The following is a 113,893-nucleotide window of genomic DNA, read 5'->3' as shown; positions in this document are numbered from 1 at the left end:
GCCGAGTTCCTGCAGTACCCGCCGGACTTTCTCGAAGTTGCGACCGAGCTTCATCACCACGGCGGCTTCGGCATCACGCAGGCGCTCACGCAGTTCGTCTTCGGGCAGCACGCCGGAGAGCACCGACAGGCTCTGGTTGCGGTACACCAGCGGCGCGCCCAGCACCGCCGCACTGCCGAGCATCGAGCAGACGCCGGGAATGACCTCGGCCTCGTAGCGCGCGGCCAGGCGGTCGTGCAGGTACATGTAGGAGCCGTAGAAGAACGGGTCGCCTTCGCAGATCACCGCCACGTCGCGACCGGCGTCCAGATGCTCGGCGATCTGTACCGCGCAGGTGTCGTAGAAGTCGCTGATCACCGCCTCGTAGGTCAGCGGAGGTTCGAGCTTTTCGGTGGTCACCGGGTAGACCAGCGGCAGGCGCTGCTGGTTGTCGTCCAGGTGCGCCTCGATGATGCCGAAGGCGTTGCCGCCCTGGCCGACGTTGGCCTTGGCCTTGGCCACGAAGTAGCCAACCACCGGCGACGCCTTGAGCAGCCGCAGGGCTTTGACGGTGATCAGCTCAGGGTCGCCCGGGCCGACGCCCAGGCCCAGCAGGCGGCCTTTGCCGGGGCGGTCCATACCGGTCATCACTCGACCTCCGTGGCCAGCGCATTGACGGCGGCGGCGGCCATGGCGCTGCCGCCGCGACGGCCCTGAACGATCACGTAGGGCACGCCATGCTCGGCGAAGGTACTGGCTAGCAGGTCCTTGGATTCGGCGGCGCCGACGAAACCCACCGGGAAGCCGAGAATCAGCGCCGGCCTTGGCGCGCCGGCGGCGAGCATGTCGAGCAGGTAGAACAACGCGGTGGGCGCATTGCCGATCACCACCACCGCGCCTTCGAGGTGCTCGCGCCAGTGCTCCAGGGCCACCGCCGAGCGGGTGTTGCCCAGCTTCTTGGCCAACTCTGGCACGCCGGCATCATTGAGGGTACAGATTACCGGGTTGGCGCCTTGCAGGCGGGCACGGGTCACGCCCTCGGCGACCATGCGGGCGTCGCAGAGAATCGGCGCGCCGTTGGTCAGGGCCTGGCGGCCAGCCGCACCGGCGCCAGGTGAAAAGCGCAGGTCCTGCACCACGTCGACCATGCCGCAGGCGTGGATGACCCGCACCGCGAGCTTCTCCAGATCCGCCGGAATGGCGCTCAGGTCGGCCTCGGCGCGGATGATGGCGAAGGAATTGCGATAGATCTCCTGACCATCGCGGATGTAATCGGTCATCGGGTGAAACTCCGGGTAGCGGGGAGCGCAGCCAGCAGTTCGCCGGCTTCGTCGGGTGTCAGGTGGTGGCCCAGCAGGTGGCCGAAACCAGTGCCGAGTGGTTGGCGCGCGTACAGGTCGTAGCGACCCTCGGCAACGGCCAGCAGGGTGAAGGGCGCGCGGTGGGCGGCAGCGCAAGAGCGGCGGCAGCCCGTCAGATGAATGCCTGGTTGCTGGCTGTCGGCGGGCAGGTGGTCGGCCACGCGCAGGGCATCGGCTTTGGTGTCGGCCAGCCCCTTGGCGCAACCGCTGGCGCCCGTGCAGGCGATAAGGCGGGTCAGCGGCGCCGCCTTATCGGTCAACAGGCCAAGCCCTTGCAACGCCTGGGCGGTTGCCTCGCCATCGGCCTCGGCCACGTTCGGCAGCAGCACGCTTTGCCAGGGGGTCAGGCGCAGGCTGCCATCGCCCAGGCGGCGCGCCAGTGCGGCGAGGCCCACTAACTGCTCGGCATTGAGCCGGCCCAGCGGCGGCACGGCACCGACATGCACGCGGCCCGGCTGGCGTTGGCTGCCGATGCCGATATGAGCTTGCGCTGCAGCAGCTGGGCGTCGCCAGCCGTCGGCGTTCACCAGTACGTCGCCCAGGCGTTCGCGCAGGCGCTGCAGCAACATCGCAGGTGGATGGTTCTCCAGCAGATGACGCATGCGCGTCTGCTCGGGCGTGGCGAGGTCGAGAAACAGCTCGAGCACTGCGATCACCAGATCATGGGCCTGGGCCGCAGGCACGATGCCAAGCGCCGGGGCATCCTCGGCCAGCCCCGGTGGGCAGCCGGCCAGGCCAAAGGCATAGCCAATACCGTCAGCAAGCGGCAGGGCGCTGAGCCAGATGTCGTGGGGGTGTTCGAGCATCGCCAGGCGCTCGCCGCCGTCAAGCAGCAGGGCGAACTTGGGCGACAGCGCATGCAGGCGCGGGGTGTTTTCCAGTGTCGTCAGCAGTTGCGCAGCCAGGGGCGAGATATCCACAAGCGCCTGCGCATCGATGCCGGCGGCCGGGCTGAGCATCAGGTTACGCACGTCATCGGCGCCTGGCGAGCGGGGGCCCAGACCGACGGCCAGCAACTCGCCGATCAGCGCGTCTTCACTGCCGAGGCGGATGCCGCGAATCTGCAGGTTGGCGCGGTTGGTGGCCTCGATCACCCCGCCTGCGTGGCGTTGTGCGGCGGCGGCGATGCGCTCGGCCTGCGCGGCGGCGAGGTGGCCGCCGGCCAGCTTGACCCGGCAGATACCGCCATCCTTCGCCTGTACGATACGCAGCAACCCCGGACAGGCCGAGGGGCGAATGGCTGGAGCTGGACGGAACTGGGCCTGTTTCAACGGATCACCGGGGTCGGGTCACATGGGCATCCGTTCGAGGATAGGCCAGAGAAGATTGCGCTTCTATCACCGGGACACCCCGCCCGGTGTGGGCTCATGCGACTGAATCCGTCGGCAGGTCTCCTGGCTCGCAGGTCATGGCGCATGGCCGGCCTTCCCGGTTTCCCAGTGGCGATTGGCGCAGGCGCTCGCTGCAACAGTTGCGGGGGCAGCCACGGCGGAAAACCTGCCCAATATCTGCTGCGTGTCGGCCCTGCCGCGTTAGAAACCGTCTCGGAATGCTCGTGTACAGCAGTACACTCCGCTTCCTCGCCGATTTCCGCCTTGCAGGGCTCTAGCTCGCTAGCTATTGAACAGGTTTTCTCGTGTTCCCTCTTAGGCCCGCGTCTACGTACCACGTAGCCGACGGACACCGACGAAGGCGCTATTATGCCCGCTTTGCCCGCCGGGATGAAAAGCCGCGTCGTCGGATAGCGAATGGTGCCGGTAGCGCTGGCCGCAACGCTGTCGCCCATGGCGAGGCTCCACGGCATCAGATCGTAGGATGGGTCGAGGAGCGCAGCGACGATACCCATCAAGGTTAATGAGGAAAACCACATGACACCCTGGCTGACCGTCGTGGGCATTGGAGAAGACGGCTACGCCGGCCTCGGCAAGGCGGCGCGGCACGCGCTGCTCAAGGCGAGCCAGGTGTTTGGCAGCGAGCGCCAGTTGGGCCTGCTGCCACGCTGCATCGGCGCCACGCGCCTGGAATGGCCCAGGCCCTTTTCCCTGGCGCCGGTGCTGGAGCGCCGCGGCACGCCAGTGTGTGTGCTGGCCAGCGGCGACCCGATGTTCTTCGGTGTTGGTGCCAGCCTGGCCCGCGAGCTGCCGAGTGAGGAACTGCACATCCTGCCGGCGCCGTCATCCTGCTCACTGGCAGCGGCTCGCCTGGGCTGGCCGCTGCAGAGCACGCCGCTGGTCTCGCTGGTTGGCCGACCATTGGCGGCGCTCCATGCACAGATTCATCCGGGCGTGCGCCTGCTGGTGCTGAGCAACGACGGCGACAGCCCGGCGGCCATCGCCACGTTGCTGCGCGAGCGCGGCTTCGGCCCCAGCCGCCTGTGCGTCTTCGAACACCTCGGGGGTGAGCGCGAGCGGCGCGTCGAGGGGCTGGCCGAAGGCTGGTCCCTGGCCCGCGCGGCGGACCTCAACCTGGTCGCCATCGACTGCGTGGCCGGCGATGACGCCAGGCGCCTGCCGCTGACGCCCGGCCTGCCGGACGATGCCTATCGCCATGACGGCCAACTGACCAAGCGCGACGTGCGCGCCATCACCCTGGCGCGCCTGGCGCCGTTGCCCGGCGAGCTGCTCTGGGACGTCGGTGCCGGTTGCGGCTCCATCGGTATCGAATGGCTGCGCGCGCATCCAGGTTGCCGCGCCATCGCCATCGAGGCGGACGAGGGGCGCCAGGCGCACATCGCCCACAATCGCGATGCCCTTGGCGTGCCGGGTCTGCAACTGGTGGCCGGGCGCGCGCCCGAGGCTCTCGACGGGCTGGCCGCGCCAGACGCCATCTTCATCGGCGGCGGCGTCACTGCGCCGGGTGTGCTGGAACGCTGCTGGCGGGCCCTCAAGCCCGGTGGCCGCCTGGTGGCCAACGCGGTGACCCTGCAGAGCGAGGCGGCGCTGATCGCCTTTCGCGGCGCGCACGGCGGCGAGCTGACCCGGATCGACGTCGCCCAGGCCAAGCCCCTTGGCGGCTTCGATACCTGGCGCGGGGCACTGCCGATCACCCTGCTGCAGGTCGGCAAGCCCGTATGAAACGCGTGCTGTTGCTGGGCGGTATCGGCGAGGCGCTGAGCCTCGCGCGGCGCCTGGGCCCGGCGCATATCTACAGCCTCGCCGGGTTGGGCAAGGTGCCGGATGATCTTGCGTGTCAGGTCCGCGTGGGTGGCTTTGGCGGCGCAGAGGGCCTGGCTGCGTTCTTACGCGAAGAGGGCATCACGCTGCTGGTCGACGCCACCCATCCCTATGCCGCGCAGATCAGCCACAACGCTGCCAACGCTGCGAAACTGGCCGGCATTCCCTGCTGGGCCCTGCGTCGGCCAGGCTGGCACGCGGTGCCCGGCGATGACTGGCGCGAGGTATTCGACTGGCCAACGCTGATCACTGCCCTGGCTGGCTTTCAGCGCCCCCTGTTCACCCTCGGCCGCGAGCCGCTGGCGCATCTGCATGAGATTCCCGCCCACCAGCACTGGACGGTGCGCTGCCTGCATGGCCAGCCCGCCACTGCGCGTGCCGAGGTGATCGGCGCCCGCGGGCCGTTCAGCCTGGAGGACGAACGGGCGCTGTTCGCGCGGCTCGAGTGCGATGTGCTGGTCAGCAAGAACAGCGGCAGTGCCGCCACCGAGCACAAGCTGGAGGTCGCCCGTGAGCGCGGCCTGCCGGTGCTGGTGCTGCAGCGGCCCGAGTTGCCCGCGGTCGCCCGGCACTACGCCACTGCCGAATCGTTGTGGCAGGCGCTGCTGGCAATCGGTATCTGAAGCGCTGCTACACTGGTGGCCTTTTTCACGGAGCCCTCCATGACCGCCACCCCCTACGTCCAGGTTCTGTTCGCCGGCCCCGATCTACTGCACGGATCGTTCGCCGAGCTGTTTCGTGCCCGCCTGGTCGAGCTGCGTGGCGAGGGAGCGCTGGCCGATCTGGTTGACACCAGCGCGGGCTACGATGCGCTCTGGCAGCGTGTCAAAGAGGTTAGCGGCGCGCTGCTGGTGGTCGACCTGGAGATACAGAGCAGCAGCCAGCACGTCGACTGGCTGCGCAGTGAACTGGCTGGCCGTACCGACCCCGCACGGGTGTATGTCGCCAGCCTGTTCGGCCAGCTCGAGCCCGATGCAGCGGCAGCCGCCTGTGCGCTGGTCGAGCGGCCGGAACTGCACCTGGGCTGCGCTGACGTACCGGCGCTGCCCGGCAGCCATGCCTGGTCGAAGATCCCGGCACACCAGTATCGCGTGCTGCTCTGCAACGGCCCGCGTTGCACCCGTCGCGGCGCCCTGGGCCTGTGGAAAATGCTGCGCGAGAAGGTCAAGGCCGCTGGCCGCCTGGAATGCGAAGGTGGCGTGCACATCACCCGAACCCAGTGCCAGTTTCCCTGCGACCAGGGGCCTACCTTGAGCGTCTACCCGCCTGGCCATTGGTATCAGGTGCGCAGCGAGGCGGACGTGATTCGCCTGGTCGACGAGCAACTGGTCGCCGGGCGAGCGGTCCCCGAACTGCTGATGACGCGGCCCTGACCGACGGGCACCGCCCGGTTGACGCGTGGGGGTAACGCAACCGTCGCCGCCCGCGCTTGCCGGCCTGCCGCAATCCCCGGCGACAACCGCCGCCCTATCCCGTGCTCGACCGCCGTGCATTTCGGGCTACCATGCCGGCATCACAAGAATTCGAGTCCTGCATGACCGCCCTGTTGCTGCGCCACCGCATCGCTGCCATCGTGCTGCTGATCGTTATCGGCCTGGCCGTCAGCCTGTGGCTGGCCAGCCGCTATGCCGAGCAGTTGGCCTGGGAGGACCGCAGCAACGAGGCCCATGGCCAGCTGCAGCTGTACGCGCAATCGATCCAGACCCTCGTCGACCGGTTCCGCTCGGTGCCGCAACTGCTGTCCATGGACAGCGATATCCAGGACCTGCTGCATTCGCCGGACAACCCCCAGCTGCGAGACAAGCTCAACCGCCGGTTCGAGTTGCTCAACGCCGCCGCCGGCGCCAGCGTGCTGTACCTGATCGACCGCCAGGGCCTCACCCTCGCAGCCAGTAACTGGAGCGAGTGGAACAGTTTTGTCGGCAGCAACTACGCCTTCCGGCCCTACTTCCAGGACGCGCTGCACCGCACCTCAGGCCGCTATTTCGCGGTTGGCGTGACCACAGGCGTGCCCGGCTATTTTCTTTCCCATGCAGTTTATGCCGATGACGGTACGGTAATCGGCGTGCTGGTGGTCAAGCTCGAACTTGAAGAGCTGCAGCGTGAATGGGTGGGGCAGCCGGGGGTGTTGCTGGTAGCCGACAGCTACGGCGTGGTGATTCTCAGCAGCCGCCCGGCCTGGCGCTTTCGTGCGCTGGAGAAGCTCGACGAGCTCGACCAGGCGGAATTGGTGGAGGTGCGCAAGTATGCCGAGCGACCCCTGCAGGAGCTGTCCAAGCAGCCGGGGCCTTACTTCGAGGGCAATGCGGACTGGATGAACATCGATGGCCCGGACGGCCTGCGCACCTACCTCTGGCAGCGCCAGGAACTGGCCAGTGAAAACTGGACGCTGCACCTGTTGATCGAGGAAAGCAGCCTGGGCGACACGGCTCGCGGCTATCGCCTGGCGGCGGCCGGGATCTGGCTGACCCTGGTGTTCCTGGTGCTGTTCCTGATTCAGCGCCGCAAGAACCAGCGCCTGCAGGCGAGCATCCGCGAGCGCCTTGAGCGTGAGGTGAGCTTGCGCACCGCCGAATTGCGCGAGGCCCAGGAGGGCCTGGTGCATGCGGCGAAAATGGCCGCCCTGGGGCAGATGTCCGCAGCCATGGCGCATGAGATCAACCAGCCGCTGACGGCCATCCAGATGCACCTGAGCAGCCTGGGCCTGTTGCTCGACCGGGGGCGTGATAGCGACGTGCGTACAGGCCTGACGCGCATCGATGGCCTCCTGCAGCGCATGGCCAGCCTCACCAGCCACCTGAAGACCTTCGCCCGCAAGAGCCCGGCCGGGCTCTGCGAGCGTCTGTTGCTCAGTGACGTGCTGGAGCAGGCGCTGCTGCTTCTGGCGCCGCGGCTGCGCAGCGAACAGGTCGAGCTGCGTCGGGAAATCCGTAGCGAGGCGTGGGTATGCGGCGACGCCATCCGCCTCGAACAGGTGGTGCTCAACCTGCTCAACAATGCCCTGGATGCCATGCTCGACAGCCCTCAGAGAGTGCTCGGCGTGTCTATCCAGTGCCAGGGCGACAGCTGCGTGCTGCAGGTCAGCGACACGGGCGGGGGCATCCCACCGGAACACCTGGGCAAGGTGTTCGAACCGTTTTTCACCACCAAGCCGGTCGGGGAAGGGCTGGGGCTCGGGCTGGCGATTTCCTACGGGATAGTGCGTGACCTGGATGGCGACCTGACGGTGTGCAACGGCCCGCTAGGCGCGGTATTCAGCTTGCGGATACCGGGCGGCGCCAATGTCGTGTAACGAAGCAGTCGGCTGCGCTGCACAGGTCAGGCGCTACACTGCGCGGTAAAAAGGAGGTGACATGGCCGGTCAGGTAATCATCGTCGATGATGAAGCAGCGATCCGCGAGGCGGCGCAGCAGTGGTTGGAACTGTCGGGTTTCAGCGTGCAGGCGTGCGCCACTGCAGCCGAGGCGCTGGCGCTGGTACACGCGGATTTTCCCGGCGTGCTGATCAGCGATGTGCGCATGCCCGGCATGGATGGGTTGCAGCTGCTGGGCAAGGTAGTCGCCTGTGATCGTGATCTGCCGGTAATCATGATTACCGGGCACGGTGACGTACCGATGGCCGTGCAGGCGCTCCAGCAGGGCGCCTATGACTTCATCGAGAAACCCTTTACGCCGGATCGTCTGCTCGATGTGGTGCGGCGTGCGCTGGAGAAGCGCCAGCTTATCTGCGAGAACCGCGCTCTGCGCCAGCAGTTCGGCGTGCAGGAGGGCATCGCCGCGCAGCTGCTTGGCGTCTCGCGGCCAATGGAACGCCTGCGGCGACAGATTCTCGACCTTGCCAGTACGTCGGTGAACGTGCTGATTCGTGGCGAGACCGGCTCCGGGAAGGAACGTGTGGCGCGCTGCCTGCACGACTTCAGCGAGCGCGCCGACAAACCGTTCGTGGCGCTCAACTGCGCGGCAATTCCCGAGCACCTGTTCGAAAGCGAGCTGTTCGGCCACGAGAGTGGCGCCTTTACGGGTGCGCAGAGCAAGCGCATCGGCCGCATCGAGCATGCCGACGGCGGCACCCTGTTTCTCGACGAGGTGGAAAGCCTGCCCTTGGCGCAACAGGTCAAGCTGCTGCGCGTACTGCAGGAAAAGACCCTGGAGCGGCTCGGCTCCAACCGCAGTATTCGCGTCGATTTACGGGTGATCAGCGCGGTGAAGCCGGACCTGCTCGACGAAGTGCGCGCCGGGCGTTTCCGCGAGGACTTGCTCTATCGGCTGAACGTCGCCACCTTGCAGATTCCGCCGCTGCGCGAGCGGCGTGAGGATATTTCGCTGCTCTTCGAGCACTTCGCCGAAGAGGCTGCACAGCGCCACGGTCGCAGCCTGGAGCCACTGACCCCGGCCGAGCTGGCCAACCTGCTGGGCAACGGCTGGCCCGGTAACGTGCGCGAGCTGATCAATGCTGCCGAGCGCCATGCCCTGGGCCTGAGCGGTGCCCATCACGAGGACGCAGAGCAGTCCCTGGCGCAGCAGATGGAAGCCTTCGAGGCGCAGTGCCTGCACAATGCCCTGCTGCGTTGCCGTGGCAGCATTTTGCAGGCCATGGAACTGCTGCAGCTGCCGCGCCGCACCCTGAACGAAAAAATGCAGCGTCATGGCCTGCAGCGCAGTTCCTATCGGCCTGCCGGTAGCAGCGACGACGATTGAACGCCCGTCCGCCTCGACATGCCGGCTCCCGGCGCGGCGATCAAGGCCACTGACCGCCCCCGCGATCATCAGGGCCAGCGAGGTTCCTCCGCCGCCGTGGTGACTGCTACCGGGACCTCCGATGGTCAGCCGCACCTCGATACACGTTGCCAGCAGCGCGCCCGCTATAGGGTAGCGATCGTTGTCGGGGCAGGTGAGCTAATTGTCTGCTTTCATGAGCGGAATCTTGCCGGTCGGCCGAGCCCGGTCGGCGGTGTTCCGCTGATTTTATCAACCCTCGGATTACGCCAGCGCTCTAGCGCGAGGTTCTGCTTTACTGGCATGGCACCTGCATTGTTGTAAAGGCAACCGGTTCTCTTTGGCTGGTGGCCACAATATGGACAAGAGGCGTCACGCCCTGCGGGTTCTACCCGCCCGCTGCCCAGTTGGTGCGGCACTCTCCGTCCCCGTGGTCACCGCTGCCGAGCCGGCTCTCTGACAAGAATAATCACGGAGAAACTCCATGCGACTGACCAAGCGTTTCAGCCTTCTCGCCGCCGCTGCTGCCATTACCGCCAGCACTGCGGTATTCGCGGCACCAACCTTCATCAACGTTCTGACCGGTGGCACCAGCGGGGTGTACTACCCGATTGGCGTCGCGCTTTCGCAGGTTTACGGCAACGGTATCGAAGGCTCGAAAGCTTCGGTGCAGGCGACCAAGGCCTCGGTGGAAAACCTCAACCTGCTGCAGGCAGGCCGCGGTGAGCTGGCGTTTGCTCTGGGCGACTCGGTGGACGACGCCTGGAACGGCGTCGAGGAAGCTGGCTTCAAAACGCCGCTGAAAAAAATCCGTGCGATTGCCGCCACCTACCCGAACTACATTCAGATCGTCGCCAGCAAGGAATCAGGGATCAAGACCCTGGAAGACCTCAAGGGCAAGCGCATCTCCGTCGGTGCCCCGAAGTCCGGCACCGAGCTCAACGCACGGGCGATCTTCAAGGCTGCCGGGCTTAGCTACAAGGACATGCGCCGCGTCGAGTTCATGCCTTACGCCGAGTCCGTCGAGCTGATCAAGAACCGCCAGCTGGACGCTACCCTGCAGTCCTCGGGCCTGGGCATGGCCGCCATCCGTGACCTCGCATCGATGGTACCGATCACCTTCGTGGCGATCCCCGAAGAGGTGGTCACCAAGATCGGCAGCAGCGCCTATCAGGCGCGCGTGATCCCGGCTGGCACTTATGACGGTCAGGATCAGGACGTCCCCACCGCAGCCATCATCAACATTCTGGTCAGCCATGAGGGCGTCGATGACGAAGTCGCCTACCAGATGACCAAACTGATGTTCGACAACCTGCCGCGCCTGGTCAACTCGCACTCGGCGGCCGCTGACATCAAGCTGGAAACTGCCACCGATGGCCTGCCGATTCCGCTGCACCCCGGCGCCGAGCGCTTCTACAAGGAAGCCGGCGTTCTGAAGTAAGCACGATCCGCCGGGTGGGTTGGCGACGCCGAGTTGCACGCCTTCAGGTCGCGCAACGGGTGTCGCGCCGCATGACCCTCCAGGCGGTAGTCGGCATTGCGCCCATGGTGGGTTACGCGACGCTTCATTTGGGAGCGGTCGAAAACGCGTGCAACGGCGCCGCTAACCAGCGCCGGCCCCGCCCACCCTACGAAACTGTATCCCTCTTGCGTGAGGCACGACTCTCATGAGCGAACACCAGGGGCTGAACGCCAGCCCGAGCGAATGGCCGAAGGCGCTGTTCTACACCGCCTTGCTGTTCTCCACGTACCAGATCATCACGGCGGCCTTTCACCCGGTGTCCAGCCAGGTACTGCGCGCCGGGCACATCGGCTTCCTGTTGCTGATGGTCTTCCTCTGTTACCCGGCACGCGGCACCGGCCGTCCCTGGCAGCCGCTGGCCTGGTTGCTGGGCCTCGCGGGCATGGCCACGTTCGCCTATCAGTGGTATTTCGAAGCCGACCTGATCCAGCGCTCCGGTGACCTGAGCTCCTTAGACATGGTGGTGGGCATCGGCCTGACGGTGCTGATCTTCGAAGCCGCTCGGCGAGTGATGGGCATCGCCCTGCCGCTGATCTGCGGATTGTTCCTTCTGTACGGCCTGTTCGGTGAGTACCTGCCGGGCGATCTGGCGCACCGTGGCTACGGGTTCGATCAGATCATCAACCAGCTGTCGTTCGGTACCGAGGGCTTCTACGGCACGCCTACCTACGTGTCGGCGACCTACATTTTCCTGTTCATCCTGTTCGGCGCCTTTCTCGAGCAGGCCGGGATGATCAAGCTGTTCACCGATTTCGCCATGGGCCTGTTCGGCCACAAGCTGGGTGGGCCCGCCAAGGTGTCGGTGGCGTCGTCTGCCCTCATGGGCACCATCACCGGCTCCGGCGTGGCCAACGTGGTGACCACCGGGCAATTCACCATTCCGTTGATGAAGCGCTTCGGTTACCGGCCGGCATTCGCGGGTGCGGTAGAGGCGACGTCGAGCATGGGCAGCCAGATCATGCCGCCGGTAATGGGCGCTGTGGCATTCATCATGGCGGAAACCATCAACGTGCCCTACGTGGAAGTGGCCAAGGCGGCGCTGATTCCCGCGCTGCTGTATTTCGGCTCGGTGTTCTGGATGGTGCACCTGGAGGCCAAGAGCGCCAACCTGCGCGGCCTGCCGAAAGACCAGTGCCCCAGCGCCTGGGCGGCGGTCAAGCAGCGCTGGTTCCTGCTGATTCCGCTGCTGGTGCTTGTGTACCTGCTGTTTTCCGGGCGTACGCCGATGTTCTCCGGCACGGTTGGCCTTGCGCTTACCGCGATCGTGATTCTGGGTTCGGCGATCATCCTCAAGGTGTCGTCGAAAATCATGCGCATGGTGTTCTGGGTGGCCCTGGGCATTCTCTGCGCGGGTTTCTTCCAGTTGGGGATCGGCGTGGTGTTCGGGGTAATCGGCGCGCTGGTGGTGGTGTGCTGGTTCATCAAGGGTGGCCGTGAAACCCTGCAGGCCTGCGTGCACGCACTGGCGGAAGGGGCGCGCCACGCGATTCCGGTTGGTATCGCTTGCGCCCTGGTGGGGGTGATTATCGGTGTGGTCTCGTTGACCGGGATCGCCACCACCTTCGCCGGCTACATCCTCGCCATCGGCCAGAACAACCTGTTTCTGTCGCTGGTGCTGACGATGATCACCTGCCTGATTCTCGGCATGGGCATCCCGACCATTCCCAACTACATCATCACCAGCGCGATTGCTGCGCCGGCGCTGCTGGACCTGGGCGTGCCGCTGATCGTCTCGCACATGTTCGTGTTCTATTTCGGCCTGATGGCCGACCTGACGCCGCCGGTGGCGCTGGCCTGCTTCGCCGCCGCACCGATCGCCAAGGAGAACGGCTTCAAGATCAGCCTGTGGGCGGTACGTATCGCCGCTGCCGGTTTCGTGGTGCCGTTCATGGCGGTCTACGACCCGGCCCTGATGATGCAGGGCGACAGCTGGGGCGCGACCTTGTACATGTTCGCCAAGACCGTCTTCGCGGTCGGGCTGTGGGGCATGGCGGTGGTCGGCTACCTGAACATGCGTCTGGCCTGGTGGGAGCGTATCTGGGCATTTGGCGCGGGTGTCGCGCTGATTCTGGCGCTGCCGATCACTGACGAAATCGGCTATGCGCTGGGCATCCTGCTGATCGCCCAGCACCTGTGGCGCGCACGCCGCGTTGCTGCGGCCACGGCGTGATCGGTCTGTGCCTGGGCTTGGCCGGGGCGGTATGGGCACAATTGCCCATGCCGTCCTTCACCCTCGCCTGGAACCACACGATCGAGAAGATCCGCTGGGAAGAGGATTACCGCGTCACGCCGGACGGGCTGCTGCTCGGCGAGGCGCGGGTGCGGGGGAGCGGTGCTGGCATGGAGATTCCGGATGGCGCCGTGCTGCGAGACGGCGCCTGGCATTACCAGCGCCAGATACCGCCTTTACAGCCCCTGCGCGTCGGCCGCACACCCGAGGCCGGCGACTACCAGATCTGCGACATCAACGGTTGCCAGCCCATGAGCCACTGGCTAGGCCCGCCAAGGGCCAGCCAGCCGGCAGTGGAGCTTTGGAGTTGTGAGTTGGCTGATCCTCGATCCTGAAAGTAATTGCAGCCATGACCTAATCCTGTAGGAGCGCGCCATGCGCGCGAAACAATCGCGGGCATGGACTAGGCGTCCCCGCCCGCTTCCACAATGGATCGCGCAATGCCGGTTTCCACTCGAAGCTACTTTCCCCAATCTGCGCCAGCCTGCTTACCGACCCCGCCGCATCTCACTCAACTCCGCCCGCAAGGCCTTCAGCTCCTGAAGAATCATCTCCTCACGCTCCGCCCGCGCTGCAACCTCGGGATCCGGCCCTTGTGCATCTTGCATGGCGTTGACGATCACCGCGATGAACAGGTTGAGCATCATGAAGGTGGCGATGAGGATGTAGGGCACGAAGAACACCCAGGCCAGCGGGTACTGCTCCATCACCGGCCGCACGATCCCCATGGACCAGCTCTCCAGCGTCATCACCTGGAACAGGGTGTAGAGGCTGGCGCCGATGTTGCCGAACCACTCGGGAAAGTCCTGTCCGAACAGCTGGGTCGCCATCACCGCGGCGACGTAGAACAGCAGCCCCATCAGCATCACGATACTGCCCATGCCTGGCAGCGAGGCGAGCAGCGCCTGCACCACCTTGCGCATGCTCGGGTTGATCGACACCAGACGCAACACGCGCAGGACGCGTAGTGCCCGCAACACACTGAACGGGCCGCTCGCCGGCACCAGTGCGATTCCCACCACCAGGCAATCGAATACTGCCCAGGGATCACGCAGCAGGCCGATGCCCCGCGCCGCGAAGCGCAACGCCAGCTCGATCACGAACACCGTGAGGATGAAGATGTCCACGGGCAACAGCAGCCAGCCCCATTCGCGAACGATATCCGCCGAGGTCAGCAAGCCAAGGATGGCAGCGTTGATCAGAATCAGCGCGGTGACCAGGCGCTGCACCAGGATGCCGTCCATTACGGCGGCCAGTTTCAGGCGCCAGGTGTTACTTGAGGAGGATAGGGGGGCGTTCATGCGGGCGTCAGTCGATATCCGGTAGGGTAGGAGCCTGACGATTCTAAGGTGTCCGGTTAGCGGTGATCAGGGTCCAAAGGGGCTACAGCTGGAGTTTCGGGTTACCCATTGTTTCAGCCGGCCAACCTTGGGACGTGTCATCGACGGGTTTCCGGAGGCGCAATACAGAGCGTCCCCAGGAGCGAAGCGTCAAGCCGGACGGCTGGTAAACACCTTGAACAGATCAACCTCATCGCTTTCCGGCGGGGCCAGACGCAAACGCTGTTCGATACTCAGCAGGTGGTCCTCCATGCACCGCGTCGCCTGTTGAACATTGCCGTCCAGCAGCGCTGCGGCCAGTGCCTCGTGCTCGTTGTGCGAGCACTGGATGCCGCGGTGGTTCTCGTACAGGGCGATGATCAACGAGCTACGAGCGATCAGGCCTTCGAGCATTTCGCCCAGCGTGCTGTTGCCGGCGATACGCGCCAGCAAACGATGGAAGTCACCCGACAGGCGTATGAACTCGGGTTTTGCCGGCTCATGACCAAGAGCCAGTTCAGCTTGCAGGTGCGCTTCGATGGCGCGCCGGTCAGCGGCTTGCATGCGCTTGCAGGCTTCCTCTATCAGCGCCTTTTCGATCACCCGGCGGGCGGCGAACACTTCGCGGGCCTGTTGCGGCGTGGGCTCTTCGACAAAGGCGCCGCGGTTCATTTCCAGGCGCACCAGCTTGAGGTGAGCCAGGTCGCGCAGGGCGCTGCGGATATGATTGCGATTGGCCTGGAACACCTCGACCAGATTGAGTTCGGTCAGGCGTGTGCCGGGTGGCAGACGCTGCTCGACGATGGCGTCGTAGATCGCGTTATAGATGCGTTGCACTTCAAGAATGACGTGACTGGCCATGGGCGATGCTCTTTTACGGGGGAAGCCAGGGCGGCTGACGCTAGCGTGCAGTGTAATTGTTAACAATTACACTGGCAAAGAGAGGGTGTGTACCAACTGGTGCACAGCTTTGTCGGGTTGCTCTATTGTTGTGCGGTTAGGCGGTTATTTACCAGAAAAAAGACCTTAGCAGGTATATTTTGGCTAACAGAAAAACTATCCGATTTTCAGCCGGATACGCCGAAAAGCAAAAATTATGGCCCGTTTTATAGGTGATGCATGAATGCATGGCACAACGATTGCTAACACTAAATTTGTAATTGTTAGCAATTTTAGGCGGCAAACATGTCTGGTAAGGGTCAGGTCGAGCTGGTGGCGGTGCACAAGGCCTACGGCGCGCGGGTGGCGGTCAGTGACATCCACCTGAAAATACCCAGTGGCAGCTACTGCTGTCTGCTCGGCCCCAGCGGCTGCGGCAAGAGCACCACCTTGCGCATGCTGGCCGGGCACGAAGAGGTGAGCGAGGGCGATATCCTCATGGATAACCGCAACGTCACCGATTTTTCGCCGACCCAGCGCGGTACTGCGATGATGTTTCAGAACTACGCGTTGTTCCCGCACATGAGCTGCCTGGACAACGTCGCCTTTGGCTTGCGCATCGCTGGCATGGCCAAGGCCGAGCGCCACGCCAAGGCCCGCGAGCTGCTGGCGCTGGTGAACATGCAGGACTACGCCGAGAGTTACCCCGAGCAGCTTTCCGGTGGTCAGCAGCAGCGCGTGGCGCTGGCCCGTGCGTTGATTACCCAGCCGGATGTGGTGCTGCTCGACGAGCCGTTGTCCGCTCTCGACCCGTTCTTGCGGATTCGCATGCGCAAGGAGCTCAAGGCGATCCAGAAGCAATTGGGGCTGACCTTCATTCACGTCACCCACTCCCAGGAGGAAGCCTTCGCCCTGGCCGACCTGGCGGTGGTGATGGACGGTGGCAAGATTCAGCAGGTAGCGCCGCCACGGGAATTGTTCGAGCGGCCGGCCACTCCTTTTGTCGCGCAATTCATCGGCGGCCACAGCCTGATGCGCGGCGAGCTGATTAAGCGTGAGGCTGATTGCGTGGTGCTCAGTGTCGAAGGTATCGGGCAGGGCAGCCTCAGCCTGGCACAACTGGGCGACGGCTATGCCGAGGCCGCCGTGGGCACGCCGCTGGCGTTCTCGGTGCGCTGCGATCACCTGGACATCCTGCCGCCTGGCAGCGTTCTGCCGGCAGGTCAGTTTGGCCTGCCGGCAAGGGTCTGCGATGTCGAGTTCCAGGGCGCCTTCATCTATGTCGAATGCCAAACCGCCAGCGCTACGCCGCTGATGGTTTACCTGGCCGACCGCCAGCGTCAGGTACCCGAGGTGGGCGCCGAGGTCACCCTGGCCTGGGATGCCACGCACCTCAACCTGTTCCTCCCACAACACGCCAACCCGACCAAGGAGGTTCACTGATGAGCGAGCACGACGACAGCACCCCGCAACTCCCCGCCGACACCCCGCAGGTGGAATCCGCCAAGGGGCTGTCCAGGCGCAGCCTGATCAAGGGTCTGGGGGTGGCCTCGGCGGTGGCGGTAGGTTCCGGCGCGATCACCGGTTTTCCGATGATCTGGGCACAGAACATCAAGAACATCACCTTGCGCCAGTTCGGCACCGGGGTGTCCAACCTCAACGACATCGCCATGAAGGCGAAGGAAGACCTGGGTATCACCCTGCAACTCACCGCGCTGGACTCCGATGCGGTGGCGCAGCGGGCAGTGACTCAGCCACGCTCCTTCGACATCGCCGACATCGAGTACTGGATCGGCAAGAAGGTGTACCCGTCCGGCACCATGCAGGCCATGGATACCCAGCGCCTGAAGAATTTCGACAAGATCTCGCCGCTGTTCATCACCGGCAAACTGAACGCCGATTCAGTGATTGCCCAAGGTACTGCGCCGCACACCGTTGGCTTTGTCGAAAGCGCCGATTCACTGAAGTTCGCCAGTGAGCCCACCCGCTGGATGACCCTGGTGCCAACCATCTACAACGCCGACACCCTGGGCATTCGCCCGGATCTGGTCGGGCGCCCGATCAAGAACTGGCGCGACATCATGGACCCGGCCTTCAAGGGCAAGACCTCGATCCTCAACATCCCGTCCATCGGCATCATGGACGCGGCAATGATCTGCGAATCCATGGGTGATATCACCTACGGCGACAAGGGCAACATGACCCAGGCCGAGATCGACAAGACCATCGCCATTCTCATGCAGGCGAAGAAAGACGGCCAGTTCCGCGCCTTCTGGAAGAGCTTCGATGAGTCGGTGAACCTGATGGCCTCCGGTGAGGTGGTGATCCAGTCCATGTGGTCACCGGCCGTGGCCGCCGTACGCAGCCGCGGTGTGGCCTGCACCTACCAGCCGTTGGAGGAGGGCTATCGCGCCTGGGGCGGCGGCATTGGCCTGGCCAAGCACCTCAGCGGTCTGGAGCTGGATGCGGCCTATGAGTACATCGACTGGTACCTGTCGGGCTGGGTCGGTGCCTACCTCAACCGCCAGGGCTACTACAGCGCCGCGCCGGAGACCTCCAGGCAGTACATGAGCGCCGATGAATGGGGCTTCTGGATGGAGGGCAAGGCTGCCCAGAGCGACATTCTCAGCCCGGACGGCAAGGTCATGGAAAAGGCCGGCGCGGTGCGTGATGGCGGCTCCTATGAGCAGCGCATGGGCAGCGTGGCCTGCTGGAACTCGGTGATGGACGAGAACCGCCACATGATCCGCAAGTGGAACGAATTCATCGTTTCCTGAGCCGGCCGTAGCGGTGGATGACGTTGTTTCATCCACCGCTGCACCTGCGACATCCCACTTTTCCGCAGCCTGGATTCGATATGCGCACCGGACTCGCCAACATCAGCCACCTGCAAGCCCTGCCGCTGGCGCTGACCCTGCTGCTGTTCCTGGTCTTCCCCATTACGGTGATCGTGGTGGTGAGCTTCTGGGACTACGACTCCTACCAGTTGATCCCGGACTTCATCTTCGGCAACTACCAGTACCTGCTGTCATCGCCGACGACCTTGCAGGCCTACCTGAATACCTTCAAGTATGCCCTGGTGACCTGGCTGATCACCCTGGTGCTGGGCTTCACCGTGGCCTACTACCTGGCCTTCCACATTCGCAGCAACAAGGTGCAAACCTTGCTGTTCCTGCTGTGCACCATCCCGTTCTTCACCTCCAACGTCATCCGCATGATTTCCTGGATACCGCTGCTGGGGCGCAATGGTCTGGTCAACAGCAGCCTGATCGGCGCCGGGTTGATCGACCAGCCGCTGGAGTTTCTGCTGTACAGCGACTTCTCCATCGTTCTGGCCTATGTGCACCTGTACACCCTGTTCATGGTGGTGCCGATCTTCAACACCATGATGCGTATCGACCGCCGCCTGATCGAGGCTGCGCGGGACGCCGGGGCGCAGACCTGGCAGATCCTCCTGTTGGTGATCGTGCCGCTGTGCAAATCGGGCATCCTCATCGGCAGCATTTTCGTATTGACCTTGGTGATGGGCGACTTCGTCACCGTGCGCATCATGGGCGGCGGCCTGCATGCCTCGGTCGGCGTGCTGATCCACAACGAAATCAGCTTGCTGCAGTACCCGGCGGCTGCGGCCAGTGCCGTGGTGCTGCTGGCCACGGTGCTGCTGATGCTGGTGGTGATGTTCCGCCTGGTGGATATCCGTAAGGAGCTATGACATGAAATCTACGGCGCGACCATTGAGCTTCTATTGCCTGAGCCTGTTCTTTGGCCTGTTCGTGCTGTTTCTCTACGGGCCGACCCTGACCATCGGCATTCTCTCGTTCCAGGGGCCGGACGGCGGGCTGACCTTTCCCATGAACGGCGTGTCGCTGCACTGGCTTCACAACCTGTTCCAGGCCCAGCAGGTGGGCGACTTCGCTGGCGCATTCAGCCGTTCGATTCTCCTCGGCATCGCGGTGATGGCCTGCACTCTGGTCTTCTCGGTGCTCGCCGGGTTCGCGTACCGACGGCCATTTGCTGGCAGCCAGGCATTGTTCTACCTGACGTTGGCGAGCCTCATCATTCCGTCGATTCTGGTCAGCCTGGGCATAGGCCTGATGTTCGATCGCCTCGGCTGGGAGCCGATCTGGTACAGCTCGGCCTTTGGCGCGCACCTGACCTGGACGCTGCCGTTCGGCCTGCTGATCATGTTCGCCGTGTTCAACCGCTTCAACCGCGCCTACGAAATGGCTGCCCGCGACCTTGGCGCGAGCGCCTGGCAAACGGTACGGCTGATCGTTCTGCCGTTGATTGCCCCAAGCCTGTTCGGGGTGGCGTTGTTCGGCTTCACCCTGTCCTACGACGAGTTCGCCCGCACCCTGATGGTCTCCGGCAGCTTCAATAGCCTGCCCCTGGAGATCTTCGGCATGACCACCAACGTCACCACGCCGGTGCTCTATGCGCTGGGCACACTGACCACACTGTTTTCCCTGGCGCTGATTGGTCTGGTGCTGCTGTTGATGAGTTTTAGCCAGCGTATGAGAAAACCCATATGAAAATTCGCGTGATCAACCCCAATGGCTCGGCGGGTATGGCCCATTTACTGGAGGCAACCTGTCAGGGCATCAAGGCCGCGGATACGCTGTTGAGCGTGATTCATCTGCCCGGCTCGGTGGCGGGTATCGAGGGCGCGGCCGATGGCGTGTGCGCGGCCTATCACCTGCTGGGGGCGATGCGCCAAGCTCAGGAAGAAGGCGTGCAAGGCTTCGTGATCGCCTGTTTCGACGACACCGGCCTGGACGCCGCCCGTGAGTTGGCCGGTGGCCCGGTGCTGGGTATCGGCGAAGCGGCCATGCACGCGGCGAGCATGCTGAGCGTACGCTACTCGATCCTCACCAGCCTGCCGCGCTCGATCCATATCATCGAGCGCAACATGCACAGCTATGGCCTGCAGCGGCGTTGCGCGAATATCCATGCGGCGGATATTCCGGTGCTGGAGTTGGAGCGTGACCCTGCCCATTACCTGCGCCTGCGCGATCTGGGCCGGCAGATCCTGCGCGATGACCGCAGCGAATGCCTGGTGATGGGCTGCGCTGGCATGAGCCAGTGGGCGCAGCGCCTCCAGGAGGATCTTGGCGTGCCGGTAGTCGATGGGGTGCAGGTGGCGCTGAAGTGGGTCGAGGCGTTGGTGCAGTTGCGCCTGGGCAGCAGCAAGAGCCTGAGCTATGCCTGGCCGCGCGAAAAGGCGGTGTAGCAGGGCTGTGCCGCTCGCACAGGCTGTTCGGCGCGGCCCGCGAAACGCTTGCCCACGGACACCTGGACGGCCTTCGCCCGGTCGTCTTCGCGCAGCCTCACTAAAAGCGCTAGGCGGATGCCCGCCTGGCAGAGATCGCCCCGGGCAGCGGTGCGCCTTACTGCCGGTTACCCTCCGGCCTGTCACGGCTAAAGCTGCATAAGGAAGAAAATCGTCCATGCTCCAGCCGACTCCACACTATCCCCGGGATCTACGCGGATACGCAGGCAACCCTCCTCAGCCAAAATGGCCGGGGAATGCGCGAATCGCTGTCCAGTTCGTGCTCAACATCGAGGAAGGCAGCGAGAGCTGCGTGTTGCACGGGGACCAGCAGAGCGAAACATTTCTCTCCGAAATCGTCGGTGCGCAGAGCTTTGCCGATCGCCACATGAGCATGGAGTCGATGTACGAATACGGCTCCCGTGCGGGTGTGTGGCGCATCCTCGATGAATTCCAGCGCCGCGACCTGCCGCTTACCGCCTTTGCCGTCGCCATGGCCCTGGAGCGCTGCCCGGAAATCACCCAGGCGTTGGTCGCACGTAAACACGAGATCGCCAGTCACGGTTGGCGCTGGCTGCATTACCAGAACGTGTCGGCCGATCTGGAGCGCGAACACCTGCAGCGTGCGGTCGAACTGATCACTCGCCTCACCGGTGCCGCACCGCTCGGCTGGTACACCGGCCGAGACAGTCCCAACACGCGGCGCCTGGTGGTCGAGCATGGTGGCTTTCTCTACGACAGCGATTATTACGGCGACGACCTGCCGCTATGGAGCACCGTGCAGACCCGCGATGGTAGCCGTCAGCCCCACCTGATCGTCCCTTATACCCTTGACGCCAACGACATGCGCTTCTCCAGCCCGGGCGGATTCAATAGTGGTGACCAGTTCCTCGCCTACCTGAGAGACACTTTCGACGTGCTTTACGCCGAGGGCGAAACGGCGCCGAAAATGATGTCGGTTGGTCTGCACGCGCGCCTGATCGGTCGCCCTGGGCGTTTCCGAGCGCTGCAACGTTTCCTCGATTACATCGAAGCCCATGATCGCGTCTGGGTGGCGCGCCGAGCCGACATCGCCCGCCACTGGGTCGAGCACCATCCTTACCAGGCATAGGAACGCACCACTTCGGCAAGGCATTTGCCGCACAGGTCGATAGGCGTTACAGCAGATATGAAGTCGGCGTAACGGGACTACAGGCCCCGCGCGGATTGCCGAATCCATCGCCGGTCATTAGCCTACGCTCTTTGCCCCGGGCCAGGCGGCCCTTACCGACGCGATGGATGACGGCATGAACGAGCAGGACGGCGACATCACCTACTACCTGGAAATGCACAGCCCCGAGCAGGTACGCGGCAAGCCGATGCCGGACGAGTTACAGGTGGTCGAGTGCCGAATCAAGCAGTTCCAGCTCAACCGTTTTCTGTACCAGTTGGTGGGTGGGCCCTGGGAATGGACGGACAAGCTGGCGTGGTCGGACGCGCAATGGCGCGAAGCGATCGAGCGCAACGAGCACCGCACCTGGGTGGCCTATCACCAGGGCGCCATCGCCGGTTATTACGAACTGCAGCGCGATGCCGACGGTGCGGTGGAAATCCTCTATTTTGGCCTGGTCGAAGCGTTCTTCGGCCAGGGCTTCGGTGGCCCGCTGCTGACCCACGCGCTGCAGTCCGCCTGGGCCTGGCCGGGGACGCGGCGGGTCTGGGTGCACACTTGCACCTTCGATCACCCCAGCGCGCTGGCCAATTATCAGGCTCGCGGGTTGCAGCTGTATCACCAGGAAGCGGGAGCCTGACGGCGGGATTCAGTCGAGACATCCAGGGCAGCGCGTGGTCGAAAACAGGGCGAGCCAAGTCGCGGTCACTGGATGGAGTCTTACATGCCGATGCCTAGTTTGAAGTTCCTGCCCTTCTGCCTGTTGCTGCTGCCGTGGATGGCCAGCGCCGAGCAGCAGATTCAGCCCGGCCTCTGGGAAATTACCTCGAAGAACATGCAACTCGGTGGCAAGGCCCTGCCGAGCAGCGATGTGATGCTGCAGCAGTTCAAGAGCCTGCCCCAGGCGCAGCGCGAGATGATGGAGCGGGCGATGGCCCAGCAAGGTATCCAGTTGGGCGACAAGGGCGTGCAGTACTGCATCAGCCAGGCCCAGGTGGATGCCCAGAACATTCCCCTGCAGGACCCCAACTGCAGCCAGCAGATCACCTCGCGTGACAATGATCGCTGGGTATTCAATTTCACCTGCCCCCAGGGCCGCGGGCAGGGCGAGGCGCATTTCCTCGACGACAAATCGTTCACGTCGACGGTCAGTGGCGAATTCGACAGCGGCGCTGGCCGCCAGCAGGGCAGCATGGAGTCGGAGGCGCGCTGGGTGTCGGCCGACTGCGGCGCGCTGAAGCCGCGTCAGCCTTGAGGTTAAATTAGCCTGCTGTCGATGTGGATCGGCTCTGAGTGCCATGTTCGAGGGCGCTCTCAGCTGTAGTTGGTGCTCAGCCGGCGTTCACCAGCAGGATCAGGAAGCGGCTCGCTAGGGTGCGGTCATGAGATCCTGGCTGCCTGGCTTCTGTCTCGGCAGCGCATAGAGCGCCATCAGCAATGACGTCACTGCGCCCAGGCAGAAGTTACCGGCATGATGGGTTTCCATCGGCAGCACCTCACCCCATACGAGTGCGCCCGTACCACCAGCCAGGCAAACGATCAGCATGTGCAGAACGCATCGGTGAAGCTGGAAGTATGCGTAAAGCATTGCCAGGCCGAACGCTGGGATGCCATAGAAAACCAGACTCGTCACGGCTGAAAGAATGCCGAACCAGAACGTACCCACCACGGTTTCCACGACGCTCATGCTGGTGGTTCGGGCCATCAATTCAAGCGTGCAGAAATACCCAAATATGAACACGCCCACCAGCGCCGGGCAGAGGGTGAAGGATGTCACTATGCATTTGACCGGGTACGACACAGCCTATCCCTGTAATTAACACGCAGCAGGTGAGTTGGAACGCTCTGGTAAGGGATTTCTCAGGGAAAGACCGCGGCCAGTCGAGAAAACCTAATCGGCCTTTTCCTGAATATGCCGTATGCAGGACGTGTATGTATTGCTCAGTCTTCATACAACCGATCAAGCAGTGCCGCGAACGTGGAGGCAACAGGTGAGACCTCTTCCTCGCTACCGGGCACTCCCTCGTGGTGCCAAATCACAACCGGCGGTTCTTCACCGGGTGGGCACTCTCGATAGTCAAAGCACAGCGCATCACCGTTGCCCAGCGCCGAAAAAATCACCAGGCCCGGCACTAACCCCTCCGGTGGCAATCGTAGCTTGATCTCCATCGTCTCCGTGCAGCCCTCGATATCGCCAAAAGCCAGGAACATACCCGTTCCGGATTCCACCTCTTCTCCGTGCAGGCGACTGAAGTACCTGAAATAGGGTCTATCAACGATAAAGGCACCATTGAAACGCTTGACGACGTCCTTGTAGCTGTTAGGAAAAGGTCTGCCCAACTGCTGTTCGACTGCAGCAATAGCAGCGGAATTACCGTCACCGTAGTAAGAGTCGAACATCGACCTATGTGCTCATTTCATTGCCCCTTGCTCATGGATTCCCAGCCGACATGCCGTGCGCCGTCATGAATGGCTTCAGGTACCAGCTGCGTCCTGCCCGTATCCTGGTGATGGTGCCACGTATAACCTGGAATCTTGCCTTGTCGCCGAGCTTCTTCACGACCCAATCGCCGCCATGGCGAACGATCTTCAAACCGTACTTACCAGCATTGCCGACGAGGACTTGTGTCACGTAGTCCTCTGATTTCTCTGCGATCAACGCCTCCAGCGTCTTCTCCCCAGAACGAAGTGCCTGGATATCCTGGTAGGCGTCATAGGCGGTCATGCCTTTATCGATCAGCCAGGCAGCACCAATGATGACGGGAACCCAGAACGCATTATTCTCTGCTTCAATTTGCGCCGCAGTATTTGCGATGCCAGCTTCGCCGCCCGATGCGGCGGTCACGCCTGTAATCAAAGAGCTGACGATATTTTTGCGGGCTTCTTTTTCCGCTGGCGTCAGTGACCCTCCAGCCTGATTGGTTATCTGCTCCACCAGGTTGTTGATGACGACGCTGGAGGCCGCGCCCAATGCGCCGCTTCCACAATCGGCGCGCTGTGCCGCGGCTCCAGCACATGCCACTACAGCATGCAGCGCAGTACGTGCGACTTCAGAGTCGAGTCGGTCAGCAATTATCTTGACCTCTTGCGTCGCCAATCCCTGCATGTAATTGACAGTCGCTGCCTGGAGCATATCGACACCACTACCGGATATGTTCCCGCCTGCTGCAGCGGTCAAGGCCATCAACACGGCTCGATTTGTGCCACCAAACTCCCAGGCCTAGTTGTCTTTCAGCGTCTGCGTGAGGTGCTGAATAAGCGCAAGATTCTGTTGATCAACCGGCTTTTCGCGCTCTTGATCAAGCTCTTGCTGGGCTGCGGTGGACTCCTTGGCCTTATTGTCTAGGAACGTCCCTACCTCTCGAGTAAAGGCGCCTGCGATCTCGAAGCCTGCCCGCATCTCCTCTTCATCGAAGATCGGCTTGAGCGCATTCGAAGTATCGCGATCAGTCGATACGTCGCGATTGAGCGAAGCTACGGTCTGCTCGGCGGTCGAGCCGGTGAGCGCCTGCTGGCCGATGTCGCCACGGATCTCGATGGCGGCCGCGCTGATACCGCTGCGGGTTACGCTGCTCGCGTCGTCCTTGGCGCCCAGTGCCACAGGTAGCGTCGAACTGAAGCCGCCTTCATTGGGCAGCATGGAGTCGGAGGCGCGCTGGGTGTCGGCCGACTGCGGCGCGTTGCGGCCGCGTCAGTAATTCAATGCCTAGAGCAGCGGCCTACAGCCGCTGTTGAATCACCCGCGGGTCGTGGTCGAAATCGGCCAGCTGTTCGGCACTGCCGGTGGTAATCAGCGTCCAGCGGGTGTTCAGAGGCGTCCAGTACTGCTGCTGATCGCGGCCCAGCTTGCTGGCATCGGCGAGTACGAACACCTCTGCCGCCTGACGGATCATGAGCTCCTTGAGATAGGCCTGGCTGGCGCTCGCTTCGCACAGGCCGCGCCCGGCGACCACGCCATCGGCGCTGACGAACACCTTGTCGGCACTCAGACGTTCGAGCATGGCCATCGCTGCGGGACCGAAGGTGGCCATGCTGCCGGGGCGCAGGTCGCCGCCGAGTACCGTAACCCGGCCCTGCGGGAGCTCGTGCAGCGCTTCCAGTGCCAGCAGGTTATTGGTAATCACGTGCAGGCCACTGCGTTCGCGTAGCAGGCGGGCCAGGCTGGCAGTCGACGTGCCGCTGTCAAGCAACACCGTATCGTTGTCCTGCACGTGCGCCAGCGCGGCGCGGGCGATGCGCTGCTTCTCCAGGCTCGAATGACTGCTGCGTTCTTCCAGTGAGGGTTCCGGAGCATGTTTGCCAATATGCGCAGCGCCGCCATAGGTGCGCATGATCATTCCCTGCGCGGCGAGCGAGGAGAGGTCGCGGCGAACCGTCGCCTCGGAGACCCCAAGGGAATTGCACAGGGTCTCGACGTTGATGTTGCCGTTGTTCGAGAGCACGAGTTCGAGAATGGCCTGGCGGCGTCTGGCGACTTTCATGGCTGTCCTTCAGCGAGTAGCGCAACGCACTTTACCATTTACCTCAAGGCGCCGGTTCGTGCAGCAACCGACGCCGGCAGAGCGCCCCTAGCTGATGCTCCAGCCCAGCACGCTGGCGGTCGAATACAGCCCCAATGCGACAATGGCCACGCTGCTGAGCAGCAGCGCAACGTTGAAGAACGTGTGGCGCTTGAACCGCTCTGGCACTTCGCGGCTTCTGAGGCACCAGACGGCGATGACCACGGCTATCAGGAAGATGCCGCTGGCGACACCGCCGATCTGAACCATCAGGACAGGAGATTGGATCACCAGAAAACCCAGGCCCCAGATGATCGGGAAGAGTACCGTCATGATGCGAATGGCTCGCTGGCGCTGTGCCAGGTTGTGCCAGTCGATTACCCCTAGCAGGCCGAGGGTGTTGGCCCATAGGCGCGGCACACTGGCGGTCGAAGCGATCAAGGTCGAGCCAAGCGTGGTGATCGCGCCAACCAGGAACAACCAGTGCGCCCAGGGCCCCAGTATGTCGGTATAGATTCGGCCGAGTGTCACGATCATCTGGTTGCCCTGGGGAACCAGGCCCTGCGGGTGCAGGACCGCCGCGCCGATGACGTAGAACGCCATGGTGCAGAGCGTGCAGATAACCCACGAGATCAATACGTCGGTGCGCATCACCTTGATCCAGCCTTCAGCTCGCTTGGCCCGTTCTTCGCTGCCGTCATTGGGGCCCGTCCAGCGCGCGTAGCCCTTTTCGATGCACCAGTAGGTGTAGGTGGTCATTTCATCGGCGCCGACCCCGGTGATGCCGAACATTGCCACGGCAAAGCCGAGCGTGCCGGCCGGAATGGCGAAGCTCAGCCCATCGATCAGCATGGAACCGCTATAAGCGAACGGCGTGAGCGGGAGCCCAAGGGCCAGCCCGACGGTGATCAGGGTAAAGATCACGACGGAGATGAACGCCGCTCGTTCGAGCAGGCCATAACGATTGGTGTAAAGGAGTGTGATGACACCCGCGACGAGCAGAATCGTCCAGAACACCAGAGAAGGGGTGCCCAGTGGCTCGCCGATGACTGGATAGAGAATGCTCAGGGCCGCTACGGTACCGCCGATGATGCCGCCACGCTGCAATACCTTGGCGAAATCCATCAGGATCCACAGGGCATTGATCCAGCCTATGCCACAGCATTTCGGCCCGATCTGGCTAAAGCCCTGCAGCGCCGGTTTGCCATTGAGGATCGCCCATTGCGCAAGCTCAAGCTGTATCCATACCTTGACCGCGGTACTGATGATGACCAGCCAGAGCAGCACGAACCCAGCTTTCGCGCCAAGGGCTGTGGTGGTGATCAACTCGCCGGAGCCGATCACCGCGGCCGAGATAACGATCCCTGGGCCAAGGTAGCGTAGCCGACCGGCCCAGTTTGTCGGTGGATCCAATACGTCTTCAGGGTCCAGCGCGTAGGGGTCTTTCAAGAGTGAGGGGTCGGCTTGGCCGGTTTTTTCGCGATCGTTTTTTGTTGTTATCGTCGACATGGAATGACCTTCTGACAAAGGGTTTAGGGGGCGGCTCAGTCGTTAACGACATGCATCAGGGTGTCGCCGCCGGCGAAGCGGATGACGTTCTCGACGCAGGTAAGGCTCAGGGCGGTGAGGGCCTCTTCCGTGTAGCCGGCGATATGCGAGGTGGCGATCACGGTATCGAGGCCGAGCAGTTCGCTGGTATAGAGCGGCTCTTGTTCGAAGGCATCCAGTGCGGCGCCGGCCAGCCGGCCAGCGCGCAGGGCCGCGATCAGCGCCTGCTCGTCGACGATGCCGCCCCTGGCAGCGTTGATCAGCATGGCCGTCGGTTTCATCCGGGCCAGGGTGCGGGCGTTGATGAGGTGATGGGTGCTGGCATCGAGGCCGACATGCAGGCTGATGAAGTCGCTGCGGCTGCACAGTTCGTCGAGTGTGCACAAGTCGACCTCCAGCTCTCGCGCCAGATCGGCCGCTGGGTAGGGGTCGTAGGCCAGCACTGGCATGGCGAAGCCCTTGGCACGCCGCGCCACTTCGCGGCCGATGTTGCCAAACCCGACGATTCCCAGGGTCTTGCCGTGTACCGCCGTGCCGAACAGCCGAGGCCATTGGCCAGCGCGGGTGAGGCGATCTGCATAGGGGATCTGCCGGGCCAGTGCCAGCAACAGGGCGAAGGTGAAGTCCGCCACCGCGTGGCGGTTGGCGCCCGGTACGTTGCAGACTCGAACGCCGCGCGCTCGGGCGGCTTCGATATCGATATTGTCCACCCCGACGCCATGCTTGCAGACCAGGCGAAGCGTGGGCAGCGCGTCGAGTACACGTGCCGTGATGGGGGTGAACGCGACGATGGCGGCCTCGGCGCCGTGGGCCTGTTCGATGAAGGCCTGCTCGTCGAGGTCGGCGGCTAGCCTGAGGTGCTCGATGCCATGCTCGGCCAGGAGGTCCAGGGGTTGCCGGGAGTACTGTGCAAACGACGGAGAGGTACTGACGATACGCATGAGAATCACCGTTGTGCTTGTCTTGGGTTAGCGGTTCGTGGCTATCGGGCGACGCGGCTGCTGCGTTTGCGGGTGGCCAGTTCCACGGCCTGACGCAACGCCTCGATGAGGCTGCGTTCGTCGGCGATGCCCTTGCCAGCGATGTCGAACGCCGTGCCGTGGTCCACCGAGGAGCGGATCACCGGCAGGCCGATGGTGACGTTGACCCCGGCCTCCAGGCCCATGACTTTCACCGGGCCGTGGCCCTGGTCGTGGTACATGGCGACTACCGCGTCGAAATCGCCACGGCCGGCGCGGAAGAACAGGGTATCGGCTGGCAACGGGCCTTCCACGCGCCAGCCGCGAGCGCGCAGTTCGTCGATGGCGGGCTGGATCTTGGTGGCTTCTTCGCCATAACCAAACAGGCCGTTTTCCCCAGCGTGGGGATTGATGCCGCATACGGCGATCAGCGGGTTGTCGATACCGGCACGCACCAGCGTCTCGTGGGCACGTTCGATGGTGCGGCGTACCAGGCCCGGCTCGATACGGGCGATGGCGTCGATGATGCCAATGTGGGTGGTAACGTGGATGACCCGCAGGGTTGGCGTCATCAACATCATCGACACTTCCTCGATACCGGTCAGGTGCGCCAGCATTTCGGTATGTCCGGGGAATATGTGGCCGCCGGCATGCAGGGCTTCCTTGTTCAGCGGCGCGGTACAGATGGCGTCTAGCTCGCCGGCCTCGGCAAGTTGCACGGTGCGTTCGATGTAGCGAAAGGCGGCGTCGCCGGCAATCGCCGAGAGCTGGCCATAGGGCAGGTCGACGGGGATCAGTTCGAGGTCGATGCAGTCCACCACACCCGGCGCAAAGCGTGCCTGGCGCGGGTGGTCGATGGCGTTGACCTGCAGGCTGCCGCCAACGATACGGTTGGCATCTGCCAGGCGCCTGGCATCGCCGATGACCAGCGGCCGGCACATGGCGTAGACGCTGTCGTGGGCCAGCGACTTCATGATGATTTCCGGGCCAACGCCGGCAGCATCGCCCAGGGTGATGCCGATTACGGGGCGTTCAGACATGGTGGGCTTCCTTTTCACAGAGGGCCTGGGAATGGCTGGCGTCGTGCAGGCGAGCCCAGGCCTGGTAGAGAGTGTCCGGCTGGCCGAAGCCGCCGGCCTTGGTGACGATGGCCAGGTCGTGGCCCTGCCGACGGGCGCTGGACAACACCACCCCAGGCGCTAGCTCGCCCAGCAGTTGCAGGCTGTCGATAGCGGCGGCGCTGAGCAGCGCGCGCGCGGTTTCTCCGCCCGTGGCGATCAATGCTCCAGCCTTGGCGATGGCCGGCAGCAGCAACTGCGCCAGGGGCGCGCCAAGCAGCGCCGCCTGGGCTGGATCGCGGTCGCGCTGTTCGAGGCTGATCAACAGATCGGCGCCGCTGGCCAGCTGCGCGGCCAGGCGTAGGCCCAACGCTTCGCGCTGATCCTGCGCATCCGCTGCCAGCAACAGCCGGGGCTCGATTCGCTGCCAGCTCTGGCCGCTGCGTTCGGCGAGCAGCGCCGCTTGGGCCTGGGAATGACGGGACATGCTGCCGACCACGGTCAACACCGGCAGCGCAGCGCCGGGCACTGCTCGCGCAATGCGAGGGGTGAGCCCCAGCGCCAGGGGCAACTGCTGGGCCAGGCCCGCGGAGCCGACCCAAAATAGCTTGCCCGCCTGCGCGACCGAGGCCCGGGCCAGGGCTTGCAGATCCGCATCGAACTGCGCGTCGCAGATCAACACCTGGGTGCCGGCCTGCAGGTGTTTCGCCAGCGAAGCGTCCAGTTCGGCGCCGCGTACCTGCTCAAGGTCGAGGGCAGCGCAGCGCAGCCCCGGGGCGTTGAACAGTTCGAGCAGATCGGCCGTGCCGCTCAAGCCTTCATTGCGCCACACATCGCTCTCGTTGACGGCAATGCCGTCGACATACTGCACGCTGCCCAGGGTGGTGCGGCCCATGGCCGGAAAGGCGGGCGCGACCAGGGCCATGCCATGGCCCAGCAGCGCGGTGACCTCACTGACCAGGTTGCCGCGCAGGGTCGAGTCGACCTTTTTGTACAACGCATGGCCGGCGAACGTGCGCGTATCGAGTACGGCGCGATTGCGCTGCGCTGCCTGGTCGGCCGGCAGGCGACGGGTGTCGAGGTCCAGCGCGGTCACCGACTGTGCACAGTGCTCGGCGCGATGATCCAGCAACACCTCGGTTGTCACATGGCGAGCGAAGCCGGCAGCACAGTCGGCGGCGCCGGACAGGTCGTCGGCAATCACCAGCAGTGGCCGCTTCATGGCAACAGGCACCGGTACAGCTGCTGGATGTCGTCCAGGCTGAGCGCCTTGGGGTTGTTGACCATCAGGCGGGTGACGTTGGAGGCGGCCACCGCCATGTCCGCCAGGTGCTCCTCGGCTACCCCGAAGTTGCGCAGGTTCTGGGGGATCTCCAGCGTGGCGGTCCAGGCGCTGATCTGGTCGATCAGTTTGCGGGCGGCTACCTCGTCGCTGTCCGTCTCCTGGGCCAGGCCGCAGACGCAGGCTGCGCGCTTCAGCCGAGGTGCGCAGCTGTCGAGGTTGAAGGCCATCACATGGGGCAGCAGCATGGCGTTGGCCACCCCGTGGGTAACGTGGAACTTGCCGCCCAGCGGATAAGCCAGGGCGTGCACGGCCGCGGTGCCGGCGGCGGTCAGTGCCAGGCCGCCGTACATCGAGCCGAGCAGCATGTCGCTGCGCGCCTGCAGCGAGCCCGGCTGCTGGTAGGCCTCGACGATGCTGCCGGCGATCAGTCGCATCGACTCCAGGGCGAAAGTGTCGCTGATCGGGTTGGCCTTGGTGGAAATGAACGACTCCAACGAATGCGTGAAGGCGTCCATGCCGGTGGCAGCGGTGATCGGCTTGGGCAGGCCCAGGGTCAGCGTGGCGTCGAGGATCACCAGGGTCGGCAGCAAGTAGCGGCTCACCACGCCGATCTTCAGCTCTTCGTCCGGCAGGGTGACGATAGCGTTGGGGGTGACTTCCGAGCCGGTGCCGGAGGTGGTCGGCACCAGCACCATGGGCTTACCAGGATGGGTGACCTTGTCGATGCCCAGCATCGCCTTGAGCGGCATATCGTTGGTAAGCATCACCGCGAACAGCTTGGCGGCATCCAGCACGCTGCCGCCACCGATGGCGATCAGCGCGTCTGGTGCCGCAGGGGCGACGGAGCGGCTGAACACGGCCTCGATGTTCTCCAGCGTCGGTTCGATCTCGACGTCATCGACCACCGTGACGGCGATGGATTTGGCCTCCAGCTGAGCGACCACCCGCTCGGTGACGCCCAGCCGATGCATGGCGTTCTGGGTGACCAGCAGCACGCGCTGCAGCGGCGTGTCGAGCAGCGCCAGCTTGTCGGCCAGAGCATTCAGGCTGTCGGGGCCGTGGACGATGTGTTTGACGGTCTGGAAGTGATACATGGTGGTCCTCCGGCTCAGCGCTGGTAGACGGCCAGCAAGCCTTCGAGCTTGTGGACGGTCTGTTCATCAAGGGCAGCAGTGGGGGCGCGGCAAGGGCCTACCGGCACGTTGAGCAGGTCCGTGGCCTTCTTCAACACGGACGGCATGGTGCCCAGAGCAAAGGCGTCACGCAGCGGGCGCAGGGCTTCCTGGGCGGCGCGGGCAGCCTCGTGATTGCCGGCCTGGAACTGGTTCCAGATCTCCATCACCACATGGGGCACGGCGTTGGCGGTGGCCGCCACCGCACCGTCACCCCCGGCCAGCAGGTTCCAGTAGATGAGCGAGTCGGTGCCGGCGAACACCGCGAAGTCGTCGCTGCGGTAGCGCATCATCTGCACCAGGGCGTCGAAGTTGCCGGCGCTGTCCTTGATGCCTTTGATCTGCGGGTGCTGCGAGAGCGTGGCGACCGCCCCGATGCCTATCGACATGCCGGTCTTGGCCGGGATGTTGTAAAGCATGATCGGCAGGTCGGAAGCATCGCCGATGGCCTGGTAATGATTGATCAGCTCGCTTTGGCTCACGGCGTTGAAGAAGGGAGTAATGACCGACAGTGCCTGAACGCCCACATCGCTCATTTTCTTGTTCAGCTCGATCACATCGCGGGTGGCGAACGCGCCGGTTCCGGCGATCACCGGCACCCGGCCGGCAGCGATCTCTACGGTTGAACGGGCAATGCGTACTTTCTCGGCGTCGGACAGGGCGAAGAATTCGCCGTTGGTGCCCAGCACGAAGAGGCCGTGCACGCCTGCTTCAATGAGACTTTCGACAAGCGCGGCGAGCGCCGGCTCATCGACTTCCTGCGCCGTGTTGAACGGCGTGACAAGGGCAGGAACGATACCGTGGAATTTCATGGCTTATCCTTTTTGTGATTGTTTTGGTCAGTATGAATAGCATCTATGATTGAATCGATCAAATAGATCTTGAGATTTTCCCTTCTCCGACTCTTTTGATCGGAGCGTTCGTTCTAAGCCGATTCTTTTTGATCGAGATGATCGCGCTTGTCCGGCGCCTCGTTAGGCGGTGCCAGGCAGGCGTTGGGATATCCGCGACTGTCTGCGTGTGCGTGGGAGAAAAGAGCGCCTATCGGCAGCCGTGCTGGGATCTCGGCTCACGGCATTCAGGTGCGACTGTCCCTGCGTGCAGGCGCAGGGGTTGCTTGCCGTACGGCACCATTGGCCGGGGTCGCCGAGCGCTCTACCAGCCAAACCTCGTCGCGAGGCGACTGGTCATCTGTTCGGCGGTCAGCGCCACGCCAGGCACCAGAACCCTCAGAGGATCGGCGAGATCAGCCGCGCTACGCGCATGCCCAGTTGTTGCAGGCGGTGCACCTCGCGGCGGTCGGCACCGATCAGCTCGCGGGATTGGCTGAAGTCGTTCTCCAGCATGGCCTCGACCTGGCGGGCGAACTCGGTATCGACCGTGACCAGGGTGATCTCGAAGTTGAGGCGAAAGGAGCGGTTGTCCAGGTTGGCGCTGCCCACCACGCCGATGTCCTGGTCGATCAGGGCGACCTTCTGGTGCAGGAAGCCGGGCAGGTAGCGAAAAATCCGTACCCCTGCGCGTAGCGCTTCGAACGCGAACAGGCTGGACGCGGCATAGACGATGCGGTGGTCTGGTCGCGCCGGCAGCAGGATGCGCACGTCGACGCCGCGCAGTACCGCCAGGCGCAGGGCGGCGAACAGGGCTTCGTCCGGGATGAAGTACGGGCTGGTCAGCCAGATGCGCTCGCGGGCTGCGTTGAGCATTTCCACGAACAGCAGTGAGCAGGTCTCCTGGGCGTCGGCCGGGCCGCTGGTGATCACCTGGCAGAGCATGCCCTCGTCCGGGTAGACCTCGGGCAGCAACAGCGGCGGCAGTTTGCGCGTCGCCCAGTACCAGTCTTCGGCGAACGACTCTTGCAGGCAGGCCACGGCCGGGCCGTGCACCTGCACGTGGGTGTCACGCCAGGGCGACAGGCGCGGCTTCTCGCCCAGGTACTCGTCCCCCACGTTGTGCCCGCCGAGAAAGCCGCGCTCGCCATCCACCACGACAATCTTGCGGTGATTGCGGAAATTCAGCTGGAAGCGATTGAACAGGCCGCCGCCGGTAGGGAAGGCGTGCATGTGCACGCCGCCCGCGCGCAACCGCTTGATGTAGCGACGCGGCAGGGCGTGGCTGCCAACTGCGTCGAACAGGAAATACACCTGGACGCCCGCGGCGGCGCGTTCGAGCAGGACTTCCTGCAGGCGCCGGCCGAGCTTGTCGTCATGCACGATGAAGAACTGGATGAGGATCACCTGACGCGCCTCGGCCAGCGCCTGGCATATGGCGTCGAAGGTCGCTTTGCCATCGATCAGCAGGTTGACCTGGTTGTTCGCCAAGCAGGGCATGCGGCCCAGCCGCGGCAGGGCGCGCAATTGGCCGTAGGCCTCGGACTCACCCGCGGCGATGGCTTCCTCGACCCAGGGTCGCCAGTCGAGTGCGGCCATGGCCTTGTGCATCTGCCGGTCCACCTGCCGGCGGGCCTCGATATAGGCGTAAAAGCGGCTGCGCCCGAAAATCACGTAGGGCAGCAAGGTCAGGTAGGGCATGAAAAACAGCGACAGCGCCCAGGCAATCGCGCCCTGGGCGGTGCGCACGGTCAGGATCGCGTGCACGGCGGCGATGGCACCAAGGCCATGGGTGGCCGCGATCAGATAACCGAAGAAATGCTGTATGCCAAATTCCATTACCGTTCGCTTGCTGGCTGCTGTGTCTGCATAGACCACGCTATCGATGGGTCGTCACCGATAGAAATCAGCGTTCCACGTGAAACCAGCTGTTTCGTCTGGCATGCCCTGCAAAATATTGCCTGGGGCGTAGCTTCAGGTTGTCTCTCTCACGCCCTTGAAAGGGTGGATATCTGCTTGCGCCGGTACACCGTGTCGCGGCGCGACAGCAGCAGGTACAGCGGCAGGGTGACGATGATCGCCACCAGCCAGGACAGGTCGGCGCCATCGAGCTTGCTGGCCATCGGGCCGGTGTAGATCGGCGTGACCGCGAACGGCAGTTGCACCAGGATGCCCACCGCGTAGGCGCTGACCGCGTTGGGGTTGAAGCGCCCGTAGATACCGCCGCTGGCATCGAACAGTGAAGGGATGTGATAGCGCTGTTTCTGCACCAGGTAGAAGTCGGCGAGGTTGATCACTGCCCAGGGCACCAGCACGATCATCATCGCCAGGATCAGCTGCATGAAGCGCGAGATGAAGTCCGCAGGCGCACTGACCGCAACCACGCAACAGGCCACCAGCAGCATCGCCGAAAGCGCCACGCGGGCCTGGCGGCTGGGCGCCCAGTCGGCGGCGAAGGTTTGCACCGAGGTGATCAGTGCCAGCACGGCGCCGTAGAGGTTCAGAGCGTTGTGGCTGATGATGCTGAGGATGAACAGCACCATGAGCACCGGGCCGAATGCACCGGTGCTCTGCTTGACCGCATCCATGGTGTCGGTGCCCGCGCTGACCGAGAGTGCCACCAGGGTGCCGAACACGAAGCACAGCGAGGTGCCCAGTACGGCGCCGCAGTAGGTGGCGATGAAGGGCTTCCAGATCCCCACGCTTTTTGGCAGGTAGCGCGAGTAATCCGAGGTGTAGGGGGCGAAGGAAATCTGCCAGATGGCGCCCAGTGACGCCATGGCCAGCCAGCCGGCCAGGTTGAAGCCGCCACGGCTGGCGAAGTCCGCCGGCAGGCCGTTGGCGAACAGGGCGATGAAGCCGGCGAGCAGGCCGATGCCCATCACCCAGGTGCCGATACGGTTGAGCGTGTGGATGAAGTTGTAGCCGAGGATGCCGATCAGCGTCGCCGCGCAGGCGCCGATCAGCACCGCGGCGGGCAGGGGCAGATGAGGCGCCACGGTGTGGATGGATTTGCCGGCCAGCACGCAATTGGATATGAAGAAGCCGATGTACAGCACCGCGGCGATTACCACCACCAGCAGAGCACCGTAACGGCCGAACTGCCCGCGGCTCTGCAGCATCTGTGGCAGGCCCATTTGCGGACCCTGGGCAGATGCCAGGCCAAGCACGATGCCGCCGAGCAGGTGGCCGACCAGGATGGCGCAGATCGCCCAGCCGAGGCTGAGATGGAACACCTGCACGGCCATGGCGCCGGTAACGATGGGCAGTGGCGCGATATTGGTGCTGAACCACAGGGTGAACAGGTCACGGACACGACCGTGACGGTCGGCATCGGCTACCTGGCCGACGCTGTTGCTTTCAACGAGCTCTTGCTGGGACATGGACGGTTCTCCTGCGCAAAATTGCGACGGCACGCTGCACCGCGTGAGCGGGGCTGGCCGGTTTGGCAGGCTGTTGAGAAACTAGCTACGTTGCCGCCGCGTCGTTGAAAACAGCCTGTTGGATGCGTGGGGGTAGCGGCTGCGCGGGTCAGCTGCGCCTTGCGCGGGAGAACCTGCAGGCGACGGAGAACGGGCGGGGGTAGAGCAGCAAGGTTGTGCGCGACACCATGGGGAAACCTACTTCTTGTCTTTATTCGGATAGGGTTTTACATATCGCCGCGAGGGCGATAGCCGCTGCCCGGTATGGCCTGGGCAGCGGGTGCGTGGCTCAGCGGAAGGCTGGCACCACGTGCTGGATGAACAGCTCCAGGGACTTCTTCTTCTCGGCGTACGGCAGGCTGTTGTCGGCCCAGAAGCTGAACTCGTCGACGCCCAGTTCCTGGTAGTGACGAATCCGCGTGATGATTTCCTCAGGCGTGCCGATCATGGTGTTCTTGCGGATATTCTCCAGCGCGAACTCCGGCCGCTCCATGAATTTCTCCTCGGGGCTTGGGTCCAGCAGGCCGTCGACCGGGGTGGTCTTGTTGCCGAACCAGGCATCGAAGGTGCGGTAGAAGCGCGAGATCGCGGCGGCGCCAACCTTCCAGCCCTCGGTGTCGTCGGCCAGGTGCACGTGGGTGTGACGCAGCACCATCAGTTGTGGGCGTGGCACGTCCGGGTTGTTGGCCAGGGCGGCGTTGAACTTGTTGTTGAGGTCGACCACTTCCTCGTCGCCCTTCATCAGCGGCGTGACCATCACGTTGCAGCCGTTGGCCACCGCGAAGTTGTGCGAGTCCGGGTCGCGGGCGGCGATCCATATCGGCGGCAGCGGTTGCTGCAGCGGCTTGGGCGAGGAGGTGCTGGTGGGGAATTTCCAGATCTCGCCGTCGTGGGCGTAATCGCCTTTCCACAGCGCCTTGACCACCGGCACCATCTCGCGCAGGTACTTGCCGCCATCACTGGCGGGCATGCCGCCGGCCATGCGGTCGAATTCGTACTGATAGGCACCGCGGGCCAGACCGACTTCCATGCGACCGTTGCTGATCACGTCGAGCAGGGCGCATTCACCTGCCACGCGGATCGGGTTCCAGAACGGCGCGATGATGGTGCCGGCGCCCAGGCGGATGGTGCTGGTGCGGGCCGCCAGGTAGGCCAGGATTGGCATCGGGCTCGGCGAAATGGTGTATTCCATGGCGTGATGCTCGCCAACCCACACGGTGCTGAAACCACCGGCTTCGGCCAGCAGGGTCAGCTCGGTCAACTGCTCGAAGAGCTCGCGGTGGCCGACTTCCTGGTCGTAGCGTTCCATGTGGACGAACAACGAAAATTTCATGTCGCTTTCCTCGATTTTTGTAAGGCCTCTAGGGCTGGCCGTCATGCAGGATCATGCGGGTCATGGCCTATGGTATACCATAATATAAAATACTTTGGCGAGTACCCGGTGACCGGCGTTCGACGAGGACATCAGCGGCTGGCGGCCTGCCAGGCATTCCAGCGCTCGGCGATGCGCTCGCCGTTCAGGCTCCAATACTTGAAATCCAGGGTGATCTGCCCCGCCTTGTGGGCGCCAGGCTGGTTTTGCGCCTGCTCCGGGTCCACCAGGGCCACGGCGCTCAGGTTGACCGGCGCATAGCCGGTCAGGGAGGAAAAGTCGGCCTGGGCCTTCGGGCTGGTGGCGTGGGCGATGAAGGCACGCGCCGCCTCGGCATTGCGCGAACCGCGAGGGATCACCAGGAAGTCGCCAGCCACCAGGTTCTGCTGCCAGCTCATGCCTACCGGCGCGCCCTGGTCGCGCAACGCGTTGACCCGCCCATTCCAGAACATGCCCAGGCTGGCGGTGCCGGAGGCCAGCAGTTGCTGGGATTCGTCGCCGCTGCCCCACCAGGCGATATCGGCCTTGATGCTGTCGAGTTTCCTGAAGGCGCGGTCCAGGTCCAGTGGGTACAGTTGCGCGGGCTCGACGCCGTCGGCGAGCAGGGCGATCTCCAGTACACCCGGGCTCGGCCACTTGTAAAGCGCGCGCTTGCCCGCAAAGGTGCGGGTATCGAAGAGCGCCGCCCAGTTCTGCGGCACCTCGCCCAGGGCCTGGGTGTTGTAACCGAGGATGAAGGAAAAATAGAACGAGCCGGCGCCGTAGATGGTGACGAAGCGCGGGTCGATGGTGCGCTTGGCGATCTGCTTGAAATCCAGAGGCTCGAGCAGCCCTTCCCGGCCGGCACGCAGGGCGAAATCTGCCTCAACATCGACTACGTCCCAGGTTACCTGCCCACTCTCCACCATGGCCTTGAAGGCGGCATAGTCGGTGGGCCCGGCCTGCTCGACACGGACACCGGTCTGCTGCGTGAAGGGCTCGCTCCAGGCACGGGTTTGCGCGGCCTGGGTGCTGCCGCCCCAACTGACGAACGTGATGCTCTGCTCGGCGTGAGCCGCCAGGGTGAACAGGCAGAACAGACTGGCCATTACGCTACGCATTGAATTGCCTCCCGCAGGTGTTCGATATCGCCACGAATCGCGCTGTCTTCAACTGAGCAGAGAAGCACGCGCTACAACGGCAGACGGTATGCCGTAATATCGCCTAGCAAGATGCGCTCCAGCGCGCCGGCCTCGTGCTAGAGCGTCGCGTCAAGCTCGCGTGGGGGAGAATCAAGGCGACTGGGAAGTGCAGTACCACTCTTTGCCGGAGGGAGCGTTACGCTTCGCGCTGATCCTCTTGGCAGAGCGCCAGCCAGGCTCTCTGCAGGCCGTGTAAGGCGAGAGCAGCCGTTCGGTGATTCATTGTGGGAACGGGCCATGCCCGTGATTATTCGCGGGCACGGCCCGCTCCCACAGTCGTAGGGTGGACGACGCCTCACCTACGCGGCCCGACCCGTCCACCGATCGCAATGGTGGATGAAAAGAGCGTCATCCACCCTACGTCTGCTCTCGCCTTTCTGCAGCCGCAGAGTGAATCAGCCGTGTCTGTTCTCAGTGAGCGCCGGCGGCCTTGTTCAGGTCGCCCTCGTTCCAGCTGTCATACAGGCATGCCTCGCTGGCGGCCCAGCGAACCCTGGCCTGGGCGCCGGGCCGTAACGGTTGCAGGCCGCTGCCCATGGCCTTGAGCGTCAGGTGGCAGCCACCGGGGGTGACCACGTGGCAGGTCAGGCTCTCGCCCAGGAACACCACCTCGGTGACCTGCACGGGAATCTCGTTCCACCCAGCGGGCAGGGGCGTCTGCGCGGCGAGTTCCTGCGCCAGCACCTGGGCTTTTTCCGGGCGCAGCATCAGCAGCACGTCCTGATCGTTCTGCAGATTGGCGGTCGGGGTGATCGCCAGGCTCTGTTGCTCGAACTGTACCGCGGCCTGGCCACTGACCTTGGCGCGCAGGAAGTTGGAATTGCCGAGGAAGGAGGCGACGAAGGCGTTTGGCGGGTTCTGGTAGAGGTCATAACCGCTGCCCAGGCCGACGATCTGGCCGTGGCTGAAGATGGCGATGCGCTGGGACAGGCGCATGGCTTCTTCCTGATCGTGGGTCACGTAGACGATGGTGATACCCAGGCGCCGATGCAGGTGACGCAACTCGTCCTGCAGGTCTTCGCGCAGTTTCTTGTCCAGCGCGCCAAGGGGCTCGTCCATCAGCAGGATGCGCGGTTCGTAGACCAGTGCGCGGGCAATCGCCACGCGCTGTTGCTGGCCGCCGGACAGCTGCGCGGGGCGGCGGTGGGCGAATGCGTCGAGCTGCACCAGCTTGAGCATGGCCTCGACCTTCTGCTGCTGCTCGGCGGCACTCAGCTTGCGGATCGCCAGGGGGAAGGCGATGTTCTGGCGCACGTCCAGGTGCGGAAACAGCGAGTAGCGCTGGAACACCATGCCGATGCCGCGTTTGTGCGGCGGCACGTTGACCAGGGATTTGCCCTCGACGAGGATTTCCCCCGAGCTGGGCGTTTCGAAGCCGGCCAGCATCGACAGTGTCGTGCTCTTGCCGGAGCCGCTGGAGCCGAGGAAGGTGAGGAACTCACCTTCCTGGATGTCCAGGGAAATGTTGTCCACGGCGGTGAAGTCACCGTAGTGCTTGTTCAGGTTACGCAGGCTGACCAGCGTCTGCGGTGCGCGGTGTTCCTGGATGACGGCACTCATGAAATTCTCCTCGGCGCTCAGGCGTTGACGTCGGTGCGGCGGCGCACGATGGCGGCGATGACCATGATCAGCAGGGAAAGACCGATCAGCAGCGTCGAAGCGACGGCGATCACGGGGGTGAGATCCTGACGCAGCGTCGTCCACATCTTCACCGGCAGCGTCTGCAGGCCGGGGCTGGCCATCATCACGCTGAGCACGACCTCGTCCCAGGACACCAGGAAGGCGAACAGGCCGCCGGCCACCAGGCCCGGGCGGATGGCCGGGAAGGTCACCTTGACGATGGCCTGCAGGCGCGTGGCGCCGCAGATCACCGCCGCGTCCTCGATTGACTGGTCGAACAGTTTCAGCGAGTTGATGATCGAGATGATGGTGAACGGCAGTGCGACGATCACGTGGCTGACCACGAAGGCGAACAGCGTGCCGGTGTAGCCGAGCTTGAGAAACAGGGCGTAGACCGCCACGGCGATGATCACCAGAGGCACGATCATCGGCAGGGTGAACAGCGCGTACAGCAGTTCGCGGCCCGGGAAGCGGCCACGCACCAGGGCGAAGGCGCTGGGCATGCCGATGGCGACCGCGCAGACGGTCGTCAGCAGGGCCACCTTGAGGCTTACCAAGGCCGAGTCCATCCACTGGGCATTGGAAAAGAACTGCCCGTACCACTTCAGCGTCCAGCCCGGTGGCGGGAACACCAGCCACTGCGACGAGCCGAACGACAGCAGCACGATGAACAGAATCGGCAGCAGCAGGAACACGGCGATCAGCGCGGTGACGGTATTGAGGCCGTAGCGCAAGCCACGGCCCATGGCATTGGGTGACAGCAGCATGGCGTTTACCTCGCAGTGCTGGAAGCCACCGGCGATTCCGGTTGCAGCTTCAGGTAGACGTAGAACAGCACCAGCGTGATGAGGATCAGCAAGGCTGCCGCCGCGCTGGCAATGCCCCAGTTAAGGAACGATTGCACCTGCTGGATGATGAACTCGGGCAGCATCATGTTTTGGGCGCCGCCGAGCAGGGCCGGGGTCACGTAGTAACCCAGGGACATCACGAAGACCATCAGGCCACCCGAGAAAATGCCCGGCCGGCACAGCGGTAGGAACACCTTGAAGAAGTTGCGCCACGGGTTGGCACCGCAGATCGAGCCGGCTTGCAGCACCATCGGGTCGATGGCGCTCATGGTCGCCTGCAGCGGCAGCACGATGAACGGGATCATGATGTAGCTCATGCCGATCACCACACCCGTCAGGTTGTGCACCATCTGCAGCGGCTGGTCGATGATGCCCATGCCCATCAGCATCTTGTTCACCACGCCCGAGGACTGCAGCAGCACCAGCCAGGAGTAGGTGCGCGCCAGCAGGCTGGTCCACATCGACAGCAGCACGATGTTCAGCAGCCAGCGGCCCCAGCCGCGCGGCATCAGGGTGATCGCCCAGGCCAGGGGAAACCCCAGCAGCAGGCTGATCACGGTCACCAGCCCGGCTACCGCGAAGGTGTTGAACAGCACCTTGGAGTAGGCCGAGTTGGCGAACAGCTGGGCGTAATTGCCCAGCCCTGGCTCCGGCTCCAGCACGCCACGTAACAGCAGGCCGATCAGCGGTGTCAGGAAGAACAAGCCAAGAAACAGCAGGGCCGGCAGCAGGTACGGGGCGCCGCGCCAGCGCGCCGCCCGTTCCGCGTTACCGTCGGCACTGCCATGCCGACGGCTTGCTGCACCGCCCTCGGGGGTACGGAGCGCGGTCATGTCATTTCACCAGCCATTCATTCCAGCGGGTGGCGATCGCCGCCCCGTTCTTCGCCCAGTAGGCGTAGTCCAGGGTGATCTGGTCGCTGACATGTGCGGTGGGCAGGTTCGGTGCCAGCACCGAGTCCAGGCGCTGCACGCTGTCGACGTTGACCGGCGCGTAGGCGGTCAGGTTAGCGAAATCGGCCTGGCCCTTGGCGCCGCTGGCGTGGGCCAGGAATTTCATGGCTGCGTCCTTGTTCTTGGCCCCCTTGGGGATAACCAGGAAGTCGGCCATGACCAGGTTCTGTTTCCAGCTCGCCGCTACCGGTGCGCCTTCTTCCTGCAAGGCGTAGATGCGGCCGTTCCAGAACTGCCCGAGACTCGCCTCGCCAGACGCCAGCAGTTGCTGCGACTGCGCGCCGCCGCCCCACCAGACGATGTCCTTCTTGATGGTGTCGAGTTTCTTGAAGGCGCGATCCAGGTCCAGTGGGTAGAGCTTGTCAGCAGCCACGCCGTCAGCCAGCAGGGCCAGCTCGATCACGCCCGGGCTCGGCCACTTGTACAGCGCGCGTTTGCCGGGATAGGTGGCGGTGTCGAACAGGGCGCTCCAGTCTTGCGGCTTCTTGTCGCCGAGGCTGCCCTCGTTGTAGCCGAGCACGAAGGAGAAGAAGAAGGAACCGACACCATGGTCGGAAACGAAGCGCGGGTCGATCTTGTCCCGGTCGATGACGCCGAAGTCCAGGGGCTCCAGCAGGCCTTCGGCTGCGGCGCGCAAGGCGAAATCAGCTTCTACGTCGACCACGTCCCACTGCACGTTGCCGCTTTCGACCATGGCCTTGAGCTTGCCGTAATCGGTGGGGCCGTCCTGCACCACGGTGACGCCGCTGCTCTTGCTGAACGGATCCGCCCAGGCGGCTTTCTGCGCATCCTGGGTGCTGCCGCCCCAGCTCACGAAGTTGACGGTTTCGGCGGCCGCCGTGGTGGCGACTGCCGCACTCAGGATGCCCGCGGCGAGCATCGAGGATACACCTTTGATAAACACCATCTTGCTTGCCCTCGTTGTTGTGTTTTTTCGCAAGCGAGCGTTTTGCCCGCTTAACCGGAGCAGTGATCATTGGATCGTCAATGGCGGCCACTATCAGGTGCTGTTGTAGGTGCTATCCCTTGCGGGGGCACGCGATAAACTGGCTGGCATTAGGGATATCATATTATGGTATTCCAAACTTTGTGCAAGCGCTTTGCCATCCATCTTGTATCGGCATCTGGTCGATGCTCCCGTGCCTCATTCGAACGGCACGGTCTCCACCACTTCCAGGTCGTAGCCGGTAAGCCCGGCGTATTTGAGGGGAGGGCCCAGGTGGCGCAGCTTGCCGACACCCAGGTCCTGCAGTATCTGTGCCCCGGTGCCGACTTCCGAGTAAACCCGTGGCGGGTTGTGCTTGAACGGGCGCTGTGGCTGAGTCAGTTGCGGTACCCGTTCGAGCAGCGCCTGGGATGATTCGTGGTTGGCGAGCACCACGACCACGCCCTTGCCGTCTGCGGCAATGCGCTCCAGGGCCGCCCACAGCGTCCAGCTGCGCGGACCGCTGTATTCGGCACCGACCAGGTCACGCAGCGGATCGATGGCATGTACACGAGCCAGGGTCGGCTCGTCGTGGCGGATATCACCCATCACCATGGCCATGTGCACGCCACCGGCAATGCGGTCTTCATAGGTGATCAGGCGGAATTCTCCATGCACGGTCGGCAACTCCCGTTCGCCGATACGGGTGACCGTGTGTTCGGTACTCAGACGGTGCTGGATGAGGTCGGCGATGGTGCCGATCCGGATGCCATGCAGGGCCGCGAATGCTTCCAGGTCTGGGCGGCGGGCCATGCTGCCATCTTCGTTCATCACCTCGACGATCACCGCAGCGGGCGTCAGGCCGGCCAGCCTGGCCAGGTCGCAGCCGGCCTCGGTATGCCCGGCGCGGGTCAGCACGCCGCCTTCCTTGGCGCGCAGGGGAAAGATGTGGCCTGGTTGCACCAGATCCGCTGCCGTGGCGCCCGGCGCCACGGCGGTGAGCACCGTATGGGCGCGGTCGGCGGCGGAGATCCCGGTGCTGATGCCCGAGGCGGCTTCGATGGAAACGGTGAAAGCGGTGGAAAACACGCTACCGTTGCTCGGCACCATCTGCTCGAGCCCCAGGCGCTGGCAGTGGTCGTCGGTCAGCGTCAGGCAGATCAGCCCGCGTGCCTCTCGGGCCATGAAGTTGATTGCCTGCGGCGTGCAGAATTCAGCGGCGAGCAGCAGGTCGCCCTCGTTTTCGCGGTCTTCGTCGTCGACCAGCAGCACCATCTTGCCCTGGCGGAAGTCGTCGATGAGTTCTCGGATAGGATGGAAGGGCATGGCAGCTCTCGCAGACGATGTTATTTCAAATTATGGTATACCGTAATACGAAAATTAATTAAAGGAGTCAAACATGAAGGGCTATTGGATCGCGCACGTGGACGTCACCGACCCCGAGCGCTACGTGGAGTACACCAAGCGCGCGCCGGCGGCCTTCGCTGCTTACGGCGGCAAGTTTCTCGCCCGCGGCGGCCGGTCCGAGGCGCAGGAAGGCCGCACCACGCCGCAGCGCAGCGTGGTCATCGAGTTTCCTTCCTATGATCAGGCGGTGGCCTGCTATCGCTCGGCGGCCTACCAGGAGGCCAGCAGCTTTCGTGCCGGCGCGGCGCGCTCGGAGGTGATCATCGTCGAGGGCATGGAGCCCTGAGGGGCGGGTGCCAAAGGGGGGGCGGTGGCTCAGCCTTCTTTGGCACTGACGATGCCAGCGACCAACGCTGGCTGGCAGTTGATGTACACCGACGACTGCAGCCAGCGCTTGTCCGGATAGTACGAAAACATGAATTGGCCGCCTTTCAGGCTGTCGACCACCATGCGCGCCACTTCCGGGCGTACCGCTGGGCAGCCCTGGCTGCGGCCGATACGGCCCTGGGTCTTGATCCAGGCCGGGTTCACGTAGTCGGCAGGGTGAATGACGATCGCACGCTGGCGGGCGAGGTCGTTGAAACCGGGCTCCAGGCCGTCCATGCGCAGCGAGTAGCCGTGCTTGCCGGTGTAGCTTTCCTGGGTACGGAACAGGCCGATGCTGGACTGGTGGCTGCCTTCACGATTGGAGAAGCGAGTGGCGAAGTTGTCGCCCGATTGCTGGCCGTGGGCGACCAGGTCATGCAGCAGCAAGCGCTTGCTGGTGAGGTCGAAGATCCACAGGCGGCGCTCGCTGGAGGGCTTGGAAAAGTCGATGACCGCCAGCCGTTGGGCCGGTACGGCGCCGTTATTGATGGCGCAACGCATGGCGTCGATGGCATGGTTGAGCACCTTGCGCTTGAGCGCCGGGGCCTGATTCGCCAGGCTTTCGAGCAGCGGATCGGGCGCCAGGGTCGCGGCCGTCGCGTGGGTAGCGGGCACTGCCAGGCAAAGAAAGGCTAAGCAAATTCCCTGGATCGTGGTCATCATCTCAACTCTCTGCGTGTCGCCATCGACAGGTCGAGCCCTTGCCAGGCAATTGCGGGCGCAACAAAGCCGGCGATTCTAACAGGCGAAATCTTTTGACCCGACGGTGTCCGACGGGCTGTCATTCACTCGGTCGTAATCTGGAGCGGCGCCTTGTTTTCTTCCACCCCATCCTTTGCCTGGGCATTGGCCCTTGCTGCTCCTCTGGCATTGGCCGATGCAGCGCCGCCCAGCCCGCTCGAACAACAGCTTGCCGAGCCCAGCCTGACCTGCGTGTCGCCCGCCCTGACGCTCACCGCCAAGGATCTTGAATGGCTGCAGCCGTTCTATCTGCTGCGCGCCGCCCAGCCGGTATGGAACGAGGCGAACCTGCCAGCATTGTTCGCGCAGCTTGAGAACCTGGTGGACGATGGCCTGGAGCCGCGGGCCTACCACCTGGAGCCGTTACGCGAGCTGGCGGCGGTCGACGATCCGTCGCCGCGGCTGTCCGCCTGTGTCGAGGTGCTGGCCACCACGGCCTACCTGCAAGCTTTGCGAGACCTGGCCTACGGTCGCCTGGACCAGTCCCGGGTGGAGCCGCTCTGGGCGCCCGAGAGCATGGCCATGGAGCAGAGCCAGGCGCCGCTGCTGGCGCTCGCCCAGGCGGGTTTGAGTGACCCCGCGCAGGCGTTCGAGCAGGCTCGCCCGACGTTCGAACCCTATCGTCAATTGCGCCAGCGCTACGCCGAACTGCGTCGCCAGGAACTGCCGCAATGGCTGGCGATTCCCGGCGGCACGCTGCTTAAGCCCGGCGCTGTGGATGGCCGCGTGACCTTGCTTGAGCAACGGCTGCAGTTGCATGGGGACCTGTCACAGGGTGCGCCCGCGTTGGTTGCCGAACAAACCTCGGTGTATTCCACTGCGCTGGTCGAGGCGGTCAAGGCCTTCCAGCGTAACCACCTGCTCAAGCCCGACGGCGTGGTCGGCCCCGGTACCCTGGCCGAGCTGAATCACTCGGCCAGCGAGCGCATGGACCAGATCCGCATCAACCTGGAGCGCCTGCGCTGGCTGTCCCACGAGATCGAGCCGACCAGCGTGCTGATCGACGTGGCGGGCGCCGAGGTGATGTTCCTGCGCGACCATGCCATCGCCTGGCAGGCGCGCACCCAGGTCGGTCGCCCGGCGCGGCCCACGCCGCTGCTGCGTTCGCGCATCACCCACCTGACCCTGAACCCGACCTGGACGATTCCGCCCACCATCCTGCGCGAAGACAAGCTGCCGGAGCTGCGCCGCGACGCTGCGGGCTATCTGGCGGCCAACCACATGCAGGTGATCGATTACGACGGCAACCCGGTCGATCCGCGCAGCGTCGACTGGGAGCGCCCGGGCCGCGTGATGATCCGCCAGGCCGCCGGCCCCCACAGCCCACTGGGCAAGGTGGCGATTCGCTTCCCCAATCCGTTCTCGGTGTACCTGCATGACACGCCGAGCCAGCGCCTGTTCGACAACCTGCCGCGGCTGTTCAGTTCCGGCTGCGTGCGCATCGAGCGAGTAACCGAGCTGGTCGATCAGTTGCTGGCCGAAGCCACGCCCGGCGAGCGCGCCCGCATCGCCCGGCAGTGGGAAAGTGGCCGCACCTTGCGCGCCGATCTGCCGCGCCCGGTGCCGATCGTCATGGCCTACTGGACCGCCCAGGTCGGCGCCGACGGCCAGGTGCAGTTCCGTCCGGACATCTACGGCCACGATGCCCGCCTGCTCGACGCGCTGGAGGCGTCCAACCGGATCTAGGATGGGTCGCTGCGCGCAGGGTGTGGTCGAGGCGTGGAGCGATACCCGGTACTCGGATTTGATGATGCCCGCGCTCCAGGTAGGGTGGACAACGCTCTTTTTGTCCACCATCGAGGCCTCGGAACGGTGGACGGTCAAAGCATCATCCACCCAACGAAGGCCGCCGCTTCAGCGATGCCCTGGGAGATGCTCGAACAGGCTGCGGCAGACGCCGATGATGTGCTCGTCAAGCAGCACGATCGCTCGCTCGACATCGCGGGCACGGCAGGCGGCGATGATCTCGCGGTGCTCCCGGTCGGCGCGGTCCTTGCCTTCGGAAAGGCTCATCTGCATGCGCAGGTAGCGCTCCAGCTTGTCGTGAATGGAGCGGATCAGGCTGACCAGGAAAGGCCGCTGCGCAGGCTCGTAGAGGCAGGCGTGCAACGCCCAGTTGAGCTCGGCCCAGCGGCCGATGTCGTCCTCGCCGATGAACTCTTCGCAGATGCGCTCGGCGCGGGCGAAGGTGGCGTCGTTCATGTTGGGAATCGCCAGGCGCAGCACCTTGCCCTCGAGCAGAATGCGCACCTCGAACATCTGCGCCAGTTCCGGCTCGGAAATTCGCGTGACCACGGCGCCCTTGTTGCGCTGGAACATCACCAGGCCTTCTGCCTCCAGGCGCTTGAGCGCCTCGCGCACGGGGATCTTGCTGACATTGAACAGCCTGGCGATGTCGTCCTGGCGCACCGGCTCGTCTTCGGCGAAGTGGCCGGAAACGATGGCGTCGCGCAGGTGTTTGGTGATCACCTCCGAGGCAGACGGAGCAATGCCCAGGTTGGGCGCGGTCAGGGGAGGTAGTGGCACGTCATGCACCCGCCAGGTGAAGGGGTTTGGGATATGATATACGAAATCCCTACAGCGAATTGCTTGCGCCACTGAACTGCTCGGCCAGGGCGCCAATCTGCGGGCGCTGGTCACGCACGAACTGGAAGAACGCCTGTGCTACCGGCGACAGGTATTTACCCCGTGGGTGCACCACACACCAGCTGCGCAGCAACGGCAGTTCGGCCACCGGCAACTCGCGCAGAATGCCCAACTGCAACTCGCGACGCACCGCGTGGCGCGGTATCAATGCCAGCCCCAGCCCGGCGATGACACCCTCGCGCTGCCCTTCCATGGAGCCCACTTCCTGAACCTGGGCGAAATGCGCGCGCTTCTGATGACAGTACTCCTCGCACGCACGCCGCGTACCGGAGCCGTGCTCGCGCACCAGCAACGGCCAGGCGCACAAGTCTTGCAGCTGCAACGCCTGGGCCTGGCTCAAGGGGTGGTCGGCCGGCGCCACGGCGATGATCGGGTTGTTGAGAAAGGGCAGGAATTCCAGGGGCATGTCCGCTGGTACCTGAGACATGATCAGCAGGTCGTCGCGGTTGGCACTCAGGCGGCGAACCGCCTGAGTGTGGTTGACCACGGTGAGCTGCAGGCTGACTTCCGGATGCTCGCGGCGAAAGGCTGCGAACAGGTGGGGAACGAAGTATTTGGCGCTGGATTCGATCGCCAGGCTCAACTGCCCTTGCAGCGAGCCCTTGAGGTCGGCCAGTTGCATGTCCAGGCTCTCCAGGCGCCCGAAGATATCCTCGCTGGCGCGCTGCAGCGCTTCCGCCGCCTCGGTCAGGTACAGCTTCTTGCCGACATAATCGAACAGCGGCTGGTCGAGCAGTTCTTCTAGCTGGCGAATCTGCAGGCTGACTGCCGGCTGCGTCAGTGACATTTCCTCTGCAGCGCGGCTGTAGGAACGGTTGGCGCACACCGAGCGAAAGATCTGCAGCTGGCGAAATGTCATGCGTAACAACGACTTGCGAATTTTCTTCACCACTCGAGTGGATTCTTGTCCGCCAAGCATAAGTTTTTACTTATGCATAACCCAACAAATATTGATTTTGGTTAATTGTTACAGCGGCGTAGGGTGGCTCATAAGGCTGGTGGGGACATATCCGGTCATATCTCGACCCTCAATGGGTTGCCTGTTCACGTGATCGAGGATGCTGGCTCGTGATCAAGAAAATCCTGATCGCCAATCGTGGCGAGATTGCGGTGCGCATCGTGCGGGCCTGCGCCGAGATGAATATTCGCTCGGTGGCCATCTATTCGGATGCCGACCGTCAGGCACTGCACGTCAAGCGTGCCGATGAAGCCTATGGCATCGGTGACGACCCCCTGGCGGGCTACCTGAACCCGCGCAAGCTGGTGAACCTGGCGGTTGAAACCGGCTGCGATGCCTTGCACCCGGGCTATGGCTTTCTGTCCGAGAATGCCGAGCTGGCGGAAATCTGCGCCTCGCGTGGCATCAAGTTCATCGGCCCGAGTGCCGAGGTCATCCGCCGCATGGGCGACAAGACCGAAGCGCGGCGCAGCATGATCAAGGCCGGCGTGCCGGTCACGCCGGGCACCGAGGGCAACGTCGCGGATATCGCCGAGGCGCTGCTTGAAGGTGACCGCATCGGCTACCCGGTGATGCTCAAGGCCACCTCCGGTGGCGGTGGTCGGGGCATTCGTCGCTGCAACAGCCGTGAGGAGCTGGAGCAGGCATTTCCCCGGGTGATCTCCGAGGCGACCAAGGCGTTTGGCAGCGCCGAAGTGTTTCTCGAGAAATGCATCGTCAACCCAAAGCACATCGAAGCGCAGATTCTCGGCGACAGCTTTGGCAACGTGGTGCACCTGTTCGAGCGCGACTGCTCGATTCAGCGCCGCAACCAGAAGCTCATCGAGATCGCCCCCAGCCCGCAGCTCACCCCGGAGCAGCGCGCCTACATCGGCGACCTCGCCGTGCGCGCCGCCCAGGCGGTCGGTTACGAGAACGCCGGCACCGTGGAGTTCCTGCTCGCCGAGGGCGAGGTGTACTTCATGGAGATGAATACCCGGGTGCAGGTGGAGCACACCATCACCGAGGAAATCACCGGCATCGATATCGTCCGCGAGCAGATTCGCATCGCTTCCGGGCTGCCGCTGTCGATCAAGCAGGAAGATATCCAGTACCGCGGCTTCGCCCTGCAATTTCGGATCAACGCCGAAGACCCGCGCAACAACTTCCTGCCCTCGTTCGGCAAGATCACCCGCTACTACGCCCCCGGCGGCCCCGGCGTGCGCACCGATACGGCGATCTACACCGGCTACACCATTCCGCCGTATTACGACTCCATGTGCCTGAAGCTGATCGTCTGGGCGCTGACCTGGGAGGAGGCGCTGGCTCGTGGTTCCCGTGCGCTGGACGACATGCGCGTGCAGGGCGTGAAGACCACCGCCACCTACTACCAGCAGATTCTCGCCAACGACGAATTTCGTAGCGGGCGCTTCAACACCAGCTTCGTCGACAACCACCCCGAGCTGCTGAACTACTCGATCAAACGCAAGCCGGGCGAACTGGCCCTGGCCATCGCCGCCGCCATCGCCGCCCATGCCGGCCTGTGAGGAACGCACCATGACAAGAAAGATCACGGTTACCGACACCATCCTGCGCGATGCCCACCAGTCCCTGTTGGCCACCCGCATGCGCACCGAAGACATGCTGCCGATCTGCGACAAGCTCGACCAGGTTGGCTACTGGTCGCTGGAAGTCTGGGGCGGCGCAACTTTCGACGCCTGCGTGCGTTTTCTCAAGGAAGACCCGTGGGAGCGCCTGCGCCAGCTGCGTGCGGCGTTGCCCAACACCCGCCTGCAGATGCTCCTGCGTGGCCAGAACCTGCTCGGCTACCGCCACTACAGCGATGACGTGGTGCGCGCCTTCGTCGCCAAGGCGGCGGAAAACGGCATCGACGTGTTCCGCATCTTCGATGCGATGAACGATGTGCGTAACCTGCAGGTGGCCATCGAGGCCGTGAAGGCCAGCGGCAAGCACGCCCAGGGCACCATCGCCTACACCACCAGCCCGGTGCACACCGTCGCGGCGTTCGTCGCCCAGGGCAAGGCCATGCAGGCCATGGGCATCGATTCCATCGCCATCAAGGACATGGCCGGGCTGCTCACGCCCTTTGCCACCGCCGAACTGGTCAAGGCACTGAAGGCCGAGATCGACCTGCCGGTGTTCATCCACAGCCACGACACGGCGGGCCTGGGGTCGATGTGTCAGCTCAAGGCCATCGAGGCCGGCGCCGACCATATCGACACGGCGATCTCCAGCTTCGCCTGGGGCACCAGCCACCCGGGTACCGAGTCGATGGTCGCCGCGCTCAAGGGCAGCGAATACGACACCGGCCTGGACCTGTCGCTGATCCAGGAAATCGGCATGTACTTCCACGCGGTGCGCAAGAAGTACCATCAGTTCGAAAGCGAGTTCACCGCGGTCGACACCCGCGTGCAGGTCAACCAGGTGCCGGGCGGGATGATTTCCAACCTGGCCAACCAGCTCAAGGAGCAGGGCGCGCTGAACCGCATGAACGAAGTGCTGGCGGAGATCCCGCGGGTGCGCGAAGACCTCGGCTTCCCGCCGTTGGTCACGCCGACCTCGCAGATCGTCGGTACCCAGGCGTTCTTCAACGTGCTGGCCGGCGAGCGCTACAAGACCATCACCAACGAGGTGAAGCTGTACCTGCAGGGCGGCTACGGCCAGGCACCGGGCGAAGTCAGCGAGACGCTGCGCAAGCAGGCCATTGGCAATGAAGAGGTGATCGACGTGCGCCCGGCCGACCTGCTCAAGCCGGAGATGGACAACCTGCGCGGGCAGATCGGCGACCTGGCCAGGACCGAAGAGGACGTGCTGACCTTCGCCATGTTCCCGGACATCGGCCGCAAGTTTCTCGAGGAGCGCGAGGCCGGCACCCTGCAACCCGAAGCCCTGCTGCCGATTCCCGATGGCACTGGCGTGGCGGCAGCGGGCGGCGCGGGCGTGCCGACCGAATTCATCATCGACGTGCACGGCGAGAGCTACCGCGTGGACATCACCGGCGTCGGCGTGAAGGGCGAGGGCAAGCGGCACTTCTACCTGTCCATCGACGGCATGCCCGAGGAAGTGGTGTTCGAGGCGCTCAACGATTACGTGGCCGGTGGCACCGGCAGCAAACGCCGCAGCGCCAGCGCGCCGGGTGACGTCAGCACCAGCATGCCGGGCAATATCGTCGACGTGCTGGTCAAGGAGGGCGACACCGTCAAGGCCGGGCAGGCCGTGCTGATCACCGAGGCGATGAAGATGGAAACCGAAGTGCAGGCGCCGATCGCCGGCACCGTCAAGGCCGTGCACGTGGCCAAGGGCGACCGCGTCAACCCGGGCGAAGTGCTGATCGAAGTCGAAGCCTGATCTACCGATTTAACCTCTGGGGGCCGCAAGGCCCCTTTTTTGTCTGGCGGTTGACGAGGGCCGGCTGAAACCGCGACTGCGAACCGGCTCTGGCGCTTCGTCTGCCAACTTCATACGGCACGCACCTGTGGGAGCGGGTGGGGACGCCTGGTCCATGCCTGCGTATTTTTCGGGCGCATGGCGCCCTCCCACGATGCACTCAGTGTGGCCTCTTTACGCCGCCGATCGCCCATGACGGGAGTGCTCTGAGACCCTGCCAATAATCTTTCAGCCCAGGTTCGTCGACTTTGGCAGCTAAATGGCGGAAGCGGACTTTCGGTGATTCATTGTGGGAACGGGCCATGCCCGTGATTATTCGCGGGCACGGCCCGCTCCCACAGTCGTAGGGTGGACGACGCCCCACCTACACGGCCCGACCCGTCCACCGCTCTGCGATCGCAATGGTGGATGAAAAGAGCGTCATCCACCCTACGGCTGCTTGCGCCTTGTAATTGGCGCTTCATGCGCATAAAGACCGTGAATCGCTCGATGGCATAACCTTTTCAGCAATCGTTCTAAGCATCCGCATGCCGGGGCATCCAGGGCGGGCTAGAATAGCCGACCGTTTCAATTGGTTATTCGAAGGTCTATATGAGTCTGTCCATTCCTGCCGCAGCGCCAGCCAATCGCTCGGCTACGCCGTTGGTTGCCGTGGCGCTGCTGTTGGTCGGCGCCCTGGCCCTGACCTTTGTGGTCAGTGGCCGCCAAGCGTTGTTGTTCATCGTCGGCGGCGCGCTGGGCCTGGTGCTCTATCACGCGGCGTTCGGTTTCACCTCGGCCTGGCGCGTGTTGCTCAACGAGCGCCGTGGCGCCGGCTTGCGCGCGCAGATGGTGATGCTGGCCATTGCCGTGCTGCTGTTCTTCCCCGCTCTCTCGGCCGGCACCCTGTTCGGCGAGCCGGTCAGGGGCCTGGTGGCGCCGGCGGGTACCTCGGTGATCGTCGGTGCGTTCATCTTTGGTATCGGCATGCAGCTGGGTGGCGGCTGTGCGTCCGGCACGCTGTTCACCGTGGGCGGCGGCAATGCGCGGATGCTGGTGACCCTGCTGTTCTTCATCATTGGTGGCGTGGTGGCGACCCATCACCTGGAGTGGTGGTCGGCGCTGCCGAGCCTGCCGCCGACCTCCATCGTCAGCAGCCTGGGGCTGGTGCCGGCACTGCTGGTCAGCCTGGCCTTGTTCGCCGCCATCGCTGCGCTCAGTGCTCGTCTGGAGTTGCGCCGCCACGGCAGCCTGGAGCGTGCGGCGCCGAGTGAGCAGCAAGGCTGGCAGCGTTTCCTGCGCGGCCCCTGGCCGCTGGTCTGGGGTGCGGTGCTGCTGGCGCTGCTGAACTTCGCCACCCTGGCGCTGGCCGGTCGCCCGTGGGGCATCACCTCGGCATTCGCGCTGTGGGGCGCCAAGGTGCTGCAAGGCACCGGCGTGGACGTTTCCGCCTGGGCCTTCTGGCAGCAGCCGGGCAATGCCCAGGCGCTGGCTGCGCCGCTGTGGGAAGACATCACCACGGTGATGGATATCGGCATCGTCATCGGTGCACTGCTGGCCGCCGGCCTGGCCGGTCGCTTCGCACCGAACCTGAACATCCCGCTGCGCTCGCTGGTGGCGGCCGTCATCGGTGGCTTGTTGCTCGGCTACGGCTCGCGCCTGGCCTATGGCTGCAACATCGGCGCCTACTTCAGCGGTATTGCCTCGGGCAGCCTGCATGGGTGGCTGTGGCTGGTGGCCGCGTTCGTGGGGAACGGAGTGGGCGTGCGCCTGCGGCCGTTGTTCTTTCCCGGCGAGCGCCGCGAGGCGAAGCTCACCGGATGCTGATCGTCCGCCTGGCAAGGCCGGCCGCGCTGCTTGTCGGCGCGCTGCTGGCCCTTGCCTTGGGCGGCTGCCAGTCATCGCAACAGCGGCTGGGTGAACTGGCTGGCCAGCATGACCAGCGATTACAGACCCTGGACAGCAAGCCCTTTCCCTTGCTGCTCGCTGCGCCGGGCCATGTACCGGCCGCAGCGCGTCTGCGCGTTTATCTGGAGGGCGACGGCCATGCCTGGGCGACGCCCTCGCAGCCCAGCCTGGATCCGTCCCCGCGTGATCTGCTGGTGGCGCGCCTGGCGTTCAGCGACCCGACGCCGAGCCTGTACCTGGCGCGGCCCTGTCAGTTCGTCAGGGCTCCGGGCTGCAACACCCGGCTGTGGACCAATCAGCGCTTCGGCGCGGAGGTGCTGGGCAGCCTCGACCAGGCCCTCGACCTGATCAAGGCGCGCTATGGCAACCGCGAGTTCGAGCTGGTCGGCTACTCGGGCGGTGCCGCGCTTGCCCTGCTGCTCGCCGCCCGGCGAGACGATATCGCTGGCGTGCAGACCCTCGCCGGTAACCTGAGCCCGCGCTACTGGGCGCAGGTGCAGCAGTTGAGTCCATTAGAGGGATCACTGGAACCGCTGGATTATCCCGAGCGGCTGGCGCACATCGCGCAGCGTCATCTCGTCGGTACCGAGGACGGTGTGGTGCCCGCTGCGGTTACCCGCCATTACCTGGAGGAGCTTGGCCACGCGCCGTGTGCAGAGCGCATCGAGCTGCCAGGCGTCAGCCATCATGATGGGTGGGAAGCGGCCTGGGCGCGCTGGCAACTGCAGCCGCTGAAGTGTGTTGCAGCCGCTGCGCCTGATACCCGGCCGAGTGCGCGGCGCCACTAGAAATGCCTGAATAAACACTTCCGTACAGCTAAATATCCTGTTTTTCCGGTCCCACCCGGTGGCAAGTTGTTATAGCCTTGCCGCTCTGGCAACAATCGCTGCGCTTGCAATCGGTTGATACGCCGACCGTTTTTCAGAAATCGTGTTCATGACGCGTTTCCCGTTCGGTACCTCTCAGAGCGCTACCCGCGCCATGCCGATCCTGGCGGCCACGAGCCGTAAATGGACATAACAAAAAGGATAACCATCCGATGGATTCTTTTCTCGCTGTACTTTCCAGCATCAACAGCTTCGTCTGGGGCCCGTTCCTGCTGATCCCGCTGTTGTTGCTGACCGGCCTGTACCTGACCATTCGCCTGCGCGGCCTGCAGTTCCGCGTGCTCGGCCATGCATTCTGGCTGGCATTCGTGAAACGGTCGGAAAAAGGCGACGTGCCCGGCGACGTCTCTCACTACCAGGCACTGGCCACGGCACTGGCCGCGACCGTTGGCGTGGGCAACATTGCCGGCGTGGCGACCGCCATCGGGATTGGCGGGCCGGGGGCGCTGTTCTGGATGTGGATGACCGGGCTGCTGGGCATGGCGACCAAGTATTCCGAGGCCTTGCTGGGCGTGAAGTACCGCGTCACCGATGCCAAGGGTGAGCAGAGCGGCGGGCCCATGTACTACCTGACCCACGGTGTCGGCGGCTGGTTCGGCAAGACCCTGGGCATCGCCTTCGCGATCTTCGGCGTACTCGCCTCGTTCGGCATCGGCAACATGGTGCAGTCCAACACCGCGGCGCATCAGTTGTACGACACCTGGGGCATTTCTCCGGTGGTCAGTGGTTTGTGCCTGGCGCTGGTCACCGCGGTGGTCATCATCGGCGGCATCAAGAGCATTGGCCGTTTCGCCGCGGCCGTCGTGCCGCTGATGATCGTGCTCTACATCGCCTGCATCATCGTCGTGCTGGTGGCATTCGCCGACCGTTTGCCGGCTGCCATAACGCTGATCTTCACCGATGCCTTCAGCGGCTCGGCGGCTGCCGGCGGCTTCCTGGGGTCGAGCATCATTCTTGCCGTGCAGATGGGCGTGGCCCGCGGCATCTTCTCCAACGAATCCGGCCTGGGCACAGGCGCCATCGCGGCGGCCGCGGCGAAGACCGACAAACCGGTTCGCCAGGCCATGGTGTCGATGACCCAGACCTTCCTCGACACGCTGGTGGTGGTGACCTTCACCGCGCTGGCGATCATCGTCACGGGCGCCTGGATGCAGGAAGGCCTGAAGGGCGCGCCGATGACTGCCTGGGCGCTGGAGCAGGGGATGGGCGGCGGCTGGGGCCTCTATACCGTGGCCATCAGCGTCATGGTGTATGCGTTCACCACCATTCTCGGCTGGTCGTATTATGGCGAGCGTTGCATGGAGCGGCTGCTGGGCCGCGTCGCGGTGATGCCGTACCGACTGATCTTCTCGGTGATGGTGTTCGTCGGCGCGGTGACATCCCTGGAAGTGGTGTGGACGTTCTCCGATATCGCCAACGGTCTGATGGCGCTGCCCAACCTGATCGGCCTGTTGCTGCTCTCCGGTATCGTGGTCAAGGAAACCCGCGATTACATGAGCCGCAAGGATTGGAAAGACGCAGACTGACACATCGCTCGCCCATGAAAACGCCCCGCTGCTCAGCGGGGCGTTTTCGTTTCGGGCAGCGTGCAGCATGTAGGGTGGATCACGCTTCATCGATCCACCGTGTCGGTGGACGTGAAAAGCGACGTCCACCCTACATTGCCGATTGGCGGGCACCAGCCAGCGATTGCGGCAGCCCTCACGCAGAGCGTGAGGAGCGGTCAGCCTGCAAGCTCACCAACGAAATGGCCCCGCATGAGTGGGGCCATTTCGTTCTGCAGCCCGGGCGCTACAACCCGCAGACGCTGCCATCGCTGCGCGGGTCGGCAGCGCCTTCCAGCACCCCAGAGGGATGGCGCAGCAGCGCGCCGGCATGGCCCATGGTGTCGCTGAAGGCCTCGTCCAGTACCTCGACGATATGCCCGGCCTGCCGCAGTTGCTCGACCAACGCAGGCGGGAAGCGGCTTTCCAGTTTGAGCGTGGTGCTGACGTCGCCCCAGGTGCGGCCAAGTAGCCAGCGTGGTGCGCTGACCGCGGCCTGCAAGTCGCTACCCAGACGGTAGCGGCTGAGGATCGCCGCCTGGGTTTGGGGCTGCCCTTCGCCGCCCATGGTGCCGTAGCTGAGGGTGCGGCCATCGTCGAACAGCGCCAATGCCGGATTTAGGGTGTGGAACGGCTTGCGGCCCGGTTCCAGGGTCTGCAGCGCGGCAGGATCGAGAGAGAAACTGATCCCGCGGTTCTGCCAGGCGACGCCGCTGGACGGCAGCACGACGCCCGAGCCGAACTCCCAGTACACGCTTTGAATGAAGCTGACAGCGCGGCCCTTATCGTCGATGCAACCCATCCAGATGGTGTCGCCCGGCGCGGCCGGTTGTGGCCACGGCAGTGCGTGCTGCGGGTCGATGGCGGCGGCCAGGCGCTGCAGGTTGGCGTCGTCCAGCAGGCCTTGCGGGTCCTGCGGCACACGGGAGGGATCGGTCACCACGCGGTCGCGGATCAGGAACGCCTGTTTGGTTGCCTCGACCAGCCCGTGCACATGGGCGAAGCCTTCGGCCTGCTCGATACCGAGCTTTTCGAAGATGCCGAGGATCAGCAGCGAGGCCAGCCCCTGGGTGGGCGGCGGCAGGTTGTACAGGGTGGCGTCGGCCAGGCGCACGCTCAGCGGCTCGACCGCTTGGGCTCTGTAGCTTTGCAGGTCGGTCAGGCGCAGCGGACTGCCCAGGCGTTCGAGGTCGGCGGCCATGCTGGCGGCCAGCTCACCGCGATAAAAGTCGTCCAGGCCAGCATCGGCCAGGCGCTGCAGGGTCGCGGCCAGGGCCGGCTGGCGCAGCAGATCGCCTTCGCGCGGCGCCTGCCCATTGTGCAGGTAGACCTTGGCGAAGCCAGGCACATCCTGCAGTTCGGCCAGCTTGCTCCGGGTCAGTTGCGCCTGGCTGCGGCTGACCACGATGCCGCGGCGGGCATGGCCGATGGCATCGGCGAGCAGCTCCGGCACCGCCAGCGTTGGCTGCCAGTGGGTAGTCTGCGCCAGTGCTTCGGCCCAGCCACCGACGGTGCCCGCCACGGTCAGCGCTGCCAATGGGCCGCGGCTGGGAATCTGCGCGTGGCCGGCGTAGAAATCACGGTCGGCGAGTGCCGCGCTGCTGCCACAGGCGTCGATAGCCAAGGGCTGCTTGCCCGGCTCGTGAATCAGCCAGAAACCATCACCGCCAATGGCGTTCATGTGCGGATAGACCACCGCGATGGTCGCCGCCGCCGCGACCATCGCCTCCACGGCGTTACCGCCGGCCTTGAGCACATCGCGCCCGGCCTGGGCGGCAAGATGGTGAGGAGCGACGAACAGGCCGCCGGTGGCGTGGGTGCTTTTCAGCATGGGCGCGATTCCTCGTTATTCAGCGTTGGCGACAGGTTCACAGCAGTTTGCGGTACTGCTCGAAGCCGGAGCGCTCTCCGATGCGTTCATAGAGCAGTTTGGCCTTGGCGTTGGTTTCGTGGGTCAGCCAGTGCACACGTGAACAGCCGTTCTCGCGGGCTTGCGCATAGACATGTTCGATCAACTGGCGGCCCACGCCGCCGCCGCGTACGTCCTTGCCGATGAACAGGTCCTGCAGGTAGCAGTAGTCGCCGCTGGTCCAGCAGGAGCGATGGTAGATCCACTGCACCAGGCCGATGGCCTCGCCGTCGCGCCAGGCCAGGGCGGCGAACATCGGCTCGGCGGGGTCGAGAAAGCGCTGCCAGGTGGTGGCGCTGACATCGGCGGCGATCTCGGTCATGTAGAAGCGCTGGTAGCCCTGCCACAACGGCAGCCAGGCGGCGTGGTCGGCAGCGGTGACGGCGCGGATTTCCACAGGTATGCGGACGGTCATGGCAGGTCTCCAGAAAAGGTGGTCGACCGCCATCCTGCGATGCCTCGGCAGGCTCCGCAAGCGCGTGTGCAAGTGGGGCGACTAACGCCCGTTCAGGTAGGCCTTGCCGTAATGGCGCTCGAGGCGCGCCTGGATGAGTTCCAGGCCGATCGACAGCAGCCAGTAGATCACCGCTGCGGTGGTCAGCATCTCGATGTAGCGGTAGGACGAGCGACCATACGACTGGGCCAGGAACATCACTTCCCAGACGCCCATCACCGAGATCAGCGAGGAGTCCTTGAGCATCGAAATGAACTGGCTGGTGGTCGGCGGGATGATGGTGCGCATGGCCTGGGGCAGGGTCACCCGCCAGAAGATCACCGCCGGCTTGAGCCCCAGCGCCAGGGAGGCTTCGCGTTGGCCGGGGGCCACGCCGATCAGCCCGGCGCGGAAGATTTCGCTCAGGTAGGCGCCGTAGTTCAGCGACAGCGCAATGATCCCGGCGGTGATCGCACCCGGCACCAGGCCCAGTTGCGGCAGGCCCAGGTAGATCAGCAGGATCTGGATCAGCAGCGGCGTGCCGCGAAAGAAAGAGGCGTAAAAGCTGGCGATGCCGAAGGCCACGGCGCTCTTCGACAGGCGCGCCAGGGCGGTGACGAAACCCAGCGCCAGGGATGCCCAGATCGAGCAGAAGCACAGGAACAGGGTCAGCGCCGCGCCCTGCAGAAAACCGTTGGGCGCCAGATTGGCGCCGAGCAGGTTCGGCAGTTTGTCGAGGATGATCGACAACTTCAGGTCGAAGCTGAGAAAAAATGCCACGCACAGGGCGAACATGATCGCCCAGGTGACGTACAGGCGGGTGCGAAAGCCGAACAGGCGCTGCAGCAACGACTCGCCCGCCACAGGTGGCGGGCGAGGGGATTCAGGTGGGGTCATTGGCTGATATCGGAACCGATCCACTTCTTGGAAATGGCCGCCAGGGTACCGTCCTTGCGCAGTTCTGCGAAGACGCTCTCGACCTTGGCACGCCACTCGGCATCGTCCTTCTCGATGGCCACGGCGTTGGGTTCGGCATACAGCGCGGCGCCGGCCAGCTTGAAGCGTTTGTCCTGATCGATGCGCGGCTGCGCGGTGACCAGGTTGGTGAGGATCGCATCGAGGCGCACGCCAGCACCCAGGGCGAGGTCGTGGAAGGCCACGGTGTCGTTGTCGTACGGAGCGACCTGCACGGCGTCGAACGGGTATTGCAGCGGCTTGTCTTCGGCACCTTCGATAACCAGGTCCTTGTTCAGGTAGCCCTCGTAGGACGAGGCGCTGGTCACCCCCACCTTGAGGCCGGAGAGATCCTTGGCGGACTGGATGCGCTCATCCGCGGCGTTGACCACGATCACCGCGGGTGAGGCGTAGTAGGTAACCGGGAAATCGAACACCTGGGCGCGTGCCTGGCTGGGCGTCATCGAGCAGATGCAGATGTCGTAGCGCCCGCTCCAGCGGCCCGCGGCGATCACGTCCCAGGAGGGCGTTTCCAGGCGCAGTTTGACGCCCAGTCTGTCGGCCACCGCCTTGGCCACGTCGACGTCGAAGCCGTCGAGCTGATTCTGGTCGTTGAGGAAGGAGAACGGCGGGTAGTTTTCCATCAACACGTTGACCAGCTCGCCGTTCTTTTCGATACGGTCCAGGGTCGGGCCTGCCAGGGCCAGGTTGCAGAAGGAAGCGAGGGTCAGGCCGAGGGCCGCGATTAGCGTGGTTTTCACAGGATTCCTTGAGCACGAAAGAGGTTGTGACAGGCAGGGATGGCGTATTAAATAGTTATAAACCCATGCGTCCAAATGAATTGAATGCATATCGATATGACTGGAGCTTATATGGCCGACCAACCTTTGATCCTGCTCGATGGCGGCATGGGCCGCGAACTGCAGCGCCGTGGTGCGCCGTTTCGCCAACCGGAGTGGTCGGCACTGGCCCTCACCGAGGCGCCGGAGCAGGTAGAAGCGGTGCATGCTGCGTATATTGCCGCCGGTAGCCAGGTAATCACCAGCAACAGTTATGCCGTGGTGCCCTTTCATATCGGCGAGCAACGCTTCGCGGGAGAGGGGCGTGCGCTCGCCGAGCGTGCCGGGCAACTGGCGCGCAACGCGGCGGATCGCGCTAGCTCGCCGGTCCGCGTCGCTGGTTCGCTGCCGCCACTGTTCGGCTCCTACCGCCCCGATCTGTTCCAGCCGGAGCGGGTCACCGAGCTGCTCACGCCGCTGATCGACGGGCTGGCAGCGCATGTCGACCTGTGGCTGGCTGAAACCCAGAGCGCCATCGCCGAAGCCCGTGCGATTCATGCCCATCTGCCGGAGGACGGCAAGCCGTTCTGGCTGTCGTTCACCCTGCGTGATGAGGATGTCGATGATGTCCCGCGTCTGCGCTCCGGCGAACCGGTCGCCGATGCGGCCCGCGCAGCCGCAGAGCTGGGCGTCGAGGTGCTGCTGTTCAACTGCAGCCAGCCGGAGGTTATCGGTGGCGCCATCGACGTGGCGCGCGAGACCTTCGCGAGTCTCGGCGCCACGGTCGCCATCGGCGCCTACGCCAACGCCTTTCCGCCGCAGCCCGAAGAAGCCACCGCCAACGATGGCCTGGACCCACTGCGCGAAGACCTCGACCCACCGGGCTATCTGCGCTGGGTCGCCGACTGGCGCGCCCGTGGCGCCAGCCACCTTGGCGGCTGCTGCGGAATCGGCCCGGAGCACATCAGCGTGCTGGCGCAGCGCCTGAACTGAGCGGCCGCATGTGCTCCGGTTGACGATCCTGGCGTCTAGACAGGATCGCTCCGGCGCCATGCCGAGCCTCGTCGAGAGTCTGAACATGCAAGCATTGCTCAATGAAATCCTCGATCAGGTCAGGCCGCTGACCGGCCAGGGCAAGGTGGCCGACTACATCCCCGCGCTGGCCGATGTGGCGGCCGATCAGTTGGGGATCGCTGTCTACGGTAACGATGGCGAGCTGTTCACCGCCGGCGATGCCCGCACGCCGTTCTCGATCCAGAGTATCTCCAAGGTGTTCAGCCTCGTGCAGGCCATCCAGCACAGCGGCGAGGCCATCTGGCAGCGCCTCGGCCACGAGCCGTCCGGGCAGCCGTTCAACTCGCTGCTGCAGCTGGAACTGGAGAACGGCCGGCCACGCAACCCGTTCATCAATGCCGGTGCACTGGTGATCAGCGACATCAACCAGTCGCGTTTTGCCGCGCCGGTGCTGTCGATGCGCGATTTCGTGCGGCGCTTGTCCGGCAACCCGCAGGTAACGGTGGACAACCGTATCGCCGAGTCGGAATACCAGCACCGTGCGCGCAACGCGGCCATGGCCTACCTGATGCAGTCGTTCGGCAATTTTCACAATGATGTGGAAAAGGTGCTGCGTGGCTACTTCAGCCACTGCGCGCTGAGCATGAGCTGCGTCGACCTGGCCAAGGCCTTCTGCTTCCTGGCCAGCGACGGTTTCTGCAAGCACAGCGGCGAGCAGGTCCTCAGCGTGCGGCAGACCCAGCAGGTCAATTCGATCATGGCCACCAGCGGGCTCTACGACGAAGCCGGCAACTTCGCCTATCGCGTCGGCCTGCCGGGCAAGAGTGGCGTGGGCGGCGGCATCGTCGCAGTGGTGCCGGGGAAGTACACGATTTGCGTCTGGTCACCGGGGCTCAACGCAGCCGGCAACTCGCTGGCCGGCATGGCCGCGCTGGAAGTGCTCAGTGAGCGGATTGGCTGGTCGGTGTTCTGAGCGGCTTCGATGGCCTGCAAGACCATCGAGTGACGCATGGGGGACCGAAGCAGGTTGCCGATCCCCCGGGGCTAGTGGGCTGCCAGGGCGGCAGCCTCGCCATCACTGGGCGTCGCGGTAGGCTTTGCGCAGCATCATCAGGTCCTGATCGGTGCAGGTCCCGGCTACCGGGGTGGTCAGGTCATAGCACGGGTGGCGAAAGCCCATCGGCCAGTAAATGATGCTGTAGGGCGGCCAGAAGATCGACACCACGCGAAAGCGCGTGCTCAGCCGGCCTTCGGAGATGGGCTGGCCGGTGGTGGTGCTGGTCAGTTTGTACGGCACGCCGCCAGCACGGTTCCAGAAGAACGGACGAATCTTCACCAGGCCTTGCGGGTGCTGTTCGGCACGCTCGTTGATGCTGACGGTGCTTTGCTCCGGCAACTTGAAAAAGGCTTTGGTCGAGCAGCCGGTGATGGCCAGGATGAGCAGCAGGAATACGCTGGAGCGAAGCAAAGGCATGGGACGTCCTTGTATGTCAGTAGGCAGGAAAAGAGGCTGGCTTCCGTCAGCCGGGCGCGACTATACCGGCTCGTCGCGCCACGTTCCATGACCTGTGCCACACATGCCGGCAAATTGCTCGCACGGCGAGCGGTTGGCACGCGCCGCGATGCCGGCAGCGCCCCCGCCGGTAATCAGAAGCGCAGCTGCCACTGCGCGACCAGGGCATGGTTCTGGGCACGGCTGCCGTACTCGCCACTGTAACCCAGGCCCAGGCGCTGGCCGTTGCTGATGCCGACGTCCAGACCGGCTTCGGCGAGCAGACTGTCGCGGTCCAGGGCGGTGCCTTCGACGCTGAACGCATTGCCGCCGCTGAGGAAGGATTGCCGGGCCTGGCTATTGAGGTCGCCATAGGTGTGGCGCCAGCCGAGGCTGGCGCGCGGGGTGACGCTCATGCCGTTGTCCAGGGTGCCGAGATGGGCCAGACGCACGCCCAGGGTGCTGCTGACATGATCCTCCTGCTGGCTCTCGACACGCAGCGCCGCATCGCCGCCTTTCTCGGCATAGGATGCGTGGCGGTAGCGCTGGTAGCCCACGGCCGCGAAGGGTTCGGCGAGCAGTCGCGCGCTGGCCAACTGGTAGCCCAGCTCCGCGAAGGCCTGCTGACTGTTGGCGGTGTAGTCGCCACGCAGGCGGTCGCTGAAGCCGGCGAACGTCACCTGTCGCGTGCTGCTGTTGTCGTGATGGCTGTAGGCAGCACCCAGACGCAGCGCCAGGGGGCCATTCTGGCGCAGGGCATAGATGCCCAGGTGCAGGCTGTCGATGTCGCTGGAAACGCCCGGGCCGGCATCCACATCGGTACGCGCATAGCCACCCAGCACACCGACCCGCCAGGCCGGGTCGACCGCCCAGTCGGCGCCCAGTACCGCGCCGCGGGTATCCTGTGTCAGGTCGGCAGCGCCATTGCTGCCGTCGAGTTTGCCGTGGCTGCCAAGGCCCTGCAGCCAGAGGCGACCTTCAGCACGTGGGTCGTTGAGGGTGCGGGCATATGGCGCAATGCCGTTGGCGGCCAGCAGCGGCCCATCGTCGCGCAGCAGGGAGGCCTGCAGGTCGTTGCCGCCCATCTGCTGCATGGCGCCCAGCATGCTGCTGCCCACCTGCGCGCTGCCGGCCAGGCTGGCGGTCATCAGGCTGGCGTTGCTGCTGGCGCTCAACTGGTCGATGGCGTTGCCGGCCGCATCGAGGCTGCTGGTCAGTAGCGCGTTGTACAGCGTGCCGCCGCCCTGGGATTGCAGTGCGCTTGCCGCGCCTCTGCCGTTGGCGGTGCGTGCCAGGTCGGCGAAACCGCGGTCATTGCGGGTCAGGGTCAGATCCACGCTGTGGGTGGCGTACTGCAGGGTCGGTGTGAGGAAGGCCAGGCTGCTGCCGAGATCGGCGAAGGTGCCGGTGATCGCTCCGTCGGCCTGGAGAACCTGATAGCGGCTCTGCAGCGGGTAGTCCCCCGCAATGGCGTCGATGCGCAGGCTCGCTCCGCTCAACGCCACATTGCCGCCTACCTGCAACGTAGTGCTGGCTCCGCTGGGGCTCACCGCCAGCGCCAGGGTCGAGCCGCTGGCCAGGTCGAGGTTGCCGCTGATGCTGCCACCGCCGAAGGTTGCACCACCGTCGACCTGCACATCGCCTTGCAGGACGCCCAGGTTGAGCAGGCTGGCGCCGCTGTAGATGCGTGTGTTTGCACTGAAGTCGTTGCTGTTCAGGCTCCAGGCGCCGCTGCGTACGTCCAGGTTCTCGAAATTGCGGCTGTTGGCGAAGCGGCCGCCTGCAGCATCGTCAAGCGTCACGCTGTCGGTGCCTGCACCGCCATCGACCACGCCGCTGAAGCGCGCGGTGGAACGCAGCGTCAGGTTGTCGTCGCCGTCGCCCAGGTCCACGGCGAGGCCGTTGAGACCTTCGATCAGCCCGGCGTTGGTCAGCTTGTCGTTGCCGGCGCCCATTTGCACGGCAGCCGCCGCAGTGTTGCTGCCCAGTTCGTCGACCCGGACGGTTTGCAGGCCGCCACGGATGATGCCGCTGGCCTCGTTGATCAGCACGTCATCGTAGCTGCCGACCAGGCCGATGCCGACCTTGTCGGCGCCGGTGATGTCGCCAGCGTTGACGATATGGGCGACGCCACCGTTGGCCGCTTTGTCACCGAGGGTGCCGCGCCCGGTCGGGTGCTCGCTGCCGTTGGCGCCGTCGTCGACCAGGATGCCGGCGCTCTGCCCGAAAATCGTCGCGCCGGCCAGGTTGCGGATGGTGCCGCCACCCGCGGCGATGCCGTCGCCACCATTGGGGCGGCCGCCGGAATCCAGGCCGCCGGCCCCCAGGCCCTCGATGCGACCCTGGTTTTCGATGTAGGCAATGCCGTCGATGTCCACGCCGTCACCGTCGCCATTGTCGATGGTCAGGCCCAGGCCTTCATGGTCGTAGATATTTCCGGCGCCGGCATAGCGGCCGCTGATCAGGCCGTAGTTGAACACCACCCCGTGGCCGTCCAGGCCTACACCCGAACCGTTCCTGCCGATCACGCTGCCGTCGGCGTAGTTGATGACCACCGGGTTGGCGATCTGCACGTTTTCGGTGGTGACTCCCGCGACCACCTTGTCGAAGCTCACCCCGCTGTCCGTTGCCGAGCGGATCACCAGGCGCTCGAGGCCGGCCAGGTGGGCATCGGCGTCGGCTGCCAGCGCTGCACCGCCGTCGATGCCGTGGCGCGGCCCTTCGATGCTGCCGTGGTTGAGGATGGCGACATTGGCGCGCTGGTTCTCGATGGCCACGCCATCGGCAGCCGAGTAGTCATTGGTGCACTGGCTGCTCAGGTAGCCTGGGCAACTGGTGTTGACCGTGCCGGTGGAAAAAATCCGCCCGTAGTTGGTCAGGGTGAAGTTGTTGCCCAGGCGCAGGGCATCATTGCCCGCCGAGCTGATCACGGCGTCGCGGTTGTTCTGCGCGCCATTGATGATCTGGTTGCCGCTGCTGGTATAGGCGGCGTCGGCCTTGATCGCCCGTTCGCCGTCAACCGCCTGGCCGCTCTGGGAGAGGGTGCCCTGGTTGTCTATGCGGTACTGACCGCCGGTGCGGTTGAGACGAATGGCGACGTTGCCCACCGCGTCGATGGTGGCGCCCGCCTGGTTGTTCAGGGTGAAGAGCGGGTTGCCGTTGTTGGCGTCGATGGCACGGGCGGTGCCGGTCTGACGGATATCGCCGGCGTTGGTAAGGGTCGTATTGCCGGCGCGCACCGCCACGGCCACGCCATCACCGGCCACGCTGAGCGAGCCGCCGCTGGCCACGTTGCCAGTCTCACCAGCCTCCAGGGTCTGGCCGCTGCTGCTGATGGAGCCCGTAGCGACATTGAAGCTGGCGCCGAATGCCGGGCTGACGATGGCGGCCTGCAGGGCCAGAACGAGGGGAAGCGGGCGCAGCCGTAGGGAGCTCGACATCGTGGGGACCAGTCGTAGGTTCGTAAGGCCTGCGACTATGCCCAGCCGATGTTACGGATAGTTGACGATCAGTGGTCGGCGTTTTCGCCGCACAGATCCAGGCCAAACAGCCGTTCCACTTCCTCTCGCGTCAGCCCGGCACCGAGCAGCGCGAACAATTTGCCCAGCGCCGCCTCGCGGGTCATGCCGCCGGCCGAGACCAGGCCGACCGCGGCCAGTTGGCTGCCGGCCGCATAGACACCGAACTCCACATGCCCCTGCGGGCACTGGCTGATCGCTGCCAGCACCACGCCGCGCGCGTGTGCCTCACGCAGCACGTCGAGCAACTCGGCATTGTCCGACGGCCCGGTGCCGCTGCCGTAGCACTCCAGCAGCAAACCCTGCACACCGCTGCCCAGCAGGGCGCGCAGGTGGCCTGCCTGCAGGCCGGGCACCAATGGCAGGCTGAGCAGGTTGACCGGCTGGCGTGGCTGGCGGTAGTCGATATGCGCGGGCAACTCGGTCAGCCGCTCGCCCTGACGCCGCCGCGGCATGATCTGGAACGCGTCGAACGCATCGCTGCGCAATTTGCTGACCCGGGCGCCATGCATCAGCGCGCCGTCGAAATACAGGTGCACGCCTGGGCGCACGCCGTCGTGCAAAGCCTGCATGGCGCCGAACAGGTTGCGCCAGGCGTCGCTGTTGTCGGCCCCCGCCGGCTGCATCGAGCCGGTCAGCACCACGGGCACCGGCAGGCCCAGCAGCAGGAAGCTCAGCGCTGCAGCGCTGTAGGCCAGGGTATCGGTGCCATGCAGCACCAGTACGCCGTCGTAGCCGTCCTGCTCGACGCCCTGGCAGATTGCTTCGACCATCGCCAGCCAGTTGTCCTGGCTCATGTTGGCGCTGTCGATCGGCGGCAGCATTTCGCGGAAGGTCCATCGAGGCAGGCGTTCGGTTTGCGTGGCCTGCTGCGCACGCAGGCGTGCTTCGAAGCCGGACGCCGGCGCCAGACCGGCAGCGCTGGTCTGCATGCCGATGGTGCCGCCGGTGTAAAGCACGAGGATATTCAAGGAAGACATAGGCACCTTGGAAACAATCGTAGGCAATGGCCCGGTATCGGTAGGCGCTGGTGAGAGCCCTGAGGCTGGCAGCCTAACGGGTGCGGTGTGCCGCTGCTGCGCGAGCGCGAAGCAGCGGCACACGTGGAGACTCAGCGCTGCTGAGTGTCCTGCGCACTGTGCCCTGGCTTCAAGGCAGGCCAGGAGGTCTTGTCGAGTTTCAGATCAGCGAACTTGGCCGGATCGAATACCGGGGTCTTCACGCCCGCCTTGATCTGTGCGTCGTAGTCGTCCATCAGGCGCAGGCCGGTCTTGAACAGCAGGGCCATGGCGATCAGGTTGACGATGGCCAGCAGGCCCATGGTGACGTCGGCGAAGCCGAACACGGTGCCCAGGTCCTGGGTCGAGCCCCACATGACCAGCACGATCACCAGCACGCGGTAGACCTGCAGCAACACGCGGCTCTTGCTGAAGAAGCCCAGGGCGTTCTCGCCGAGGTAGTAGTTGTAGATCAGCGTGGTGAACACGAACAGGGCCAGGGCGACGCTGATGAACACGCGGCCCCACTCGCCGACGATGGCGGCCAGTGCGCTCTGAGTGAGGATTACGCCGCCGACTTCGCTGCCGGGCGCATAGGTGCCGGACAGCAGAATGATCATCGCGGTGCAGGTGCAGATGATCAGCGTATCGATGAACACGCTCAGCGACTGCACGATGCCCTGCGCCGCTGGGTGCGGCACTTCGGCGACTGCTGCCACGTTCGGGGCGCTGCCCAGGCCGGCTTCGTTGGAGAACAGGCCGCGCTTGACGCCCATGATGATGGCCGCGCCGATGCCGCCCGCGAACGCCGGCTCCAGGCCGAAGGCACTGCGCACGATCAGCATCAGGGTGTCCGGCACTTGGGAGATGTTGCTGCCGATCACGAACAAGGCCAGGGCGATGTAGGAGCCGGCCATGACCGGTACCAGAATGTCGGCGAACTTGGCGATGCGCTTGATGCCGCCGAAAATGATCAGGCCGATGATGCACACCAGTACCACGCCGCTGATCCACTCCGGAATGCCGAAGGTGTCATGCATCGAGCTGGCCACGGTGAACGACTGCAGGGCGTTGAAGCCAAAGCCGAAGGTGATCAGCAACAGGATCGAGAACACGATCGCCATCCAGCGCTGACCCAGGCCATGCAGGATGTAGAACGCGGGGCCGCCTCGGTAGGTGCCGTCGCCTTCATTCTGCTTGTAGAGCTGGGCCAGCGAGCATTCGAAATAGCTGGTGGCCATGCCGACCAGCGCAACCAGCCACATCCAGAACACGGCGCCTGGGCCGCCCAGGGTGATGGCCACGGCCACACCGGCGATGTTACCGGCGCCAACACGGCCGGCAACGCTGAGCATCAGTGCCTGGAACGAGCTGAGCTGTCCCGGCTTGCGCACCAGCGCCTGGCTGAAAATCTGGAACATGCTGGTGAAGTAGCGGAACTGAACGAAGCGCGAACGGATGCTGAAGTAGAGCCCGAGGCCCACCAGCATGACGATCAGCACTTTGCTCCAGATTAGGTCGTTGAGTAGATCGAGCATGGCACTCTTCCTGTTTATTATTAGGGTATGACGCGTGGCGCGGCGATTGGCCGGTGCCTGGGACGCCTGCGCCGTGACAGAGCCTGGCAGTGGCCCGTACGCCCGAGGCGTGACCGTCGAATAGACGGCTTGAGCGTAGCGTCCGATCGCCATGGTTGGCCAAAGAGGCGCAAGCGGCAATTTCGCGGGTCGATCCTAGGTGATGCGACCTGATGCTATAATCACGTCACTCGCATCAGATGAGCCGACCATGTCCGTGTACCTCGGTGACAACCTCCGGTTGCTGTGCAGCCACTACCGCTCGATTGCCGAGGTGTGCCGCAAAGTTGGCATCAACCGTGCGCAGTTCAACAAGTACCTGTCTGGAGAGAGCCAGCCGACCGCGTATAACCTCAAGCGCATTGGGGATTTTTTCGGCGTCGAGGGCTATGAGCTGGGCTTGCCGTGCGATCAATTCGCGCGCCTGATCGGTGCCCGGGGCGCACAGCTGGGCGCGCCTGCCGAGCAGGATCCCTTACACGCCTTGTTACAACCACTGCGCGAACAGTCCGGCGACTTGTCTCGTTACTGCGGCTACTACTTCGAATACGCCAATTGCATGTCGGTGCCGGGCACCATCCTGCTGTCGTTGATCCACATGCGTGAAGAGGGCGGCGCCTTCCTGTTCGAGCGCCAGGAGCGCCAGGTGACGTCCCTGAGCGGGCCGACCGAAGACTCGGCGCGTTGCCGCTACCTCGGCGCCGCGTTCCAGTTGCAGGATCGGTTGTTCCTCATCGACTACGAGTCGCTGACCGTCAACGAGATGAGCCAGACCATTCTGATCCCCAGCTTCAAGAGCCGCATCACCCGGCTCAACGGCCTGAAGACCGGCGTATCCAGCGGCGACCGCCGCACGCCCGCCTGCACCCGCGTGGTATGGGAGTTTCTCGGTACCGAGATCAACCGCATCAGCACCTTTCGCCAGGTGATGCTCTACCAGCCGGATGACCCGCGCATCGACGAAGACATACGCCAGCGCCTGGCGCACGCGCCGGTGCGCGATGGGTTGTTCGAGGTGGAGTGAGGCGGCAGTGCAGGGCGGGCGTCGATTGGTTGCGGGACTGGCTGCTTATGTGGAAGCGCGCGGGGACGCCTAGTCCATGCGCGCGAGATCACGGGCATGGACTGGGCGTCCCCGCCCGTTCCCACAGATGAAGCGCCGACCTCGAATGGACCATGCCAATATTCAGCCAGCGCACGAACGCAAAACCGCTATCAGCAAAGCTCCGGGTGCTTGTTGCAGGTGCCGTAACCTTCGCTCTTCATCTGATCCAGCGCTTGTTGCAGGCGGGTGACGACTTCGTCCGGTGTTTCCAGGTTGAGCGCCAGGTACATGTCCGAGCGGTCGATGACCAGCACGGTGCGCAGGCCGGTCACGCCGGCCTGGTTGGCGTGATAGCGCCACACCGGGTCCGTGGTGGCCCAGAGATCGATCTTGCCGCTGGTGAGCTTGGCGATGTTCTCCTGGTCACGCAGAGCGTTGGTCGGTTGCAGGCCCGCCCGCTCCAGGGCCTGGCTGACCGCGCCGTCCTTGTAACTGCCGATGCGGTATTGGCTCGCCTGCTCGAGGCTCGACAGGTTTTCGATCTTGGCGCTCGGTGCGGCGAGCAGCACACCTTCGACCTTGGCGATCGGGCCAACCCATTTGAACAGCGGGCGGCGCGCCTCGCTCATCGAGGTGGAGAACAAGCCGTAATTGGCGCGGGCCAGGGTGTCGTCGTACACGCGGCTCCACGGGAAGCGCAGGGTCATGGTGTAGTCGATGCCGGCGCGCTTGAACATCTCGCGCACGATGGTGGTGCTGACGCCGTGGATATTTGCGTCTCGCGCGAAGTTCTTCTCGCTCTCGGCCATGTTGAAGGGCGGGAAGTTTTCAGTCTGCAGCACCACCTTGTAGTCAGGCGGCAGTGCCGCCTGGGCGGGCGGGGTGAATAGGCTGGAAACGGCAAGCAGACCGGCAAACCATGCGGCGTTGACACTCATTGGAACGACTCCTTGTTAGGCCGCTGCCCTTTTAGCGTGCCGCTGCGCAAACGGCAACGAGTCGTGAAGAGTAAAGCCCCAGACTGTGAACCGGTCTGGGGCTTTCGGCCCACGCGGGCCCTTGCTGCCGCTGCGCAGGAATGTCAGACGAGCCTGCGGCGTGCTGCGATCAGCACAGCTCCGGGTGTTTGTTGCAGGTGCCGTAGCCTTCGCTCTTCATCTGGTCCAGCGCCTGTTGAAGGCGCGCGACCACTTCGTCCGGGGTGTCGAGGTTGAGGGCCAGGTACAGGTCCGAGCGGTCGAAGGTCAGTACGTTGCGCAGGCCGTTGACGCCCAGCTGGCGCGCCTGGTGCCGCCATACCGGATCGGTGGTGCCCCACAGGTCGATACGCCCCTGGGTCAACTTGGCGATGTTCTCCGGATCGCGCAGCGTGTTGGCCGGCTGCAGGCCGGCCTTCTCCAGGGCCTGGCTGGCGGCGCTGTCCTTGTAGCTGCCGATACGGTACTGGCGAGCCTCTTCCAGGCTGGCCAGGTTGGGAATATTCGATCCCGGTGCGGCGAGCAGCACGCGTTCGACCTTGGCAATCGGCCCCACCCACTTGAACAGCGGACGCCGTGCTTCGTTCATCGATGTGGAAAACAGGCCGTGGCTGGCGTTCGCCAGCGTGGAGTCGTAGATGCGGCTCCACGGGAAACGCAGCGTCAGGGTGTAGCCGATGCCGGCACGCTTGAACATTTCACGCACGATGGTGGTGCTGACGCCCTGAATGTTGGCGTCACGGGCGAAGTTCTTTTCGTTGTCGGCCATGTTGAATGGCGGAAAGTTTTCCGTTTGTAACACCACCTGGTAACCCGGCGGCAACTGCGCCTGGACGGGAAGGGCGAAGAGGCTCGAAACGGACAGCAAACAGGCGATCCACGCAGCTTTGACGGTCATGAGGCGGCTTCTCTTTGTTGGGCTGCTGCCGTTGTAGCCTGAGTTTGCGCAAACGGCAACGACCCGCAAAGAATGAAGCCCCTGACTGTGAAACAGTAGGGGCTTCTCGGGGGGCGCGAGGGGGGGCTTGGCGTTACGGCACGAGCGGCCCTTTCACCGGTGGCACCAGCGGCTTGAGATGGTGCGGGGCGATCATGTTTTCCGGACGCAGAATCTCGGCCAGGGTGACGTCGTCCAGCAACTGTTCCTCGCGCACCAGCTCCAGCACACCACGGCCGCTGATCAGCGCTTCCTTGGCGATACGGGTGGAGTTCTCATAGCCGATATAGGGGTTCAGCGCGGTGATCAGGCCGATGGAGTTCTCCATCAGTGCGCGGCAGTGGTCTTCATTGGCGGTGATGCCGTTGATGCAATGCTCGCGCAGCATGTCCATGGCGCGTTGCAGCAGGCGGATCGAGTCGAAGATCTTGTAAGCGATCAGCGGTTCCATCACGTTGAGCTGCAGCTGGCCGCCTTCGGCTGCCATGGTCAGCGCCAGATCGTTGCCGATGATCTCGAAGGCTACCTGGTTGACCGCTTCCGGAATCACTGGATTGACCTTGCCGGGCATGATCGAGCTGCCCGGCTGACGCGCCGGCAGGTTGATCTCGTTGATGCCGGTGCGCGGGCCGCTGGAGAGCAGGCGCAGGTCGTTGCAGATCTTCGACAGTTTGACCGCGGTACGCTTGAGCATGCCGGAGAACAGCACGAAGGCGCCCATGTCGGAGGTCGCTTCGATCAGGTCGGCGGCCGGCACCAGGGGCTGGCCGCTGATCAGCGCCAGGCGCTGTACCGCCAGGTGCTGGTAGCCCGGGTCGGCGTTGATGCCGGTGCCGATCGCGGTGCCGCCCAGGTTCACTTCGGTGAGCAGCTCCGGCGCCAGGCTGCGCAGGCGCGCCAGGTCTTCGCCGAGGGTGGTGGCAAAGGCGCGGAATTCCTGGCCGAGGGTCATCGGCACGGCGTCCTGCAGCTGGGTGCGGCCCATCTTCAGCACGTGGCTGAATTCCTGACCTTTCGCCGCGAAGGATTGAATGAGGCTGTCCAGGCTGGCCAGCAGGGTGTCGTGGCCAAGCAGCAGGCCCAGGCGGATGGCGGTGGGGTAGGCGTCGTTGGTCGACTGCGCCATGTTCACGTCGTTGTTGGGGTGCAGATGCTTGTATTCACCTTTGGCGTGGCCCATGGCTTCGAGGGCGATGTTGGCGATCACCTCGTTGGCGTTCATGTTGGTCGACGTGCCGGCGCCGCCCTGAATCATGTCGACCACGAACTGGTCGTGGAAGTCGCCGCGAATGATGCGTGCGCAGGCTTCGCTGATGGCGGCATGCTTGGCGGCGGGCAGGTGACCCAGCTCACGGTTCGCGTCGGCTGCGGCCTGCTTGACCATGGCCAGCGCCACGACCAGTTTCGGGTAGTGAGCCAGCGGCACGCCGGACAGGCGGAAGTTGTTCAGTGCACGCAGGGTCTGGATGCCGTAGTAGGCCTCGGCAGGGACTTCGAGGGTGCCGAGCAGGTCTTTTTCGACGCGAAACAATGCAGCAGCGGACATGATGTCTCGATTCTCATGGATGCGCGGAAGATACCGCGATGTCCCGTAGGATAAGGACTCACCCCCCGCGCAGGCCAATGCTGTTGGTTGCTAGGGTATGCGTAATCGGCATAATGTAGGTGTGACCGACAGTGCGCACCAAACGTGTGCATCTACTCCCGGCATGACGAGGCCCCCCGTGAACCTGGAAACCAAATGGCTGGAAGACTTCGTCACCCTGGCCGCCACCCGCAGTTTTTCCCAGGCGGCGCAGAAGCGTTTCGTGACCCAGCCGGCATTCAGCCGGCGGATCCAGAGCCTGGAAGCGGCCCTGGGCCTGACCCTGGTCAACCGCTCGCGCACCCCGGTGGAGCTGACCGAGTCCGGTCAGCTGTTTCTGCTTACCGCGCGCAGCATGGTCGAGCAGCTCGGCGAGGTCGTGCGTCACCTGCATCACCTCGAGGGGCAGCAGGGCGAGGCGCTGCAGATCGCCGCCGCCCATTCCCTGGTTTTCGGCTTTTTCCCGGAGTGGATCGCCCGCCTGCGACGTGACGGCCTGCCACTGACCACGCGCCTGGTGGCCACCAACGTCGGTGAGGCGGTGCACTCGCTGCGCGAAGGCACCTGTGACCTGATCCTCGCGTACCACGACCAGGATGCCGCCGTGCAACTGGCCCCTGATCTGTTTCCATCGCTGCCGCTGGGCGTCAGCGAAATGCTGCCGGTCTGCGCCGTCGATGAGCTGGGCGCGCCGCTCCATGACCTGGATGCCGGGCAGAGCCTACCGCTGCTGGCTTACAGCGCCGGCACTTACCTCGGCCGCTCGGTGAACCTGTTGCTGCGCCAGCGCGCCTTGCGCTCGACAACCGTGCACGAAACGGCGATGGCCGACAGCCTCAAGGCCATGGCCCTGCAAGGCCTGGGTGTGGCCTGGGTGCCGCGGCTGTCGATGCATGCCGAGCTGGCGCGCGGCGAGCTGGTGGTATGCGGCAGGGAGCACTGGCACATCCCCCTGGAGATTCGCCTGTACCGCTGGAGCATGTCGCGCAAGGCGGCGGTGCGCCTGTTGTGGCGCAAGCTCGAAGGGGGCGTGGGGCGGGAGCAAGGTTAGGTCTGCCCTGGTGGTCGCCGTGATGGAGTTCATCTGTCTGAGCGGGCGGGCACGCCCAGTCCATGCCCGCGAAAAAGCACCCAAAGCCCTGCGAGCCTATAGCGCAGCAGTAAGCAGATCGGCGACAGGCAGGAGTCCCAGTTTGTACCCGAGAATTCTCGCGGGCATGGCCCGCTCCCACAATGGTTTCTAGATAGCTGTTCGGCTTTCACCCCAGCCCGTATTTCTTGACCTTGTCGAACAGCGTGGTCTTGGCCATGCCCAGCGCCTGCGCCGCCTGGCTGAGGTTGCCGGCGTGCTGCTCCAGGGCGTCGACCAGCAGGTTGCGTTCGAAGGCCTCCACGGCTTCGGCGAAGCTGGTTGCGGCGCCGTCGTTGCTGCCGCTCTTCTTGAATGCGGGCAGGCCAAGGGCGAAGCGTTCGGCGACGTTGCGCAGCTCGCGCACGTTACCCGGCCAGTCGTGAGCCATCAGCGCGGCCAGGGTGTGGCGGTCCAGTTCCGGGGCGGCGCGGTCGAAGCGCAGGGCGGAAAGCTGCAGGAAGTGCTCGAACAGCAGGGCGATGTCTTCGCGGCGCTCGCGCAGCGGCGGCAGCTCCAGGCTGACCACGTTGAGCCGGTAATACAGGTCGCTGCGGAACTGGCCACTCTTGCCGGCGGCGTCGAGGTCCGCCTTGGTCGCGGCGATCACCCGGCAGTCGACCGCAATCGGCTGGTTCGAGCCCAGGCGCTCCAGGCTGTGCTCCTGCAGCACGCGCAGCAGTTTGATCTGCAGGTTCAGCGGCATGCTCTCGATTTCGTCGAGGAACAGGCTGCCACCATTGGCATGTTCGATCTTGCCGATGCGCCGTTTGCCTGCGCCGGTGAATGCGTGAGCCTCGTGGCCGAAGATCTCGCTCTCGAACAGGTTCTCCGGCAGGCCGCCGCAGTTGAGGGCGACAAAGGCCTTGTTCTGCCGCCGGCTGAAGTCGTGCAGGCAGCGCGCGACCAGTTCCTTGCCGGTTCCGGTTTCACCTTCGATCAACACGTTGGCCGAGGTGTCGGCAACGTTGGCGATCAGCTCGCGCAGCTGCTGCATGGCCGGCGAGCGGCCGATCAGCCGGTGCTCCAGTGTCTGTTTGCCGGCCAGCTGGCGGCGCAGCGACGACACTTCGCGGGCCAGGCTGCGCTGTTCCAGGGCGCGGCGGGTGACGTCGACCAGGCGTTCGGGGGAAAACGGTTTTTCCATGAAGTCGTAGGCGCCGTCGCGCATCGCGCCCACCGCCATGCCGATATCGCCATGGCCGGTGATCAGCACCACCGGCAGCGCCGGGTCGCGGCGCTTGAGTTCGTCCAGCAGCTTCAGGCCGTCCATGCCCGGCAGGCGGATATCGCTGATGACGATGCCGGCGAAATCGGTGCCGATACGCTGCAGGGCCTGTTCAGCGCTGCCGACCCCGATGCTGGCGATATCTTCCAGGGCCAGGGCCTGCTGGCAGCCGAGCAGCACGTGGGGGTCGTCTTCGACGATCAGCACGGTGAGGTCGTCATTCATCGGGTGTCTCCATGACAGCGGCAGCCTGGGGCAGGTTGAGTTCGAAAGCGGTGCCGCCCTGGGGCGGGTGATCGGCACTGAGGCTGCCGCCGGCAGCGGCCGCCAGGCTGGCCGACAGCGTCAGGCCGAGCCCCAGGCCCTGCTCCCCGGGTTTGGTGGTGAAGAAGGGTTCGAACAGGTGGGCGCGATCGGCAGGGGCGATGCCGGGGCCGTTGTCGCGCACGCGCAGGCGATAGCGATTGCCGTCGGCACTGCCCTGCAGCCAGAGCTGGCGATCCGCCTGGGCACTCATGGCGTCGGCAGCGTTGGCGATCAGGTTGACCAGGATCTGTTCCAGGCGCGTTTGGTTGATCGCCAGCTGGGCGTCCTCGAACTGGTAGTGGATGGTCAGCGGCGTGCGCTCCAGGCGCGGCTGCACCACCTGCAGCGCGGCGTCCACCGCTTTGCTGAGGCTGGCTTCGCCATCATCGTTGGAGCGGCGCGCAAAGGCGCGCAGGCTGCCGGTGATCTTGCCCATGCGGTCGACCAGTTCGTTGATGGTCTGCAGGTTGGTGGTGGCCACGTCGTACGCGCCGCGCGACAGGAACCGGATGGTGTTGCCGGACAAGGTACGCAGCGCGGCCAGCGGCTGGTTGAGTTCGTGGGCGATGCTGGTCGACATCTGCCCGATGACCGCCAGCTTGCCCGCCTGCACCAGTTCGTCCTGGGCCAGGCGCAAGGTTTCCTCGGCCTGGCGGCGCTCACGGATCTGCGCCTTGAGACGTTCATTGCTGGCGCGCAGGTCGGCGGTGCGCTCGGTGATCTTGCGCTCCAGCTCGCTGTTGGCCTGCTGCAGGGCTTCGCGGGCGGCGAGGCGGGTGGCGATCACCTTGCGGCGCTCGTTCCAGGCGATCAGCAGGAAGGCCAGCAGGGCGAAGCCCGCGGCGGCCAGCATGCCGTGGCTGATGGCCTCACGGCGCAGGTCCTGCAGCGGGCTGAGCAGCGTCAGGTGCCAGGGTGTGTCTTCCAGCGGGCGGCTCTGAGCCAGGTAGTTGACGACCTCGCCGCCTTGCGCCTGACCGACGCCGGTCGCGGCGAAGCTGACCTGTTCGGCGCCCTCGTCCAGAGGCTTGCGCGCCAGGGGCATCAGTTCGTCGAGTGACGACCAGTGGTATTGCAGGCTGCGCGCCAGGCGCTCTTTGATGTCGGCATTGAGCGGTACCACTGCCTTGAGGCGGCGGGCCGGATCACTGGAGAGGATGATGATGCCGTTCTCGTCGCTGACGTAGGCCTCCAGGCGCGCCCGCTGCCAGCGCTGCTCCAGCGGGTCGAGGCGCACCTTGACCACCGCCACGCCGATGATCCGGCCATTGGCCCTGAGGCCATGGGACAGGTAGTAGCCCGGCTCGCCGATGGTGCTGCCGATGCCGTAGAAGCGGCCCTGTTCGCCCTGCAGGGCGTCCTGGAAATAGGCACGAAAGGACAGGTCCTCGCCCAGATAGCTGTCGGGCTGGCGCCAGTTGCTGGTGGCCAGCACGCGGCCGTCGGTGTCCATCATGTAGATGGCCATGCTGCCGCTGCGCCGGTTGAGGCCTTCGAGGTAGTCGTTGACGCGCTGGCGCCTGTCGGCGTCGGGGGTCAGCAGCAGGCGGCTGACGTTGGACTCGAGTTCCAGCAGGCTGGGCAGGTAGGTGTACTTGTTGATCTCGCTTTCCACCGCCCGGGCGTTGAGCTCGAGCTGGCGTTCACCGCTTTCGATCAGCGCACGGATGCCGGCCTTTTCACTCAGGTAATAGCCGGCGTAGCCGCAGGCGGCGACCAGCATCAGCATCAGCAGGGTCAGCAGCAGGTGGCGGGCGTAGCGCGGTTTGGCGGACAAGGCGGGCGGCACCACACGTAGACTGGCAGATGCGCATTGCACCACAGTCACCGTGGCCGAACCAGCCCGCGGGAGGGCGGGCTGTCGTGGCGTCGTGGCGGACCACCGCGGCATGCGCAGCGGTGGCGCTTGGCGCGCGTCATGGCACGGGGCTCAGGGTGCTACCACCAGGCCGACGCCGCGCCCGCGCGGATCGGAGGCGGTTTCCAGCCTGGCGCCGTCGACGCGGATGGCCTGGATGTCGCCCATGTTCCAGCCCTGGTCCTCGAGCACGTAGCCCATGGCTTTCAGCTCGTCGGCAACCTGGCCGGTGAGTGGTGCGTAGGCGTCGTAGTAGATCATGTCCTTGGGCAGCAGTTGGTGATGGACGCGCTGGGCGGCCACGGCCTTTTCCAGCGGCAGCTTGAAGTCGTAGACGTTGTTGAGCACCTGGAAGATCGAGGTGAAGATCCGCGAGCCGCCGGGCGTGCCCAGCACCAGGCTGACCTTGCCGTCGCGGGTGACGATGCTCGGGCTCATCGAGGAGAGCATGCGCTTGCCCGGTTCGATGGCGTTGGCGTCGCTGCCGACTACGCCGAATGCGTTGGCGATGCCGGGTTTGGCGCTGAAGTCGTCCATCTCGTCGTTGAGCAGGAAACCGGCCCCTTCGACGACCACGCCGCTGCCGTAGTCCCAGTTCAGGGTATAGGTGTTGCTGACTGCGTTGCCGTCAGCGTCGACGATGGAGAAGTGCGTGGTCTGGTGAGGCTCCAGGCCGGGGCGAACTTGCTCGGTCGGCGAGATGGCGGTGGGGTTGACCTCGGCGGCGCGGCGCTTCAGGTAATCGGCGTCGGTCAGCTTGTCGACCGGCACCGTGGAGAAGTCGGGGTCGCCCAGGTAGTCGGCGCGGTCGGCGAACACGCGTTTCTCGATCTCCGCCAGCAGGTGGATGTAGCGCGCGGAGTTCAGCTCGACACCCTTGAAGTCGGCGGCGCGCTGCTCCTTGATGCCGATCAGCTGGGCCAGGGCGATGCCGCCCGAACTGGGCAAAGGGGCGGTGTAAAGGCTGTTGCCCTGCCAGTCGACGCGCATCGGCTCGCGCCATTTGGCGCGGTAGTCAGCCAGGTCCTGCTTGGTGATCAGCCCGCCGTCGCGCTGCATCTGGGCGACCAGCAGGTCGGCGGTCTTGCCCTTGTAGAACTCGTCCGGGCCAGTGGCGGCGATGCGCTCCAGGGTCTTGGCCATCTGCGGCTGCTTGAACAGCTCGCCCGGTCGCATGGTGCCGAAGTAGTCGGTGAAGTTGGTCTGGCCGTTGAACAGGCCGATGGCGTCTTCGCGGTACTGGAACTGCTGATCGGCGACCTTGAAGCCGCTGTTCGCATAGCCGATGGCGGGTGTCAGCAGTTCGCCCCACGGCAACTTGCCAAAACGCTTGTGCGCCTCCCACAGGCCCATCACCGTGCCCGGTACGCCGGCCGCCTTGGCGCCGACCAGGCTGAGGTTCTCGATCACCTCGCCCTTGTCGTCAAGGAACATGTTCTTGCTGGCCGCCCGCGGTGCGGTTTCCCGGTAATCGAGGAAGTAGGGCTTGCCGTCCATGAACAGGGTCATGAACCCGCCGCCGCCGATGTTGCCTGCTTCGGGGTAGGTGATGGCCAGGGTGAAGGCGGTGGCGACCGCGGCGTCCACCGCGTTACCGCCTTTTTTCAGCACCTCGGCGGCCACCTTGGCCGCGTACTGGTCGGGTGCGGCGACTGCGCCGCCGTTCAGGCTGGCAGCCAGTACCGCATTGCTACCCGCGGCAATCGCCACGCTGAGGGTCAGGGTTGTGACGTGGAACAGGCGCATGATGAGTCCTCGATTTTTATTGTGCTTGTCGAGTCTAGGCTCTGTAGGGAACGTGCCTGCGCTCGCAGGCTTGTTGAAGAGACCCTGAAGGCCCGCCATGGGTGATGGCGGGCCTGGTGCATCAGTGCTGGAGGATCTTGGCGAGGAACTGCTGGGCGCGGTCGGAGCGTGCGCTGACATCGCCGAAGAATTCTTCCTTGGGGCAGTCTTCGACGATCTGCCCGGCGTCCATGAAGATCACCCGGTCAGCCACCTTGCGGGCGAATCCCATCTCGTGGGTCACGCACATCATGGTCATGCCTTCGTGGGCCAGTTGCACCATCACGTCGAGCACTTCGTTGACCATTTCCGGGTCGAGGGCCGAGGTCGGCTCGTCGAACAGCATGACGATCGGGTCCATCGCCAGGGCACGGGCGATCGCCACGCGCTGCTGCTGGCCGCCGGACAGTTGGCCGGGGTGCTTGTGGGCGTGTTCCTTGAGCCCCACGCGATCGAGCAGCGCCAGGCCTTTCTGGGTGGCTTCTTCCTTGCTGCGGCCCAGCACCTTGATCTGTGCGATGGTCAGGTTTTCGGTGATGGTCAGGTGCGGGAACAGCTCGAAATGCTGGAACACCATGCCGACGCGCGAGCGCAGTTTCGGCAGGTTGGTCTTCTTGTCGGCAATCGAGGTGCCATCGACCACGACGTCGCCTTTCTGGAAGGGCTCCAGGGCGTTGACGCACTTGATCAGGGTCGATTTGCCCGAGCCGGATGGCCCGCAGACCACCACTACTTCGCCTTTCTTGACCTCGGTGGTGCAATCGGTCAGCACCTGGAAGTCCCCATACCACTTGTTGACGTTCTTGATGGAAATCATACGGCTAACCTTTTTTGCAGGAGCTTGACCAGCTGCGAGGCAGCGAAGCTGATGGTGAAGTAGACCAGGCCGGCGAAGATCAGGAATTCATGGGGCTGACCCAGAATGTCGCCGCGCGAGCGGGCGGCATTGAGGAAGTCCATCAGGCCGACGGTGTAGACCAGCGAGGTGTCCTGGAACAGGATGATGCTCTGCTGGAGCAGCAGCGGGGTCATCTTGCGAAACGCCTGGGGCAGGATGATCAGCCGCATGGTCTGCCCGTAGCTCATGCCCAGGGCTTGGGCGGCGCCCATCTGGCCCTTGGGGATGGCCTGGATACCGGCACGGACGATTTCGCAGAAGTACGCCGCCTCGAACATGATGAAGGCCACCAGGCAGGACGCGAACGCGCCGACCGGGGTGTCTTCGCCAGTGATCCAGCGCAGGATGAACGGCACCGCGAAGTAGAACCAAGTGACCACCAGCAGCAGCGGGATCGAGCGGAAGTAGTTGACGTAGGTGGCCGCCAGTTTGGACAGCAGCACGTTGCTCGACAGGCGCATCAGCGCCAGCAGGGTGCCGAGAATCACGCCACCGATGACGCCCATGACCATCAGTTGCAGGGTCATGGCCATGCCTTCCCAGAGGCCTGGCAGAGCGGGAATGATCTGACTGAAGTCCATCATTTGCCTCCCACGGAAATCAGGCCCGGCACGGCGACCTTACGTTCGACCACGCGCATGATCATCATCAGGCTCATGTTCAGGGTGAAGTAGATGAGCGTCGCCAGGGTGAAGGCTTCGAACAGGTTGGCGCTGAACTCGGCAGTCTGCTTGGTCTGCGCGAGCAGCTCCATGAGGCCGATCAGCGAGGCCACCGAGGAGTTCTTGAAGATGTTCAGGAATTCGCTGGTTAACGGCGGGATGATGATCCGGTAGGCCTGGGGCAGCAGCACGTTGCTGTAGATCTGCGGCATGCGGAAACCCATGGCATAGGCCGCGGCGGTCTGTCCGGCCGGCAGCGCCTGGATACCGGTACGCACCTGCTCGCAGACGCGGGCCGCGGTGAACAGGCCGAGGCACACCACCACCGACAGATACGCCGAGGTGGCCGGATTGAGATCCTGCTTGAACCACAGTTCCAGCGGCTCGGGCAGCAGGTCGGGCACCAGGAAGTACCAGAGGAACAGCTGCACCAGCAGCGGTACGTTGCGGAAGACCTCCACGTAGGCGGTGGCGATCCCGGAAATCAGGCGGTTCGGCACGGTGCGCATCACACCGAGCAGCGAGCCGAGCGACAGGGCGATCAGCCAGCCGACCAGGGCGATGGCGATGGTCCAGCCCAGGCCGGTGATGAACCAGTCCAGGTAGATCTCGCTGCCAATGCCGGTGGACTTGAAGAATATGCCCCAGTCCCAGTTGTAGTTCATGCGGGTTTCCCTCAGGTGGAAAACGGCGGCGAAGCCGGGCGGCAGGCAACAGTCGCCCGCATCCGCGTGGGCGGATGAGTGTCGGCTTCGTCAGGAAATATGAAGGAGAGGCCGTCGGCCTCTCCGAGTCCCCGCTACGCCCCTTCTCGTGAAAGGGGCGCGGCCTTACACCGTCAGATCTGCTCTACAGACTTGTCGGTTGGTTCGGCGATCAGCTTCTTCAGCTCGTCGCTCATGGGGAAATTCAGGTTCAGGCCTTTTGGAGGTACCGGCTGCTGGAACCACTTGTTGTAGATGTCGTTGATTTCGCCAGACGCGAAGGTATCGCTGATGGCCTTGTCGACCACCTTCTTGAAGCCTTCGTCGCCCTTGCGAACCATGCAGCCGTAAATTTCGTAGGACTGCGGGGTGCCGACCACGTGCCAGTCGTCCGGCTTCTTGGCCTTGGCCATTTCGCCGGCGAGCAGCGCGTCGTCCATCATGAAGGCCACGGCGCGGTTGGATTCGAGCATCAGGAAGGACTCGCCGTGATCCTTGGCGGAAATCACGTTCATGCCCATCTTCTTCTCGGCGTTCATGGACTTGATCAGGCGCTCGGAGGTGGTGCCGGCGGTGGTCACCACGTTCTTGCCCTTGAGGTCGTCGAAATCGTTCACGCCGCTGCTTTTCTTGGTCAGCAGGCGGGTGCCGACTTCGAAGATGCCGACGGAGAAGTCGACCTGGCGCTGACGCTCCACGTTGTTGGTGGTGGAACCACATTCCAGGTCCACGGTGCCGTTCTGCACCAGTGGGATACGGGTCTGGGAGGTCACCAGGTTGTAGCGCACCTTCAGGTCCGGCAGCTCCAGTTCCTTCTTCAGCGCCTCGACCACCTTGAGCTGCAGGTCATGGGAGTAGCCAACCGGCTGGCGGGAGGTGTCGCCGAAGTAGGAGAAGGGGATGGACGAGTCGCGATGACCCAGGGTGATGGTGCCCGAGTCCTTGATCTTCTTCAGGGTGCCGGTCAGCTCTGCGGCGAATACCGGGCTGGACATCAGGGCGGCGGTAACGGCTACAGCCAGTACGCGGGGGACAATACGCATGGGTCGATTCCTCGGTGTTGTTGTTATTGAGGCCGTACAGCGGGTACGTGCCTCTATGTGGAAGAGCTATCGCATTCCTGTCGAGATAGGCAGCAGGATGTGTGCCAGTCCGAGATTCGCACCCCGAAAGCAATTAAGTCGATGATAAATATGGAGATTTATTTTTGTGGCCGAGGGCTGGCCAGAACATCTGATTCGGATGTTCGATTTTTCGACGTCGTTTCGTTCGGGATTCCGAATGGGAAGGAGGGGTGGCCGGCATGGCCACCCCGGGGCGCAGCTTAGCGGTTGCGCAGGAAGGCGTTGATGAAGTCGCCCTGGTTGGCGGCGTTGCGCTCGGTGGTGAACAGGATGCGGTCGCCCTGTTCACGGATCTTCATCTCGGGGCCGAAGTTGCACTGCACGGTGCTTAGCGTGGCGGCCTGCTTCTTGAACTCGGCCGAACTGCTGCACAGGGTGTCCAACTGGCTGGCCACCTCGCCGCAGAAGCTGGAAATGCTCAGTTCCTTGAGCAGTTGCTCGTCGAGGTCCTGCCAGTCGACCTCGGTCTTCACCGTGCTGCCGCAACTGGCGGAGGCCTGTGCATCCATCTCTGCAAGCTGCTCGACGTGATACTGCTGGCGTTTCTCGCGGTCGAAGCGGGCCAGTTTGTCCTGCACGCCGTCCTTCTTCTGCTTTTCATAGAGTGCTTGCAGCTCGGTAGGCTTGACCGCCTTGCCGGCTTTTTCGTCGAGGCCCAGGAGACGTGGCTCGCGCTCGTTCGGCAGGTACAGCTCATAGGACTCGCCGCCCCACGACTGACGCTGGCCCAACACGACGTAGGCGCTGCCATCGAGGGTGGTGGCGTAATTGCTTTCCTGCTGACCGCGCGGTTTCACATCGGTGAGCAATACCACCTCATCGAGTGGATGATTGATGCCACGGATCTGCACCAGCGCCTGCTTGTCGTCGCTGCTGGGCGCGACGACGACACTGACGCCTTCGCCCGTGGTGAACACTTTGGGGTACTTGGCCAACTCCAGTGCACTGGCGTTGGCGGTGAGGAAAGCGGTGGCAATAAGCAGTGACAGCCGTGTCATGGCGAGGTCCTTTCAGTGGGTTGATTGATTCGATCACGGACGGGGGTTAGGCAGCCCCGATCGCGCTCATCTTAAGGCGCTCCGACAGTGATTGATGTGACTCCGTTCCCTGCCGTGATCCTGACGAGCGGCCGCTTAACCCTTTGCGTGCGACTACGGTATAATTGCCGGTTTCCGCAAACCACGCTTCCGCGTGGTTTGTTGTTTCTGCCCCGGCGCCAAGCGCCCGAGACAAGAGAGGCACGACGATGAGCGCACTGGTAGGCGTGATCATGGGTTCCAAGTCCGACTGGAGCACCCTGAGCCATACCGTCGAGATGCTGGACAAGTTAGGCATTGCGAACGAAGTGAAGGTGGTTTCCGCCCACCGCACCCCGGACCTGCTGTTCCAGTACGCCGAACAGGCCGAGGGCCGCGGTATCCAGGTGATCATCGCCGGTGCGGGTGGCGCTGCCCACTTGCCGGGCATGTGCGCCGCCAAGACCCACCTGCCGGTGCTCGGCGTGCCGGTGCAGTCGTCCATGCTCTCGGGCGTCGACTCGCTGCTGTCGATCGTGCAGATGCCGGCGGGCATCCCGGTCGCCACCCTGGCCATCGGCAAGGCTGGCGCGATCAACGCCGCGCTGCTGGCGGCGAGCATCCTCGGCCACCAGCACCCGCAGTTCCACACGGCGCTCAAGCAGTTCCGCGAGGAGCAGACCACCACCGTGCTGGACAACCCGGACCCGAGGGTACAGTGATGAAGATCGGCGTAATCGGGGGCGGCCAGCTCGGTCGCATGCTGGCGCTGGCGGGTACTCCGCTGGGCATGAACTTCGCGTTTCTCGACCCGGCCCCGGATGCCTGTGCGCAGGCGCTGGGCGAGCATATCCGCGCCGATTACGGCGATCAGGATCACCTGCGCCAACTGGCCGACGAAGTGGATCTGGTGACCTTCGAGTTCGAAAGCGTGCCGGCCGAGACCGTGGCCTTCCTGTCGCAGTTCGTGCCGGTCTACCCGAGCGCCGAAGCGCTGCGCATCGCCCGTGATCGCTGGTTCGAGAAGTCGATGTTCAAGGACCTCGGCATTCCCACGCCGGATTTTGCCGACATCCAGTCCCAGGCCGACCTCGATGCGGCAGTGGCCAGCATCGGCCTGCCAGCGGTGATGAAGACCCGCACCCTGGGGTACGACGGCAAGGGCCAGAAGGTTCTACGCAAGCCCGAGGACGTCAGCGGCGCATTCGCCGAGCTGGGCAGTGTGCCGTGCCTGCTCGAAGGCTTCGTGCCGTTCAGCGGTGAAGTGTCGCTGGTGGCCGTGCGCGGCCGTGATGGCGAAACGCGCTTCTACCCGCTGGTGCACAACACCCACGACAGCGGCATCCTCAGTCTGTCGATCGCCAGCTCCGGGCACCCGCTGCAGGCGCTGGCCGAAGATTACGTCGGCCGTGTGTTGCGCGAACTCGATTACGTGGGCGTGATGGCGTTCGAGTTCTTCGAAGTCGACGGTGGCTTGAAGGCCAACGAGATCGCCCCGCGGGTGCACAACTCCGGGCACTGGACCATCGAGGGCGCCGAGTGCAGCCAGTTCGAGAACCACCTGCGCGCCGTTGCCGGCCTGCCGCTGGGCTCGACGGCCAAGGTCGGCGAGAGCGCCATGCTCAACTTCATCGGCAGCGTCCCGGCTGTGGACAAGGTAGCCGCCATCGACGATTGCCACCTGCACCACTACGGCAAGGCCTTCAAGGCGGGCCGCAAGGTTGGCCATGCCACCCTGCGTTGCGCCGACCGGCCGACGCTGGACAGCCGTATTGCCCAGGTGCAGGCGCTGATCGCCGCCGGTTAGGCGTCTGGCACGGGAGGTTGAACCTCTCCAGCGCTGACCGCCTCTGATGAAAGGCGCCGCATGAGTGCGGCGCCTTTTTCCATTCAGGAGGGCGTCATGGGTATTATCGGCACTATTTTAATCGGCCTGATCGTCGGGTTGATCGCCCGCTTCCTCAAGCCGGGCGATGACAGCATGGGCTGGATCATGACCATCCTGCTCGGTATCGGTGGCTCCATCGCTGCCACCTACGGTGGCCAGGCGCTGGGCATCTACCGCGCAGGCGAAGGCGCTGGTTTCATCGGCGCAGTGGTTGGTGCGATCATCCTGCTGGTGATCTACGGCCTGATCACCAAGAAGCGCTGAACCGTAGCCTGACGCATCGACGACGGGCTACTTTCCGTTGGTCCTACTGCCGCGAGTCCCGTCGATGCGTTACCTGCCCCTTGTTCTGCTGCTGATCTGCGGCATCGCCCGCGCCGAACCGCCGGAAACCGACTGGCTGGAGCTGATGCCCGAAGAGGATCAGCGTGCGCTCGAGCAGATGCCGGAGATCACCCACGACACGCCCGAAGCGCTGGGCAGCTTCGACAGCAAAGGGGGCCTCAAGCAGCAGGACAAGGGCTTGCCCGCCGTCATGTATTCCGCCAAGACCGTGCCGGCCATGAACGGCAAGAAGATTCGCCTCGGTGGCTATCCGGTACCGCTGGAAACCGACAACGCCGGGCGCAGCACGTTGTTCTTTCTGGTGCCCTACCCAGGCGCGTGCATCCACGTACCGCCGCCGCCGCCCAACCAGCTGGTGCTGGTGCGCTACCCCAAGGGCATCGCCCTGGACGACATCTACGAGCCGCTGTGGGTCAATGGCACGCTGAAGGTCGAAGCGGTCAGCAATGATCTGGCCGATGCGGCCTATGCGTTGGACGCCAGTAGTGCGCGGCTGGTCGAGGAAGGGGATCTGTGAGATGAAGAACGGCGCCTGAAGGCGCCGTTTTTCTTTGCTTCAGGAACGCACGACCAGTTGCATGGCCTGGCGCGCCATATCGACTACTGCCCTGGCGAGCAGATCCAGTACCCAGCGCAGGAAGAAGGTGGTCACATCGATCGTCGCAGGTACGGCGCGACCCAGGAAGTTGAAGATCTTCACGATCAGGGCGCGAATCGAATCGCTGATGTCCTTGCAAAGCTGAGCGCCTTGCACCAGAACGCCGGCAATCTGATCCAGTACGGTCATGCTCACGGTAATCGCACTGCCAATGACGATATTGGCGGCCTTCTTGAGCAGGTACTGCATGGCTCTGGAAATCATCCACAGGGTAGCTGCGGAATACAGAGTCGGCCCGTAACTGGCGCTCTCCAGCCAAAGGTCGATATCCCGGTCCAGCGGTGGCTCCGGGTTGCGATACAGCCCGGTCCAGGTGGCATCGCCGATGGAGGGCAGGTACTGGGTCATGCGGTGCGCATTGGCACTGATCTGCGCGCCCTTCCAGGGAATCATGCAGACATTGCCGCTGACCGGCACATGGCTGAACGGGAAGATCGGCACCATGCTCACCGGGTCGGCGCTGTGATAGACACGATGAATGTTGTTGGTGCCCAGTTTGCCGCTCAGGTGGCGAGCGAAACCGCCGACACCGGTGCGTGGCGAGCCGAAGGTATACAGCTTGATGCCGGCCACGCCCAGCTCACTGAGGTGATCTGCCGCCAGGGTCGCCAGCGCACCGCCCAGGCTGTGACCCACGCAGTGCACGGTGCTGGGGTTGCGGCCGCGCATGAATGAATCGAGGTCGTTGCGTAGCGACTTGAACGTTTCATTGAAGCCTGCGTGCACAGGCCAGGTGCTCGGGCCGCGTTGCAGGCCGGCGTTGGCGTCGGTCATCGCATCCGCAAACGTGTCGGTACCGCGAAATGCCAACAGCATCTCTCCCTGCCGCCCCCCTACGCCGTGTACGGCATAGGCGAAGCCTGTCCGTGTACGGAAAACGGCACCGCTGGTTCCGCTGGCCATTTGCAGATTGGAGAAGTCGAACGAGTTGCTCAGCCCGAGGCGGGCGGCTTCATCCTCCACACCACCCTTGGATGACATGACGGCATCCTTGACGGTGTACACATGCGTTGCGATCTGCGCGGATTGTTTGGGGCTCAAGGGGTTCACAGCCGAATCCTTCTGGTCTGGTGATGGGGCGTTACTGGAGAACGCAGATGCCGAATGTTTCAGTTTCCGGGTGAGCGACGGGTTCGCTGTTGAGCTCACAGATGAACTTCAGCGGGCGGCCCTTCACCTCACCCAGATTGTCATAATTGTGCTTGGTGAATACCCAGCCTTTATGCTCCTTGCCCTGATAGCGCAAGGTGATGCGCTGGCCGGTCACCGGCTCGTGGGGCATGAAGCCTGCCGTCATTGATTTAGCCGTCACGGCCGGCAGTTTGAAGCGGCCTTGAGCATCGGATTGGGTGGTGTTGGTGCGGTGCTCGTTTTTCCAATGCCAGTGATATTCCTGTTCTATCTCCACACCCTGAACAGGTTTGCCGTCGAGCAACACGGTGCCCTCTACCTCGGAGAACAGATAAAGCGTCTTGGAAAAAGCCATGGCGTAACCCTGTGTGAGTAGTCCGATAAGCAGCAATGCGCAGCAGGAAAGTGTTTTGCGGTTCAAGGTCGTTCCCTCGCCGAATGGCTGAGCGTTTCGGGACGTGCCGCACGTTGATTGTTGCGGCGAGGCGAAATCATCAGCGCTATGCGCAGACTGATGAAGTAGTCATGCCTGTGAGCAGGCGGTTTCTTCGAGCGGGATTTCTGCCCATGGCTGGCGCTGCAGTATAGCGACCGGGCCGGCTGGGATTTCTTGAGCATGTTCGCACTCTCCTTGTGTCGTTGATCGCCTGGGCTCAGCAGCCCAGCAATCGCTTTTGCCGGCGTGCCGGCGCATCCGTTGCGAACAGAACGCTGGTCGGCTGGTAGCGCGCGAGCAAACTGGCCGCTGCACGTCTCTGCCGCTGTGTACCGCTGCGCAGCACGGCCATGCACTGTCTTTCGCTGAACGGCTGGCCGAGCAGATACCCGGTGCCTGGCTGCAAGCTGTGCTGCTGGCCTTGCCACCATTGCTCGACCTGCTGCGGATCGGGCCAGGGCAGGTCGATGTCCGGGTCCATGGCGACGTTGGCGTCGGACGGATCATCGGTAGGGCCTTCGTCGTAGTCGGGATAGACGCTCAATTCCAGGTCGAGTTCCGCGAGGTCGGCACCGGTAATCAGGCTGAACGCTTCACCCGCAGCACGGGCCGTGGGCAGTTCGTGCATCTGCCGGATCAGCCAGGCAATGGTCTGCGGGTCGCCAAGCAGGCCGATGGCCTGGATCGCCATATGGCGGTGCGCCTCGCTCTGCATCAGGCCGCGCAGCCAGGCGATGCTGGCCTCCCGTGGTTGCCAGGCGAGCAGTACTTCCAGTGCTGGCTGGCGCAGGTCGCCGGGTCGCTCGGCGAACAGGCGCAGATTGCCAAGCGCTTCCTGATCACCCAGCTGGGCGCTGGCCCAGTTGCTCCAGAAACGCACATCATCGTCGCCGTGCAGGCGGTGCTGACGCAGCGGCTGCAGCAGGTCGCGGCGCCGCAGGGTGCCAGCCAGCCGCGCGGCCGCCGCCAGTACGCGGGCATCACCGTGGCCGAGGGCCGAGAGCAGCGCCGGGCCTGGGTCCTTGCCATGCAGGGCATGGGCAGCCAGGGCGATACGGCGGCGCTGGGCGTCAGTGGAATTCAGATCGCGCTCGATCGCCATGGAGACTTCGTGCCACTCCAGCCAGCCCAATGCGGCGACAAGGAACTGCTCGCCCTCGGGGTTGGCGCGCAGGTGCTGATACAGGGTTTCCAGGGCGCTGTCGTTGTTCAGCCGCAGTGCCAATGCGGCAATAGCGAACACCTCGCCCTGGGCATGTGGATTCAGCTGTGCAAGCAACAGGTGAAGCCCCTTGAGCCCGGCGATCTGCAGGCCGTCGAGATGGGCCTCGATCCGCTCGTCCAGATCGCCGAGATGCGCCAGATCATAATGCGGCGCGCCGACGGCGTAGCTGCGCAGGCCGGCTAGGAAGGCGGCTTCTTCGGCGTGTTGGTCGAGAAGGGTGGCGATCATCAGTCGATGCGCGTCCAGGTATTGCCATCGAAGGCCATGATGTCCTTGGCGCCGAATGACCACATTACGCCATCGGCCACGCTCAGGTGGTAACAGGTCGCCGGTGTGTCATCCCCGAAATCCACCTCGACCAGGCTGCCACCCTGAAGCGTATACAAGCCGCGCATCGTTGAAAGGTAGAGCTTGCCGTCATACCAGGCCAGATCCCATATGTCGCTGGTGACGTCCTCCTGCTCGATTGGCTGCCAGGCATCACCGCGACCTACGATCAGAAGCCCGCGCCGGCCCGAGGCATAGACCTGACCATCTCCGGCGCAGAGCACACGGGTCAGCAGGAGGTTGGTCGGGCTTTCCTTCTGGCTCCATGTTTGGCCGTTGTAGTGCCAGATTTCGCCATCCCATCCAACTGCGTACAAATCGTTTTCGTCAAATCCATCGATGGACTCGAAACCTTTCGTTTCGCCGATTGCAGGGCGGATGGCTTGATCAAGGCAGGTCCAGTGATCTGCACCGTCGCGACGATAGACCTGGCGGCCCATGCCTACCGCGAATGTTCGCTGGCCAATAGTGCGGACTTGGCGCAGGTGGCCTCGATCTATGGGATCACCATGCGCAGTGCTAATTCGCTCCTGACTTTGCTGTTGGCTGCCGAACAAAAAGGCTTCACCATTTGGAGAAATAGCGATCATCTGGGAAACAGGGTGTTGGCTCACAGCAATACTGGCTGTGTGCCAATGCATGGTGTCTATAAAGGCCAGTTGTCCTTCATCAACCTCATGAAAATGCGTATGGGGCACATCCGCCCCAATGGAATCGTCCTGATCCGCAATGTAAGCGAGATCGTGATATCTGACTGCACCAGATATGACTGTATTGGTTTGTTTGAGATTCAAAGTCATGGGATTTCTCTACGCAATTTAGCGACCACGAGAGCCTTTGGCACGTGCCGCCTGTATGTGCTTGCTACGATTCGCAACTGCGGTGTTAGCTGCCTTTTGAGCTGCATCACCTTTGTAGCCGGTCGCAATCATTCGGCAATCCGTCTGATCATCGATGCCGCACTGGTTGTGATAGGCGTCCAGTTGCGCTTTGGTGCACTCGGGGTCGCAGCCCGACTCGGGAAAGGTCTTGCCTACTGCGTCCACGCCGAAGCCTTTGGCTTGGCCATAGGTAACGCTGACCAAGCGAGCCGAACTGTCGTCTTCGAAGGTGATTCGCTTTGACTGAGCGCCGCTATTGAGTGCTGCGTTGCTCTGATAGGTATGCATCAGTCCGTGTGTGCCGTGGTACTGGTTGCAGCCTTCCACACAGATGCAGGGAGCCTTGTCGCCGTTGTAAGGGCTCGTTCCCTTGATGGCCTTGGATTCCTTGCCACCGCGGCCTTTGTTGAAAAAAGAACCTGCTTCAACCAGGTGGTGGCCTGTTTGCCCAGGGCAGCAGCCGGCTTGTCCTGCGGTTGGTTTGTAGGGGGTGAGCTGGCACCGCCTGGCGCTTAGGCATTTGTCTGCGCCAACTTTGTCAGCGTAAGCGTCTGCCGCCGTACTGGTCTCTGGTTTGCCATCGGGAGGGCAGGGGCTAGGGCCATCTGGCTTGTGAGGTGAAAAGTCCTTGCAGGCATCTTTCTCTTTCTTGATGTCTTCCTTGCACGGCCCCTCGCCCTTGCTTACCGCCATCTGATCCAGATACGGCCAGGTCGGTGTATTCCCCGGCATCGACCCATGGTTATGGGTCGTCAAATCCATATGCCGCACCACGTTCTTGCCTTCGAACTTGACGTCCATCGACCAGGAGGTGAAGTACACCTTGCCTTTGATCTTGCCCGTGATGATGCCTTTCTTCGGGGCGCGGCCGGGTTCGTCGCCGTAGCTGGTCTTGTAGTAGCTCTTGTTCTTGAGCATCACCTCCTTGCGGGTGATGCGGATGGTGCGCGTGCCCTTGGTGGTGTCCTTGGACAGGCCGGTATTGGGGTACGGGATCGGAATACCCAGTGGCATCGGCGGCGTCTGCGGCGGGGTGAAGCAGACGTCGGGAAAGGCCGCGATGGATTTTCCACTGGCCGACTTGCAGGAGATTTCCCGGTTGTTGGCATAGACCTCGTTGGCCATCAGGCGGCTCCTACCCGTTGGTAACGCAGCAACGCCACGGCGCGCTCGCCGGCATCGTTGCCCAGTTGATAGACGATGTTCGCGCCCAGGTTGTAACCCTTGCGCGATGCGGCCAATGCCACCGCCAGCATGGCCGGGCCGATGGCCGCGCCGCATTCGCCGATGCAGTCGGCGGGGTGCCAGATGTCGAACTCTTCCTTGACCACGCGCAGCGTGCGGCTCAGCGCCAGGGCCGCTTCCTTGAAGTAGTACTGCTCGCCGGAGTTGTCGGTCAGCCGGTAGTCCATCTGCTCCATACGGCAGTTGCCGTCCTTGAGCGCCGCCTGGGTGGCCTGCACCAGGCCGTTGGCGCGCAGCGGGATATCGTCGGCTTCCACGCTGGCCTTTTCGACGCCAAAGCCCAGCCCGAAGCAGATCAGTTGCTCGGCGTCCTGCCGCACGGGCGCGCCGACCACCACCGCCGCTGCGCCTTCGCCGGGAATGAAACCATTGGAATGGCGGCTGGTGAGCAGCCGCTGGCGTTGCTCGAAGGCGGACAGGGTGGCGGCGTTGAGAAACGAGTCGACCCCGGCGATCAGCACGTGGCGGTGGCCGCCTTTGTGGATCAGCCGGCGTGCATTGAGCAGTGCCACGCCGGCGCTGACCCGGCCTCGCGGGATCAGCGTGGAGGCGCCATGAAACTGCACGCCCAGCTCACGCTCGATATCGCGCAGCAGGCCGTTGTCCAGGCCGTCGCTACGGCCCGGGCGATCCAGTTCGGCGACGCCGAGCAGCAGTGGCGTGGCGGCGCAATCGATCCCCGGAACGCCGGCCAGGCTTTCGGCGATGGCCCGGGCGGCCATTTTCACCAGCTTGGTGCGGCCGCGCCACGGCTCTTCCAGCGGTACGCTGGCGGCGACCTGCCACTCGCCGCCAGCGTCGATGAAACGGGTTTCCTGGAAATTGTCGAGGGCGCAGCGGATCGCCGCGCAACTGGCCGGCGCGCTCAGACCCACAGCACTGACCATGCCGCTGGAGAGGATGCTGAGGGCACTCATGACAGGTCATCCTCGGTCGAGCGGCTGCGGCTCAGCGTGGCCAGCGACGGATAGTAGTCCTTGCCCAGTTCGCGGGCGCGCCACCAGCCCCGGGACTTCTCGCCCACCAGCACCTGAGCGATCTCGAACAGGCTGCGCTTGAGTGGCCGGCGCGTGCGCCAGGTGATTTCCACCCGGTTGGCATCGGTGTCGACCAGCAGGGTGTCGATGACCGCCTGCGCCGTTTCATGGCCACCGGTGCTGAGGAAATAGGTTACCGGCATGCGCACGCTGGGCACCCGGAAACCGGCGCGTTCGGTGGGCAGCAGGCCGAGCAGGAATACGTCTTCGCCGCCCTTGAGGTAATCGGTCTGCTGATCGGCCGGGGCGGCCTGGAAATAGCGCTCGTCGAAGTCCCGGGGCAGGAAGGGAAACTGCTCGTCCTGCCAGGCCTGGTCGTAAGTGCCGGCGAAGCCGACGCGCGCCTGCCAGTGCTTGCCCAGCGGGCCGAGGGCCATGGGTTCGAAGTCGCCATGGGGCGCATCCACCGGCTGGCCAAGTTTTTCGGTGTTGGGCATCGGCATGCCGACCACGCTGGCGCCGCTCAGGCTGCGTGGGTACCAGCCCTGGCCGGCCGGGTTGCGCAGGTTGCACTGCAACTGCTCGGGGTTGCCTGGCGCCGGGTGGCTGCCGCCGAAGGCGCTGGCGTAGGAAATGTCCTGGCGCACGAAGGGCTGTGGCGCGCCGGCGCTGGTGCCCAGGGCGCCGGGCTGCCAGTGCCGCGGGCCGTACACGCTGAATGCCTTGCTGACCCGGCCGACACGGATGCCCACGGTCAGCTGGCTGACCGGCCGGCCGCCTGGTGCGTGGGCGCTGCCGCTGACCAGCACGTCGCAGTAAGGCTTGAACGGCGCGAAGTCGAACTCGCGCAGTGGCGCCGAGAGTGCCGGATCGCCGGCGAAGGTGTCGCTCATCAGCAGCGGCTGCTGCTCGTCGAGCAGGCGCGCCACGCTACCGTCCACCGGCAGGTCGAAGGTGCCCTTGACGATGACCACCAGGTATTCACGGCCATCGGCGTCCAGGCCCTGGTTGTAGGCGGCGACCATGCGCGTGGCGTTGAGCAGTTCCATGGGCGGCTTCTTAGTTGATCTGCACCGAACCGCCCTTGATGCGGTTCACGCCGCTGGAGCGGCTCGACAGGTAGGCGCCCTTGATCAGCACCTTGCCCTCGCGGGTCAGGGTGATGCTGGCCTTGCCGCAGCGCAGCACGATCTCGCGCTCGGCGCTGAACTCCAGGCGTTCGCCGTCGATATGTGCCACGGCCGCTGGCGTGGTCACCGGTGCCTGCGGCAGGCGCTGGATGCGGCCGATCACCAGCGGCTGGGACGGCTCGCCGCCGACGAACATCAGTGCCACCTGGGCACCGATGTCCTCGCGGCTGAGCGCGGCGGTGGTGGTCGCAGCGATACCGGTTTCCGACGGGCAGCCGGGGAACGCCACCACCGGGCTGCAGGCCTGCGGCACATCGAGCAGTACGCCGATGACCACGCCGTCCAGGCGAGTGGCGGCGGGAGTGTGGTGCTGGACAGTCATGGGGAGCTCCTGGCGGTGATCGCTGCCTAGTTCTGCAGGATTTTCTGGCCTTTCATCACGATGTTCTTGGCGGCCTTGACGTTGATCGCCCCGGAGCCGTCGATGCTGATGTTCTTGCCACGAATGACGATGGTGCCGTCCTTCTTCATGACGATGCTGGCGGCGCCGGTCTGCAGGGTGATCGAGTCACCAGCCTTGAGCACGAAATTCTTGCCGACATGCAGATTGTCATCCTTGAGGACACGGCTATTGCGCTCGCCGCGTACATAGTGCGATTCGTTGCCGCCGGCCATGGTCGCCAGGTCCGCTCCGATGAGCACGTACTCGTTGGCGGTAATCAGCGCGGTGCGGTCGGCACCGATGGTGGTGCGCTCGCTGTTGCCAACGCTCTCGGTACGGTTGGCACCGATGCTGATGGTCTCGTTGCTGCCGACGCTTTCGGTGCGGTTGGCGCCGATGCTGATGGTCTCGTTGCTGCCCACCGTTTCACTGCGATTGGCGCCGATGGCGATGGTCTCGTTGCTGCCGACCTTCTCGCTGCGGTTCACGCCAATGGTGATGGTTTCGTTGTTGCCGACCTTTTCGCTACGGTCGACGCCGATGGTGATGGTCTCGTTGTTGTCCACCGTTTCGGTGCGGTCGTGTTTGACGTGCACCGTCTCGTCGTTGTCGATGGTCTTGCTGCGGTCGTGGCCGACCCAGTGGGTCTCGTCGTTCTCGACCTCGATGTCCTGGTTCTTCTCGGCATGGATGAACAGCTGCTCTTCGCCTTTCTTGTCTTCCATGCGGATTTCATTGAAGTTGGCCGGCGTACCGCCCTTGCTCGAACGGCTCTTGGTGCCGCTCTGGGTGGCATTGGCGGGCAGGTCGTAGGGCACGGTCTGTTCGGCGTTGTAGACGCGGCCGGTGATGATCGGCCGGTCGGGGTCGCCTTCCAGAAAGCTGACGATGACTTCCTGGCCGATGCGCGGGATCTGGATCGAGCCCCAGTTCTTGCCGGCCCAGTTCTGCGACACGCGGATCCAGCAGGAGCTGTTTTCGTTGGACTGGTCGTGGCGATCCCAGTAGAAATGCACCTTCACCCGGCCGAACTGATCGGTCCAGATTTCCTCGCCCTTGGGGCCGACCACCATGGCGGTCTGCGGGCCCTGGACGATCGGCTGCACGGTCAGCGGCAACGGGCGGAACACCTGGCTGGCGTCGATGCAGGTCAGGCTGCTGTCGAACTGGAAGCTTTCGCTGCCGCGGCCGCTCTCGTACAGGTCCTGGGTGATGGTGTATTCGCTGTCGACGATCAGGTACTCGCGGTTCTGGTCGTCGCGCGGGTAGTCGGTGAGGCTGAACAGGTGGCCGCTGCCCAGGCCACGGGCGTTGCCCTTGAGGCGAATCTGCTCGTGCTGCGCCTGGATGGCCTCGATGCGATTGCGCGCGTACTGCTCACCGTCCTTGCTCTGCACGTATTCGCCCGGGTAGTCATACAACGGGTAGTCGGCATTGCTGTGCTCGCGGGCGATGCTGGAGCGCACTTCGAGGCGCGCGCTGGGCCGCTGGAAGTCGTAGTCGTTGAGCGCCAGGGAGCCGGGCTGCACCTCGTGCGCCAGGTGCCAGTCATGAATGTGGTCGCGCTCGCGCATCTGGTCGTCGAGCGGGTAGAACGGCACGCGTGCATAACCAGGTGCCGTGCTGTGCGCACCGTAGGCGTCGCAGAGTACCAGCACGTGGCGTTCCTGCTCGTGGCGGAAGTAGTAGTAGATGCCTTCCTGTTCCATCAGCCGGCTGACGAAGTCGAAGCTGGTTTCACGGTACTGCACGCAATAGTCCCACTCGCGGTAGGAGCGGGTCAGGGCGTCTTCGAAGTCGGAAAAGCCGAGGTCGCGGAACACTTGTTTGATGATGTCCGGCACCGTCTTGCTCTGGAAAATCCGGCAGTCGGAGGTTCGTGACAGCAGCCACAGCCAGGGCTTGAGGGTCACCTGGTAACTGGCGAACTGGCCACGGTGGGCGGTCTGGCTGCAACGCGCGACGATGCCGTGGAAGTAGCGGTCGCTGCCGTCGGCCAGTTGTACGGCCAGGCCCATGGGCTTGCCGAGCAGGCCGTTGAGCTTCAGCGAGGAATTCTCCGATGCCAGGCTCAGCTCGTAATGGAACAGGCGGCCCAGGGATTCGCTGCCGGCCAGGCGCTCCATCACCAGCGCGTTGTCGCCGAGCGGGCTGCTGACCTTGGCCATGCGCGACTGTTGTGTGATTGCCATGTGCGTATCCCTGCGATGCCATCCTGTGCCGAAGATAACCGGGAACGCGGTTACCTGCTGAGACGCCGTTCGGAAACTGCGCTCAAGCGGGCTCGTCTGCTGAAATCCCCGGCGTGCCGGGGCGTGGCCTGCTGCCAGGCTGCTCGGTGAAGCTGCCAAAGGTGGCGTATGCAGCATGGCGTTGTCCAGTAATGGCACCGCGCCATACCTGGTGCCCCTGCTTGCGAGCGCGGGCGCCTGGCTCTAAGGTGCGGATTTCGCACATGGCGCCTGTTCGATGACGTTCGACCGTTTTGCCCCTTTCGCCGAGCTTGCCGGCAAATTGCTCTCTCACTGCGCGCCGGCAGAGGACGATGGTGCCCACGACCTGTCACACCTGCTGCGCGTGTGGAGCAACGTTCGGCGGCTGCAGCGCGAGGAGGGCGGCGACCTCGAGCTGCTGCTCGCCGCTGTGCTGCTGCATGACTGCGTGGCGGTGGAAAAGGATTCGCCGTTGCGCGCCAGCGCCTCGCGTCTGTCCGCTGCTCGTGCCGGCGAGTTGCTCGCCAGTCTCGGTTGGCCGGCCGAGCGCATCGCCGCCACCTGCCATTCCATCGAGGCCCACAGCTTTTCCGCCGCCATCACGCCGACCAGCCTGGAGGCGCGCATCCTGCAGGATGCCGACCGCCTCGATGCCATTGGCTTGATCGGCGTGGCGCGCTGTTTCCATGTTTCCGGGCGCATGGGCAGCGCGCTGTACGACGCCGAGGACATCGATGCCCGGCAGCGCCCGCTGGATGACCAGCGTTTCGCCCTGGACCATTTCCAGACCAAGTTGCTGGGCCTGGCGTCTGGCTTTCAGACAGCGGCTGGCGCGCGCCTGGCCCAGCAGCGACACGCGCGGATGGCGAGCTTCCTCGACGCCTTCCGCGAAGAAACCCAGCCTTTCGAGCAGTAGACAATCCCATGCACTACGACGTCATCGTGATCGGCCTGGGCGCCATGGGCGCCGCCTCCCTGTATCAACTGGCCAGGCGCGGTGTGCGCGTGGCCGGCCTGGACCGTTACGCCCCGCCTCACGACCAGGGCTCCAGCCATGGCGATACACGCATCACCCGCCAGGCGGTGGGCGAGGGCGCGGCCTATGTGCCGCTGGCGCTCAACTCCCAACGCATCTGGCGTGAGCTGGAAGGGCAGAGTGGCGAGGCGCTGTTCGAGGCCTGCGGCATGCTGATGCTCAGCAGCAGCCCGGTGCCGACCCGGGGCCACGGCACGGCGGATTTCGGCGGCGAAACGGCGGTGCTGGCCGAGCGTTTCGGCATCGAGCATAGCCTGCTGGATGCCCAGGGTATTCGCGCGCGTTTCCCGCAGTTCGGCGGGTTTGGCGACGATGCCACCGCCTATTACGAGCCGGGCGCCGGGTACGTGCGGCCCGAGCGGGCCATCGCGGTGCAGCTGAAACTGGCCGAGCAGCTGGGCGCCAGCATACGGATGAACACACCGGTCAGCGCCGTCGAGCCGCACGGCGAGGGCATCCGTGTGCGCACGGAGAACGGCACGCTGACCGCCGACAAGGCCATCGTCTGTGCGGGCATGTGGACGGGCAAGCTGTCGGGGCCGTCTGTCGACGGCCTGCTCAAGGTCTGTCGCCAGCAACTGGTGTGGTTCGAACTGGACGAACCCGAGCGCTTCGCCGCCGGCTCGCCGGTGTACATTCTGCTGCATGGCGCGGCGGACACCGACAGTTGTTATGGCTTTCCGCCGTTGCCGGGCGAGAACGCCATCAAGATCGCCACCGAGCAGTACCTCGAGGGCTGCGACCCCGATGCCGTCGACCGCAGCGTCAGCCAGGCGGATGCCGACGCCCTGTACGACACCCATGTGGCCGGTCGCCTGCTGGGGGTGTCCCGGCGGGTGCTGAAGTCCAAGGTGTGCACCTATACCCTCACGCCGGACTTCAACTTCATCATCGATGCCCATCCACGGATGGCCAACGTGACCCTGGTGTCAGCCTGCTCGGGGCACGGCTTCAAGCATTCCGCCGGTATCGGCGAAGCCTTGGCCATGCACCATTGCAACGAACCCGGCGCCGTCGACCTGTCAGCGTTCTCGCTGGCGCGTTTCAGGTCGTAGCCTGCAATCAAGCTCTCAGGGGCTACCGACGAATAGACGGCAGCAAGGCAAAAACAGCCGTTCGGTGATTCATTGTGGGAACGGGCCATGCCCGTGATTATTCGCAGGCACGGCCCGCTCCCACAGTCGTAGGGTGGGCGACGCCTCACCTACGCGGCCCCATCCGTCCACCGCTCTGCGATCGCGATGGTGGATGAAAAGAGCGTCATCCACCCTACGGCTGCTCTCGCCACTTTGTGGCCATCGCAGGCAATCTTTCGGCTAAAGATCATTGTCATTCAGCCAGCGGTACATCACATGGCAATCCACCAGGCCGAGGGTGCGGTGGCGATAGGCCTTCGGCAGGGTGCCGACGATGGTGAAACCGTGCTTTTGCCAGAGCGCCACGGCCACCGTGTTGCTGGCCACCACGGAGTTGAACTGCATGGCCTGAAAGCCCAGTTCGCGGGCGGTCTGCAGCGAGTGCTGGCACAGCGCGCCCGCCACGCCCTTGCCACGCGCCGCGGGCGAGGTCATGTAGCCGCAGTTGCACACGTGGTCGCCGGGCCCTGCGGCGTTGGCCTTGATGTAGTAGGTGCCGAGGATCTGCCCGTCTTCTTCGGCCACGAAAGTAGCGCGGGGCAGTTCGACCCAGGTTTTCCAGGCTGTTTCACGGTCCATGGCCGGGTCATAGGCGTAGGTTTCCTGGCCCTGGACGACATCGCGGATGATCGGCCAGACCTGATCGAAGTCATTGGCGGTAATGGGGCGGATATTCACGTGGCTTCCTGTGGCTGGGTCACGCCTTGAACATGCGTGGGTCGTAGGTGAAATCGTAGGTGTCGACGACGCGGATGCGGCTCGCGGCCGGGTGCAGCGGGTTGACCACCAGGTTGCGCTCCAGGGGCAGCACCGCGGATGGCACGATCAGCCCGAGGTGGCTGACCGCGCGCAGCCAGGCGCTGCCAAAATCCATGCTCGGGCGATCCACCGGCAGGGTATTCCAGCCTGTTGGCAACGCGCGCGCGTCTGGCTCCCAGTAAAGCTCGGGGTCGTCCGGCAGTTCGAAGCAGGTGATCTTCATCGGCATCGCCGGTGGGCCTTCGGCGTGCACGAAGGTTTCCAGGCAGCAGATGCCGGGGCTCAGGCCCATGTACACGGCGACCATGTCCTGCTCGTTCCAGCGCCCGCCTTCGATGGCGGCGCCGCGCCCGGACAGATCGGTCGCGCGCTTGGCCTTGGCAACACGCCAGGCGCGCATCAGGCAACGCCACCCCAGTCGAGAGCATTGAGCACCCGGCGTACCTGCTTGGCGCCGATTTCCGTCTCGCAGAGCATCACGGGCGCCTGCCCGCCGAGCGAGCGATTGGCGCGCGACATCCAGTCGGCGGCCGCCTGGCGACTTTCGAACACCTCTTCGGCCAATTGGCAGACCATGGCGATGCGGTCCAGGCGCTCCGAGGCGACCGGATCGAGTACCTTGCGCTCGCGGCGGCGGCGTTCGAGGGTCGAGATCGAGGCATTGAGGAGAATTTCCAGGCTGCGCTCAGGCAGGGTGAAGGTCGCCTTGAGCGCCTGCACCAGCTCGGCGGCGAAACCGTCACGGATCTGCTGCAGGCGCTCGGCTTCACTGAGCTGTTCCCGCCCGGCACTGAAATCCCAGAAGGCGGCGACCACGGACGAGTGGTCGTCCTTGCCCTGCCTGGCCTGACGCATTGCACTAACGGTCATGCTGCCTCCTTCATTTGAATTGAAATAAACGTCAAATGAAGGTTACTCCCTTCTGCTCGTCCTTGCACGCCCGCCTGCCGGGTGGCGGCGTGCTGTTGCCTGAGGTTGGGCGGCGGGCGTGCCATTCGATCTATTCAGGCCATGTGCAGGTGTTGTACTCATCCAGTACCGCCGGGTTTTCCTCGAAGTGGAAGGTCTTGCCGGTGCGCTGGTTCATGTACTGAAAGTCGAACACCACGGCGCCCTGATGGTGAAAGCTGTAGCGACCGCCTATACGCTCCTCGTCTGTGAGCACTTCCAGCCAGGTGCTGAGGTATTCCCACGGGCGACCCTCGACCTCGTCGACCACCTCGCTGCTTTTGAACACGATCGGCAGGCTGTCTGCCTGGCCGGCATACAGCACCGTGCCGGCGCGGCTCCACTCGCCTTGCTCCGTGGTGAACAGGGTCAGGCTCAAGCGGATCGGTTTGCTGGCGCCGGTCGATCGCAGGCAGCGCACATCGTCTGCCCAGGCCGGCGCGCACGCGGCAGCCAGTAGCGCAAGTGCCAGCCGGCGTCTCATTGGCCGTAGCCTTCGGCAATGTGCTGATCCTTGAGCTTCACGTAGTTGCCGGCGGTGTAGCTGAAGAAGTTGCGCTCCTTGTCGGTCAGCGGTCGTGCCTGCTTCACCGGGCTGCCAACGTACAGGTAACCGCTTTCCAGCACCTTGCCGGGCGGCACCAGGCTGCCAGCGCCGATGATCACCTCGTCCTCGACCACGGCGCCGTCCATGACCGTGCTGCCCATGCCGACGAGAATGCGGCTGCCCAGGGTGCAGCCATGCAGCATCACCTTGTGGCCGATGGTCACCTCGTTGCCGATGATCAGCGGAAAACCGTCGGGGTTGAACGGTCCGGCATGGGTGATGTGCAGCACGCTGCCGTCCTGCACGCTGGTGCGTTTGCCGATACGGATGCGGTGCATGTCGCCGCGGACCACGGTCAGCGGCCACACCGAACTGTCCTCGCCGATTTCCACGTCGCCGATGACCACCGCCGAGGCGTCGACGAATACCCGGTCGCCAAGCTGCGGGGTGATGGATTGGTAAGTACGAATCGCCACGATAGAACCTCTTAAGCTGCGTCGGGGGTTGATTGTAATTAAGATGACCGCCATATCAGTTGTCAGTCTTTCTAATTCATTCCACCACAGGTACCCGACGTGAGTGCGAACAATCCCCTGTTGCAAGATTTCGACCTGCCGCCCTATTCGACCATCCTGCCCAAGCACGTAGAGCCGGCGGTGGATGCCATCCTCGCCCAGAGCCGCACGGTGGTCGCCGATGTGTTGGCCAGCCAGGGCGACACGCCGCGCTGGGGAACGTTGATCGATGCGCTCGACGAGCAGGGCGCCAAGCTGGGCCGCGCCTGGAGCCCGGTCAGCCACCTCAACGCCGTGCGCAACAACCCCGAGCTGCGCGCCGCCTATGAGGCCTGTCTGCCCAAGCTGTCGGAATACTGGACGGAAATGGGCCAGAACCGCGCCCTGTTCCAGGCCTACGAGGCGCTGGCCGCCAGCCCGGAAGCAGCCGGTTTCGACGTGGCGCAAAAGACCATTCTCGAGCAGGCATTGCGGGATTTCCGCTTGTCCGGTATCGACCTGCCGCCCGAGCAGCAGAAGCGCTACGGCGAAATCCAGATGAAGCTGTCCGAGCTGGGCAGCCGCTTCTCCAACCAGTTGCTGGACGCCACCCAGGCGTGGAGCAAGCACGTCGAGGACGAAACCCTGCTGGCCGGCATCACCGAATCCGCCAAGGCGCAGATGAAGCAGGCGGCCGAGGCCAAGGACCTGCAGGGCTGGCTGATCACCCTGGAATTCCCCAGCTATTACGCGGTAATGACCTACGCCGACAACCGCGCCCTGCGCGAAGAGCTGTACGCGGCCTACTGCACCCGTGCCTCGGACCAGGGTCCGAATGCCGGGCAGCACGACAACAGCCCGGTGATGGGCGAAATTCTCGAGTTGCGTCAGGAACTCGCCCGCCTGCTCGGCTTCGCCAACTATTCCGAGATGAGCCTGGCCAGCAAGATGGCCGAGTCCACCGAGCAGGTGTTGAGCTTCCTGCGTGACCTGGCGGTGCGCAGCAAGCCGTTCGCCGACCAGGACCTGACCGAGCTGCGCGCTTTCGCCGCCGAGCAGGGCTGCAACGACCTGCAAAGCTGGGACGTGGGCTACTACAGCGAGAAGCTGCGCGAGCAGCGCTACAGCATTTCCCAGGAAATCCTGCGTGCCTACTTCCCGATCGACAAGGTGCTGGGCGGCCTGTTCGCCATCGTCGAGAAGCTCTATGGCATCCAGATCAGGGAATTGTCCGGTTTCGACACCTGGCACCCGGATGTGCGGCTGTTCGAGATCGAGGAAAACGGCCAGCACGTGGGCCGCTTCTTCTTCGACCTCTACGCCCGCGCCAACAAGCGCGGCGGTGCGTGGATGGACGGCGCCCGCGACAAGCGCCGCGCCGCCAGCGGCGAGCTGGTCAGCCCGGTCGCCAACCTGGTGTGCAACTTCACGCCGGCGTCGGCCGGCAAGCCGGCGCTGCTGACCCATGATGAAGTCACCACCCTGTTCCACGAATTCGGCCACGGCCTGCACCACCTGCTGACCCGCGTCGAGCACGTTGGCGTGTCCGGCATCAATGGCGTGGCCTGGGACGCCGTCGAGCTGCCGAGCCAGTTCATGGAAAACTGGTGCTGGGAGCCCGAGGGCCTGGCGCTGATCTCCGGCCACTTTGAGACCGGCGAGCCGCTGCCCCAGGACCTGCTCGACAAGATGCTCGCCGCCAAGAACTTCCAGTCCGGCCTGATGATGGTGCGCCAGCTGGAGTTCTCGCTGTTCGACTTCGAACTGCATGCCACCCATGGCGACGGCCGCAGCGTGCTGGAGGTGCTCGAGGGCATCCGCGACGAGGTGTCGGTGCTGCGTCCGCCAGCCTACAACCGCTTTCCCAACAGCTTCGCGCACATCTTCGCCGGCGGTTATGCGGCCGGGTACTACAGCTACAAGTGGGCCGAAGTGTTGTCTGCCGATGCCTTCTCGAAGTTCGAGGAAGAGGGTGTGCTCAACCCGCAGACCGGTCGCGCCTTCCGCGAGGCGATCCTGGCGCGCGGCGGTTCTCAGGCGCCGATGGTGCTGTTCGTCGACTTCCGCGGCCGCGAGCCGAGCATCGACGCGCTGCTGCGCCATCTCGGCCTGAGTGCGGAGGCGGCATGAGCGACGAACCGGTGATTACGCCCAAGCGCTTTATCGCCGGTGCCGTGTGCCCGGCGTGCAGCGAAATGGACAGCATCAAGATGTGGAACGTCGATGGCGTGCCGCACCGTGAGTGCGTGCAGTGCGGCTATGCCGACACCCTGGACGAGCGCGGCAACTCGGTGGCCAAGGAGCTGCCGACCCGCGTCAACGTCAGCGCGTTGAAGCCCAAGGCGGCGGACCCCAAGGTCAAGGCCGTGCAATTCTTCCCCAATCCAAAGTTGAAGAAGAGCGACGACTGACGGGATCACTGTAAAAAAAACGCCGCTCCAACTGGAGCGGCGTTTTTGTTTACCGGCGGCGCGATCAGGTACGCAGAATCTCGTTGATCGCGCTCTGTTTCGGACGCATTGCGCTGTACACCTGCCACAGGATGAACACCAGAGCGATGCCCAGGAAGCTGCCAGCGATGGGGTTGGTGAAGAAGTCCATGAAGTTGCCGTCCGACAACATCAGGCCGCGGCGCAGGTTGGTCTCTGCCATCGGCCCGAGGATAAAGCCGATGATGAACGGCGCCGCAGGCATCCCCGCCTTGACGAAGCCATAGCCGAGCACACCGAACAGCAGGATCGACCAGACGTCGAACAGGCGGCTGGACAGACCGAAGGCACCCACCACGCAGAGCACCAGGATGATCGGCAACAGAATGTGCTTGGGCACGTCGAGCAGCTTGACGAACAGGCGCAGGCCATAGAACTCCATGAACAGCATCATGAAGGTCGCCACGATCAGGGCGGCGAAGATGGTGTACACCAGCGGGCCCTGGCTGATGAACAGCAGCGGGCCGGGCTGGATGCCGTGGATCAGGAAGCCGCCGAGCATGATCGCGGTGACGGTGTCGCCGGGAATGCCCAGGGTCATCAGCGGCATCATGGCGCCACCGATACCGGCGTTGTTGGCGGTTTCACTGGCGACCACGCCGCCGATGTTGCCCTTGCCATAGGTATCGCCGTCCTTAGCGCGTTTCTTGGCGATGATGTACGCCACCAGGTTCGAGGTGCCGGCGCCAATGCCGGGCAGAATGCCGATACCCAGACCGATCAGGCCGGAACGTGTGGCGTTGGGCAGTTGTTCGCGGAACTCCTTGAGCGAGAAGCCGAAGCCCTTGATGTTCTTCATGCTGACCGATTTGGCCTTGCCCTGCACCGCGTGGCGGCCGGTTTCGGCAAGCTTGATGATCTCGGCGACGGCGAACATGCCGATCATCACCGTGAGCATCGAGAACCCGCCATTCAGCTCGCTGACACCGAAGGTGAAGCGGCGGATGGCTTCCACCGGTGCGATGCCGACGGTGGATACCGCAAAGCCCAGCGCGCCGGCGAACAGCCCCTTGGCCATCGAGCCTGCGGACAGGGTGGCGATCAGGGTCAGCGAGAAAATGGCGATGGCGAAGTATTCATGCGGACCGAAGCTCAACGCCACCTTGGCCAGCTGTGGGGCGATGAACATCAGTGCGGCGATGCTGAACAGCGTACCCAGAAAGGAGAACACGATGCCGATGCCCAGCGCCTTGGCGCCGTGCCCCTGCTCCATCAGCGGGCCGCCATCGAATACCGTGGCGATGGATGACGGGGTTCCGGGGATCTTCAGCAGAATCGCTGAAATCAGCCCTCCCGAGGTAGCGCCAATGAACAGCGCTACCAGCAATGACAGGCCGGCTTGCGGGCCCATGGTAAAGGTCAGCGGCAGGCACAGCGCCACCGCCATGGTGGCGGACAGGCCTGGCACTGCACCGAACACGATACCGACCGCCACACCTATGGCCATCAACAGCATGATGTTCAGTGAAAAGACCGCACCGAAGCCTTGCTGGAGTAATTCGAGCATGGTCGATCCTCAGATGAAATTGTTCAGCAGGCCAGCGGGCAGCATCAGATCGAAGGCCTCGCGGAACAGCAGGAAGATGACAGCCGAGCTGATCACCGAGATCAGCAGGTAGGTCAGGTGTTTGGGTTTCTGGCTGACCGGCGTCAATACCAGGAACTGCACGTACAGGTAGATCACCGTCATGATCGGGAAGCCGACGGTGCCGAGCAGCGCGACATAGCCCAGCATCAGGCCCAGGGTCAGCAGCACGGTTCTTGGCTCGACGACGTCCTTCTGGGCTTGCTCGGCGGGCAGTTCCGGCAGCTCGGTAGATTCGTGGCTGGCTGCGGCGGCAGGGAGCTGCGGTTTTTGCGTCAGCGTGGTGATCAGCTGTACGGCGCCCAGCAGGAGCATCAGGCCGGACAGCAATACCGGAACGGTGCCGGCGTCAACGCCACCATGCCCGGGCAACTGGTAGGCCATCAGCAGGTAGGCGAGGCTGGCGCCGATCATGACCATGCCGATGATCAGGTCTTTCTTTTTTGCGGTGGAGCTCATGGGGAAACCTCGAAGGACGAATACACGGTGCCGGCCCGCTCATCGGGACGGCACCGTGTGATGACTCACTTGGCCTGGCGCAGCTGATCCTTGAACTGCATGAAGTCTTCGCGGGTTTTGGCGAGAATCTGTTTGGCCTCTTCGGTGCCGTAGTAGGCGACTGGTTGCTTGAATTTCTTCAGGTCTTCAGCGTAGGCCGGCTTCTCGGTGATCTGCTTCATGATGTCGGCCATTTTCTTGACGATGGCCGGGTCGGTGCCTTTCGGAAAGGCGACCACGTAGGGCTTGTCCATGGTGATTTCCATGCCTTGCTCCTTGAGCGTCGGCACGTCACCCAGCAGGGTGTTGCGTTCGGCGTTGGGCTGACCGAGCGCGACCATCTGGCCGCCGTTCACGTAGTCCTGCACCGAGCCGTAGGTGATGGCGCCCAGATCCAGACGACCGCCGAGCATGCCCACCACGCGGTCGGATACCGTGCCGCCGTCGACCATCTTCAGCTTGGTGCCGGTGAGTTTTTCCAGCATCAGGCCCTGGATGTGCGAGAAGCTGCCCATCTCGGTGCCATAGGTGACGCTGCCCGGGTTAGCCTTGGACTTCTCGACCAGGTCTTTCATGCTGGTGATGCCGGACTGCTTGGACGCCACGAACACGGTGCTCTTGTCCACGCCCGCGATGCAGGAGATGTCGAACGTTTCGTAGCTGTCGTCAGAGAGGCCCGCGACCTCGTTGACGATCATCTGGCCCGGGTGGGTGAAGAGGATGGTGTTGCCATCGGCCGCCGCGCCCTTGACCTGCTCTGCAGCCAGGGTGCCGCCGCCGCCCGCGACGTTGGTCACGACCATGGTCTTGCCGGTGATCTCGTTGAAATACTTGGCCATCATGCGGGCGTTGAAGTCAGTGTCGCCGCCTGGGTTGGCGATCACCACGACCTGGACCGGGCGGGTTGGCCATTTGACGTCGTCGGCAAAAACGGCAGTGTGCGAGCTAAGAGCCCCCATGCCGACCATGGCAGAGAGGAGAGAGGCGCGGAATGTTTTTTTCATTGGAATGCTCCGGGTTGGGATGAAGGCTGCCTGATGCGATCAAAGCGGCCAAGGTTGCGGATGCGCGGATGCCGCGCGCAGGCGGCGAAGGCGAAATGAGGGATGAATAGAGGTGGAGCACAGCGGAGGTCGAGGCTGTGGGCTGAGACCCCGGGCGCGGAAATCGGGCGCGTGGTGTCTTCGGGCAGGCAACATCATGAGCATGACCTGAGCCTCTATTGTTATTGGAATGTCATAAGTTGTCGTATGACTTGGCGAATTAGTAGCAAGCCGGCTTTACGGTGTCAATGAGGGAGCACCAAATGGCCACATCAGCATGTTTCAAATATGAGGTGAGATGAGGCGGGGAACCCCAAAAACCTCATGCCAGAGGCGCTGGAAGCCTGCTGCGGCTATTATTTTTAATCGTCGTACGATAACGTATGTCTAGGTGGGCGAGAAGCTCAGCTGCCGCTCGCCGGCCATCAAAATAATAAGGAATACACCCATGGCTCTCCGGTCTCTGCTCGATCCGTCCCGTTCGCTGCACATTGATCACACCTCGTGAATAGCGTCGCAACGCTGGCTGCATCCCCTGACTCGGTCGCGATGCCGCATGGCGCGCCGCGTCTCGCCATGCGGGCCTGCTGAGCGGATGGCTGCCTTCCAGCACGGCCGCGTGCGCTACGGCATCCTGCTGATGCTGTTCATGGTCACGTCGGTGACCTTCGCCGACCGCTCCAGCCTGTCGATCGCCGGCGCTGCCATGCAGGCCGACCTCGGCATCGATGCGGTGACCCTGGGGTACATCTTCTCGGCGTTTGGCTGGGCCTACGTGATCGGGCAGATTCCCGGCGGCTGGCTGTTCGACCGATTTGGCGCCAAGCGCGTTTATGGCACCACGCTGTTGCTGTGGTCGCTGCTGACACTGCTGCAGGGCTTCATCGAGTTGCTGCCAATGTCCTGGGCGGTCGCCACGCTGTTTCTGCTGCGCCTGGCAGTGGGTTTCGCGGCGGCGCCGTGCTTTCCCGGTAACGCGCGAATCATCGCTGCGTGGTTTCCGAGCAGTGAGCGGGCCACGGCGATGGCTATCTCGGGCTCCGCCCAATATTCCGCCACCGCACTTTTCGCCCCGCTGATGGGCTGGGTGGTGTATGCCCTCGGCTGGCAGCAGGTGTTCATGGTACTGGGGGTACTGGGCCTGCTGTTCTGCCTGGCGTGGCATAAATTCATCCACAGCCCGCGCTCGCACCCGAGCATCAGCGAAGCCGAGTTCACGCACATCGAAACGGGCGGCGGGCTGATCGATCTGGAGCCCCTCGCGCCCGGCGCCGGCCAGTCGCAGTGGCGCTACCTGCGGCTGCTGCTCTGCCAGCGCACGCTGCTCGGCGTGTACATCGGGCAGTACTGCAACAACGCGATCACCTATTTCTTTCTCACCTGGTTCCCGGTGTACCTGATCCAGGCGCGGGGGATGAGCATTCTCGATGCCGGCTTCGCTGCCGCGTTGCCGGCGATCAGCGGCTTCGTCGGCAGCCTGCTGGGCGGTCTTAGTTCGGATGGCCTGCTGCGCCGCGGCTATTCGCTGACACTGGCGCGCAAGCTGCCCATCGTGCTTGGCCTGCTGCTGTCGTCCAGCATGGTGCTGTGCATCTATGCCGAATCCGATGCCGCCGTGGTCGGGCTGATGGCCCTGGCCTTCTTTGGCAAAGGCTTCGGGTCCCACGGCTGGACCCTGGTGGCGGACACTTCGCCCCGGCAGATCGTCGGGCTCTCGGGCGGGCTGTTCAACACCTTTGGCAACCTGGCCGCGATCACCACGCCGATCATGGTCGGCTACCTGGTCAGCCGCACCGGCACCTTCGATCTGGCATTGGCCTACGTCGCCCTCAATGCCCTGCTGGCAGCGCTGTGCTACCTGTTCGTGGTCGGACGCATCCAGCGCATCGTGCTCGATGAGCCGGCCAGTGCAATGCCGGGATGACTGGCGCGCCGTTACCCAACCATCGTGAAACCTGTGGAGGAGCATGCCATGAGCAACGTGACTGAATCGCTGATCAACGCACTTGAGCACGTGGTGGGTCAGGCCGGCCTGATCCAGGATGCCGAGCGCATGCAGAGCTACCTCAGTGACTGGCGCAACGCTTATCGCGGCAACGCGGCGCTGATCGTTCGTCCTGCGTCCACCGAGGAAGTGGCGGCAGTGGTCCGACTGTGCAGCGCCGCTGGCGTCGCCCTGGTGCCGCAGGGTGGCAACACCGGTTTGTGCGGCGGCTCGATTCCGGACGACTCGGGCAACCAGGTGGTGCTGTCGCTGACGCGCATGACGCAGATTCGCCAGGTCGACCCGGCCAACGAGACCATCACCGTCGAGGCGGGCGTGCTCCTGCAGCGTCTGCAAGAGGCGGCCGCCGAGGCGGGCCGGCTGTTCCCGCTGTCGCTGGGCGCCGAGGGCAGCTGCACCATAGGTGGCAACCTGGCCACCAACGCTGGCGGCACCGCCGTGCTGCGCTACGGCAACATGCGCGACCTGACCCTGGGCCTTGAAGTGGTGCTGCCCGATGGACGCATCTGGAACGGCCTGCGCGGCCTGCGCAAGGACAACACCGGCTACGACCTCAAGCACCTGTTCATCGGCTCCGAAGGCACGCTGGGCATCATCACCGCCGCCGTGCTCAAGCTCTACCCCGCGGTGCGCAGCCGCACCACCGCCTGGGTCGCACTGCCCAGCCCGCAGGCGGCTGTGGAGCTGATCGGCCGCATGCGCGCATTGTGCGGCGACCGCCTGACCGGGTTCGAGCTGATGTCGCGGCAAAGCGTGGAATTCGTGCTCAGCCATGTGGCCGGGTGCAATGACCCTTTCACCGAGGCCCACCCCTGGTACGTGCTGATCGAGCTGAGCGACACGCTGGTCGATGCACCACTGGGCGAAATGCTGGAAAACGGCCTGGGCGAAGCATTCGAACAGGGCGAGGCGCTGGACGCCGTGGTGGCCGGTAACGAAACGCAAGTCGCTGCCCTGTGGAAAATGCGCGAGGGCATTTCCGAGGCCCAGAACCACGAAGGGCCGAGCCTCAAGCACGACATCAGCGTGCCGGTCAGCAGCATCCCTGCGTTTATCGAAGCGGCCGACCAACGATTGCACGCGGCCTTTCCTGGCGTGCGCATCGTTGCGTACGGCCATGTCGGCGACGGCAACCTGCACTACAACATCAGCAAGCCGGTCGGCAGCGAGGATGCGCCGTTCAAGGCCGAGGCCGAGGCGATCATGCATGTCATCTACGACGTCACCCGCGACTTCGCCGGCAGCATCAGCGCCGAGCATGGCCTCGGCCAGGCCAAACGCGATGCGGCGCGTCACTACAAGGATCCGCTGGAACTGGAACTGATGCGCACCCTCAAGCAGGCGCTGGATCCCGCCGGGCTGATGAACCCAGGCAAGCTGCTCTGATCGTTCGTCTGGAGTTCGGGGTAGGCGTGGCGGATACTGCCCGCCTCCCGTGACCCGAGTAAGGACATTCTCGTGCGCTTGCTGCTGCCCCTGCTTGCCATCGCCCTGCCCGCCCTGGCCGATGTGCGTATCGACGACCTCACCGCCAAGCGCAGTGATTGGGAGGTTTACCGCTTCCCGCTGCTGATCGGCGACAGCCCGGCCACCGCGCGCATCAACACCTTTCTGCACACGCGTGAACTGCAGGCACTGCCGGGTCGCTTCGCCAAATCACCGTTCGAGAAGGTGCAGCCCAAAGACGGGGAAATCTGGGGTGTGAACAGCCTCGATTATCAGGTCATCGGCCAGGGGCCAGGCTATCTGTCCCTGAACATCGAGGGCGAGTACACCGGCGCCTACACCAGCCAGGGCTCACGCAGCTACAACTTCGACCTGGCCAGCGGGCGGCCCATCGGCTTGCCGCAGTTGTTCAGTTCCGAGGGGCTGCTGCGTGTGCAGGGCGAGCTGCAGAAGCAACGCGTCAGACGCCTGGAAGACTTCCTGACGGCGTTGCCGCCAGCCAAGGCCGGCGACCCCGAAAGCCTCGGCGACGAGGAGCAGTGGCTGCAAGGACAGCGCGCCATGTACACCCAGTGCTTGAGCACGCGTCGCGATGCCAGCCTTGACTACGACCGCTTGCAGCTGGGCAATGACCGCCTGACGCTGATCGCCGAGACCTGCGCCAACCATGCCAGCCGCGCGCTGGATGACCTTGGCGAGTTCGCCAACAGCTTCGGCTATCAGGCCCTGAGCGCTGATCTGAGCCCCTACGGTCGCTGCCTGCTGCTGGAAAAGCGCAGCGATTGCGCGTTGCCGACCAACAGCATGGCGCAAGGCGTGTACCGCGGCACCCTCGGGCGTTACCCGGTCACCCTGGTGATCGAGCAGCCTTATGCCGATCACAGCCTGTCCGCCAGCTATTTCTATGACAAGCACGCCACGCAGATCGAGCTGGGCGGCGAGTTCCAGCAGGATTTCGTCACCCTCCACGAGCGCGGCGAACCGCCGGCCCGCTTCGAGCTCCAATTCCAGGCCGATGGCAGCCTGACCGGCACCTGGCAGCAGGGCGACAAGCCGGCGCTGGATGTGACGCTCACCCCGTAACGCTCGACGAGGAGGATCCATGTGGCATCTGGTCTGTGGTGACAATGCCGTCGCCGGTGTAACCCATGTGGTGGGTCAGGCGGCGGCCGATGCCGGGCTGCGCGTCCTGCGTGACGATCTGGCGGTCGGCCCGCTGGGGGATGTCGATGCGCCGCCCTGTGCGGCGCGCGCAGCCTTCTGGCGCGCGGTATGGCCAACTGGCGTGACGCCGGTGCCGGATTTCGCCACGGCTCTGCCCGCCGATGCGCACTGGCTCGCCGGTCTGGCCAGGCAGGAGCGACCGGTCACGGTCTGGCACGGCGACAGTGCCAGCGAGCAACTGCTGCTGGCGCGGGTGGCCCATGCCCTCGAAGGCAGCGGCGTCGCGCTGATCGAAGTGGCTTGCGGCACCGGTAACAGCTGGGTGCAGAGCCGCCAGGCTGTAGCCATGCGCACACCGCAGGCGCTGCTCGGGCTGGCCAAGCCGCGGCCGGTCGAGGCGCAACGTCACGCCGCCCTTGCAGCGCAATGGCGCATGGCGGTGGCGGATGGCGGCCTGATTCATCGCTGGCAGGCGGGGCAATTCGAGGCCGAGGATTACCAGACCATCGACGCTGCGCTGCTGCGCCACGCCCGCACGGAGCCGCAAGCGCTGACGCGGCTGATGGCCGAGGTGATGGCACGCTGCGACGGCTTCTTCGCCACCGACACCTTTCTGTTCTGGCGTGCCCGCGAGCTCGCGGCGAGCGGGCAACTGCTGCTCGACGGCGAGCCGGGTGAGTACGGTTACTCGGGCTTGCAGGTGCGCCGCGGCAACTGATTCAGTCCCTGAAAAATTCGCCCGGCGTGGCGCCGAACTGCTGGCGGAACGCGGCGATAAAGGCCGAGGTGGAGTCGTAGCCGCAGAGCAGGGCCACATCGGTGACG

The 113,893-nt window shown here is 64.2% G+C and carries 105 protein-coding genes and 1 riboswitch (2 of these 106 only partly in view); of the genes, 39 read left to right on the top strand and 66 right to left on the bottom strand.

Translation table 11 applies throughout. The features are described 5' to 3' along the window. The 3 genes in view from ACZ0AV_RS14035 to cobG are tightly spaced (at most 8 nt apart) and all read right to left on the bottom strand, a layout consistent with a single transcriptional unit that may run on beyond the window. Positions 1-618 carry the 5' portion of a precorrin-2 C(20)-methyltransferase gene (locus ACZ0AV_RS14035; RefSeq protein WP_499153367.1) on the bottom strand. 135 nt of this gene lie to the left of the window's left edge, so only the first 618 of its 753 coding nucleotides appear in the window; its start codon is at positions 616-618; the stop codon falls past the left edge of the window. 8 nt (positions 619-626) lie between these two features. After that, positions 627-1,259, bottom strand: a complete 633-nt coding sequence (locus ACZ0AV_RS14030) for a precorrin-8X methylmutase (protein ID WP_499151594.1) — start codon at positions 1,257-1,259, stop codon at positions 627-629. Continuing rightward, positions 1,256-2,611 (bottom strand): precorrin-3B synthase, encoded by a 1,356-nt coding sequence (gene cobG / locus ACZ0AV_RS14025; protein WP_499151593.1) that lies wholly within the window; start codon positions 2,609-2,611, stop codon positions 1,256-1,258. Before cobG ends, ACZ0AV_RS14030 begins: the two co-directional genes overlap by 4 nt. A 96-nt stretch (positions 2,612-2,707) precedes the next feature. Then, a riboswitch (cobalamin riboswitch) is annotated at positions 2,708-3,043 on the bottom strand. A 165-nt stretch (positions 3,044-3,208) separates the two neighbouring features. Here cobG and cbiE point away from each other — a divergent pair. From cbiE to ACZ0AV_RS13985, 8 genes are all read left to right on the top strand, one after another. Beyond that, positions 3,209-4,414, top strand: a complete 1,206-nt coding sequence (gene cbiE, locus ACZ0AV_RS14020; RefSeq protein WP_499151592.1) for a precorrin-6y C5,15-methyltransferase (decarboxylating) subunit CbiE — start codon at positions 3,209-3,211, stop codon at positions 4,412-4,414. Then, the gene (locus ACZ0AV_RS14015) at positions 4,411-5,136 is read left to right on the top strand and encodes a cobalt-precorrin-6A reductase (RefSeq protein WP_499151591.1); all 726 of its coding nucleotides are present in this window, start codon (positions 4,411-4,413) and stop codon (positions 5,134-5,136) included. Before cbiE ends, ACZ0AV_RS14015 begins: the two co-directional genes overlap by 4 nt. A gap of 39 nt (positions 5,137-5,175) precedes the next feature. Beyond that, positions 5,176-5,886 carry a (2Fe-2S) ferredoxin domain-containing protein gene (locus ACZ0AV_RS14010; protein WP_499151590.1) on the top strand — a complete coding sequence of 237 codons (711 nt, stop codon included), beginning with the start codon at positions 5,176-5,178 and terminating at the stop codon, positions 5,884-5,886. A gap of 161 nt (positions 5,887-6,047) precedes the next feature. Next, the gene (locus tag ACZ0AV_RS14005) at positions 6,048-7,805 is read left to right on the top strand and encodes a sensor histidine kinase (protein WP_499151589.1); all 1,758 of its coding nucleotides are present in this window, start codon (positions 6,048-6,050) and stop codon (positions 7,803-7,805) included. Positions 7,806-7,866: 61 nt separating this feature from the next. Further along, positions 7,867-9,210, top strand: coding sequence for a sigma-54-dependent transcriptional regulator (locus tag ACZ0AV_RS14000; RefSeq protein WP_499151588.1), 1,344 nt, complete (start codon positions 7,867-7,869; stop codon positions 9,208-9,210). Between the two features lie 502 nt (positions 9,211-9,712). Then, positions 9,713-10,669: a TAXI family TRAP transporter solute-binding subunit gene (locus tag ACZ0AV_RS13995; protein WP_499151587.1), complete on the top strand. Its 957-nt coding sequence runs from the start codon at positions 9,713-9,715 to the stop codon at positions 10,667-10,669. 226 nt (positions 10,670-10,895) lie between these two features. Next, a complete protein-coding gene (locus ACZ0AV_RS13990; protein WP_499151586.1) occupies positions 10,896-12,920 on the top strand; it encodes a TRAP transporter permease in 2,025 nt (674 codons plus the stop codon). Further along, positions 12,917-13,315, top strand: coding sequence for a DUF1850 domain-containing protein (locus ACZ0AV_RS13985; RefSeq protein ID WP_499151585.1), 399 nt, complete (start codon positions 12,917-12,919; stop codon positions 13,313-13,315). Before ACZ0AV_RS13990 ends, ACZ0AV_RS13985 begins: the two co-directional genes overlap by 4 nt. A gap of 153 nt (positions 13,316-13,468) precedes the next feature. Here ACZ0AV_RS13985 and ACZ0AV_RS13980 read toward each other — a convergent pair whose 3' ends face one another. Both ACZ0AV_RS13980 and ACZ0AV_RS13975 read right to left on the bottom strand, forming a co-directional pair. Next, complete coding sequence (locus ACZ0AV_RS13980; RefSeq protein WP_499151584.1) at positions 13,469-14,281, bottom strand: ion transporter; 813 nt, start codon at positions 14,279-14,281, stop codon at positions 13,469-13,471. A 189-nt stretch (positions 14,282-14,470) separates the two neighbouring features. Then, positions 14,471-15,160 (bottom strand): GntR family transcriptional regulator, encoded by a 690-nt coding sequence (locus ACZ0AV_RS13975; RefSeq protein ID WP_499151583.1) that lies wholly within the window; start codon positions 15,158-15,160, stop codon positions 14,471-14,473. 324 nt (positions 15,161-15,484) lie between these two features. On the opposite strand from ACZ0AV_RS13975, the gene ACZ0AV_RS13970 reads away from it, so the two are divergent. From ACZ0AV_RS13970 to ACZ0AV_RS13935, 8 genes are all read left to right on the top strand, one after another. Further along, complete coding sequence (locus tag ACZ0AV_RS13970; RefSeq protein WP_499151582.1) at positions 15,485-16,621, top strand: ABC transporter ATP-binding protein; 1,137 nt, start codon at positions 15,485-15,487, stop codon at positions 16,619-16,621. Beyond that, positions 16,621-17,955, top strand: a complete 1,335-nt coding sequence (locus ACZ0AV_RS13965; RefSeq protein WP_499151581.1) for an ABC transporter substrate-binding protein — start codon at positions 16,621-16,623, stop codon at positions 17,953-17,955. The genes ACZ0AV_RS13970 and ACZ0AV_RS13965 overlap by 1 nt, the downstream gene beginning before the upstream one ends. A 101-nt stretch (positions 17,956-18,056) precedes the next feature. Continuing rightward, positions 18,057-18,890 (top strand): ABC transporter permease, encoded by an 834-nt coding sequence (locus tag ACZ0AV_RS13960; RefSeq protein WP_499153366.1) that lies wholly within the window; start codon positions 18,057-18,059, stop codon positions 18,888-18,890. A gap of 1 nt (position 18,891) precedes the next feature. After that, complete coding sequence (locus ACZ0AV_RS13955) at positions 18,892-19,710, top strand: ABC transporter permease (protein WP_499151580.1); 819 nt, start codon at positions 18,892-18,894, stop codon at positions 19,708-19,710. After that, on the top strand, positions 19,707-20,408 hold the full coding sequence (locus tag ACZ0AV_RS13950; protein ID WP_499151579.1) for an aspartate/glutamate racemase family protein: 702 nt from the start codon (positions 19,707-19,709) through the stop codon (positions 20,406-20,408). Before ACZ0AV_RS13955 ends, ACZ0AV_RS13950 begins: the two co-directional genes overlap by 4 nt. A gap of 217 nt (positions 20,409-20,625) precedes the next feature. Next, a complete protein-coding gene (gene puuE / locus ACZ0AV_RS13945) occupies positions 20,626-21,558 on the top strand; it encodes an allantoinase PuuE (RefSeq protein ID WP_499151578.1) in 933 nt (310 codons plus the stop codon). Between the two features lie 175 nt (positions 21,559-21,733). Beyond that, positions 21,734-22,237, top strand: a complete 504-nt coding sequence (locus ACZ0AV_RS13940; protein WP_499151577.1) for a GNAT family N-acetyltransferase — start codon at positions 21,734-21,736, stop codon at positions 22,235-22,237. 84 nt (positions 22,238-22,321) lie between these two features. Further along, on the top strand, positions 22,322-22,852 hold the full coding sequence (locus ACZ0AV_RS13935; RefSeq protein WP_499151576.1) for a DUF3617 domain-containing protein: 531 nt from the start codon (positions 22,322-22,324) through the stop codon (positions 22,850-22,852). Between the two features lie 114 nt (positions 22,853-22,966). Here the strand turns inward: ACZ0AV_RS13935 and ACZ0AV_RS13930 are convergent, their stop codons facing one another. From ACZ0AV_RS13930 to ribBA, 20 genes are all read right to left on the bottom strand, one after another. Then, complete coding sequence (locus ACZ0AV_RS13930; protein WP_499151575.1) at positions 22,967-23,398, bottom strand: hypothetical protein; 432 nt, start codon at positions 23,396-23,398, stop codon at positions 22,967-22,969. A 140-nt stretch (positions 23,399-23,538) separates the two neighbouring features. Then, the gene (locus ACZ0AV_RS13925; protein ID WP_499151574.1) at positions 23,539-23,997 is read right to left on the bottom strand and encodes an SMI1/KNR4 family protein; all 459 of its coding nucleotides are present in this window, start codon (positions 23,995-23,997) and stop codon (positions 23,539-23,541) included. 17 nt (positions 23,998-24,014) lie between these two features. Continuing rightward, positions 24,015-24,164 (bottom strand): HNH endonuclease, encoded by a 150-nt coding sequence (locus tag ACZ0AV_RS13920; protein WP_499151573.1) that lies wholly within the window; start codon positions 24,162-24,164, stop codon positions 24,015-24,017. A 653-nt stretch (positions 24,165-24,817) separates the two neighbouring features. Continuing rightward, positions 24,818-25,237: a hypothetical protein gene (locus tag ACZ0AV_RS13915; protein ID WP_499151572.1), complete on the bottom strand. Its 420-nt coding sequence runs from the start codon at positions 25,235-25,237 to the stop codon at positions 24,818-24,820. A gap of 79 nt (positions 25,238-25,316) precedes the next feature. Further along, positions 25,317-26,078, bottom strand: coding sequence for a DeoR/GlpR family DNA-binding transcription regulator (locus ACZ0AV_RS13910; protein ID WP_499151571.1), 762 nt, complete (start codon positions 26,076-26,078; stop codon positions 25,317-25,319). Between the two features lie 87 nt (positions 26,079-26,165). Further along, on the bottom strand, positions 26,166-27,545 hold the full coding sequence (locus ACZ0AV_RS13905) for an Nramp family divalent metal transporter (protein WP_499151570.1): 1,380 nt from the start codon (positions 27,543-27,545) through the stop codon (positions 26,166-26,168). Between the two features lie 95 nt (positions 27,546-27,640). Beyond that, positions 27,641-28,585, bottom strand: coding sequence for a phosphoglycerate dehydrogenase (locus tag ACZ0AV_RS13900; protein WP_499151569.1), 945 nt, complete (start codon positions 28,583-28,585; stop codon positions 27,641-27,643). Positions 28,586-28,626: 41 nt separating this feature from the next. Next, positions 28,627-29,643: a 4-hydroxythreonine-4-phosphate dehydrogenase PdxA gene (gene pdxA / locus ACZ0AV_RS13895; protein WP_499151568.1), complete on the bottom strand. Its 1,017-nt coding sequence runs from the start codon at positions 29,641-29,643 to the stop codon at positions 28,627-28,629. Beyond that, positions 29,636-30,883, bottom strand: a complete 1,248-nt coding sequence (locus ACZ0AV_RS13890; RefSeq protein WP_499151567.1) for a four-carbon acid sugar kinase family protein — start codon at positions 30,881-30,883, stop codon at positions 29,636-29,638. Before ACZ0AV_RS13890 ends, pdxA begins: the two co-directional genes overlap by 8 nt. Beyond that, positions 30,880-32,040 carry an iron-containing alcohol dehydrogenase gene (locus ACZ0AV_RS13885; RefSeq protein WP_499151566.1) on the bottom strand — a complete coding sequence of 387 codons (1,161 nt, stop codon included), beginning with the start codon at positions 32,038-32,040 and terminating at the stop codon, positions 30,880-30,882. The genes ACZ0AV_RS13890 and ACZ0AV_RS13885 overlap by 4 nt, the downstream gene beginning before the upstream one ends. A gap of 14 nt (positions 32,041-32,054) precedes the next feature. Continuing rightward, the gene (gene dapA / locus ACZ0AV_RS13880) at positions 32,055-32,930 is read right to left on the bottom strand and encodes a 4-hydroxy-tetrahydrodipicolinate synthase (protein ID WP_499151565.1); all 876 of its coding nucleotides are present in this window, start codon (positions 32,928-32,930) and stop codon (positions 32,055-32,057) included. Positions 32,931-33,347: 417 nt separating this feature from the next. Then, complete coding sequence (gene cls, locus ACZ0AV_RS13875; protein ID WP_499151564.1) at positions 33,348-34,787, bottom strand: cardiolipin synthase; 1,440 nt, start codon at positions 34,785-34,787, stop codon at positions 33,348-33,350. Between the two features lie 149 nt (positions 34,788-34,936). Continuing rightward, positions 34,937-36,331 (bottom strand): purine-cytosine permease family protein, encoded by a 1,395-nt coding sequence (locus ACZ0AV_RS13870; protein WP_499151563.1) that lies wholly within the window; start codon positions 36,329-36,331, stop codon positions 34,937-34,939. Between the two features lie 328 nt (positions 36,332-36,659). After that, entirely contained in the window at positions 36,660-37,703 is a 1,044-nt protein-coding gene (locus ACZ0AV_RS13865; RefSeq protein WP_499151562.1) for an LLM class flavin-dependent oxidoreductase, read from the bottom strand. 131 nt (positions 37,704-37,834) lie between these two features. After that, on the bottom strand, positions 37,835-38,842 hold the full coding sequence (locus ACZ0AV_RS13860; RefSeq protein ID WP_499151561.1) for an ABC transporter substrate-binding protein: 1,008 nt from the start codon (positions 38,840-38,842) through the stop codon (positions 37,835-37,837). 492 nt (positions 38,843-39,334) lie between these two features. Next, positions 39,335-40,483 (bottom strand): ABC transporter ATP-binding protein, encoded by a 1,149-nt coding sequence (locus ACZ0AV_RS13855; RefSeq protein WP_499151560.1) that lies wholly within the window; start codon positions 40,481-40,483, stop codon positions 39,335-39,337. Positions 40,484-40,500: 17 nt separating this feature from the next. Next, positions 40,501-41,310 carry an ABC transporter permease gene (locus ACZ0AV_RS13850; protein ID WP_499151559.1) on the bottom strand — a complete coding sequence of 270 codons (810 nt, stop codon included), beginning with the start codon at positions 41,308-41,310 and terminating at the stop codon, positions 40,501-40,503. A gap of 5 nt (positions 41,311-41,315) precedes the next feature. Further along, positions 41,316-42,224 carry an ABC transporter permease gene (locus ACZ0AV_RS13845; RefSeq protein WP_499151558.1) on the bottom strand — a complete coding sequence of 303 codons (909 nt, stop codon included), beginning with the start codon at positions 42,222-42,224 and terminating at the stop codon, positions 41,316-41,318. Between the two features lies 1 nt (position 42,225). After that, the gene (locus ACZ0AV_RS13840; RefSeq protein ID WP_499151557.1) at positions 42,226-43,251 is read right to left on the bottom strand and encodes an ABC transporter substrate-binding protein; all 1,026 of its coding nucleotides are present in this window, start codon (positions 43,249-43,251) and stop codon (positions 42,226-42,228) included. Between the two features lie 237 nt (positions 43,252-43,488). Further along, positions 43,489-44,595 carry a bifunctional 3,4-dihydroxy-2-butanone-4-phosphate synthase/GTP cyclohydrolase II gene (gene ribBA, locus ACZ0AV_RS13835; protein ID WP_499151556.1) on the bottom strand — a complete coding sequence of 369 codons (1,107 nt, stop codon included), beginning with the start codon at positions 44,593-44,595 and terminating at the stop codon, positions 43,489-43,491. 73 nt (positions 44,596-44,668) lie between these two features. On the opposite strand from ribBA, the gene ACZ0AV_RS13830 reads away from it, so the two are divergent. Next, complete coding sequence (locus ACZ0AV_RS13830; protein ID WP_499151555.1) at positions 44,669-44,962, top strand: DUF1330 domain-containing protein; 294 nt, start codon at positions 44,669-44,671, stop codon at positions 44,960-44,962. Between the two features lie 29 nt (positions 44,963-44,991). On the opposite strand, the gene ACZ0AV_RS13825 is transcribed toward ACZ0AV_RS13830, so the two are convergent. Continuing rightward, positions 44,992-45,705, bottom strand: coding sequence for a murein L,D-transpeptidase catalytic domain family protein (locus tag ACZ0AV_RS13825; RefSeq protein ID WP_499151554.1), 714 nt, complete (start codon positions 45,703-45,705; stop codon positions 44,992-44,994). Between the two features lie 150 nt (positions 45,706-45,855). Between ACZ0AV_RS13825 and ACZ0AV_RS13820 the strand changes: the two genes are divergently transcribed. Continuing rightward, complete coding sequence (locus tag ACZ0AV_RS13820; protein ID WP_499151553.1) at positions 45,856-47,469, top strand: L,D-transpeptidase family protein; 1,614 nt, start codon at positions 45,856-45,858, stop codon at positions 47,467-47,469. A gap of 168 nt (positions 47,470-47,637) precedes the next feature. On the opposite strand, the gene ACZ0AV_RS13815 is transcribed toward ACZ0AV_RS13820, so the two are convergent. Both ACZ0AV_RS13815 and ACZ0AV_RS13810 read right to left on the bottom strand, forming a co-directional pair. Continuing rightward, the gene (locus ACZ0AV_RS13815) at positions 47,638-48,294 is read right to left on the bottom strand and encodes a GntR family transcriptional regulator (RefSeq protein WP_499153365.1); all 657 of its coding nucleotides are present in this window, start codon (positions 48,292-48,294) and stop codon (positions 47,638-47,640) included. A 64-nt stretch (positions 48,295-48,358) separates the two neighbouring features. Continuing rightward, a complete protein-coding gene (locus ACZ0AV_RS13810; RefSeq protein ID WP_499153364.1) occupies positions 48,359-49,309 on the bottom strand; it encodes a LysR family transcriptional regulator in 951 nt (316 codons plus the stop codon). A gap of 188 nt (positions 49,310-49,497) precedes the next feature. Between ACZ0AV_RS13810 and ACZ0AV_RS13805 the strand changes: the two genes are divergently transcribed. The 5 genes from ACZ0AV_RS13805 to ACZ0AV_RS13785 all read left to right on the top strand — a co-directional run bounded on the left by ACZ0AV_RS13805 (position 49,498) and on the right by ACZ0AV_RS13785 (position 57,074). Further along, positions 49,498-50,913 (top strand): acetyl-CoA carboxylase biotin carboxylase subunit, encoded by a 1,416-nt coding sequence (locus ACZ0AV_RS13805; protein ID WP_225836995.1) that lies wholly within the window; start codon positions 49,498-49,500, stop codon positions 50,911-50,913. A gap of 10 nt (positions 50,914-50,923) precedes the next feature. Beyond that, positions 50,924-52,735, top strand: a complete 1,812-nt coding sequence (gene oadA, locus ACZ0AV_RS13800; protein WP_499151552.1) for a sodium-extruding oxaloacetate decarboxylase subunit alpha — start codon at positions 50,924-50,926, stop codon at positions 52,733-52,735. A 630-nt stretch (positions 52,736-53,365) separates the two neighbouring features. After that, positions 53,366-54,580, top strand: a complete 1,215-nt coding sequence (locus ACZ0AV_RS13795) for a YeeE/YedE family protein (RefSeq protein ID WP_499151551.1) — start codon at positions 53,366-53,368, stop codon at positions 54,578-54,580. After that, on the top strand, positions 54,574-55,449 hold the full coding sequence (locus ACZ0AV_RS13790) for an alpha/beta hydrolase (RefSeq protein ID WP_499151550.1): 876 nt from the start codon (positions 54,574-54,576) through the stop codon (positions 55,447-55,449). Before ACZ0AV_RS13795 ends, ACZ0AV_RS13790 begins: the two co-directional genes overlap by 7 nt. Positions 55,450-55,700: 251 nt before the next feature. Further along, on the top strand, positions 55,701-57,074 hold the full coding sequence (locus ACZ0AV_RS13785; protein WP_499151549.1) for an alanine/glycine:cation symporter family protein: 1,374 nt from the start codon (positions 55,701-55,703) through the stop codon (positions 57,072-57,074). Between the two features lie 265 nt (positions 57,075-57,339). On the opposite strand, the gene ACZ0AV_RS13780 is transcribed toward ACZ0AV_RS13785, so the two are convergent. From ACZ0AV_RS13780 to ACZ0AV_RS13765, 4 genes are all read right to left on the bottom strand, one after another. Beyond that, positions 57,340-58,923 (bottom strand): gamma-glutamyltransferase family protein, encoded by a 1,584-nt coding sequence (locus ACZ0AV_RS13780; RefSeq protein ID WP_499151548.1) that lies wholly within the window; start codon positions 58,921-58,923, stop codon positions 57,340-57,342. A gap of 37 nt (positions 58,924-58,960) precedes the next feature. Further along, positions 58,961-59,416 carry a GNAT family N-acetyltransferase gene (locus tag ACZ0AV_RS13775; RefSeq protein WP_499151547.1) on the bottom strand — a complete coding sequence of 152 codons (456 nt, stop codon included), beginning with the start codon at positions 59,414-59,416 and terminating at the stop codon, positions 58,961-58,963. Between the two features lie 81 nt (positions 59,417-59,497). Then, positions 59,498-60,331: an amino acid ABC transporter permease gene (locus tag ACZ0AV_RS13770; RefSeq protein ID WP_499151546.1), complete on the bottom strand. Its 834-nt coding sequence runs from the start codon at positions 60,329-60,331 to the stop codon at positions 59,498-59,500. Next, the gene (locus ACZ0AV_RS13765) at positions 60,328-61,149 is read right to left on the bottom strand and encodes an ABC transporter substrate-binding protein (RefSeq protein ID WP_499151545.1); all 822 of its coding nucleotides are present in this window, start codon (positions 61,147-61,149) and stop codon (positions 60,328-60,330) included. Before ACZ0AV_RS13765 ends, ACZ0AV_RS13770 begins: the two co-directional genes overlap by 4 nt. Before the next feature lie 111 nt (positions 61,150-61,260). Between ACZ0AV_RS13765 and ACZ0AV_RS13760 the strand changes: the two genes are divergently transcribed. Further along, positions 61,261-62,160: a homocysteine S-methyltransferase family protein gene (locus ACZ0AV_RS13760; RefSeq protein WP_499151544.1), complete on the top strand. Its 900-nt coding sequence runs from the start codon at positions 61,261-61,263 to the stop codon at positions 62,158-62,160. Between the two features lie 85 nt (positions 62,161-62,245). Further along, the gene (gene glsB / locus ACZ0AV_RS13755) at positions 62,246-63,154 is read left to right on the top strand and encodes a glutaminase B (RefSeq protein WP_499153363.1); all 909 of its coding nucleotides are present in this window, start codon (positions 62,246-62,248) and stop codon (positions 63,152-63,154) included. Positions 63,155-63,256: 102 nt separating this feature from the next. Here the strand turns inward: glsB and ACZ0AV_RS13750 are convergent, their stop codons facing one another. From ACZ0AV_RS13750 to ACZ0AV_RS13735, 4 genes are all read right to left on the bottom strand, one after another. After that, positions 63,257-63,655: a hypothetical protein gene (locus tag ACZ0AV_RS13750; protein WP_499151543.1), complete on the bottom strand. Its 399-nt coding sequence runs from the start codon at positions 63,653-63,655 to the stop codon at positions 63,257-63,259. A 173-nt stretch (positions 63,656-63,828) separates the two neighbouring features. Beyond that, a complete protein-coding gene (locus tag ACZ0AV_RS13745) occupies positions 63,829-67,113 on the bottom strand; it encodes an autotransporter family protein (protein WP_499151542.1) in 3,285 nt (1,094 codons plus the stop codon). A gap of 68 nt (positions 67,114-67,181) precedes the next feature. Continuing rightward, complete coding sequence (locus ACZ0AV_RS13740; protein WP_499151541.1) at positions 67,182-68,171, bottom strand: asparaginase; 990 nt, start codon at positions 68,169-68,171, stop codon at positions 67,182-67,184. 131 nt (positions 68,172-68,302) lie between these two features. Next, complete coding sequence (locus ACZ0AV_RS13735; RefSeq protein WP_499151540.1) at positions 68,303-69,727, bottom strand: alanine/glycine:cation symporter family protein; 1,425 nt, start codon at positions 69,725-69,727, stop codon at positions 68,303-68,305. 250 nt (positions 69,728-69,977) lie between these two features. On the opposite strand from ACZ0AV_RS13735, the gene ACZ0AV_RS13730 reads away from it, so the two are divergent. Further along, complete coding sequence (locus ACZ0AV_RS13730; protein ID WP_499151539.1) at positions 69,978-70,790, top strand: helix-turn-helix domain-containing protein; 813 nt, start codon at positions 69,978-69,980, stop codon at positions 70,788-70,790. A 191-nt stretch (positions 70,791-70,981) separates the two neighbouring features. On the opposite strand, the gene ACZ0AV_RS13725 is transcribed toward ACZ0AV_RS13730, so the two are convergent. From ACZ0AV_RS13725 to aspA, 3 genes are all read right to left on the bottom strand, one after another. Continuing rightward, positions 70,982-71,749: a substrate-binding periplasmic protein gene (locus tag ACZ0AV_RS13725; RefSeq protein WP_499151538.1), complete on the bottom strand. Its 768-nt coding sequence runs from the start codon at positions 71,747-71,749 to the stop codon at positions 70,982-70,984. A gap of 169 nt (positions 71,750-71,918) precedes the next feature. Beyond that, a complete protein-coding gene (locus ACZ0AV_RS13720; RefSeq protein ID WP_499151537.1) occupies positions 71,919-72,686 on the bottom strand; it encodes a substrate-binding periplasmic protein in 768 nt (255 codons plus the stop codon). Positions 72,687-72,819: 133 nt separating this feature from the next. Further along, complete coding sequence (aspA, locus tag ACZ0AV_RS13715; RefSeq protein ID WP_499151536.1) at positions 72,820-74,271, bottom strand: aspartate ammonia-lyase; 1,452 nt, start codon at positions 74,269-74,271, stop codon at positions 72,820-72,822. A 178-nt stretch (positions 74,272-74,449) separates the two neighbouring features. On the opposite strand from aspA, the gene ACZ0AV_RS13710 reads away from it, so the two are divergent. Further along, a complete protein-coding gene (locus ACZ0AV_RS13710; protein WP_499151535.1) occupies positions 74,450-75,361 on the top strand; it encodes a LysR substrate-binding domain-containing protein in 912 nt (303 codons plus the stop codon). 208 nt (positions 75,362-75,569) lie between these two features. Here the strand turns inward: ACZ0AV_RS13710 and aauR are convergent, their stop codons facing one another. The 8 genes from aauR to ACZ0AV_RS13670 form a co-directional block, all read right to left on the bottom strand. Further along, on the bottom strand, positions 75,570-76,892 hold the full coding sequence (gene aauR / locus ACZ0AV_RS13705; protein WP_499151534.1) for a two-component response regulator AauR: 1,323 nt from the start codon (positions 76,890-76,892) through the stop codon (positions 75,570-75,572). Continuing rightward, positions 76,885-78,792, bottom strand: coding sequence for a sensor histidine kinase (locus ACZ0AV_RS13700; protein ID WP_499151533.1), 1,908 nt, complete (start codon positions 78,790-78,792; stop codon positions 76,885-76,887). Before ACZ0AV_RS13700 ends, aauR begins: the two co-directional genes overlap by 8 nt. A gap of 111 nt (positions 78,793-78,903) precedes the next feature. Then, positions 78,904-80,577 carry a gamma-glutamyltransferase gene (gene ggt / locus ACZ0AV_RS13695; RefSeq protein WP_499151532.1) on the bottom strand — a complete coding sequence of 558 codons (1,674 nt, stop codon included), beginning with the start codon at positions 80,575-80,577 and terminating at the stop codon, positions 78,904-78,906. Positions 80,578-80,698: 121 nt separating this feature from the next. Beyond that, positions 80,699-81,433 carry an amino acid ABC transporter ATP-binding protein gene (locus tag ACZ0AV_RS13690; protein WP_092371534.1) on the bottom strand — a complete coding sequence of 245 codons (735 nt, stop codon included), beginning with the start codon at positions 81,431-81,433 and terminating at the stop codon, positions 80,699-80,701. Continuing rightward, positions 81,430-82,098 (bottom strand): amino acid ABC transporter permease, encoded by a 669-nt coding sequence (locus ACZ0AV_RS13685; RefSeq protein WP_499151531.1) that lies wholly within the window; start codon positions 82,096-82,098, stop codon positions 81,430-81,432. Before ACZ0AV_RS13685 ends, ACZ0AV_RS13690 begins: the two co-directional genes overlap by 4 nt. After that, positions 82,095-82,841, bottom strand: coding sequence for an amino acid ABC transporter permease (locus ACZ0AV_RS13680; RefSeq protein WP_499151530.1), 747 nt, complete (start codon positions 82,839-82,841; stop codon positions 82,095-82,097). The genes ACZ0AV_RS13685 and ACZ0AV_RS13680 overlap by 4 nt, the downstream gene beginning before the upstream one ends. A 173-nt stretch (positions 82,842-83,014) precedes the next feature. Further along, positions 83,015-83,923 carry a glutamate/aspartate ABC transporter substrate-binding protein gene (locus ACZ0AV_RS13675; protein ID WP_499151529.1) on the bottom strand — a complete coding sequence of 303 codons (909 nt, stop codon included), beginning with the start codon at positions 83,921-83,923 and terminating at the stop codon, positions 83,015-83,017. A gap of 281 nt (positions 83,924-84,204) precedes the next feature. Then, a complete protein-coding gene (locus ACZ0AV_RS13670; protein ID WP_499151528.1) occupies positions 84,205-85,002 on the bottom strand; it encodes a hypothetical protein in 798 nt (265 codons plus the stop codon). A gap of 248 nt (positions 85,003-85,250) precedes the next feature. On the opposite strand from ACZ0AV_RS13670, the gene purE reads away from it, so the two are divergent. The 4 genes from purE (at position 85,251) to ACZ0AV_RS13650 (ending at position 87,770) form a co-directional block, all read left to right on the top strand. Next, complete coding sequence (gene purE / locus ACZ0AV_RS13665; RefSeq protein ID WP_499151527.1) at positions 85,251-85,742, top strand: 5-(carboxyamino)imidazole ribonucleotide mutase; 492 nt, start codon at positions 85,251-85,253, stop codon at positions 85,740-85,742. Further along, positions 85,742-86,827: a 5-(carboxyamino)imidazole ribonucleotide synthase gene (locus ACZ0AV_RS13660; RefSeq protein WP_499151526.1), complete on the top strand. Its 1,086-nt coding sequence runs from the start codon at positions 85,742-85,744 to the stop codon at positions 86,825-86,827. The genes purE and ACZ0AV_RS13660 overlap by 1 nt, the downstream gene beginning before the upstream one ends. A 96-nt stretch (positions 86,828-86,923) precedes the next feature. Further along, complete coding sequence (locus ACZ0AV_RS13655; RefSeq protein ID WP_084303730.1) at positions 86,924-87,172, top strand: GlsB/YeaQ/YmgE family stress response membrane protein; 249 nt, start codon at positions 86,924-86,926, stop codon at positions 87,170-87,172. A gap of 64 nt (positions 87,173-87,236) precedes the next feature. After that, positions 87,237-87,770, top strand: a complete 534-nt coding sequence (locus ACZ0AV_RS13650) for a DUF3299 domain-containing protein (protein WP_499151525.1) — start codon at positions 87,237-87,239, stop codon at positions 87,768-87,770. 39 nt (positions 87,771-87,809) lie between these two features. On the opposite strand, the gene ACZ0AV_RS13645 is transcribed toward ACZ0AV_RS13650, so the two are convergent. The 10 genes from ACZ0AV_RS13645 to ACZ0AV_RS13600 form a co-directional block, all read right to left on the bottom strand. Further along, complete coding sequence (locus ACZ0AV_RS13645; protein ID WP_499151524.1) at positions 87,810-88,892, bottom strand: lipase family protein; 1,083 nt, start codon at positions 88,890-88,892, stop codon at positions 87,810-87,812. A gap of 100 nt (positions 88,893-88,992) precedes the next feature. Beyond that, positions 88,993-89,463, bottom strand: a complete 471-nt coding sequence (locus tag ACZ0AV_RS13640; RefSeq protein ID WP_111462856.1) for a DUF6795 domain-containing protein — start codon at positions 89,461-89,463, stop codon at positions 88,993-88,995. After that, positions 89,460-89,660, bottom strand: coding sequence for a hypothetical protein (locus tag ACZ0AV_RS13635; protein ID WP_308839054.1), 201 nt, complete (start codon positions 89,658-89,660; stop codon positions 89,460-89,462). The genes ACZ0AV_RS13640 and ACZ0AV_RS13635 overlap by 4 nt, the downstream gene beginning before the upstream one ends. Before the next feature lie 35 nt (positions 89,661-89,695). Then, on the bottom strand, positions 89,696-90,931 hold the full coding sequence (locus ACZ0AV_RS13630; RefSeq protein WP_499151523.1) for a TIGR02270 family protein: 1,236 nt from the start codon (positions 90,929-90,931) through the stop codon (positions 89,696-89,698). After that, a complete protein-coding gene (locus tag ACZ0AV_RS13625) occupies positions 90,931-91,830 on the bottom strand; it encodes a beta propeller repeat protein (protein WP_499151522.1) in 900 nt (299 codons plus the stop codon). The genes ACZ0AV_RS13630 and ACZ0AV_RS13625 overlap by 1 nt, the downstream gene beginning before the upstream one ends. Before the next feature lie 18 nt (positions 91,831-91,848). After that, positions 91,849-93,036, bottom strand: coding sequence for a PAAR-like domain-containing protein (locus ACZ0AV_RS13620; RefSeq protein ID WP_499151521.1), 1,188 nt, complete (start codon positions 93,034-93,036; stop codon positions 91,849-91,851). Further along, complete coding sequence (locus ACZ0AV_RS13615; RefSeq protein WP_499151520.1) at positions 93,036-94,073, bottom strand: hypothetical protein; 1,038 nt, start codon at positions 94,071-94,073, stop codon at positions 93,036-93,038. Before ACZ0AV_RS13615 ends, ACZ0AV_RS13620 begins: the two co-directional genes overlap by 1 nt. Further along, entirely contained in the window at positions 94,070-95,182 is a 1,113-nt protein-coding gene (locus ACZ0AV_RS13610; protein ID WP_499151519.1) for a DUF2169 family type VI secretion system accessory protein, read from the bottom strand. The genes ACZ0AV_RS13615 and ACZ0AV_RS13610 overlap by 4 nt, the downstream gene beginning before the upstream one ends. A gap of 10 nt (positions 95,183-95,192) precedes the next feature. Continuing rightward, entirely contained in the window at positions 95,193-95,645 is a 453-nt protein-coding gene (locus ACZ0AV_RS13605) for a DUF6484 domain-containing protein (RefSeq protein WP_499151518.1), read from the bottom strand. A gap of 26 nt (positions 95,646-95,671) precedes the next feature. Next, on the bottom strand, positions 95,672-97,897 hold the full coding sequence (locus ACZ0AV_RS13600; protein ID WP_499151517.1) for a type VI secretion system Vgr family protein: 2,226 nt from the start codon (positions 97,895-97,897) through the stop codon (positions 95,672-95,674). Between the two features lie 277 nt (positions 97,898-98,174). Between ACZ0AV_RS13600 and ACZ0AV_RS13595 the strand changes: the two genes are divergently transcribed. Together ACZ0AV_RS13595 and solA are read left to right on the top strand one after the other, a co-directional pair. Next, on the top strand, positions 98,175-98,834 hold the full coding sequence (locus tag ACZ0AV_RS13595) for an HD domain-containing protein (protein WP_499151516.1): 660 nt from the start codon (positions 98,175-98,177) through the stop codon (positions 98,832-98,834). Positions 98,835-98,842: 8 nt separating this feature from the next. Next, entirely contained in the window at positions 98,843-100,009 is a 1,167-nt protein-coding gene (gene solA / locus ACZ0AV_RS13590; RefSeq protein WP_499151515.1) for an N-methyl-L-tryptophan oxidase, read from the top strand. Positions 100,010-100,270: 261 nt separating this feature from the next. Here the strand turns inward: solA and ACZ0AV_RS13585 are convergent, their stop codons facing one another. The 5 genes from ACZ0AV_RS13585 to ACZ0AV_RS13565 all read right to left on the bottom strand — a co-directional run bounded on the left by ACZ0AV_RS13585 (position 100,271) and on the right by ACZ0AV_RS13565 (position 102,820). Then, the gene (locus tag ACZ0AV_RS13585; protein ID WP_499151514.1) at positions 100,271-100,768 is read right to left on the bottom strand and encodes a GNAT family N-acetyltransferase; all 498 of its coding nucleotides are present in this window, start codon (positions 100,766-100,768) and stop codon (positions 100,271-100,273) included. Between the two features lie 19 nt (positions 100,769-100,787). Then, entirely contained in the window at positions 100,788-101,249 is a 462-nt protein-coding gene (locus ACZ0AV_RS13580; protein ID WP_499151513.1) for an RES family NAD+ phosphorylase, read from the bottom strand. Further along, on the bottom strand, positions 101,249-101,719 hold the full coding sequence (locus tag ACZ0AV_RS13575) for an Xre family toxin-antitoxin system antitoxin (protein ID WP_499151512.1): 471 nt from the start codon (positions 101,717-101,719) through the stop codon (positions 101,249-101,251). Before ACZ0AV_RS13575 ends, ACZ0AV_RS13580 begins: the two co-directional genes overlap by 1 nt. 130 nt (positions 101,720-101,849) lie before the next feature. Continuing rightward, entirely contained in the window at positions 101,850-102,281 is a 432-nt protein-coding gene (locus ACZ0AV_RS13570) for a hypothetical protein (RefSeq protein WP_499151511.1), read from the bottom strand. Continuing rightward, positions 102,278-102,820 carry a gamma carbonic anhydrase family protein gene (locus ACZ0AV_RS13565; RefSeq protein ID WP_499151510.1) on the bottom strand — a complete coding sequence of 181 codons (543 nt, stop codon included), beginning with the start codon at positions 102,818-102,820 and terminating at the stop codon, positions 102,278-102,280. The genes ACZ0AV_RS13570 and ACZ0AV_RS13565 overlap by 4 nt, the downstream gene beginning before the upstream one ends. A gap of 99 nt (positions 102,821-102,919) precedes the next feature. On the opposite strand from ACZ0AV_RS13565, the gene prlC reads away from it, so the two are divergent. Continuing rightward, entirely contained in the window at positions 102,920-104,968 is a 2,049-nt protein-coding gene (gene prlC, locus ACZ0AV_RS13560; RefSeq protein WP_499151509.1) for an oligopeptidase A, read from the top strand. After that, positions 104,965-105,249 carry a YheV family putative zinc ribbon protein gene (locus ACZ0AV_RS13555; protein WP_499151508.1) on the top strand — a complete coding sequence of 95 codons (285 nt, stop codon included), beginning with the start codon at positions 104,965-104,967 and terminating at the stop codon, positions 105,247-105,249. Before prlC ends, ACZ0AV_RS13555 begins: the two co-directional genes overlap by 4 nt. A 64-nt stretch (positions 105,250-105,313) precedes the next feature. Here ACZ0AV_RS13555 and ACZ0AV_RS13550 read toward each other — a convergent pair whose 3' ends face one another. The 3 genes from ACZ0AV_RS13550 to ACZ0AV_RS13540 all read right to left on the bottom strand — a co-directional run bounded on the left by ACZ0AV_RS13550 (position 105,314) and on the right by ACZ0AV_RS13540 (position 108,414). After that, on the bottom strand, positions 105,314-106,834 hold the full coding sequence (locus ACZ0AV_RS13550; protein ID WP_499151507.1) for a tripartite tricarboxylate transporter permease: 1,521 nt from the start codon (positions 106,832-106,834) through the stop codon (positions 105,314-105,316). Between the two features lie 9 nt (positions 106,835-106,843). After that, positions 106,844-107,371, bottom strand: coding sequence for a tripartite tricarboxylate transporter TctB family protein (locus ACZ0AV_RS13545; protein ID WP_499151506.1), 528 nt, complete (start codon positions 107,369-107,371; stop codon positions 106,844-106,846). Between the two features lie 65 nt (positions 107,372-107,436). Then, positions 107,437-108,414, bottom strand: a complete 978-nt coding sequence (locus tag ACZ0AV_RS13540; protein ID WP_499151505.1) for a tripartite tricarboxylate transporter substrate binding protein — start codon at positions 108,412-108,414, stop codon at positions 107,437-107,439. Positions 108,415-109,048: 634 nt separating this feature from the next. Between ACZ0AV_RS13540 and ACZ0AV_RS13535 the strand changes: the two genes are divergently transcribed. The 4 genes from ACZ0AV_RS13535 to ACZ0AV_RS13520 all read left to right on the top strand — a co-directional run bounded on the left by ACZ0AV_RS13535 (position 109,049) and on the right by ACZ0AV_RS13520 (position 113,786). After that, the gene (locus ACZ0AV_RS13535; protein WP_499151504.1) at positions 109,049-110,377 is read left to right on the top strand and encodes an MFS transporter; all 1,329 of its coding nucleotides are present in this window, start codon (positions 109,049-109,051) and stop codon (positions 110,375-110,377) included. A gap of 48 nt (positions 110,378-110,425) precedes the next feature. Then, positions 110,426-111,844 carry an FAD-binding oxidoreductase gene (locus ACZ0AV_RS13530; protein ID WP_499151503.1) on the top strand — a complete coding sequence of 473 codons (1,419 nt, stop codon included), beginning with the start codon at positions 110,426-110,428 and terminating at the stop codon, positions 111,842-111,844. A 72-nt stretch (positions 111,845-111,916) separates the two neighbouring features. Next, positions 111,917-112,987 carry a hypothetical protein gene (locus ACZ0AV_RS13525; protein WP_499151502.1) on the top strand — a complete coding sequence of 357 codons (1,071 nt, stop codon included), beginning with the start codon at positions 111,917-111,919 and terminating at the stop codon, positions 112,985-112,987. Positions 112,988-113,006: 19 nt separating this feature from the next. Beyond that, positions 113,007-113,786, top strand: a complete 780-nt coding sequence (locus tag ACZ0AV_RS13520) for a DUF1835 domain-containing protein (protein ID WP_499151501.1) — start codon at positions 113,007-113,009, stop codon at positions 113,784-113,786. Between the two features lies 1 nt (position 113,787). Here ACZ0AV_RS13520 and ACZ0AV_RS13515 read toward each other — a convergent pair whose 3' ends face one another. Continuing rightward, a protein-coding gene (locus tag ACZ0AV_RS13515) for an AraC family transcriptional regulator (RefSeq protein ID WP_499151500.1) crosses the window boundary here: on the bottom strand, positions 113,788-113,893 show its final stretch. 686 nt of this gene lie beyond the right edge of the window; only the last 106 of its 792 coding nucleotides appear in the window; its start codon lies beyond the right edge, outside the window; it ends in the stop codon at positions 113,788-113,790.

This window comes from Pseudomonas sp. AC532, assembly GCF_979258965.1.
The sequence above is the reverse complement of the archived record's forward strand: the minus strand, read 5'-3'. Positions and strand labels throughout refer to the sequence as shown.

Coding starts and splice junctions, on each gene's coding strand:
- ACZ0AV_RS14030 (WP_499151594.1), bottom strand. CDS start 1,259: ATGACCGATTACATCCGCGATGGTCAGGAGATCTATCGCAATTCCTTC.
- cbiE (WP_499151592.1), top strand. CDS start 3,209: ATGACACCCTGGCTGACCGTCGTGGGCATTGGAGAAGACGGCTACGCC.
- ACZ0AV_RS14015 (WP_499151591.1), top strand. CDS start 4,411: ATGAAACGCGTGCTGTTGCTGGGCGGTATCGGCGAGGCGCTGAGCCTC.
- ACZ0AV_RS14010 (WP_499151590.1), top strand. CDS start 5,176: ATGACCGCCACCCCCTACGTCCAGGTTCTGTTCGCCGGCCCCGATCTA.
- ACZ0AV_RS14005 (WP_499151589.1), top strand. CDS start 6,048: ATGACCGCCCTGTTGCTGCGCCACCGCATCGCTGCCATCGTGCTGCTG.
- ACZ0AV_RS14000 (WP_499151588.1), top strand. CDS start 7,867: ATGGCCGGTCAGGTAATCATCGTCGATGATGAAGCAGCGATCCGCGAG.
- ACZ0AV_RS13995 (WP_499151587.1), top strand. CDS start 9,713: ATGCGACTGACCAAGCGTTTCAGCCTTCTCGCCGCCGCTGCTGCCATT.
- ACZ0AV_RS13990 (WP_499151586.1), top strand. CDS start 10,896: ATGAGCGAACACCAGGGGCTGAACGCCAGCCCGAGCGAATGGCCGAAG.
- ACZ0AV_RS13980 (WP_499151584.1), bottom strand. CDS start 14,281: ATGAACGCCCCCCTATCCTCCTCAAGTAACACCTGGCGCCTGAAACTG.
- ACZ0AV_RS13975 (WP_499151583.1), bottom strand. CDS start 15,160: ATGGCCAGTCACGTCATTCTTGAAGTGCAACGCATCTATAACGCGATC.
- ACZ0AV_RS13970 (WP_499151582.1), top strand. CDS start 15,485: ATGTCTGGTAAGGGTCAGGTCGAGCTGGTGGCGGTGCACAAGGCCTAC.
- ACZ0AV_RS13965 (WP_499151581.1), top strand. CDS start 16,621: ATGAGCGAGCACGACGACAGCACCCCGCAACTCCCCGCCGACACCCCG.
- ACZ0AV_RS13955 (WP_499151580.1), top strand. CDS start 18,892: ATGAAATCTACGGCGCGACCATTGAGCTTCTATTGCCTGAGCCTGTTC.
- ACZ0AV_RS13950 (WP_499151579.1), top strand. CDS start 19,707: ATGAAAATTCGCGTGATCAACCCCAATGGCTCGGCGGGTATGGCCCAT.
- puuE (WP_499151578.1), top strand. CDS start 20,626: ATGCTCCAGCCGACTCCACACTATCCCCGGGATCTACGCGGATACGCA.
- ACZ0AV_RS13940 (WP_499151577.1), top strand. CDS start 21,734: ATGAACGAGCAGGACGGCGACATCACCTACTACCTGGAAATGCACAGC.
- ACZ0AV_RS13935 (WP_499151576.1), top strand. CDS start 22,322: ATGCCGATGCCTAGTTTGAAGTTCCTGCCCTTCTGCCTGTTGCTGCTG.
- ACZ0AV_RS13925 (WP_499151574.1), bottom strand. CDS start 23,997: ATGTTCGACTCTTACTACGGTGACGGTAATTCCGCTGCTATTGCTGCA.
- ACZ0AV_RS13915 (WP_499151572.1), bottom strand. CDS start 25,237: ATGCTGCCCAATGAAGGCGGCTTCAGTTCGACGCTACCTGTGGCACTG.
- ACZ0AV_RS13910 (WP_499151571.1), bottom strand. CDS start 26,078: ATGAAAGTCGCCAGACGCCGCCAGGCCATTCTCGAACTCGTGCTCTCG.
- ACZ0AV_RS13900 (WP_499151569.1), bottom strand. CDS start 28,585: ATGCGTATCGTCAGTACCTCTCCGTCGTTTGCACAGTACTCCCGGCAA.
- pdxA (WP_499151568.1), bottom strand. CDS start 29,643: ATGTCTGAACGCCCCGTAATCGGCATCACCCTGGGCGATGCTGCCGGC.
- ACZ0AV_RS13890 (WP_499151567.1), bottom strand. CDS start 30,883: ATGAAGCGGCCACTGCTGGTGATTGCCGACGACCTGTCCGGCGCCGCC.
- ACZ0AV_RS13885 (WP_499151566.1), bottom strand. CDS start 32,040: ATGTATCACTTCCAGACCGTCAAACACATCGTCCACGGCCCCGACAGC.
- dapA (WP_499151565.1), bottom strand. CDS start 32,930: ATGAAATTCCACGGTATCGTTCCTGCCCTTGTCACGCCGTTCAACACG.
- cls (WP_499151564.1), bottom strand. CDS start 34,787: ATGGAATTTGGCATACAGCATTTCTTCGGTTATCTGATCGCGGCCACC.
- ACZ0AV_RS13870 (WP_499151563.1), bottom strand. CDS start 36,331: ATGTCCCAGCAAGAGCTCGTTGAAAGCAACAGCGTCGGCCAGGTAGCC.
- ACZ0AV_RS13865 (WP_499151562.1), bottom strand. CDS start 37,703: ATGAAATTTTCGTTGTTCGTCCACATGGAACGCTACGACCAGGAAGTC.
- ACZ0AV_RS13860 (WP_499151561.1), bottom strand. CDS start 38,842: ATGCGTAGCGTAATGGCCAGTCTGTTCTGCCTGTTCACCCTGGCGGCT.
- ACZ0AV_RS13855 (WP_499151560.1), bottom strand. CDS start 40,483: ATGAGTGCCGTCATCCAGGAACACCGCGCACCGCAGACGCTGGTCAGC.
- ACZ0AV_RS13850 (WP_499151559.1), bottom strand. CDS start 41,310: ATGCTGCTGTCACCCAATGCCATGGGCCGTGGCTTGCGCTACGGCCTC.
- ACZ0AV_RS13845 (WP_499151558.1), bottom strand. CDS start 42,224: ATGACCGCGCTCCGTACCCCCGAGGGCGGTGCAGCAAGCCGTCGGCAT.
- ACZ0AV_RS13840 (WP_499151557.1), bottom strand. CDS start 43,251: ATGGTGTTTATCAAAGGTGTATCCTCGATGCTCGCCGCGGGCATCCTG.
- ribBA (WP_499151556.1), bottom strand. CDS start 44,595: ATGCCCTTCCATCCTATCCGAGAACTCATCGACGACTTCCGCCAGGGC.
- ACZ0AV_RS13830 (WP_499151555.1), top strand. CDS start 44,669: ATGAAGGGCTATTGGATCGCGCACGTGGACGTCACCGACCCCGAGCGC.
- ACZ0AV_RS13825 (WP_499151554.1), bottom strand. CDS start 45,705: ATGATGACCACGATCCAGGGAATTTGCTTAGCCTTTCTTTGCCTGGCA.
- oadA (WP_499151552.1), top strand. CDS start 50,924: ATGACAAGAAAGATCACGGTTACCGACACCATCCTGCGCGATGCCCAC.
- ACZ0AV_RS13795 (WP_499151551.1), top strand. CDS start 53,366: ATGAGTCTGTCCATTCCTGCCGCAGCGCCAGCCAATCGCTCGGCTACG.
- ACZ0AV_RS13790 (WP_499151550.1), top strand. CDS start 54,574: ATGCTGATCGTCCGCCTGGCAAGGCCGGCCGCGCTGCTTGTCGGCGCG.
- ACZ0AV_RS13785 (WP_499151549.1), top strand. CDS start 55,701: ATGGATTCTTTTCTCGCTGTACTTTCCAGCATCAACAGCTTCGTCTGG.
- ACZ0AV_RS13780 (WP_499151548.1), bottom strand. CDS start 58,923: ATGCTGAAAAGCACCCACGCCACCGGCGGCCTGTTCGTCGCTCCTCAC.
- ACZ0AV_RS13775 (WP_499151547.1), bottom strand. CDS start 59,416: ATGACCGTCCGCATACCTGTGGAAATCCGCGCCGTCACCGCTGCCGAC.
- ACZ0AV_RS13770 (WP_499151546.1), bottom strand. CDS start 60,331: ATGACCCCACCTGAATCCCCTCGCCCGCCACCTGTGGCGGGCGAGTCG.
- ACZ0AV_RS13760 (WP_499151544.1), top strand. CDS start 61,261: ATGGCCGACCAACCTTTGATCCTGCTCGATGGCGGCATGGGCCGCGAA.
- glsB (WP_499153363.1), top strand. CDS start 62,246: ATGCAAGCATTGCTCAATGAAATCCTCGATCAGGTCAGGCCGCTGACC.
- ACZ0AV_RS13750 (WP_499151543.1), bottom strand. CDS start 63,655: ATGCCTTTGCTTCGCTCCAGCGTATTCCTGCTGCTCATCCTGGCCATC.
- ACZ0AV_RS13745 (WP_499151542.1), bottom strand. CDS start 67,113: ATGTCGAGCTCCCTACGGCTGCGCCCGCTTCCCCTCGTTCTGGCCCTG.
- ACZ0AV_RS13740 (WP_499151541.1), bottom strand. CDS start 68,171: ATGTCTTCCTTGAATATCCTCGTGCTTTACACCGGCGGCACCATCGGC.
- ACZ0AV_RS13735 (WP_499151540.1), bottom strand. CDS start 69,727: ATGCTCGATCTACTCAACGACCTAATCTGGAGCAAAGTGCTGATCGTC.
- ACZ0AV_RS13730 (WP_499151539.1), top strand. CDS start 69,978: ATGTCCGTGTACCTCGGTGACAACCTCCGGTTGCTGTGCAGCCACTAC.
- ACZ0AV_RS13725 (WP_499151538.1), bottom strand. CDS start 71,749: ATGAGTGTCAACGCCGCATGGTTTGCCGGTCTGCTTGCCGTTTCCAGC.
- ACZ0AV_RS13720 (WP_499151537.1), bottom strand. CDS start 72,686: ATGACCGTCAAAGCTGCGTGGATCGCCTGTTTGCTGTCCGTTTCGAGC.
- aspA (WP_499151536.1), bottom strand. CDS start 74,271: ATGTCCGCTGCTGCATTGTTTCGCGTCGAAAAAGACCTGCTCGGCACC.
- aauR (WP_499151534.1), bottom strand. CDS start 76,892: ATGAATGACGACCTCACCGTGCTGATCGTCGAAGACGACCCCCACGTG.
- ggt (WP_499151532.1), bottom strand. CDS start 80,577: ATGCGCCTGTTCCACGTCACAACCCTGACCCTCAGCGTGGCGATTGCC.
- ACZ0AV_RS13690 (WP_092371534.1), bottom strand. CDS start 81,433: ATGATTTCCATCAAGAACGTCAACAAGTGGTATGGGGACTTCCAGGTG.
- ACZ0AV_RS13685 (WP_499151531.1), bottom strand. CDS start 82,098: ATGATGGACTTCAGTCAGATCATTCCCGCTCTGCCAGGCCTCTGGGAA.
- ACZ0AV_RS13680 (WP_499151530.1), bottom strand. CDS start 82,841: ATGAACTACAACTGGGACTGGGGCATATTCTTCAAGTCCACCGGCATT.
- ACZ0AV_RS13675 (WP_499151529.1), bottom strand. CDS start 83,923: ATGCGTATTGTCCCCCGCGTACTGGCTGTAGCCGTTACCGCCGCCCTG.
- ACZ0AV_RS13670 (WP_499151528.1), bottom strand. CDS start 85,002: ATGACACGGCTGTCACTGCTTATTGCCACCGCTTTCCTCACCGCCAAC.
- purE (WP_499151527.1), top strand. CDS start 85,251: ATGAGCGCACTGGTAGGCGTGATCATGGGTTCCAAGTCCGACTGGAGC.
- ACZ0AV_RS13660 (WP_499151526.1), top strand. CDS start 85,742: ATGAAGATCGGCGTAATCGGGGGCGGCCAGCTCGGTCGCATGCTGGCG.
- ACZ0AV_RS13655 (WP_084303730.1), top strand. CDS start 86,924: ATGGGTATTATCGGCACTATTTTAATCGGCCTGATCGTCGGGTTGATC.
- ACZ0AV_RS13650 (WP_499151525.1), top strand. CDS start 87,237: ATGCGTTACCTGCCCCTTGTTCTGCTGCTGATCTGCGGCATCGCCCGC.
- ACZ0AV_RS13645 (WP_499151524.1), bottom strand. CDS start 88,892: ATGTCATCCAAGGGTGGTGTGGAGGATGAAGCCGCCCGCCTCGGGCTG.
- ACZ0AV_RS13635 (WP_308839054.1), bottom strand. CDS start 89,660: ATGCTCAAGAAATCCCAGCCGGCCCGGTCGCTATACTGCAGCGCCAGC.
- ACZ0AV_RS13630 (WP_499151523.1), bottom strand. CDS start 90,931: ATGATCGCCACCCTTCTCGACCAACACGCCGAAGAAGCCGCCTTCCTA.
- ACZ0AV_RS13625 (WP_499151522.1), bottom strand. CDS start 91,830: ATGACTTTGAATCTCAAACAAACCAATACAGTCATATCTGGTGCAGTC.
- ACZ0AV_RS13620 (WP_499151521.1), bottom strand. CDS start 93,036: ATGGCCAACGAGGTCTATGCCAACAACCGGGAAATCTCCTGCAAGTCG.
- ACZ0AV_RS13615 (WP_499151520.1), bottom strand. CDS start 94,073: ATGAGTGCCCTCAGCATCCTCTCCAGCGGCATGGTCAGTGCTGTGGGT.
- ACZ0AV_RS13610 (WP_499151519.1), bottom strand. CDS start 95,182: ATGGAACTGCTCAACGCCACGCGCATGGTCGCCGCCTACAACCAGGGC.
- ACZ0AV_RS13605 (WP_499151518.1), bottom strand. CDS start 95,645: ATGACTGTCCAGCACCACACTCCCGCCGCCACTCGCCTGGACGGCGTG.
- ACZ0AV_RS13600 (WP_499151517.1), bottom strand. CDS start 97,897: ATGGCAATCACACAACAGTCGCGCATGGCCAAGGTCAGCAGCCCGCTC.
- ACZ0AV_RS13595 (WP_499151516.1), top strand. CDS start 98,175: ATGACGTTCGACCGTTTTGCCCCTTTCGCCGAGCTTGCCGGCAAATTG.
- solA (WP_499151515.1), top strand. CDS start 98,843: ATGCACTACGACGTCATCGTGATCGGCCTGGGCGCCATGGGCGCCGCC.
- ACZ0AV_RS13580 (WP_499151513.1), bottom strand. CDS start 101,249: ATGCGCGCCTGGCGTGTTGCCAAGGCCAAGCGCGCGACCGATCTGTCC.
- ACZ0AV_RS13575 (WP_499151512.1), bottom strand. CDS start 101,719: ATGACCGTTAGTGCAATGCGTCAGGCCAGGCAGGGCAAGGACGACCAC.
- ACZ0AV_RS13570 (WP_499151511.1), bottom strand. CDS start 102,281: ATGAGACGCCGGCTGGCACTTGCGCTACTGGCTGCCGCGTGCGCGCCG.
- ACZ0AV_RS13555 (WP_499151508.1), top strand. CDS start 104,965: ATGAGCGACGAACCGGTGATTACGCCCAAGCGCTTTATCGCCGGTGCC.
- ACZ0AV_RS13550 (WP_499151507.1), bottom strand. CDS start 106,834: ATGCTCGAATTACTCCAGCAAGGCTTCGGTGCGGTCTTTTCACTGAAC.
- ACZ0AV_RS13545 (WP_499151506.1), bottom strand. CDS start 107,371: ATGAGCTCCACCGCAAAAAAGAAAGACCTGATCATCGGCATGGTCATG.
- ACZ0AV_RS13540 (WP_499151505.1), bottom strand. CDS start 108,414: ATGAAAAAAACATTCCGCGCCTCTCTCCTCTCTGCCATGGTCGGCATG.
- ACZ0AV_RS13535 (WP_499151504.1), top strand. CDS start 109,049: ATGGCTGCCTTCCAGCACGGCCGCGTGCGCTACGGCATCCTGCTGATG.
- ACZ0AV_RS13530 (WP_499151503.1), top strand. CDS start 110,426: ATGAGCAACGTGACTGAATCGCTGATCAACGCACTTGAGCACGTGGTG.
- ACZ0AV_RS13520 (WP_499151501.1), top strand. CDS start 113,007: ATGTGGCATCTGGTCTGTGGTGACAATGCCGTCGCCGGTGTAACCCAT.